Annotated in this window: 104 protein-coding genes, 4 tRNA genes and 1 pseudogene (1 of these 109 only partly in view); 64 read left to right on the plus strand and 45 right to left on the minus strand. The window is 67.7% G+C overall.

Features of this window, described 5'->3' with window-relative positions; translation table 11 throughout:
- From DIE17_RS09130 to DIE17_RS09150, 5 genes are all read left to right on the plus strand, one after another.
- Nucleotides 1-76: transfer RNA gene (locus tag DIE17_RS09130), tRNA-Glu, on the plus strand.
- An 83-nt stretch (nt 77-159) separates the two neighbouring features.
- A tRNA-Asp gene (locus DIE17_RS09135) sits at nt 160-236 on the plus strand.
- A gap of 65 nt (nt 237-301) precedes the next feature.
- Nucleotides 302-377: transfer RNA gene (locus DIE17_RS09140), tRNA-Glu, on the plus strand.
- A gap of 80 nt (nt 378-457) precedes the next feature.
- Nucleotides 458-534: transfer RNA gene (locus DIE17_RS09145), tRNA-Asp, on the plus strand.
- 315 nt (nt 535-849) lie between these two features.
- Complete coding sequence (locus DIE17_RS09150) at nt 850-1314, plus strand: GNAT family N-acetyltransferase (RefSeq protein ID WP_014896698.1); 465 nt, start codon at nt 850-852, stop codon at nt 1312-1314.
- A gap of 41 nt (nt 1315-1355) precedes the next feature.
- On the opposite strand, the gene DIE17_RS09155 is transcribed toward DIE17_RS09150, so the two are convergent.
- Nucleotides 1356-2222: a helix-turn-helix domain-containing protein gene (locus DIE17_RS09155; protein WP_124519979.1), complete on the minus strand. Its 867-nt coding sequence runs from the start codon at nt 2220-2222 to the stop codon at nt 1356-1358.
- A gap of 302 nt (nt 2223-2524) precedes the next feature.
- Here DIE17_RS09155 and DIE17_RS09160 point away from each other — a divergent pair, with 302 nt between their 5' ends.
- Complete coding sequence (locus tag DIE17_RS09160; protein WP_124486168.1) at nt 2525-2950, plus strand: gamma-glutamylcyclotransferase; 426 nt, start codon at nt 2525-2527, stop codon at nt 2948-2950.
- Between the two features lie 106 nt (nt 2951-3056).
- On the opposite strand, the gene aceB is transcribed toward DIE17_RS09160, so the two are convergent.
- Together aceB and DIE17_RS09170 are read right to left on the minus strand one after the other, a co-directional pair.
- Nucleotides 3057-4649, minus strand: a complete 1593-nt coding sequence (gene aceB, locus DIE17_RS09165) for a malate synthase A (protein ID WP_124519982.1) — start codon at nt 4647-4649, stop codon at nt 3057-3059.
- A gap of 67 nt (nt 4650-4716) precedes the next feature.
- Nucleotides 4717-5478 (minus strand): haloacid dehalogenase type II, encoded by a 762-nt coding sequence (locus tag DIE17_RS09170; RefSeq protein ID WP_124519984.1) that lies wholly within the window; start codon nt 5476-5478, stop codon nt 4717-4719.
- A 153-nt stretch (nt 5479-5631) separates the two neighbouring features.
- On the opposite strand from DIE17_RS09170, the gene DIE17_RS09175 reads away from it, so the two are divergent.
- Together DIE17_RS09175 and DIE17_RS09180 are read left to right on the plus strand one after the other, a co-directional pair.
- Nucleotides 5632-6537: a LysR family transcriptional regulator gene (locus tag DIE17_RS09175; RefSeq protein WP_044847957.1), complete on the plus strand. Its 906-nt coding sequence runs from the start codon at nt 5632-5634 to the stop codon at nt 6535-6537.
- Between the two features lie 173 nt (nt 6538-6710).
- A complete protein-coding gene (locus tag DIE17_RS09180) occupies nt 6711-7145 on the plus strand; it encodes a universal stress protein (RefSeq protein WP_044848000.1) in 435 nt (144 codons plus the stop codon).
- Nucleotides 7146-7374: 229 nt separating this feature from the next.
- Here the strand turns inward: DIE17_RS09180 and aceA are convergent, their stop codons facing one another.
- The 3 genes from aceA to DIE17_RS09195 all read right to left on the minus strand — a co-directional run bounded on the left by aceA (nt 7375) and on the right by DIE17_RS09195 (nt 11242).
- A complete protein-coding gene (gene aceA / locus DIE17_RS09185) occupies nt 7375-8682 on the minus strand; it encodes an isocitrate lyase (RefSeq protein WP_124486171.1) in 1308 nt (435 codons plus the stop codon).
- A gap of 380 nt (nt 8683-9062) precedes the next feature.
- Nucleotides 9063-10604: a DEAD/DEAH box helicase gene (locus tag DIE17_RS09190; protein WP_044847955.1), complete on the minus strand. Its 1542-nt coding sequence runs from the start codon at nt 10602-10604 to the stop codon at nt 9063-9065.
- A 368-nt stretch (nt 10605-10972) separates the two neighbouring features.
- Nucleotides 10973-11242 (minus strand): acyl-CoA-binding protein, encoded by a 270-nt coding sequence (locus tag DIE17_RS09195; RefSeq protein WP_044847954.1) that lies wholly within the window; start codon nt 11240-11242, stop codon nt 10973-10975.
- A 147-nt stretch (nt 11243-11389) separates the two neighbouring features.
- On the opposite strand from DIE17_RS09195, the gene tsaB reads away from it, so the two are divergent.
- The 4 genes from tsaB to DIE17_RS09215 are packed head-to-tail and all read left to right on the plus strand — an operon-like array spanning nt 11390 to nt 14676.
- A complete protein-coding gene (gene tsaB, locus DIE17_RS09200) occupies nt 11390-12157 on the plus strand; it encodes a tRNA (adenosine(37)-N6)-threonylcarbamoyltransferase complex dimerization subunit type 1 TsaB (protein ID WP_124486172.1) in 768 nt (255 codons plus the stop codon).
- Nucleotides 12154-12654: a ribosomal protein S18-alanine N-acetyltransferase gene (gene rimI, locus DIE17_RS09205; RefSeq protein ID WP_044847952.1), complete on the plus strand. Its 501-nt coding sequence runs from the start codon at nt 12154-12156 to the stop codon at nt 12652-12654. Before tsaB ends, rimI begins: the two co-directional genes overlap by 4 nt.
- Complete coding sequence (locus tag DIE17_RS09210; RefSeq protein WP_124519986.1) at nt 12641-13720, plus strand: uracil-DNA glycosylase family protein; 1080 nt, start codon at nt 12641-12643, stop codon at nt 13718-13720. Before rimI ends, DIE17_RS09210 begins: the two co-directional genes overlap by 14 nt.
- On the plus strand, nt 13717-14676 hold the full coding sequence (locus DIE17_RS09215; protein WP_124486175.1) for a DUF1853 family protein: 960 nt from the start codon (nt 13717-13719) through the stop codon (nt 14674-14676). Before DIE17_RS09210 ends, DIE17_RS09215 begins: the two co-directional genes overlap by 4 nt.
- An 18-nt stretch (nt 14677-14694) precedes the next feature.
- Here DIE17_RS09215 and thiD read toward each other — a convergent pair whose 3' ends face one another.
- Entirely contained in the window at nt 14695-15504 is an 810-nt protein-coding gene (gene thiD / locus DIE17_RS09220) for a bifunctional hydroxymethylpyrimidine kinase/phosphomethylpyrimidine kinase (RefSeq protein WP_124486176.1), read from the minus strand.
- A gap of 58 nt (nt 15505-15562) precedes the next feature.
- A complete protein-coding gene (gene lplT / locus DIE17_RS09225) occupies nt 15563-16870 on the minus strand; it encodes a lysophospholipid transporter LplT (RefSeq protein WP_044847948.1) in 1308 nt (435 codons plus the stop codon).
- Nucleotides 16871-17088: 218 nt separating this feature from the next.
- Between lplT and alr the strand changes: the two genes are divergently transcribed.
- The 3 genes from alr (at nt 17089) to DIE17_RS09240 (ending at nt 19962) form a co-directional block, all read left to right on the plus strand.
- Complete coding sequence (alr, locus tag DIE17_RS09230; protein ID WP_044847947.1) at nt 17089-18159, plus strand: alanine racemase; 1071 nt, start codon at nt 17089-17091, stop codon at nt 18157-18159.
- An 11-nt stretch (nt 18160-18170) separates the two neighbouring features.
- Nucleotides 18171-19547 (plus strand): DNA repair protein RadA, encoded by a 1377-nt coding sequence (radA, locus tag DIE17_RS09235; RefSeq protein ID WP_124519988.1) that lies wholly within the window; start codon nt 18171-18173, stop codon nt 19545-19547.
- 148 nt (nt 19548-19695) lie between these two features.
- Nucleotides 19696-19962: a DUF2866 domain-containing protein gene (locus DIE17_RS09240; RefSeq protein WP_044847945.1), complete on the plus strand. Its 267-nt coding sequence runs from the start codon at nt 19696-19698 to the stop codon at nt 19960-19962.
- A 195-nt stretch (nt 19963-20157) separates the two neighbouring features.
- Here the strand turns inward: DIE17_RS09240 and DIE17_RS09245 are convergent, their stop codons facing one another.
- Nucleotides 20158-22089: an ATP-binding cassette domain-containing protein gene (locus tag DIE17_RS09245; protein ID WP_124486177.1), complete on the minus strand. Its 1932-nt coding sequence runs from the start codon at nt 22087-22089 to the stop codon at nt 20158-20160.
- 136 nt (nt 22090-22225) lie between these two features.
- Here DIE17_RS09245 and DIE17_RS09250 point away from each other — a divergent pair, with 136 nt between their 5' ends.
- Nucleotides 22226-22705 (plus strand): glutathione peroxidase, encoded by a 480-nt coding sequence (locus DIE17_RS09250; protein WP_069745053.1) that lies wholly within the window; start codon nt 22226-22228, stop codon nt 22703-22705.
- Nucleotides 22706-22824: 119 nt separating this feature from the next.
- On the opposite strand, the gene cls is transcribed toward DIE17_RS09250, so the two are convergent.
- From cls to dapC, 6 genes are all read right to left on the minus strand, one after another.
- A complete protein-coding gene (gene cls, locus DIE17_RS09255; RefSeq protein WP_124519990.1) occupies nt 22825-24264 on the minus strand; it encodes a cardiolipin synthase in 1440 nt (479 codons plus the stop codon).
- 113 nt (nt 24265-24377) lie between these two features.
- Nucleotides 24378-25286, minus strand: coding sequence for a 50S ribosomal protein L3 N(5)-glutamine methyltransferase (gene prmB / locus DIE17_RS09260; RefSeq protein WP_124519992.1), 909 nt, complete (start codon nt 25284-25286; stop codon nt 24378-24380).
- An 11-nt stretch (nt 25287-25297) separates the two neighbouring features.
- On the minus strand, nt 25298-26437 hold the full coding sequence (dapE, locus tag DIE17_RS09265) for a succinyl-diaminopimelate desuccinylase (RefSeq protein WP_124486180.1): 1140 nt from the start codon (nt 26435-26437) through the stop codon (nt 25298-25300).
- Nucleotides 26438-26525: 88 nt separating this feature from the next.
- Nucleotides 26526-26894 carry an ArsC family reductase gene (locus DIE17_RS09270; RefSeq protein WP_124486181.1) on the minus strand — a complete coding sequence of 123 codons (369 nt, stop codon included), beginning with the start codon at nt 26892-26894 and terminating at the stop codon, nt 26526-26528.
- A complete protein-coding gene (gene dapD / locus DIE17_RS09275; protein ID WP_006478479.1) occupies nt 26894-27721 on the minus strand; it encodes a 2,3,4,5-tetrahydropyridine-2,6-dicarboxylate N-succinyltransferase in 828 nt (275 codons plus the stop codon). Before dapD ends, DIE17_RS09270 begins: the two co-directional genes overlap by 1 nt.
- Before the next feature lie 45 nt (nt 27722-27766).
- Nucleotides 27767-28999 (minus strand): succinyldiaminopimelate transaminase, encoded by a 1233-nt coding sequence (dapC, locus tag DIE17_RS09280; protein ID WP_124519994.1) that lies wholly within the window; start codon nt 28997-28999, stop codon nt 27767-27769.
- A 167-nt stretch (nt 29000-29166) separates the two neighbouring features.
- Between dapC and DIE17_RS09285 the strand changes: the two genes are divergently transcribed.
- From DIE17_RS09285 to def, 5 genes are all read left to right on the plus strand, one after another.
- Nucleotides 29167-30108, plus strand: coding sequence for a DMT family transporter (locus DIE17_RS09285; RefSeq protein ID WP_124519996.1), 942 nt, complete (start codon nt 29167-29169; stop codon nt 30106-30108).
- Between the two features lie 141 nt (nt 30109-30249).
- On the plus strand, nt 30250-33762 hold the full coding sequence (gene smc / locus DIE17_RS09290; protein ID WP_044847936.1) for a chromosome segregation protein SMC: 3513 nt from the start codon (nt 30250-30252) through the stop codon (nt 33760-33762).
- A gap of 85 nt (nt 33763-33847) precedes the next feature.
- Nucleotides 33848-35137: a cell division protein ZipA C-terminal FtsZ-binding domain-containing protein gene (locus DIE17_RS09295; RefSeq protein WP_124520000.1), complete on the plus strand. Its 1290-nt coding sequence runs from the start codon at nt 33848-33850 to the stop codon at nt 35135-35137.
- 178 nt (nt 35138-35315) lie between these two features.
- The gene (gene ligA / locus DIE17_RS09300) at nt 35316-37391 is read left to right on the plus strand and encodes an NAD-dependent DNA ligase LigA (RefSeq protein WP_124486185.1); all 2076 of its coding nucleotides are present in this window, start codon (nt 35316-35318) and stop codon (nt 37389-37391) included.
- A complete protein-coding gene (gene def, locus DIE17_RS09305; RefSeq protein ID WP_044847933.1) occupies nt 37388-37921 on the plus strand; it encodes a peptide deformylase in 534 nt (177 codons plus the stop codon). Before ligA ends, def begins: the two co-directional genes overlap by 4 nt.
- Nucleotides 37922-38029: 108 nt before the next feature.
- Here the strand turns inward: def and DIE17_RS09310 are convergent, their stop codons facing one another.
- From DIE17_RS09310 to map, 3 genes are read right to left on the minus strand one after another with little or no spacing between them, the layout of a single operon-like run.
- Nucleotides 38030-39892 (minus strand): pseudouridine synthase, encoded by a 1863-nt coding sequence (locus DIE17_RS09310; protein WP_124520002.1) that lies wholly within the window; start codon nt 39890-39892, stop codon nt 38030-38032.
- Between the two features lie 16 nt (nt 39893-39908).
- A complete protein-coding gene (locus DIE17_RS09315; RefSeq protein ID WP_044843776.1) occupies nt 39909-42485 on the minus strand; it encodes a [protein-PII] uridylyltransferase in 2577 nt (858 codons plus the stop codon).
- A gap of 54 nt (nt 42486-42539) precedes the next feature.
- Nucleotides 42540-43355, minus strand: coding sequence for a type I methionyl aminopeptidase (map, locus tag DIE17_RS09320; RefSeq protein ID WP_124520004.1), 816 nt, complete (start codon nt 43353-43355; stop codon nt 42540-42542).
- Between the two features lie 368 nt (nt 43356-43723).
- On the opposite strand from map, the gene rpsB reads away from it, so the two are divergent.
- The 16 genes from rpsB (at nt 43724) to DIE17_RS09405 (ending at nt 59374) form a co-directional block, all read left to right on the plus strand.
- A complete protein-coding gene (gene rpsB, locus DIE17_RS09330) occupies nt 43724-44464 on the plus strand; it encodes a 30S ribosomal protein S2 (RefSeq protein ID WP_006483818.1) in 741 nt (246 codons plus the stop codon).
- Nucleotides 44465-44626: 162 nt separating this feature from the next.
- The gene (gene tsf, locus DIE17_RS09335; protein WP_044843775.1) at nt 44627-45508 is read left to right on the plus strand and encodes a translation elongation factor Ts; all 882 of its coding nucleotides are present in this window, start codon (nt 44627-44629) and stop codon (nt 45506-45508) included.
- A gap of 156 nt (nt 45509-45664) precedes the next feature.
- Complete coding sequence (gene pyrH / locus DIE17_RS09340) at nt 45665-46378, plus strand: UMP kinase (RefSeq protein ID WP_011885142.1); 714 nt, start codon at nt 45665-45667, stop codon at nt 46376-46378.
- Nucleotides 46379-46480: 102 nt separating this feature from the next.
- Nucleotides 46481-47041: a ribosome recycling factor gene (frr, locus tag DIE17_RS09345; protein ID WP_006752152.1), complete on the plus strand. Its 561-nt coding sequence runs from the start codon at nt 46481-46483 to the stop codon at nt 47039-47041.
- Between the two features lie 47 nt (nt 47042-47088).
- Nucleotides 47089-47871, plus strand: coding sequence for a polyprenyl diphosphate synthase (gene uppS, locus DIE17_RS09350; RefSeq protein ID WP_044843774.1), 783 nt, complete (start codon nt 47089-47091; stop codon nt 47869-47871).
- A complete protein-coding gene (locus DIE17_RS09355; RefSeq protein WP_124486187.1) occupies nt 47865-48686 on the plus strand; it encodes a phosphatidate cytidylyltransferase in 822 nt (273 codons plus the stop codon). Before uppS ends, DIE17_RS09355 begins: the two co-directional genes overlap by 7 nt.
- Before the next feature lie 15 nt (nt 48687-48701).
- Nucleotides 48702-49898 carry a 1-deoxy-D-xylulose-5-phosphate reductoisomerase gene (locus tag DIE17_RS09360; protein ID WP_044843772.1) on the plus strand — a complete coding sequence of 399 codons (1197 nt, stop codon included), beginning with the start codon at nt 48702-48704 and terminating at the stop codon, nt 49896-49898.
- 11 nt (nt 49899-49909) lie between these two features.
- A complete protein-coding gene (gene rseP / locus DIE17_RS09365) occupies nt 49910-51298 on the plus strand; it encodes an RIP metalloprotease RseP (protein WP_124486188.1) in 1389 nt (462 codons plus the stop codon).
- Between the two features lie 64 nt (nt 51299-51362).
- The gene (bamA, locus tag DIE17_RS09370; protein WP_044843770.1) at nt 51363-53669 is read left to right on the plus strand and encodes an outer membrane protein assembly factor BamA; all 2307 of its coding nucleotides are present in this window, start codon (nt 51363-51365) and stop codon (nt 53667-53669) included.
- Between the two features lie 64 nt (nt 53670-53733).
- Nucleotides 53734-54231, plus strand: a complete 498-nt coding sequence (locus DIE17_RS09375) for an OmpH family outer membrane protein (protein ID WP_040144479.1) — start codon at nt 53734-53736, stop codon at nt 54229-54231.
- 16 nt (nt 54232-54247) lie between these two features.
- Nucleotides 54248-55327 (plus strand): UDP-3-O-(3-hydroxymyristoyl)glucosamine N-acyltransferase, encoded by a 1080-nt coding sequence (gene lpxD, locus DIE17_RS09380; RefSeq protein WP_124520006.1) that lies wholly within the window; start codon nt 54248-54250, stop codon nt 55325-55327.
- 130 nt (nt 55328-55457) lie between these two features.
- Nucleotides 55458-55925 (plus strand): 3-hydroxyacyl-ACP dehydratase FabZ, encoded by a 468-nt coding sequence (fabZ, locus tag DIE17_RS09385; protein ID WP_006402657.1) that lies wholly within the window; start codon nt 55458-55460, stop codon nt 55923-55925.
- A gap of 67 nt (nt 55926-55992) precedes the next feature.
- Nucleotides 55993-56781: an acyl-ACP--UDP-N-acetylglucosamine O-acyltransferase gene (lpxA, locus tag DIE17_RS09390; RefSeq protein ID WP_124520008.1), complete on the plus strand. Its 789-nt coding sequence runs from the start codon at nt 55993-55995 to the stop codon at nt 56779-56781.
- Nucleotides 56782-56784: 3 nt separating this feature from the next.
- A complete protein-coding gene (gene lpxB, locus DIE17_RS09395; RefSeq protein WP_124486191.1) occupies nt 56785-57954 on the plus strand; it encodes a lipid-A-disaccharide synthase in 1170 nt (389 codons plus the stop codon).
- On the plus strand, nt 57951-58595 hold the full coding sequence (gene rnhB, locus DIE17_RS09400; RefSeq protein WP_044843766.1) for a ribonuclease HII: 645 nt from the start codon (nt 57951-57953) through the stop codon (nt 58593-58595). Before lpxB ends, rnhB begins: the two co-directional genes overlap by 4 nt.
- Nucleotides 58592-59374 carry an RNA methyltransferase gene (locus DIE17_RS09405; RefSeq protein WP_124520010.1) on the plus strand — a complete coding sequence of 261 codons (783 nt, stop codon included), beginning with the start codon at nt 58592-58594 and terminating at the stop codon, nt 59372-59374. The genes rnhB and DIE17_RS09405 overlap by 4 nt, the downstream gene beginning before the upstream one ends.
- 121 nt (nt 59375-59495) lie before the next feature.
- Here the strand turns inward: DIE17_RS09405 and DIE17_RS09410 are convergent, their stop codons facing one another.
- On the minus strand, nt 59496-60311 hold the full coding sequence (locus DIE17_RS09410; protein WP_044843764.1) for a pyruvate, water dikinase regulatory protein: 816 nt from the start codon (nt 60309-60311) through the stop codon (nt 59496-59498).
- 374 nt (nt 60312-60685) lie between these two features.
- Between DIE17_RS09410 and ppsA the strand changes: the two genes are divergently transcribed.
- The 3 genes from ppsA to DIE17_RS09425 all read left to right on the plus strand — a co-directional run bounded on the left by ppsA (nt 60686) and on the right by DIE17_RS09425 (nt 64699).
- On the plus strand, nt 60686-63085 hold the full coding sequence (gene ppsA, locus DIE17_RS09415) for a phosphoenolpyruvate synthase (RefSeq protein ID WP_124486193.1): 2400 nt from the start codon (nt 60686-60688) through the stop codon (nt 63083-63085).
- Nucleotides 63086-63295: 210 nt separating this feature from the next.
- The gene (locus tag DIE17_RS09420; protein ID WP_044843762.1) at nt 63296-63730 is read left to right on the plus strand and encodes an NfeD family protein; all 435 of its coding nucleotides are present in this window, start codon (nt 63296-63298) and stop codon (nt 63728-63730) included.
- Between the two features lie 33 nt (nt 63731-63763).
- Nucleotides 63764-64699, plus strand: coding sequence for an SPFH domain-containing protein (locus DIE17_RS09425; RefSeq protein ID WP_044843761.1), 936 nt, complete (start codon nt 63764-63766; stop codon nt 64697-64699).
- Between the two features lie 303 nt (nt 64700-65002).
- On the opposite strand, the gene smpB is transcribed toward DIE17_RS09425, so the two are convergent.
- Nucleotides 65003-65449: an SsrA-binding protein SmpB gene (gene smpB / locus DIE17_RS09430; protein WP_050012888.1), complete on the minus strand. Its 447-nt coding sequence runs from the start codon at nt 65447-65449 to the stop codon at nt 65003-65005.
- 98 nt (nt 65450-65547) lie between these two features.
- Between smpB and DIE17_RS09435 the strand changes: the two genes are divergently transcribed.
- On the plus strand, nt 65548-65985 hold the full coding sequence (locus DIE17_RS09435) for a type II toxin-antitoxin system RatA family toxin (protein ID WP_044843759.1): 438 nt from the start codon (nt 65548-65550) through the stop codon (nt 65983-65985).
- Nucleotides 65986-65989: 4 nt separating this feature from the next.
- Nucleotides 65990-66313 carry an RnfH family protein gene (locus DIE17_RS09440; RefSeq protein ID WP_124520012.1) on the plus strand — a complete coding sequence of 108 codons (324 nt, stop codon included), beginning with the start codon at nt 65990-65992 and terminating at the stop codon, nt 66311-66313.
- Nucleotides 66314-66376: 63 nt separating this feature from the next.
- Here DIE17_RS09440 and DIE17_RS09445 read toward each other — a convergent pair whose 3' ends face one another.
- The 3 genes from DIE17_RS09445 to DIE17_RS09455 all read right to left on the minus strand — a co-directional run bounded on the left by DIE17_RS09445 (nt 66377) and on the right by DIE17_RS09455 (nt 69476).
- A complete protein-coding gene (locus DIE17_RS09445) occupies nt 66377-67360 on the minus strand; it encodes a DMT family transporter (RefSeq protein ID WP_124520014.1) in 984 nt (327 codons plus the stop codon).
- A 181-nt stretch (nt 67361-67541) separates the two neighbouring features.
- On the minus strand, nt 67542-68225 hold the full coding sequence (locus DIE17_RS09450) for a glutaminyl-peptide cyclotransferase (protein ID WP_124520016.1): 684 nt from the start codon (nt 68223-68225) through the stop codon (nt 67542-67544).
- A gap of 30 nt (nt 68226-68255) precedes the next feature.
- Nucleotides 68256-69476 carry a helix-turn-helix domain-containing protein gene (locus tag DIE17_RS09455; protein ID WP_124520213.1) on the minus strand — a complete coding sequence of 407 codons (1221 nt, stop codon included), beginning with the start codon at nt 69474-69476 and terminating at the stop codon, nt 68256-68258.
- 113 nt (nt 69477-69589) lie between these two features.
- Between DIE17_RS09455 and DIE17_RS09460 the strand changes: the two genes are divergently transcribed.
- The 5 genes from DIE17_RS09460 to guaA all read left to right on the plus strand — a co-directional run bounded on the left by DIE17_RS09460 (nt 69590) and on the right by guaA (nt 75303).
- Nucleotides 69590-70354 (plus strand): DUF899 domain-containing protein, encoded by a 765-nt coding sequence (locus tag DIE17_RS09460; RefSeq protein WP_124486198.1) that lies wholly within the window; start codon nt 69590-69592, stop codon nt 70352-70354.
- Nucleotides 70355-70384: 30 nt separating this feature from the next.
- Nucleotides 70385-71212 (plus strand): DUF2182 domain-containing protein, encoded by an 828-nt coding sequence (locus DIE17_RS09465; RefSeq protein ID WP_124520020.1) that lies wholly within the window; start codon nt 70385-70387, stop codon nt 71210-71212.
- A 279-nt stretch (nt 71213-71491) separates the two neighbouring features.
- A complete protein-coding gene (gene guaB / locus DIE17_RS09475; RefSeq protein ID WP_059464274.1) occupies nt 71492-72952 on the plus strand; it encodes an IMP dehydrogenase in 1461 nt (486 codons plus the stop codon).
- A 6-nt stretch (nt 72953-72958) separates the two neighbouring features.
- Nucleotides 72959-73576 (plus strand): hypothetical protein, encoded by a 618-nt coding sequence (locus DIE17_RS09480; RefSeq protein ID WP_124520024.1) that lies wholly within the window; start codon nt 72959-72961, stop codon nt 73574-73576.
- Nucleotides 73577-73683: 107 nt separating this feature from the next.
- Nucleotides 73684-75303 carry a glutamine-hydrolyzing GMP synthase gene (gene guaA / locus DIE17_RS09485; RefSeq protein WP_124520026.1) on the plus strand — a complete coding sequence of 540 codons (1620 nt, stop codon included), beginning with the start codon at nt 73684-73686 and terminating at the stop codon, nt 75301-75303.
- Between the two features lie 216 nt (nt 75304-75519).
- Here guaA and DIE17_RS09490 read toward each other — a convergent pair whose 3' ends face one another.
- The gene (locus tag DIE17_RS09490; RefSeq protein WP_124486201.1) at nt 75520-76173 is read right to left on the minus strand and encodes a DJ-1/PfpI family protein; all 654 of its coding nucleotides are present in this window, start codon (nt 76171-76173) and stop codon (nt 75520-75522) included.
- A 108-nt stretch (nt 76174-76281) separates the two neighbouring features.
- On the opposite strand from DIE17_RS09490, the gene DIE17_RS09495 reads away from it, so the two are divergent.
- The gene (locus DIE17_RS09495) at nt 76282-76836 is read left to right on the plus strand and encodes a TetR/AcrR family transcriptional regulator (protein WP_124520028.1); all 555 of its coding nucleotides are present in this window, start codon (nt 76282-76284) and stop codon (nt 76834-76836) included.
- Between the two features lie 154 nt (nt 76837-76990).
- Here DIE17_RS09495 and DIE17_RS09500 read toward each other — a convergent pair.
- The 6 genes and pseudogenes from DIE17_RS09500 to DIE17_RS09525 form a co-directional block, all read right to left on the minus strand.
- Nucleotides 76991-77303, minus strand: a pseudogene (locus tag DIE17_RS09500) (acetyltransferase); the annotation flags it as partial.
- On the minus strand, nt 77304-77645 hold the full coding sequence (locus DIE17_RS09505) for a gamma-butyrobetaine hydroxylase-like domain-containing protein (RefSeq protein WP_124520030.1): 342 nt from the start codon (nt 77643-77645) through the stop codon (nt 77304-77306).
- The gene (locus DIE17_RS09510) at nt 77642-78604 is read right to left on the minus strand and encodes a HEAT repeat domain-containing protein (RefSeq protein ID WP_124520032.1); all 963 of its coding nucleotides are present in this window, start codon (nt 78602-78604) and stop codon (nt 77642-77644) included. Before DIE17_RS09510 ends, DIE17_RS09505 begins: the two co-directional genes overlap by 4 nt.
- 38 nt (nt 78605-78642) lie before the next feature.
- The gene (locus DIE17_RS09515; RefSeq protein ID WP_006755644.1) at nt 78643-78888 is read right to left on the minus strand and encodes a ferredoxin family protein; all 246 of its coding nucleotides are present in this window, start codon (nt 78886-78888) and stop codon (nt 78643-78645) included.
- Between the two features lie 17 nt (nt 78889-78905).
- Nucleotides 78906-80645, minus strand: coding sequence for a fumarate reductase/succinate dehydrogenase flavoprotein subunit (locus DIE17_RS09520; RefSeq protein ID WP_124486206.1), 1740 nt, complete (start codon nt 80643-80645; stop codon nt 78906-78908).
- The gene (locus tag DIE17_RS09525; protein ID WP_124486207.1) at nt 80642-81412 is read right to left on the minus strand and encodes a GntR family transcriptional regulator; all 771 of its coding nucleotides are present in this window, start codon (nt 81410-81412) and stop codon (nt 80642-80644) included. Before DIE17_RS09525 ends, DIE17_RS09520 begins: the two co-directional genes overlap by 4 nt.
- A gap of 335 nt (nt 81413-81747) precedes the next feature.
- Between DIE17_RS09525 and DIE17_RS09530 the strand changes: the two genes are divergently transcribed.
- The 11 genes from DIE17_RS09530 (at nt 81748) to DIE17_RS09580 (ending at nt 91203) form a co-directional block, all read left to right on the plus strand.
- Nucleotides 81748-82149: a DnaJ family domain-containing protein gene (locus DIE17_RS09530; protein WP_044843744.1), complete on the plus strand. Its 402-nt coding sequence runs from the start codon at nt 81748-81750 to the stop codon at nt 82147-82149.
- Nucleotides 82146-82727, plus strand: a complete 582-nt coding sequence (tadA, locus tag DIE17_RS09535; protein WP_185500377.1) for a tRNA adenosine(34) deaminase TadA — start codon at nt 82146-82148, stop codon at nt 82725-82727. The genes DIE17_RS09530 and tadA overlap by 4 nt, the downstream gene beginning before the upstream one ends.
- Nucleotides 82728-82839: 112 nt before the next feature.
- Nucleotides 82840-83778 carry a muramoyltetrapeptide carboxypeptidase gene (ldcA, locus tag DIE17_RS09540; protein ID WP_124486208.1) on the plus strand — a complete coding sequence of 313 codons (939 nt, stop codon included), beginning with the start codon at nt 82840-82842 and terminating at the stop codon, nt 83776-83778.
- A 309-nt stretch (nt 83779-84087) separates the two neighbouring features.
- Nucleotides 84088-84792: a GntR family transcriptional regulator gene (locus DIE17_RS09545; RefSeq protein WP_044843742.1), complete on the plus strand. Its 705-nt coding sequence runs from the start codon at nt 84088-84090 to the stop codon at nt 84790-84792.
- Between the two features lie 149 nt (nt 84793-84941).
- On the plus strand, nt 84942-86426 hold the full coding sequence (locus tag DIE17_RS09550) for an NCS1 family nucleobase:cation symporter-1 (protein ID WP_124486209.1): 1485 nt from the start codon (nt 84942-84944) through the stop codon (nt 86424-86426).
- 10 nt (nt 86427-86436) lie between these two features.
- Nucleotides 86437-87273 carry an aspartate/glutamate racemase family protein gene (locus tag DIE17_RS09555; RefSeq protein WP_124486210.1) on the plus strand — a complete coding sequence of 279 codons (837 nt, stop codon included), beginning with the start codon at nt 86437-86439 and terminating at the stop codon, nt 87271-87273.
- Nucleotides 87274-87423: 150 nt separating this feature from the next.
- Nucleotides 87424-88377 (plus strand): allantoinase PuuE, encoded by a 954-nt coding sequence (gene puuE, locus DIE17_RS09560; protein ID WP_124520036.1) that lies wholly within the window; start codon nt 87424-87426, stop codon nt 88375-88377.
- On the plus strand, nt 88374-88895 hold the full coding sequence (gene uraD, locus DIE17_RS09565; protein WP_044843738.1) for a 2-oxo-4-hydroxy-4-carboxy-5-ureidoimidazoline decarboxylase: 522 nt from the start codon (nt 88374-88376) through the stop codon (nt 88893-88895). The genes puuE and uraD overlap by 4 nt, the downstream gene beginning before the upstream one ends.
- Nucleotides 88896-88957: 62 nt before the next feature.
- Nucleotides 88958-89971, plus strand: a complete 1014-nt coding sequence (gene alc, locus DIE17_RS09570) for an allantoicase (protein ID WP_044843737.1) — start codon at nt 88958-88960, stop codon at nt 89969-89971.
- Nucleotides 89968-90480 carry an ureidoglycolate lyase gene (locus DIE17_RS09575; protein ID WP_124486213.1) on the plus strand — a complete coding sequence of 171 codons (513 nt, stop codon included), beginning with the start codon at nt 89968-89970 and terminating at the stop codon, nt 90478-90480. Before alc ends, DIE17_RS09575 begins: the two co-directional genes overlap by 4 nt.
- A 312-nt stretch (nt 90481-90792) precedes the next feature.
- A complete protein-coding gene (locus DIE17_RS09580; protein WP_124486214.1) occupies nt 90793-91203 on the plus strand; it encodes an ACT domain-containing protein in 411 nt (136 codons plus the stop codon).
- Nucleotides 91204-91302: 99 nt separating this feature from the next.
- Here DIE17_RS09580 and DIE17_RS09585 read toward each other — a convergent pair whose 3' ends face one another.
- Nucleotides 91303-92496: a urate hydroxylase PuuD gene (locus DIE17_RS09585; RefSeq protein WP_124520038.1), complete on the minus strand. Its 1194-nt coding sequence runs from the start codon at nt 92494-92496 to the stop codon at nt 91303-91305.
- Nucleotides 92497-92549: 53 nt separating this feature from the next.
- Nucleotides 92550-92903, minus strand: a complete 354-nt coding sequence (gene uraH, locus DIE17_RS09590) for a hydroxyisourate hydrolase (protein WP_011657188.1) — start codon at nt 92901-92903, stop codon at nt 92550-92552.
- Between the two features lie 494 nt (nt 92904-93397).
- Between uraH and DIE17_RS09600 the strand changes: the two genes are divergently transcribed.
- Entirely contained in the window at nt 93398-94816 is a 1419-nt protein-coding gene (locus tag DIE17_RS09600) for an 8-oxoguanine deaminase (protein ID WP_124520042.1), read from the plus strand.
- 215 nt (nt 94817-95031) lie between these two features.
- Here DIE17_RS09600 and DIE17_RS09610 read toward each other — a convergent pair whose 3' ends face one another.
- Both DIE17_RS09610 and DIE17_RS09615 read right to left on the minus strand, forming a co-directional pair.
- Entirely contained in the window at nt 95032-95961 is a 930-nt protein-coding gene (locus tag DIE17_RS09610) for a LysR substrate-binding domain-containing protein (protein ID WP_006762467.1), read from the minus strand.
- A 245-nt stretch (nt 95962-96206) separates the two neighbouring features.
- Nucleotides 96207-96416 (minus strand): dodecin, encoded by a 210-nt coding sequence (locus DIE17_RS09615; RefSeq protein ID WP_006755984.1) that lies wholly within the window; start codon nt 96414-96416, stop codon nt 96207-96209.
- A gap of 137 nt (nt 96417-96553) precedes the next feature.
- On the opposite strand from DIE17_RS09615, the gene DIE17_RS09620 reads away from it, so the two are divergent.
- Nucleotides 96554-97447 (plus strand): NAD(P)-dependent oxidoreductase, encoded by an 894-nt coding sequence (locus DIE17_RS09620; protein ID WP_044843795.1) that lies wholly within the window; start codon nt 96554-96556, stop codon nt 97445-97447.
- A 77-nt stretch (nt 97448-97524) separates the two neighbouring features.
- Here the strand turns inward: DIE17_RS09620 and DIE17_RS09625 are convergent, their stop codons facing one another.
- The 4 genes from DIE17_RS09625 to DIE17_RS09640 all read right to left on the minus strand — a co-directional run bounded on the left by DIE17_RS09625 (nt 97525) and on the right by DIE17_RS09640 (nt 100947).
- A complete protein-coding gene (locus tag DIE17_RS09625) occupies nt 97525-97971 on the minus strand; it encodes a hypothetical protein (RefSeq protein ID WP_185500383.1) in 447 nt (148 codons plus the stop codon).
- 349 nt (nt 97972-98320) lie between these two features.
- Nucleotides 98321-98752 (minus strand): large conductance mechanosensitive channel protein MscL, encoded by a 432-nt coding sequence (gene mscL / locus DIE17_RS09630; protein WP_006760677.1) that lies wholly within the window; start codon nt 98750-98752, stop codon nt 98321-98323.
- Between the two features lie 232 nt (nt 98753-98984).
- Entirely contained in the window at nt 98985-100184 is a 1200-nt protein-coding gene (locus DIE17_RS09635; RefSeq protein WP_124520044.1) for a tetratricopeptide repeat protein, read from the minus strand.
- Between the two features lie 82 nt (nt 100185-100266).
- Nucleotides 100267-100947 carry a PspA/IM30 family protein gene (locus DIE17_RS09640; protein ID WP_044843730.1) on the minus strand — a complete coding sequence of 227 codons (681 nt, stop codon included), beginning with the start codon at nt 100945-100947 and terminating at the stop codon, nt 100267-100269.
- 437 nt (nt 100948-101384) lie between these two features.
- Between DIE17_RS09640 and DIE17_RS09645 the strand changes: the two genes are divergently transcribed.
- Nucleotides 101385-103904 (plus strand): penicillin-binding protein 1A, encoded by a 2520-nt coding sequence (locus DIE17_RS09645; RefSeq protein ID WP_124486218.1) that lies wholly within the window; start codon nt 101385-101387, stop codon nt 103902-103904.
- A gap of 89 nt (nt 103905-103993) precedes the next feature.
- Here DIE17_RS09645 and DIE17_RS09650 read toward each other — a convergent pair whose 3' ends face one another.
- The 4 genes from DIE17_RS09650 to mfd form a co-directional block, all read right to left on the minus strand.
- On the minus strand, nt 103994-104413 hold the full coding sequence (locus DIE17_RS09650; protein ID WP_124486314.1) for a DUF3574 domain-containing protein: 420 nt from the start codon (nt 104411-104413) through the stop codon (nt 103994-103996).
- A 184-nt stretch (nt 104414-104597) separates the two neighbouring features.
- Nucleotides 104598-105617: a threonine/serine dehydratase gene (locus tag DIE17_RS09655; protein ID WP_044843727.1), complete on the minus strand. Its 1020-nt coding sequence runs from the start codon at nt 105615-105617 to the stop codon at nt 104598-104600.
- Nucleotides 105618-105684: 67 nt separating this feature from the next.
- Complete coding sequence (argE, locus tag DIE17_RS09660; RefSeq protein ID WP_124520045.1) at nt 105685-106905, minus strand: acetylornithine deacetylase; 1221 nt, start codon at nt 106903-106905, stop codon at nt 105685-105687.
- Between the two features lie 96 nt (nt 106906-107001).
- Nucleotides 107002-110472, minus strand: coding sequence for a transcription-repair coupling factor (gene mfd, locus DIE17_RS09665; RefSeq protein ID WP_124486220.1), 3471 nt, complete (start codon nt 110470-110472; stop codon nt 107002-107004).
- 108 nt (nt 110473-110580) lie between these two features.
- Between mfd and ispD the strand changes: the two genes are divergently transcribed.
- Together ispD and ispF are read left to right on the plus strand one after the other, a co-directional pair.
- On the plus strand, nt 110581-111291 hold the full coding sequence (gene ispD, locus DIE17_RS09670) for a 2-C-methyl-D-erythritol 4-phosphate cytidylyltransferase (protein WP_124486221.1): 711 nt from the start codon (nt 110581-110583) through the stop codon (nt 111289-111291).
- Between the two features lie 29 nt (nt 111292-111320).
- A complete protein-coding gene (gene ispF, locus DIE17_RS09675; RefSeq protein WP_044843723.1) occupies nt 111321-111806 on the plus strand; it encodes a 2-C-methyl-D-erythritol 2,4-cyclodiphosphate synthase in 486 nt (161 codons plus the stop codon).
- A 138-nt stretch (nt 111807-111944) separates the two neighbouring features.
- Here ispF and DIE17_RS09680 read toward each other — a convergent pair whose 3' ends face one another.
- From DIE17_RS09680 to DIE17_RS09690, 3 genes are all read right to left on the minus strand, one after another.
- On the minus strand, nt 111945-112472 hold the full coding sequence (locus DIE17_RS09680; protein WP_124520047.1) for a carboxymuconolactone decarboxylase family protein: 528 nt from the start codon (nt 112470-112472) through the stop codon (nt 111945-111947).
- A 76-nt stretch (nt 112473-112548) separates the two neighbouring features.
- The gene (locus DIE17_RS09685) at nt 112549-113097 is read right to left on the minus strand and encodes a peroxiredoxin (RefSeq protein WP_006478563.1); all 549 of its coding nucleotides are present in this window, start codon (nt 113095-113097) and stop codon (nt 112549-112551) included.
- A gap of 189 nt (nt 113098-113286) precedes the next feature.
- A protein-coding gene (locus tag DIE17_RS09690; RefSeq protein WP_044843721.1) for an ATP-binding protein crosses the window boundary here: on the minus strand, nt 113287-113649 show its 3' portion. Its footprint extends 999 nt past the window's final position; only the last 363 of its 1362 coding nucleotides appear in the window; its start codon lies beyond the right edge, outside the window; the stop codon is at nt 113287-113289.

Here is a 113649-nt window from a genome sequence, read left to right on the forward strand (position 1 = left end):
GTCCCCTTCGTCTAGAGGCCTAGGACATCACCCTTTCACGGTGAGTACAGGGGTTCGAATCCCCTAGGGGACGCCAGGATTCAGCGGCGTTTCGTAGTAGAAGTGTCGCAACGCTTGCAGGACGTGAACGAGGTCCTGCAGGTGAGAGTGAAGAAAGCTGGAGCGGTAGTTCAGTTGGTTAGAATACCGGCCTGTCACGCCGGGGGTCGCGGGTTCGAGCCCCGTCCGCTCCGCCAGAACAAAGCCCGTTCAAATGAACGTTTTGAGCGGGCTTTTGTGTTAAAGATGTAAGCAGTACGTTGTCCCCTTCGTCTAGAGGCCTAGGACATCACCCTTTCACGGTGAGTACAGGGGTTCGAATCCCCTAGGGGACGCCAGATTCAGCGGCGTTTCGTAGAAGTGTCGCGAGGCTTGCAGGAACGTAACCGACGTCCTGCAGGTAACGGTGCAGAAAGTTGGAGCGGTAGTTCAGTCGGTTAGAATACCGGCCTGTCACGCCGGGGGTCGCGGGTTCGAGTCCCGTCCGCTCCGCCAGAAAATGAAAAAGCCCGCCTCGTGCGGGCTTTTTCATTTGCACCGTTGATCGTGCCCGCGTGCGGGCGCGTGACTGCGGAGTGGAGGAAGCCGCCTGCGCGGCTTCCGGCGGGACGCGAAGGGCTGCGCGTGCACGCGCAGCCGCGGCCTGCAGGATGTAGGCGAGTCCCGTCCGCTCCGCCAGAAAATGAAAAAGCCCGCCTCGTGCGGGCTTTTTCATTTGCATCGCCGATCCGGCGCCACTACGAGAAATTCGCGATTGCATCCACCCGCGACTGCGCTATCGTGGCGGAATGCGTTTTTGACCCCTGCGCGATGCTCGATCCGACCGACCTGCGATTGTTGTATCAGCTCCGGCCCGCGGAGCCTGGCGATTTTCCGTTTGCCGAGGCGCTGACGCACGGCAACATGGGCGGCTATTACAAGCGCCATGGGCTCGTCTGGCGCAGCGACCTGTTCTATGCGAGCTGGCGCGAATCCGAAAACTTCATCCTGGAAGCCGACGGCGAACGTATCGGCGTGCTGCGCGTGACCGAGGAGGGCGATTCGCTGCACATCCGCGACGTGCAGATCGCGGCCGGCCATCGCGGACAGGGCGCCGGCACCTACATGCTCGACATGTCGCATCGCTGGGCGCGCGCCCGCGGGCTGCACGAACTGCAGTTGCGTGTGTTCGTCGACAATCCGGCCGCGCGCCTCTACCTGCGTATGGGCTACCGCGTCACCGGGCCGAGGCTGGCCCAGCTCGGCTCGATTCGCCACATGGTGCGTCCGGTTTGAGCGCGTAACGGTTACCCACGCGGGGGGCCACGCGGCGACGGTCAGCGGGCGGCGTCGATCGCGTCGTCGTCGATTGCGATGCCGTCTTCCGCGCCGCGATGCTCGTAGCCGCGCAGCATGAACGCGCGCGGGCTTTCGCCGAACGCGCGCCGGAACATCGCCGAAAACGCGCTCTGGCTCTGGTAGCCGAGTTCGCGGGCGATATGCGACAGCGGGCGCCCCTGGTTCAACAGCGGAATCGCGCGCGCGAGCAGCGCCTGCTGCCGCCACTGCGAAAAACTCACGCCCAGTTCCTGCCTGAACAGCCGCGAGATCGTGCGCGTGCTCGCACCCACCTCGCTCGCCCAGTGTTCGAGCGATTCCGCATGCGCCGGTTGCGCGAGCACCGCCTCGCACAGCATGCGCAGCCGCTTCTCGTCGGGCATCGGCACCGCGAGCGGCAGCGGTTCGGCGCGGCTCAGCTCGTCGAGCACGAGCCCGCACAGCAGCCGTTCGCGGGTGCCGCTCAGGTCGCGCGCGTCGAGCGCGACGATCAGTTCGCGCAGCAAGCCCGTCACCTCGACCACCCGGCATGCGTCGAGCCCGTCCGGCACGACCGACTCATCGATGTACAGCGTGCGCAAGTACGCTTCCTCGACGATCACGACCTCGTGCGTGACGTGCGGCGGCACCCAGATCGCGCGGGAAGGCGGCACCATCCATGTCGTCCCGGTCGTCGCGACGCGCAGCACGCCGCGCGATGCATACGCGAGTTGCGCCCACGCGTGCGTGTGCAGCGGGATCCGGCGTCCGGCGTCGACCTGCCGTGCCCGGACACGCATCGGGTGGACGCGGGTCGGCGCGAACTCGGGCGGGATGTCGATGACGTCGTACGGGTTCGATGCGTCGGCTTGGGCTGGCGGGTTCATGGACGATTCGGTCGGCGCGGCGGCGATGCCGTCATTTTAGAAGGCGCCGCGCAGGCGCATGCGGCGGTTTTTCGGCCGATAATGCACGGTTCAAATGAACTTTGTATGGGGCAGCACGTGTGCCGGCCGGCGCAAGCCCTGGCCAGCGTGATGCGTCGCGCCGAAAAGAACCATCGTGCCGCCGGCGCGGTCTATCGATGCGGGCGCGTTTTCGCACAAGCAGCGCCCCAACGACGCCGGCGCCCGCGGCACGGCCGCGACGGCCCGGCACGGCAACACCTGAATCGAAGAGGAGGACCACGATGCGCCATGTATTCGTCTACGGCACGTTGAGAGCGGGAGAAGCCAACGACATCGGCCAGGCGGCCGCGCGGAACGGGATCGCCGCGCCGACGCTGCTCGGGGCGGCCGCACTGCCGGGCGAACTGTACGATTTCGGCACGTATCCGGGCATGGTGCCCGGGCCGGCCGGCCGGTCGCTCGTGTGGGGCGACGTCTACGAGATCGACGAGCGACTGGTGCCCGTGCTCGACGAGATCGAGCGCGTCTATCCGGGCGTCGACACGCTGTTCCGGCAGGAGCCGGTGACCGTCGAACTCGGCGGTCGTGCCTATGCGTGCGTCTACTATCCGGTCGCCGCGCATGCGGCAGCCGACCGTCCGCGCATCGTGTCGGGCGACTGGGTCCAGCACCGGCGCGAGCGGGAAGCCGCCGCCGCATCCGCATAGAGAACCCGCTGCCCAGCAAAGGAAAAGCGCCCCGCGGGGCGCTTTTTTCATGCCGCCGTGTTGCGCGACCGGCGGCGGGCAGGACCGGGCGACCCGGCCCGCGTCGTCAGATTTCCTCGTACAGCGGCAGCGTCAGGAATTCGGTGAAGCCTTCCGACGTCGACATCTGTTCGAAGATCGCCGCGGCACGCTCGTACGGCTGCGTGTTGCCGCCGACCGACCGCTTCACGTTGTCGAGCTCGGCCTTCGCGAATTCGCGCACGAGCTCGGCGGTGACCTTGCGGCCGTCGTCGAGCACGCCCTTCGGCGAGCGGATCCACTGCCACACCTGCGAGCGGGAGATCTCGGCGGTCGCCGCGTCTTCCATCAGGTTGTGGATCGGCACGCAGCCGTTGCCGTCGAGCCAGGCGCCGAGATAGTGGATGCCGACGTTGATGTTGTTGCGCAGGCCGGCTTCGGTGATCGGCGCTTCAGGCTGGAAGTCGAGCAGGTTCTTGCCTTCGATCTGCACGTCGTCGCGTTGCTTCGCGATCTGGTTCGGCTTGTCGCCGAGCACCTTGACGAATTCATCCATCGCGATCGGCACGAGGCCCGGGTGCGCGACCCAGCCGCCGTCGTAGCCGTCGGTCGCGTCGCGCTGCTTGTCCGAGCGCACGCCGCCCATCGCCTTGTCGTTCGCTTCCGGATCGTTCTTGATCGGGATCAGCGCGCTCATTCCGCCGATCGCCGGCGCATTGCGCTTGTGACAGGTCTTCAGCAGCAGCAGCGCGTACGCGCGCATGAACGGCACCGTCATCGTGATCTTCGAGCGATCGGCCAGGCAGAAGTCGCGGTCGTTCTTGAACTTCTTGATCGCCGAGAAGATGTAGTCCCAGCGGCCGGCGTTCAGGCCCGAGCTGTGTTCGCGCAGTTCGTACAGGATCTCGTCCATCTCGAACGCGGCGAGGATCGTCTCGATCAGCACCGTCGCGCGGATCGTGCCGCGCGGCACGCCGACTGCCTCCTGTGCCGCGACGAAGATGTCGTTCCACAGGCGCGCTTCGAGATGGCTTTCCATCTTCGGGAGGTAGAAGTACGGGCCCGAGCCGCGCGCGATCAGTTCCTTCGCGTTGTGGAACAGGAACAGCGCGAAATCGAAGATGCCGCCGGACACGCGCTGGCCGTCGACCGTCACGTGCTTCTCGTCGAGATGCCAGCCGCGCGGACGCACGATCAGCGTCGCGACCTTGTCGTTCAGCCGGTACGACTTGCCGTTCTGTTCGAGCGAGATCGTGCGGCGCACCGCGTCCTTCAGGTTGATCTGGCCGTCGATCTGGTTCGTCCAGCTCGGCGCGTTCGAATCCTCGAAGTCCGTCATGTACGAATCGGCGCCCGAGTTCAGCGCGTTGATGATCATCTTGCGCTCGACGGGGCCGGTGATCTCGACGCGGCGGCATTGCAGGTCGGCCGGCAGCGGCGCGACCTTCCAGTCGCCCTCGCGGATCGCCTTCGTGTCGGCCAGGAAATCGGGGCGCTCGCCGGCGTCGAGGCGCTTGGTGCGTTCGACGCGGGCCTGCAGCAGCGCCTGGCGGCGCGGCTCGAACGCGCGGTGCAGCGCCGCGACGAGCGCGAGTGCTTCAGGCGTCAGGATCGCTTCGTAACCCGGCTTGATTTCGCCGGTGATCGCCATGCCTTGCGGCAGCGTGATCGGGGTGCTCATGAGTCTCATCTCCTTGGTCGGTCAGTTGCGGTTTCGGTGAAGGGGGAAGGCGGCAGCGCAGCGAACGTCATGCGCCCGGGCCGGGGCGCGCGCGGTTCGCGGGTCTGCCGGCCGGGGCCGGGGTGGCGAGGAATGCGAGCAGGTCGGCCATGCCGCTGCCGGTGCCGTCGGGCGGCGCGCCGAGTTCCTCGACGGGCGCACCCGTGCGGTTGAGCCAGAACGTCGTGTAGCCGAACCAGGCGGCCCCCGCGACGTCCCAGGCGTTCGACGACACGAACACGATGTCGCGCGGGTTCGCGCCGAACGCGGCGGTGCCGAGCGCGTACGCGGCCGGGCTCGGCTTGTACGCGCGTACCGCGTCGGCCGACAGCACGCGATCGAACAGGCCGGTCATGCCGGCGCTCTTGATCGCGATGTCGAGCATCTCCGGGTTGCCGTTCGACAGGATCGCGAGCGGCGGGCGCGGGTCGAGCGCGCGCAGCTTGCGCAGCGCGGGCACCGTGTCGGGATAGGTGGACAGGCACGCGTATTCGTCCATCAGCCGCTTCTCGGCCGCGCTGTTCAGCGCGAGCCCGAGCCTGCGCGCGGCGAACCGCAACGCGTCGAGCGTGATGTCGCGGAACGGGCGATAGCGGGCGCCGGACGGATCGGCGAGCGTGCGCAACTGCGAGTATTCGATTTGCTTGCGTCGCCACAGCCGCGACAACCGGTCCCCGTGACCGGGAAACATCTGCTCTGCCGCGGCCACGACCGCATGCACGTCGAACAACGTGCCGAATGCATCGAAGAGGATTGCGTCGGGAGAGGAGAGTGTCGTTGTGGCCGACATAGCCTTGCGCTCCAGTTTCAGAGGTCGGAAACGATTTTATTCGTGCTCGTCAGTGCTAAAAAAGACGCTAAACATCACTTGATCTTTTACTTTCATATACCTAATCTTGACGGCTCAAGCTATTTGAAGGGCGGGAGCGCCGCCCTGCGAGTCATGGACCGGTTCAAACAGATCGAAACGTTCGCCGCGGTCGCGGCGAAGGGCAGCCTGTCGGCGGCCGCGCATGCGGAAGGCGTCGCGCCGGCGATCATCGGCCGCCGCCTCGACGCGCTCGAGGAGCGGCTCGGCGTGAAGCTGCTGGTGCGGACTACGCGCAAGCTCACGCTGACCTTCGAGGGGTCGGCCTTCCTCGAGGATTGCCAGCGGATCATCAACGACATGCAGAACGCGGAGGCGAGCGTGTCCGCCGGCGGCGTGAAGGCGAGCGGCCACCTGCGCATTTCCGCGCCGGCCGGCTTCGGGCGGCGCCACGTCGCGCCGCTCGTGCCCGAATTCAGCGGCGCGCATCCGGACGTGTCGGTCACGCTCGACCTGTCCGACCGGATGGTCGACCTCGTCAACGAAGGGTTCGATTGCGCGGTGCGGCTCGGCGAGCTGCCCGATTCGTCGCTGGTGTCGCTGAAGCTCGGCGAGAACCGGCGCGTGTGCGTCGCGTCCCCCGCGTATCTCGCGCGGCGCGGCACGCCGGCCACGCTTGCGGAACTCGCGCGCCACAACTGCCTCGCGCTTGCCGCGAATGCGAACCAGCAGCGCGGCTGGGCGTTCCAGGAGGGCGACAAGGTGGTGTCGATCCGCGTGAACGGCACGATGGAATGCTCGGACGGCGCGGTGCTGCACGAATGGTGCCTCGCCGGCTACGGCCTGGCATGGCGATCGTGGTGGGAGGTCGGCGACGACATCGCGGCCGGCCGCCTCGTCACCGTGCTCGACGCGTTCGCGGCACCACCGATCGGCATCCACGCGGTGTTTCCGCAGCGCCGTCACCTGCCGCTGCGCGTGCGGCTGTTTCTCGATTACCTGAAACATACGTACGAACGGCCGGGGTATTGGGGCGAGTAGGGCGGGGCGAGCAGGGCGCACCGGCCCGCGCGTTTCCGATATGAGGGCGAACCCGCTGCCGGCGCCGGTCGCCCGGTTTCGCGCACTACAATCGAAACTGGCATGCGCGACGCGCCGGAGCCGGCCCGCATGGGTTCGCGGTGCGCGCGGTGCGTCTGACGCAGGAGGGCGCGATGTTCCGGCACATCCTCGTTCCAACCGACGGTTCCGAACTGTCGCAGAAGGCGATCGACGGCGCGATCGACCTGGCGCGCGCGGTCGGCGCGCGGGTCACGGCCTATGCGTGCCTGCCGCAGTATCCGTACTCGCCGTTTTCCGAAGTGATCATCGAGCCGCCCGCCGATTTCCGGGCGCGCAGCGAGCGCGAGGCGCGCGCGCACCTGGACGACGTGCAGGCAGCCGCGAAGGCGGCCGGCGTCGATTGCGACAGCTGGACGAGCGTGCATCCGTCGCCGTACCTCGGCATCATCGAGGCGGCCGAACGTGGCGGCTGCGACGTGATCTTCATGGCGTCCCACGGACGCCGCGGGCTCGGCAGCCTGCTGATCGGCAGCGAAACGCAGCGCGTGCTGACCCATACGAAAATTCCGGTGATCGTCTATCGGTAGACGCGGCGCCCGTCGTTCGTAGCCGCGCGGGCGACAGCACGGCGGCGCCGCTGAAAAAAGGGCGCGCCGGACGAAGCCGGCGCGCGTCGTTGCTGGCGGCCACTGGCCGCGCGCGACCGGTCGCGCGACGTCGATCGCGCGCCAGCCGTCTCCTCCCTGATTGTTGTCCGGTGCCGCCGATGCCGCGCCGTCGCGTGACGGGCCGGCATCGGCGTGACGCTTGCGCGCGTTACGCGACCTTCTTGCCGTCGAAGAACTGTTCGTCTTCGGTCGAGCCGTGCAGCGCGGTCGTCGAGGCTTCCCGCTCGACCGTCTGCGTGACCGCGTCGAAGTAGCCGGTGCCGACTTCGCGCTGGTGCTTGACGGCCGTGAAGCCCTTGTCGGCCGCCGCGAACTCGGCCTGCTGCAGTTCGACGAACGCGCTCATCTGCGTGCGGGCATAGCCGTGCGCGAGGTTGAACATCGAGTAGTTCAGCGCATGGAAGCCGGCCAGCGTGATGAACTGGAACTTGTAGCCCATCGCGCCGAGTTCCTTCTGGAACTTCGCGATCGTCGCGTCGTCGAGGTTCTTCTTCCAGTTGAACGACGGCGAGCAGTTGTACGACAGCATCTTGCCGGGGAACTGCTTTTGGATCGCTTCCGCGAATTTCTTCGCGTACTCGAGATCCGGCTTGCCCGTCTCGCACCAGACGAGGTCGGCGTACGGCGCATACGCGAGGCCGCGCGAGATCGCCTGCCCGATGCCCGGCTTCGTGCGGAAGAAGCCTTCGACCGTGCGCTCGCCCGTCAGGAACGGCTTGTCGTTGTCGTCGATGTCGGACGTGATCAGGTCCGCCGCTTCCGCGTCGGTCCGCGCGACCAGCACGGTCGGCGTGCCCATTACGTCGGCCGCGAGACGCGCCGCCGACAGCTTCGCGACCGCTTCGCGGGTCGGCACCAGCACCTTGCCGCCCATGTGGCCGCACTTCTTTACCGACGCGAGCTGATCCTCGAAGTGCACGCCCGAGGCGCCGGCCTCGATCATCGCTTTCATCAGTTCGAACGCGTTCAGCACGCCGCCGAAGCCGGCTTCCGCGTCCGCGACGATCGGCGCGAAGAAATCGACGTAGCCTTCGTCGCCCGGATTCTTGCCTTCCGACCACTGGATCTGGTCGGCGCGCGTCAGCGTGTTGTTGATGCGCTTGACGACGAGCGGCACCGAGTTCGCCGGGTACAGCGACTGGTCCGGGTACATTTCGCCCGCGACGTTCGCGTCGCCGGCCACTTGCCAGCCCGACAGGTAGATCGCCTTCAGGCCGGCCTTCACCTGCTGCATCGCCTGGTTGCCGGTCAGCGCACCGAGTGCGTTGACGAACGGCTCTTCGTTGATGAGGTGCCACAGCTTTTCCGCGCCGCGCTTGGCCAGCGTGTGCTCGACGGCGATCGAGCCGCGCAGGCGCACCACGTCCTCAGCCGTGTAGCTGCGCTTGATGCCCTTCCAGCGCGGATCGGTTTCCCATTGCTTTTGCAGTTCCTGTGCCTGTTGCTGTCGCGACATGATGAGCTCCTTGATGCGGTGTGTTGCCAGATCGGTCGAATCGGACGGTGCTGATGCTGTTCTCGAAGCGGGGCGCGGTGCGTGCCGCTTTGAGAAGTCTTGTATAAGAGTCTAGGCAAACCGATCCGAGTGAAACAGGGGCTATACCAGGAAGTTTGAAACTTTTTAATCGTTTTTAATCAACAACTTGTGTTTTGTGTTTCGCAATGAGAAACGATTTTTCCCATCTCGCAATTGTAAGGTTGTGCCGCGCAGCATGATTTTTTACGACGCAAAAAAATTTTCCGCATCGTGAAATTTGGCGCGGGACGAAAAAAAACCGGCGCGGGTGCGCCGGTTTGCCGGATGGGCGGGCGGCCACGGGGGCCGCCGGGGCGTGCTTACGACGCCGAATTGCTGCGACGCGGGCCGCCGCTGCGCTGGCCGTCGCGACGCGGGCCGCCGTCACGGCTGCCGCCCGGCTTGCCGCTCCAGCCGCCGCCATTGCCGCCGCCGTAGCTGCGGCCGTTGCCGCCATGACCGCCGCCCGGCTTGCCGCCGAAACGACGACCGCCGTTACCGCCGCCCGGACGGCCGCGGCCGCCGGTGCCGCGATCGTTGCGCGGGGGTGCCTTGCGGGGCTCGAAGCCTTCGATCACGTTGACCGGCAGCGGCGAGCGCACGAAGCGCTCGATGCGCTTGAGCGCGCCTTGCTCGGCGTGGTGCACGAGGCTCACCGCGGTGCCCGAACGGCCGGCACGGCCCGTACGGCCGATACGGTGCACGTAGTCTTCCGCGAACTTCGGCAGGTCGTAGTTGAACACGTGCGTGATGCCCGGGATGTCGATGCCGCGGGCTGCGACGTCGGTCGCGACCAGCACGCGCACGCGGCGCTCGCGCAGCGCACGGATCGTGCGGTTGCGCGCGCCCTGCGGCAGGTCACCGTGCAGCGCGGCCGATTCGAAGCCGGCGTCGGCGAGACGGCCGGCGAGCTGGTCGGCATCGATCTTGGTCGCCGTGAAGATGATCGCCTGGTCGAGCGCGTCGTCGCGCAGCAGGTGATCGAGCAGGCGGTCCTTGTGGTCGCGATCGTCGACGTAATGGACGGTCTGTGCGATGTTCGCGCGCGATTCGAGGCGCTGCTGGATCTCGATGCGTTCCGGATCCTTCAGCAGGCGGCTCGTCAGCGAACCGATCTTGCCGTCGAGCGTGGCCGAGAACAGCATCGTCTGGCGCGACTCGGGCGTCGCGGCGACGATCGTCTCGATGTCTTCGATGAAGCCCATGTCGAGCATGCGGTCGGCTTCGTCGAGCACGAGCATCTTCAGTTCGGACAGGTCGATGCGGCCGCGCTCGAGGTGATCGAGCAGACGGCCCGGCGTGGCGACCAGGATCTCGGGGTTCTTCGCGAGCAGCATCAGCTGCTGGCCGTAGGCGACGCCGCCGAGGATGCTGACCGTGCGCAGGCGCTTCAGGTGCTTGCCGTAGGTCGACGCGGCCGTGGTGACCTGCATCGCGAGCTCACGGGTCGGCGTCAGCACGAGCAGGCCCGGGCGGGCGACGGGCTGCGGGCGGCGCGCACGGCGGTCGCCCTGATTCGGTTCGCGCGGCGCACGCGGTTGCTGCGCCTGCGCCTTCTGGAGCTGCGCGAAACGTTCGATCGCGGGCAGCATGAATGCGGCCGTCTTGCCCGAACCGGTCGGGCTCGACACCAGCAGGTCCCGACCGGCGATGCCGGCCGGAATCGCGCGCTGCTGGACCGGCGTCGGCTTGGCGTAGCCGGCGGCCTGCAGCGCGGAGACGATCTCCGGCGACAACCCGAGCGACGCGAAAGTCGGCTCGTCCGACGCCGGTTCGACCGCGGCCGGTGCGGCGGCGTTCTCGAGACCGAGCGCCTGGTCGGCGATCGCGTTGAGCGGGCTGGAGTTGATGCTCGAAGTCATAACAATCCTTGAAACACAGTGGGTGAAACGTCGGCGCCAATCGCGCATACCCAAGTCGTCGGATTCAGCGAGCAAATCGGGAAACGGGTGCAATCCGCCGAACCGTCGGCGGATGAGGCATTAGAAGCTGTTTTGGGTGCGGCGCGCTTCTGGAGCGGGGGCCGCCAGCCTAGTTGACGACCGCGAGGGTCGAAGCAGGAGGGGACAGGTTCTAAACCGGATTGGAGCTTAACGCTACGAGGCGTCGGGCCGGAACGGCTTGCGAGCCGAGCGCGGGAGGTGACGCAGCCAGCATTATAGAGATATTTGCTGCGCTGCGCCACTGATTTGATTGCCTATTGATTGACTGTCGCGGCAGGCGGGACAGATCAGGACGCCGTGCCGTTCTTCAGCGATTCGACGAGTTCGATGTATTGCTGCTTCGCCGCATCCTGGGTCGTGCCTTTCAGCGCTTCCCACGCGTCGTACTTGTACTTGCCGACGATGTCGGTGAAGCCCGGCTTGTCGCCGTGCGCGTCGCCGTCGGTCGCCTGCTTGAAGAGCGCATACAGGCGCAGCAGCGTCAGGTTGCCCGGTCGCTCTGTCAGTTGCTTGACGTCGACCTGGGCCTGGTCGAATTGGGCGGTGAGTTCGCTCATCGTGTGTCTCCGTAAGGGTTTCAGGTCGGGCGATCTTAACAAGCGCCGCGCCGCGCGGGGTCGAGCGATCCTTCCAAACCGCCAGCCGCGCGGCGCGCGCATCGCGATCGGGTCCGACCGCCCGTGGGAGCGGGGCGCCGCATTACAATGTCGGCCATGACGCAAACAGTGCTCCTCGCCATCGATACGTCGACCGAATACTGCTCGGTCGCGCTGCTGCGCTCGGCTTTCGCCGATGACGCCGTTTCCACCACGCAAACCTGGGTCCGCCACGAGCTGACGGGCGCCGTGTCGAGCACGCGCGTGCTGCCGGCCATCCAGGAACTCTTCGCCGAATCGGGCCTCACGTTCGCCGATTGCGACGCGATCGCGTTCGGCGCGGGCCCCGGCTCGTTCACCGGGCTGCGCACCGCGACCGGCATTACCCAGGGGCTCGCGTTCGGGCGCGGGCTGCCGGTCGTGCCGGTCAGCACGCTGCTCGCGTGCGCCGAACACGCGCGGCTGCGCGCACCCGGCACGACGCGCGTGCTGGCCGCGCTCGACGCGCGGATGGACGAAGCGTACTGGGCCGACTTCGCATGGGACGAGCAGGCGGGCGACTGGCGCACGCTGCATCCGGCGTCGCTCGATGCACCGGGCGCCGTCGGCGTGCCCGACGCGCCGTTCACGCTCGCGGGCAACGCGGCCGCCGCGTTCGGCGCGCAACTGCCGGCCGCGGCGGCCGCGGCCGTGATCGACGGCGACGCGCTGCCGCATGCGCTGGCGGTCGCGCATGCCGCGCTGCGGGCATTCCGCGCCGGCCGGACGGTGCCGGCCGACCAGGCCGCACCCGAATACGTGCGCGACAAGGTCGCGCAGACCACCGCCGAGCGCATGGCCGCGCGTGCCGCGCAGACGGACGGAGCAAAACGATGACGGGCGTCCTGTTGAGCGACCGCTATCTGTCGCCGATGACCGACACCGATCTCGACGAGGTCGTCGCGATCGAGCAGGTCGCGTACGAATTCCCGTGGAGCCGCGGCAATTTCCAGGATTCGTTGCGCAACGGCTATTTCGGCGTGTGCCTGCGGCACGTGACGGGCGCGCTCGTCGGCTATTGCGTGCTGATGCCGGTGATCGACGAAATGCACCTGCTGAACCTGTGCGTCGCGCCGGCCGCCCAGCAGTCGGGCGCGGGCCTCGCGCTGCTGCGCGAAGCCGTGCGCATCTCGCGCGCGGAGGGGCTCGACGGCGTGCTGCTCGAGGTGCGGCCGTCCAATCCGCGGGCGATCCATCTGTACGAGCGCTTCGGCTTCGTGACGATCGGCCGGCGCAAGAACTACTATCCGGCGCGGCATCGCAGCCGGGAGGACGCGATCGTGATGCGTCTGACGCTGAACAAGGACGAAGGGGACGCGCATGGCGTGGGCTGAAGCAGCGCTCGAGGAAATGGGGCTCGCGCAGATCTGGGTGCGGCGCGGGTCGCGCGCGGAAGGCGCCGAAGCGGGTGGGGCGGGGGCCGGGCCGGTTGGCGTGCCGGGCGCGGCCGACGATGCGTCCGCCGTTGCGGCCGCAACCGTCGCGCCCGCGTCGCGGCCGACGTCGGAGCAGCCGCGTGACACGCAGGCGGCTGCACGCGTGTTCCCGCGCGGCGATATGCCGCTGGCGGATACGCCGCCCGCTGGGGGCGCCGCGCGCTCCGCGGCACCGGCTGCGGAAACGGGCAGCGGCGCGCGTGCCGCGATCGACGAAGAGCGCGCATCCGCCGGGCCGGCATCGTCCCCGGCCGCCGCCGCCGCCGCGGACGACCTGCCGCCGCTCACCGAAGACGATTTCGCGTGGTTCGACGCGGCGCCGCCTGGCGATCCGCTGCCGCCGGCCGAAGCGCGTCCTGCTGCAACGCCGGTCGCGATGCTCGACTGGGATGCGCTCGCCGCACGCGTCGCCGGCTGCACGAGCTGCCGCCTGTGCGAGAAGCGCACCAATACCGTGTTCGGTGTCGGCGATCGGGAAGCGGACTGGATGCTGATCGGCGAAGCGCCGGGCGAGAACGAGGACAGGCAGGGCGAGCCGTTCGTCGGCCAGGCCGGCAAGCTGCTCGACAACATGCTGCAGTCGCTCGCGCTCAAGCGCGGCGACAACGTCTACATCGCGAACGTGATCAAGTGCCGCCCGCCCGGCAACCGCAACCCGGAACCGGACGAGGTCGCGCGCTGCGAGCCGTACCTGCAGCGCCAGGTCGCGCTCGTGAAACCGAAGCTGATCGTCGCGCTCGGCCGCTTCGCCGCGCAGACGCTGCTGAAGACGGACGCGAGCATCGCATCGCTGCGCGGCCGCGTGCACACGTACGAAGGCGTGCCGGTGATCGTCACCTACCACCCGGCGTACCTGCTGCGTAGCCTGCAGGACAAGTCGAAGGCGTGGGCCGACCTGTGCCTGGCGCGCGATACGTTCCAGCGGGCGGAGGGCGCCGCCGCGCACGGGCCGGCCGGACAATGACGCGCGGCGCGGCGGTCGCGTTCGTCGATACGCTGCACGATGCCGCGGTCCGCGATCTGGGCTGGCTCCTCGCGAGCCCGAGCCTGCTCACTGCCGCGCCCGGGGCGCCGCTCGCGCATCCGTGGGCGGATGCGGTCGAGCGGGTGGCCGTCGAAGCGTGGCTCGTCGCGCTCGATGCCGCGCCCGAGCCGCTGCACCGCGCGCTCGACGGGCTGCGGCCCGTGCGACTCGGCCGCTATGCCGAATGCCTGCTCGAGTATTTCCTCACGCACGGGCCGTCGCTGCGGCTCGTCGCCGCCAACCTGCCGCTGCGCAGCAACGGCAAGACGCTCGGCGAGGTCGATTTCCTCGTCGATGCGCCGGGCGGGCTGCGCCTGCACTGGGAACTCGCGGTCAAGTGCTATCTATGCGCGCCGGTCGACGGCGACGCGTCGCTCGCGGATTTCGTCGGGCCGAATCTCGTCGACCGCCTCGACCGCAAGCGCAGCCGGCTGCTCGAGCATCAGCTGCGGCTGAGCGATCGCCACGGGTTCGCGCTGCTGGGCTACGGCGCGCCGTCCGATGCGCAGATGTTCATCAAGGGCTGGCTGTTCTATCCGCACGGCGTGCCGCTGCCGCCGGTGGCCGCGGAAATCGCGGCCGATCATCCGCGCGGGTTCTGGCTCACGCACGCGCAGTGGCCGGCGTGGGCATCCGCACAGCCCGACGGTGCGGCATGGAACGTGCTGCCGCGGCTCGCATGGCTCGCGCCGCGGCGGGTGGCGGCCGACGCCGCGCCCGAACCGCTGGCGCATTCGCTCGAATTGCCGTCCGCCTTGACGGCGCGCCAGGCGCCCGCGCTGATCGGCGTCCATCGACTGGACGGCAACGGCGTATGGCGGGAGACGGCGCGCGGTTTCATCGTGCCGGACGACTGGCCCGCGCGTGCGCAGGCGTTCGCTGCCCAGGACCACTGACGCCGCATCAGCCGGCGCTTACCACCAGCGATGGAAGTGATGGACGGGGCCGACGCCGTGGCCGACGTCGAGCTGGCCGCTCGCGGCGATCGCGCCGGTCAGGTAGGCCTTCGCTTCGCGCACCGCGCTGTCGAGATCGGGCCGCTGCGGCAGCAGCGCGGCGATCGCCGACGACAGCGTGCAGCCCGTGCCGTGCGTGTTGCTGACCGGCACGCGCGTGCCGTCGAACCGCACCGCATGCGCCGCATCGACGAGCCAGTCGGGGCTCGCGGCCGCGTCGGGCAGGTGGCCGCCCTTCATCAGCACGGCGCGCGCGCCGGTCTTCAGCAGCGCCTGGCCTTGCCGGACCATGTCGTCTTCGGTCATCGCGGGCGTGTCGCCGAGCAGGGCGGCCGCTTCGGGCAGGTTCGGCGTGACGACGGTCGCGAGCGGCAGCAGCGCGTCGCGCAATGCGTCGACCGCATCGGGCGCGAGCAGCGCGTGCGAACTCTTCGAAATCATCACCGTATCGAGCACGACGAAACGCGGCGCATGGCGCCGCAGCGCGTCGGCGACCGCGTGCACGATCGCCGCGTTCGCGAGCATGCCGATCTTGACCGCGTCGATGCGGATGTCGTCGAACACCGCGTCGAGCTGCGCGGTCACGAACGCGGCGTCCGGAGCGTGCACGCCGGTCACGCCGCGCGTGTTCTGCGCGGTCAGCGCGGTGATCACGCTCGCGCCGTACGCGCCGAGCGCGGAGAAGGTCTTGAGGTCGGCCTGGATGCCCGCGCCGCCGCCCGAGTCGGAGCCGGCGATCGTCAGGACGTTGGGTATCGGGTGCGTCATGATGGCAAGGCGCCGGTTCGAAGACCGGCGCCGACGGACGGAAACAGGAAGTGTAGCGTCAGTGCCGCGATTCGCCGATCAGCGCGACCGAGTCGAACTGGCGCTGGTTCGCCTGGTGGCGGCGCATCACGAGCCACATCGTCAGGCACACGAACGTGCCGAACAGCACGATCACGACGCCGACCGGCACGTCGAGCCAGACCAGCACCGCATACAGGCACAGCATCACGAGCACCGACAGGTTCTCGTTGAAGTTCTGCACCGCGATCGAATGGCCGGCCGACAGCAGCACGTGGCCGCGATGCTGCAGCAGCGCGTTCATCGGAACCACGAAGTAGCCGGACAGCGCGCCGACGCAGATCAGGAAGATGTACGCGACGATCAGGTACACCGGCAGGCGCAGGTGGCCGAAATGCACGGCCCAGTGCGCCGGGAACAGGTCGCGCGTGTAGAACGCCATCAGCATGACCGCGATGCCCATGATGATGCCGACCGGCAGCACGCTGAGCGACTTCTTCAGCGGGATCCGCGCGGCGGCGGCGATCGCACCGCCCGCGACGCCGACCGCGACCACCGCCTGCAGGATCGCGCCTTCGGACAGCGACATGTTGAGCGACACTTCGGCCCACTTCAGCACGATGAACTGCAGCGTCGCGCCCGCGCCCCAGAACAGCGTCGTGACCGCGAGCGAGATCTGGCCGAGCTTGTCGCGCCAGAGCACCATGAAGCAGTCGGCGAAGTCGGTGAGGAGCTTGACCGGGCCGCGCTCCTGCTTCGGGTAGCGCGCGCCGGTATCGGGGATCCGCAGATTGAAGATGGCGGCGATCACGTAGATCGCCATGATGATCACCATCGCCGCTTCGGCGGGCGTGGCGATCCAGGCTGGCGTGTGCGCGATCACGTGCGACGCGATGTGCGGGCTGATCAGCGCGCCGCCGAGCACGGTGCCGAGGATGATCGAGCTGACGGTCGTGCCTTCGATCCAGCCGTTCGCGGCGACGAGCCGGTCGGCCGGCAGCAGCTCGGTCAGAATGCCGTACTTCGCGGGCGAGTAGGCCGCGGCGCCGAACCCGACGATGCCGTATGCGATCAGCGGATGGGCGCCGAGCAGCATGATCAGGCAGCCGACCACCTTGATCGAATTGGTGATGAACATCACGCGCCCCTTCGGACGCGAATCGGCGAACGCACCGACATAGGCCGCCAGCACCACATACGACAACACGAAGAACAGCTTGAGCAGCGGTGTCATCCAGTTGGGGGCGTGGAGGTCTTTCAGCAGGGCGATGGCGGCGATGAGAAGCGCATTGTCGGCCAGCGACGAGAAAAACTGCGCGGCCATGATGGTGTAAAAACCTTTTTTCATCTGATGCGATGCTTTCGTCGCTGCGGCAGGGCCGCGTAGGCCGCCTAGTATGCGATCGGCTTATTCCGTTCGAAATGGGTTGTGCGCACGGCTTTATAACACGAAAATACGGCAATTCGGACTAGCAAGATTCCCCGATCGTTCCGCAAATTGTCGGCTTCGGTGCTCAAAAGGCGCGGTAAGCTGATGATTCGCAAGCGTCTTTACGTAAATTTCCCATGCCGCGCCCGATCTCCGCCACCATCCACACCGCCGCCCTCGCGAACAATCTCTCCGTCGTCCGCCGCTTTGCCGGCCCGTCCAAGGTCTGGGCGGTCGTCAAGGCCAACGCGTACGGCCACGGTCTCGCGCGCGTGTTTCCCGGCCTGCGCGGCACCGACGGCTTCGGCCTGCTCGACCTCGACGAGGCCGTGAAGCTGCGCGAGCTCGGCTGGGCCGGCCCCATCCTGCTGCTCGAAGGGTTCTTCCGGTCGACCGACATCGACGTGATCGACCGCTACAGCCTCACGACCACCGTCCACAACGACGAGCAGATGCGGATGCTGGAGACGGCGCGGCTGTCGAAGCCCGTCAACGTGCAGCTCAAGATGAACAGCGGGATGAACCGGCTCGGCTACGTGCCGGAGAAGTACCGCGCCGCGTGGGAGCGCGCCCGTGCGTGCCCCGGCATCGGCCAGATCACGTTGATGACCCATTTTTCGGACGCCGACAACGAGCGCGGCGTCGCCGAGCAGCTCGCGACGTTCGAGCGCGGCGCGGCAAGCATCGCGGGCGCGCGCAGCCTCGCGAATTCGGCGGCCGTGCTGTGGCATCCGGATACGCACTTCGACTGGGTGCGGCCGGGGATCGTGCTGTACGGCGCATCGCCGTCGGGGCTGTCGTCCGACATCGCCGATACGGGCCTGAAGCCTGCGATGACGCTCGCCTCCGAGCTGATCGCCGTGCAGACGATCGCGAAGGGGCAGGCGATCGGCTATGGCTCGACGTTCTCCGCGCAAGCGCAGATGCGCATCGGCGTCGTCGCGTGCGGCTATGCGGACGGCTATCCGCGCGTCGCACCCGAAGGCACGCCCGTGATCGTCGACGGCATCCGCACGCGGATCGTCGGCCGCGTGTCGATGGACATGATTACCGTCGACCTGACGCCGTGCCCGCAGGCCGGCGTCGGCGCGCGGGTCGAGCTGTGGGGCAACGCGCTGCCGATCGACGACGTCGCGCGCCATTGCGGGACCATCGGCTATGAACTGATGTGCGCGGTCGCCGCCCGCGTACCGGTGCGCGCGGAATAAGGGCAGCACGCGTGGCCAAACAGAAAACCGTCTACGTCTGCAGCGAGTGCGGCGGACAAACCCCGAAGTGGCAGGGGCAATGCCCGTCGTGCCAGGCCTGGAACACGCTCGTCGAATCGGTCGCCGAGTCGCCGGCCGCCCATCGCTTCCAGTCGCTCGCGAAACGCGCGCCCGTGCAGCGCCTCGTCGACATCGAGGCGGCCGACGTGCCGCGCTTCTCCACCGGCATCGGCGAATTCGATCGCGTGCTGGGCGGCGGGCTGGTCCCTGGCGGCGTCGTGCTGATCGGCGGCGATCCCGGCATCGGCAAGTCGACGCTGTTGCTGCAGTCGCTCGCGGACATCGCGAGCGAGCGGCGCGCACTCTATATCAGCGGCGAGGAATCGGCCGCGCAGATCGCGTTGCGCGCGCAACGGCTCGCACTGCTCGACGGCGGCGCGCCGGCGGCCGAGCTGAAGCTGCTCGCCGAGATCCAGCTCGAGAAGATCCAGGCCGCGATCGACGCGGAACGGCCGGACGTCGCCGTCATCGACTCGATCCAGACCGTCTATTCCGAAGCGCTGACATCGGCGCCCGGCTCGGTCGCGCAGGTGCGCGAGTGCGCGGCGCAGCTCACGCGCATCGCGAAGCAGTCCGGCACCGCGATCATCATGGTCGGGCACGTGACGAAGGAGGGCAACCTCGCGGGCCCGCGCGTGCTCGAGCATATCGTCGACACGGTGCTGTACTTCGAGGGCGACACCCATTCGTCGTTCCGGCTCGTGCGCGCGTTCAAGAACCGCTTCGGCGCGGTCAACGAGCTCGGCGTGTTCGCGATGACCGAGCGCGGGCTGCGTGGCGTCGCGAACCCGTCCGCGCTGTTCCTGTCGCAGCACGAGCAGGTCGTGCCGGGTTCCTGCGTGCTCGTCACGCAGGAGGGAACGCGCCCGCTGCTCGTCGAGATCCAGGCGCTCGTCGATACGGCCCACGTGCCGAACCCGCGCCGGCTCGCGGTCGGCCTCGAGCAGAACCGGCTCGCGATGCTGCTCGCGGTGCTGCACCGGCACGCGGGCATCGCGTGTTTCGACCAGGACGTGTTCCTGAACGCGGTGGGCGGCGTGAAGATCACCGAGCCGGCCGCCGACCTGGCGGTGCTGCTCGCGATCCATTCGTCGATGCGCAACAAGGCGCTGCCGAAGGGCCTGATCGTGTTCGGCGAAGTGGGGCTGGCGGGCGAGATCCGGCCATCCCCACGCGGCCAGGAACGCCTGCGCGAGGCGGCGAAGCTCGGTTTCACCGCCGCGCTGATCCCGAAGGCGAATGCACCGAAACAGCCGATCGAAGGACTGAACGTGATGGCCGTCGATCGGATCGAGCAGGCGATCGACCGTGTGCGCGATCTCGAATAGCCGTGGCTGGCCAGCGCCGCCGTGCATTGGCCACGGTGATCTGTCGCGTAATTGAATGTAATGAATATGTAGGCTGATGTAACCCGCCGGACATCGCTTTTCCCTATCCTTTGCCGGATTGTCGAACCGCGCAATGCGAAGGGAACCTATGTTTAAACAGTATGGGGAAGCGCCGAGCGGACGCAGTTACAACCTGCGCGGCTGCCGTGTGTCGGAGCCGATCGTTCAGCCGTGGGGCGGCGGATGCCGGATCGTCGAATGGATCGACGACGAAGGGCGCCTGGCGCGCCGGGTCGTGTCCGAGGACGTGACGGAAGCGGAGGTCGCCGCGGCGATCCGCCGGCCGACCGAAGGGCGGCGTCACCTGATGGGCGATGACGAGCAGATGCCGCGCGATACGTTGCCGCGGCGTTGAGCGGATGGCGCGGCCGGCGGCCGGCGGACGGCCGACGCGATCACGTCGAACGCAACAATGACAAAGAGGCCGGGCCCGGGCGCCCGGCCTTGTCGTTTCCGCGCCCGGTGCGGCCGGGCGGGTTCGCCGGTCGTGGATCGTGCCTAGGCGTGCGGCCGCCGCTGAAACGACCGGCTGACGGCGCGCCGGGCGCGTTCAGCCGATCTGCTCGAGTTCTTCCTGCACGGCGAGCCAGTCCGCCTCGACCGTTTCGAGCCGGGCATTGACCTCGCCCAGCTTGCGGATCGCTTCGGTCAGTTCCGTCTTGCGCGCGGCTTCGTAGCTCGCCGGATCGGCGACGAACGCGTCGAGGCGCGCCTTCTCCGCGTGCAGCGTTTCCATTTCCCTTTCGAGCTTCGTGATGCGGTTCTGCAGCGGTTTCTTCAGCTGCGACAGCCGCTGGCGCTCCTCGGCCGCCTGACGCTTCTGATCCTTGCGGTTGATGCCCGGATCCGTGCCCGCTGCTGCGGCGCTGTCGGCCTTCGCGGCCGCGCGTTGCTCGGCCGCATGCTGCAGCAGCCAGTCGCGGTAATCGTCGAGGTCGCCGTCGAACGGCTGCAGCCGGTGCTTCGCGACGAGCATGAACTGGTCGGTGGTCGCGCGCAGCAGGTGGCGGTCGTGCGAGACGAGGATCAGCGTGCCTTCGAACTGCGCGAGCGCCATCGTCAGCGCGTGACGCGTCTCGAGGTCGAGGTGGTTGGTCGGCTCGTCGAGCAGCAGCAGGTTCGGTTTCTGCCAGATGATCAGCGCAAGCGCGAGCCGCGCCTTCTCGCCGCCCGAGAACGGGCCGACCGGGCTCGTCGCCATGTCGCCGGAGAAATTGAAGCCGCCGAGGAAGTCGCGCAGTTCCTGCTCGCGCGTATCGGGGGCGAGCCGTGCGAGATGCGCGAGCGGCGAATCGTCCTCGCGCAGGGTTTCGAGCTGGTGCTGCGCGAAATAGCCGATCGTCAGCCCCTTGCCGTCGCGCACGTGGCCCGACAGCGGCGCGAGCGTGCCGGCCAGCGTCTTGATCAGCGTCGACTTGCCCTGGCCGTTCGCGCCGAGCAGGCCGATGCGCTGGCCGTTCTGGATCGACAGCGCCACGCGTTCGACGATCGGGATGTCCGTGCCGTCCTCTGCGTGGTAGCCGCAGCGGACGTCTTCCATCACCATCATCGGGTTCGGCGCGGCGTCGGGCGTGCGGAATTCGAACGTGAACGGCGACGCGATGTGCGCGGGCGCGATCAGCTCCATCTTCTCGAGCGCCTTCATCCGGCTTTGCGCCTGCTTGGCCTTGGTCGCCTTGGCCTTGAAGCGGTCGACGAAGCTCTGCAGGTGCTCGATCGTCTTCTGCTGCTTTTCGTACGCGCTTTGCTGCAGCGCCAGCTGCTGCGCACGCAGCACTTCGAATTGCGAGTAATTGCCGCCGTAGCGCTTCACCTGGCGATTTTCCAGATGCAGCGTGACGTTGCAGATCGAGTCGAGGAATTCGCGGTCGTGCGAGATCACGACGAGCGTGCCGGCGTAGCGGTGCAGCCAGTCTTCGAGCCAGACGATCGCGTCGAGGTCGAGGTGGTTGGTCGGTTCGTCGAGCAGCAGCAGGTCGGAGCGGCACATCAGCGCCTGCGCGAGGTTCAGCCGCATGCGCCAGCCGCCGGAGAAGCTGGCGACCGATTCGCGCGTCTGCGCGAGCGTGAAGCCGAGGCCGAGCAGCAGCGCTTCGGCGCGCGCGGGGGCCGTATAGCCGTCGGCGTCGGCGAACGCCGCGTGCGCGTCGGCTTCGGCCGCGCCGTCGTGCGCGGCCGAGGCGGCGGCGATACGCGCCTCGATCTCGCGCAGCGCGGTGTCGCCGTCGAGCGTGTAGTCGAGCGCGGAGCGGTCGACGGCGGGCGTTTCCTGCGACACGTGGGCGATCCGCCACGACGGCGGCATCGCGAAATCGCCGCCGTCGGAATGCAGCTCGCCGCGCAGGACCGAGAAGAGCGTCGATTTGCCGGCGCCGTTCGCGCCGATCAGGCCGGCTTTCTCGCCGGGATTGAGCACGAACGAGGCCGACTCGAACAGCGGCTTGGTGCCGCGCGCAAGGCTGAACTGATTGAAACGGATCACGGCGGGAATGACTGACCAAAACCGCTATTCTAGACTGCGCGCGCGTCGCCCCGGATATCGGCCGTTCGGCAGGTGCCGCAACGGCGCGATTTCGCCTAGACTCCACGTCGATACGGTTTCGTAAAAGGAGTGCCCGATGTCCACCCTGTATTCGTTCAGCGCAGAGACGCTCGCCGGTGCGCCGGCGTCGCTCGACGCGTATCGCGGCAAGGTGCTGCTGATCGTCAATACCGCGAGCGAGTGCGGTTTCACGCCGCAGTATGCGGGCCTGCAGAAGCTGTATGACCAGTACGCGGCCCGCGGTTTCTTCGTGCTCGGCTTCCCGTGCAACCAGTTCGGCAAGCAGGAGCCGGGCGACGCCACGCAGATCGGCGCGTTCTGCGAGCGCAACTACGGCGTCACGTTCCCGATGTTCGCGAAGATCGACGTGAAGGGCGACCACGCGCATCCGCTGTACCGCTACCTGACCGACGAGGCGCCCGGCATCCTCGGCCTCAAGGCGATCAAGTGGAATTTCACGAAATTCCTGATCGACCGCGACGGGCGGATCGTCAAGCGCTACGCGCCGTCGACGAAGCCCGAGGAAATCGCCGCGGATATCGACAAGCTGCTTTGACGGTTCGATGCGGCGAGCGGGCGGTTCGGATCGAGCCTGCCTGGGTCGCGGCGCCGGGGCATGCCGTGCGAAAGCATGCGCCGCCGGGCGGCGGCGCCGGGCCGGCGCTCGCGCAACCGCTACAGGATCGGCGCGAACAGGCGCGCGACGTGCATTGCGATACGCCGCCACGCGGGCGAGTGCCGATACTCGTTCGCATCGACTTCGTAGGCCAGCGCGAAATCGGCGTCGAGCATCGCTTCGACTTCGGCGGCGAACGCGCGGTCGACGGTCAGCACCATGATTTCGAAGTTCAGCCGGAACGAGCGGTTGTCGAGATTCGCGCTGCCGATGGCGGCCGCGACGCGGTCGATCAGCAGCACTTTCTGATGCAGGAAGCCGGGCCGGTAGCGAAACACCTTGACGCCAGCGTCGACGAGATCGCGCGCATAGAGCTTCGACGCTTCGAACACCACGTAGTGATCGCGCCGGCTCGGAATCAGGATGCGCACGTCGACGCCGCGCATCACCGCGAGCTTCAGCGCGGCGATCACCGCTTCGTCGGGCACGAGATACGGCGTCGTGATCCAGATCCGCTCGCGCGCGGCGTTGATCGCCTCGACGAAGAACAGCGAGCCGGTTTCCTGCTTGTCGGCCGGCCCCATCGGCACGGCGAGGCAATGCATCGCGTCGTCGGGCAGCGCCTCCGGCGGCGCGGCGAGCGGCGGCAGCGTCTGCGTGGCCCAGTGCCAGTCTTCGGCGAACACGTACTGGATGCTGGCCACCACCGGGCCGCGAATCTCGATATGGGTGTCGCGCCACGGCGACAGGCGCCGGTTCGCACCGAGATATTCGATACCGACGTTGAGGCCGCCGACGAACGCGCGATTGCCGTCGACGACGACGATCTTGCGATGGTTGCGGAAGTTGAGCTGGAAGCGGTTGACGAACTTGCGGTGGGTCGCGAACGGATGGACCTCGACGCCGCCGCGGCGCAGCGTGTCGACGTAACCGCGCGGCAGGTCGAAGCTGCCGATGCTGTCGTACAGCAGGTAGCAGCGCACGCCGGCCGCCGTGCGGGCGAGCAGCGCGTCGCGCAGCATCTGGCCGAGCGCGTCGTCGCGCACGATGAAGAACTGGACGATCACGTAGTCGCGCGCGGCGTCGATCGCCGACAGGATCGCCGAGAAGGTTGCGTCGCCGTTCACGAGCGTGCGCACCGCATTGCCGCCGACGAACGGCATTCCACCCAGCCGCGTGAGCGCGAGCACGGCGGCCCGGCCGATCGCGTCGGCGGCCTGCCCGTCGGTTGCGTCCGCAGCGAGCCATGGCGCGCGCGGCGTGTGCGTGCGCAGCGCTTCCATCTCGTGGCGTCGTGCATCGACGTAGCCGGAGAACTTGCTGCGGCCGAGGAACAGGTACGGGATGAGCGTCAGGTACGGCATCGCGGCGAGCGACACGGCCCATGCGATCGCGCCTTGCGACGTGCGGGTATTCATGAGCGCATGACACGCCGCGATGATCCCGAGCACATGGATGGCCAGGACCAGGGTGCCGAGATGTAGCCAGTCGAGGGTCATGGGCGCGTGACGGACTCCTGAAGTCGTGCGGCGCGACGGCCGCGTACGCGCATCTTACCCAACCGTGCGGGACAGCGGTGTGCCGTACCGCACGGTTCGGTCGCGGCGCGCCGTCAGGCCTTGCGCGGCAGGTCCGACGCCTGGATCAGGAACACGGCGTCGTCGCCCGCGCTGGTGGGCAGCCACGTGAGCTCGAGGCCGCCGAACGCGGCTTCGACGTGCTCGCGCTCGTTGCCGATCTCGACGACGAGCACGCCGTCGTCGTGCAGCCAGTTGTGCGCTTGCCCGATGATGCGCCGCACGATGTCCATCCCGTCGTCGCCGCCCGCGAGCGCCATTTCCGGCTCGTGCCGGTACTCGGGCGGGAGGGCCGCCATCGACGTCGCGTTCACGTACGGCGGGTTCGTCAGGATCACGTCGTAGCGCGTGTCGGGTTCGGCGCGGAACGCGGGCAGCGGCGTGTAGAGGTCGCCGCGATGCAGGGTGATGCGATCGTCGAGGCCGTAGTCGCGCACGTTGATCTCGGCGACTTCGAGTGCCTTCTCGGACAGGTCGACCGCGTCGATCTCGGCATTCGGGAACGCGCTGGCCGCGAGGATCGCGAGGCAGCCGGAGCCGGTGCACAGCTCGAGCACCGCGCCGACCTGCTCGGGATCGGCGACATACGGCTGCAGCCCGTCGTCGAGCAGTTCGCCGATGAACGAGCGCGGCACGATCACGCGCTCGTCGACGTAGAAGCGGTGGCCGTGCATCCACGCTTCATGCGTGAGATACGCGGCCGGCACGCGGTCGGTCGCGCGTCGCTCGATCACCGCGAGCACGGCCGCGATTTCGTCGGGCAGCAGGCGGGCATCGAGGAACGGCTCGAGCGTGTCGAGCGGCAGGTCGAGCGTGTGAAGTACGAGGTAGGCGGCTTCGTCGTATGCGTTGTCCGAGCCGTGGCCGAACGCGAGCTTCGCCTTCGAGAAGCGCGTGACCGCATAGCGCAGCAGGTCGCGAACAGTTGCAAAAGGTGTCGTCATGCGAGGCTCCGTCAGGCGATCAGTTGTTCGAGCACGCGGCGGTACACGTTCTTCAGCGGGTCGACGAAGCGCACGTCGATGTGCTCGTCGATCTTGTGGATGCTGCCGTTTGGCGGACCGAACTCGATCACCTGCGGGCAGATGCGCGCGATGAAGCGCCCGTCGGACGTGCCGCCCGTCGTCGACAGCTCGGTCGTGAGGCCGGTCTCGGCGCGGATCGCGTTCTCCAGCGCGTTCGACAGGTCGCCGCGCGGCGTGAGGAACGGCAGGCCGCTCACCGACCACTTCAGCGAATATTCGAGGCCGTGCTTGTCGAGGATCGCATGCACGCGCGCCTGCAGGCCCTCGACGGTGCTCGCCGTCGAAAAGCGGAAATTGAACATCAGGTCCGCGTGGCCGGGGATCACGTTGGTCGCACCGGTGCCGGCGTGCAGGTTCGACACCTGCCAGGTGGTCGGCGGGAAGTATTCGTTGCCTTCGTCCCACTGTTCGGCGGCGAGCTCGGCGAGCGCCGGCGCGAGCAGGTGGATCGGGTTCTTCGCGAGGTGAGGGTAGGCGATGTGGCCCTGCACGCCCTTGACGATCAGTTCGCCCGACATCGAGCCGCGGCGGCCGTTCTTCACGACGTCGCCGAGTTCGGTGGTCGACGTCGGCTCGCCGACGATGCAGTAGTCGAGACGTTCGCCGCGCGCTTCGAGCAGCTCGACGACTTTCACGGTGCCGTCGGTGGCCGGGCCTTCCTCGTCGCTCGTGATCAGGAACGCGATCGCGCCGCGGTGGCCGGGGTGGGCCGCGACGAATTCCTCGGACGCGACGACGAACGCCGCGAGCGACGTCTTCATGTCGGCCGCGCCGCGGCCGTACAGCTTGCCGTCACGATGCGCGGGAATGAACGGCGGCGAGGTCCACTGCTCGAGCGGGCCGGTCGGCACGACGTCGGTGTGGCCCGCGAACGCGAGCAGCTTGCCGTCGCGGCCGTCGGCGCCGCGCTTGACGGCCCACAGGTTGGTCACGCCGTGCGACGCGATGGTTTCGCATTCGAAGCCGAGCGCGGCGAGGCGCTCGGTCATGATCTGCTGGCAATGCTGGTCGTCGGGCGTGACGGACGCGCGGGCGATCAGCTGTTCGGTAAGGGCTAGGGTGGCGGACATGGTTCGGACCACTTTCGATAAAAAATGCCGGCGCGGTGGCCGGCAGCGATGAGGCGTCGTGTGCAGCGTGGGCGCCGCGCGGGCCGCCCTAGGCGGCAAACAGCGCCGCGTACTGATCGGCCACGAAGCCGAGCGATTTCACGCGGCCGTTGACGACGAGCACGGGGCGCTTGATGACCGACGGCTTGTGGATCATCAGCGCAACCGCGCCGGACTTCGTTTCCGCGGCCGCCTTCATGGCGTCGTCCAGGCCGCGCCACGTCGTGCCGCGCTTGTTCACGAGCGCGTCGAGCGATACGTCCTTCAGCCAGTCTTCGACCAGCGGTGCGCTGACGCCGAGCTTCTTGAAGTCGTGGAACTCGAACGCGACGCCGTGATCGTCGAGCCACACGCGGGCCTTCTTCACGGTGTCGCAGTTCGGAATGCCGTAGACGACCACGGTGCGCGGCTTCGCCATCAGTCGCCTCGCAGCAGCTCGTTCAGACCGACCTTCGCGCGGGTCTTCGCGTCGACCTTCTTCACGATCACCGCGCAGTACAGGCTGTGCGAGCCGTCCTTCGACGGCAGGTTGCCGGCGACGACGACCGAGCCGGCCGGGATGCGGCCGTAGCTGACTTCGCCCGTTTCGCGATCGTAGATCTTGGTGCTCTGGCCGAGGTACACGCCCATCGAGATCACCGAGTTCTCCTCGACGATCACGCCTTCGACGACTTCCGAGCGCGCGCCGATGAAGCAGTTGTCTTCGATGATGACCGGGTTGGCCTGCAGCGGCTCGAGCACGCCGCCGATGCCGACGCCGCCCGACAGGTGCACGTTCTTGCCGATCTGCGCGCACGAGCCGACCGTCGCCCACGTGTCGACCATCGTGCCTTCGTCGACGTACGCGCCGATGTTGGTGTACGACGGCATCAGCACGACGTTCTTCGCGATGAACGAGCCGCGGCGCGCGATGGCCGGCGGCACGACGCGGAAGCCGCCCGCGGCGAAGTCTTCGGCCGTGTAGTTCGCGAACTTCGACGGCACCTTGTCGTAGAACTGCGAGTAGCCGCCCGCCGGCATCGGTGCGTTGTCCTCCAGGCGGAACGACAGCAGCACGGCCTTCTTCAGCCACTGATGGACGGTCCAGTTGCCGTCGATCTTCTCGGCGACGCGCAGTGCACCCTTGTCGAGCTGCTCGATCGCGTGCGCGACGGCTTCGCGGACGTCGGCGGGCGCGGCCTTCGGCGACAGCTCGGCGCGGTTTTCCCAGGCGGTATCGATGATTTGCTGAAGTTGTTGCGACATGTTCGTTTTCGCAGGAGATGAATGGAATTGATCGGGATGGACGTCTTACCGCGCGAGAGCCCGGCAGAAATCGACGATGCGTTGCGCGCCCTCGACGCATTCGGGGGTGCCCGCGACGAGCGCGATCCGGATGAAATCGCGGCCCGGATTCGTGCCGTGCGCATCGCGCGCGAGGTACGAGCCGGGCAGAACCGTCACATTATAGTCGGCGTACAGGCGGCGGGCGAACTCGGTGTCCGACAGGCCAGTGCGCGCGACGTTGGCCCACAGGTAGAACGCGGCGTCGGGTAGCTTCACGTCGATCACGTCGGCCAGCATCGGCGTGACCGTGCTGAACTTCTGCAGGTACAGCGCGCGGTTCTCGCGCACGTGCGCTTCGTCGTTCCACGCGGCGATGCTCGCATGCTGCCAGACCGGCGACAGCGCGGCGCCGTGGTACGTGCGGTACAGCAGGAATTTCTTCAGCAGCGCGGCGTCGCCGGCGACGAAGCCCGAGCGCATGCCCGGCACGTTCGAGCGCTTCGACAGGCTCGACAGCATCACGAGCCGCTCGAAGCCGCGGCCGAGGCGGTGCGCGGCCTCGAGGCCGCCGAGCGGCGGCGCCGCTTCGTCGAAATAGATCTCCGAATAGCACTCGTCGGACGCGATCACGAAACCGTGGCGGTCGGACAGCGCGAACAGCTCGCGCCAGTCGTCGAGCGTCAGCACGGCGCCCGTCGGGTTGCCCGGCGAGCACACGTACAGCAGCTGGGTGCGCGCCCACACTTCATCGGGCACGGCCGCGTAGTCGCACGCGAAGTTGCGGGCCGGGTCGCTGTTCGCGAAATAGGGTTCGGCACCGGCCAGCAGCGCCGCGCCTTCGTAAATTTGATAGAACGGATTCGGACAGAGTACGATCGCCTTCTTGCCATCCGCGCGCGGGCGCGCGTCGATCACCGTCTGCGCGAGCGAGAACAGCGCCTCGCGCGACCCCGACACCGGCAGCACCTGCGTGGCCGGGTCGATTGCAGGCAGCCCGTAGCGGCGTTCGAGCCAGTGTGCGATCGACGTGCGCAGCGCGTCCGAGCCGGCCGTGGCCGGGTACGACGCGAGACCGTCGAGCGCGGCCACCACGGCGTCGCGGATCAGCGCCGGCGTCGGGTGCTTGGGCTCGCCGATGCCGAAGCTGATCGGTTTCAGGTCGCCGGAAGGCGTCACGTCCTTGAACAGGGCGCGCAGCTTTTCGAAGGGATAGGGCTGGAGCGAGTCGAGTCGAGGGTTCACGGGCGAAGCGGCCATCGCGGCCGGTTGGAGCGAAAGGGCGAAAGGGGCGGCGCGGGTGCCGCACGGCTGCGAGCGGGCGCCGACGGCGCGCGGCTCGCAACGGATGATTATAACGTGACGCAATGCGGTCGCGGCCCGCCGGAACGGCGGCCGGGCCGCTCGAATAAAGGGTAGCGAATCAAATGAATAACGCGGTACGCGGCAGCCTGCCGACGCTGGCCATCCTGATCGGCGCGTCGGTATGGGGCCTGATCTGGTATCCGCTGCGGATTCTCGCGTCGCTCGGGCTCACCGGCACGCTGGCGAGCGCGCTGACGAGCGCGGTCGCGTTCCTGTTCGTGGTCGTCGTGCGGCACCGCACGATCGCCACGCTGCGCTGGCACTGGGTGCTGCCGGGCATCGCGATCACGGCGGGCGTGACCAACCTCGGTTTCGTGTGGGGCACGATCCACGGCGAAGTGCTGCGCGTGATGCTGCTGTTCTACCTGACCCCGGCATGGACCGCGATCTACGCGCATTTCCTGCTGCGCGAGCGGCTGACCTGGGCCGGCGCGGCGCTCGCGGCGCTGTCGATCGGCGGCGCGATGCTGATGCTGTGGTCGCCGCAGCTCGGCGTGCCGCTGCCGGCCAACCCGGCCGAATGGGCGGGGCTCGCGGCCGGCCTGAGTTTCGCGATGAGCAACGTGCTCGTGATCAAGGCGAGCCGCGAGCTGCCGGAGATGCGCGCCGAGATGCGCACGGCGACGCTGTTCGGCGGCGCGGCGGTGTTCGGCGCGGTCGCGTCGCTGTTCGAGGGGCTGCCGGCCGCGCCGGCGGGAAGCCAGCTCGGCGTCGCGGCAGCGATCATCGCCGCGATCGGCGTGACGATGGCCGCCAACAACCTGCTCGTGCAATACGGGCTCGCGCGCGTGCCGGCGAACCGCGCGTCGATCATCATGCTGTTCGAGATCGTGATCACCGCGCTGTCGGCGTGGGTGTTCGCGAGCGAACTGCCGAGCGCGCGAGAGTGGGCGGGCGGCGCGTGCATCGTGCTGGCGACGCTGCTGTCGAGCCGGGTCCATCGTGCCGCGCCGGCATCGGGCAAACCCGGCGACGGGCGGGACGGCGCACGCGCGATGGTATGATGGAAGCCGTTTGCGGGGCCCAACGCTTGAGATGCGCGCGGCCCCGCTTTTGAATTCCGGGGCGCATCGCGCGCACGGGCCGTCCGGCCCCGCGCGTCGCGGCCCCGTCCGTTTCACCTCTTCTTCACATCCGATACCGCCGTGCGTCTGAGCTCGATCAAACTCGCTGGCTTCAAATCCTTTGTCGATCCCACGCATTTCCAGGTTCCGGGCCAGCTTGTCGGCGTGGTGGGCCCGAACGGGTGCGGCAAGTCCAACATCATCGATGCCGTGCGCTGGGTGCTCGGCGAGTCGCGCGCGTCCGAGCTGCGCGGCGAGTCGATGCAGGACGTGATCTTCAACGGCTCGACCGCCCGCAAGCCCGGCAGCCGGGCCAGCGTCGAACTGATCTTCGACAACTCCGACGGCCGCGCGGCCGGGCAGTGGGGCCAGTACGGCGAGATTGCCGTGAAGCGCGTGCTGACGCGCGACGGCACGTCGAGCTACTACATCAACAACCTGCCGGCGCGCCGCCGCGACATCCAGGACATCTTCCTCGGCACGGGCCTCGGGCCCCGCGCGTACGCGATCATCGGGCAGGGCATGATCGCGCGGATCATCGAGGCGAAGCCGGAAGAGCTGCGCGTGTTCCTCGAGGAAGCCGCGGGCGTGTCGAAGTACAAGGAGCGCCGCCGCGAGACCGAGAACCGCCTGCACGACACGCGCGAGAACCTGACGCGCGTCGAGGACATCGTCCGCGAGCTCGGCGCGAACCTCGAGAAGCTCGAGGCGCAGGCCGTCGTCGCGACCAAGTACAAGGAACTCGTCGCCGACGGCGAGGAGAAGCAGCGCCTGTTGTGGCTGCTGCGCAAGAACGAGGCCGCCGGCGAGCAGCAGAAGCAGCAGCGCGCGATCGAACAGGCGCAGATCGACCTCGAGGCGCAGACGGCGAAACTGCGCGAGGTCGAATCGCAGCTCGAGACGCTGCGGGTCGCGCATTACTCGGCGAGCGACGCGATGCAGGGCGCGCAGGGCGCGCTCTACGAGGCCAACGCCGAAGTGAGCCGCCTCGAGGCCGAGATCAAGTTCATCGTCGAATCGCGCAACCGCGTGCAGGCGCAGATCGCCGCGCTGAACGCGCAGCGCGAGCAATGGCGCGCGCAGGCCGAGAAGGCGCAGGACGAGCTCGAGGAAGCCGAGGAAGCGCGCGCGATGGCCGACGAGAAGGCCGCGCTCGCCGAAGACAACGCGGCCGCGAAACACGACGCGCTGCCGGCGCTCGAGGCGAAATGGCGCGATGCGCAGGCGCAGCTCAACGACGAGCGCGCGCGGATCGCGCAGACCGAACAGTCGCTGAAGCTCGAGGCCGCACACCAGCGCAATGCCGACCAGCAGCTCCAGCAGCTTCAACAGCGCCACGAGCGCCTGAAGTCCGAGGCGGGCGGGCTCGACGCGCCCGACGAAGCGCAGCTCGAGGAACTGCGCATGCAGCTCGCCGAGCAGGAAGAAATCCTCGCCGAAGCCCAGGCGCGCCTCGCCGATGCGCAGGAAACGGTACCGCGTCTCGACGGCGAGCGCCGCGCGGCCCAGGAGCGCGTGCAGGCCGAAAGCGCGCAGATCCACCAGCTCGAGGCGCGGCTCGCCGCGCTCAAGCAGCTGCAGGAGAACGTGCAGACCGAAGGCAAGATCCAGCCGTGGCTCGACAAGCACGAGCTCGGCGCGCTGCCGCGTCTCTGGAAGAAGCTGCACGTCGAGGCCGGCTGGGAAGCGGCGCTCGAGGCCGTGCTGCGCGAGCGGCTGGCCGCGCTCGAAGTGTCGAATCTCGACTGGGTGAAGGCGTTCGCGACCGATGCGCCGCCCGCGAAGCTCGCGTTCTACGCGCCGCCCGTGGCCGGCGAGCCGCCGGCCGCCGCGGCCGGGCTGCGCCCGGTGCTGTCGCTCGTGCGCATCGACGATGCAGGCATCCGCGCGGTGCTGAACGACTGGCTCGGCAACGTGTACGTCGCCGACGACGTCGCGCAGGCACTCGCGACGCGCGCGCAACTGCCGGCCGGCGGCGCGTTCGTCGTGAAGGCCGGCCACATCGTCACGCGTGTCGGCGTGCAGCTGTACGCGGCCGATTCGGAGCAGGCCGGGATGCTGGCCCGCCAGCAGGAGATCGAAAACCTGACGCGCCAGGTGCGCGCGCAGGCGCTGCTGGCCGACGAGGCCCGCACGGCGGCGGTGCGCGCGGAAGCCGCGCACACGCAGGCCACGCAGGCGCTCGGCGACGTGCGCGCGCAGGCCGAACGCGCGACCCAGCGCGTGCATGCATTGCAGATGGACGTGCTGAAGCTCGCCCAGGCGCATGAACGCTACACGCAGCGCAGCACGCAGATCCGCGAGGAACTCGAGGAGATCGGCGCGCAGATCGACGAGCAGCGCGCATTGCGCGCGGAATCGGAAGCGAACTTCGAGCGCTTCGACGGCGAACTCGCGGAACTGCAGGCGCGCTTCGAGGACAACCAGCTCGCGTTCGAGGCGCTCGACGAATCGCTGACGCAGGCGCGCCAGGAAGCGCGCGATCTCGAGCGCGGCGCGAACGACGCGCGCTTCGCCGCGCGCAACGCGGTCACGCGGATCGACGAACTGAAGCGCAGCATCCAGGTCGCGCACGAGCAGAGCGAGCGCGTCGCCGCGTCGCTGGAAGACGCGCGCGCCGAACTCGAAACGATCAACGAGCAGACCGCGCACACGGGCCTGCAGGACGCGCTCGAAATTCGCGCGGTGAAGGAAGAGGCGCTGCAGGCCGCGCGGATCGAACTCGACGACCTGACTGCGAAGCTGCGCGCGTCGGACGAGCAGCGTCTCGTCGCCGAGCGTTCGCTGCAGCCGCTGCGCGACCGCATCACCGAGCTGCAGCTGAAGGAGCAGGCCGCGCGCCTGTCCGTCGAGCAGTTTGCCGAGCAGCTCGCGGCGGCCGAGGTCGACGAGGAAGCGCTGCGCGAGAAGCTGACGCCGGACCTGAAACCGTCGTACCTGCAGGGCGAGGTCACGCGCCTGAACAACGCGATCAACGCGCTGGGTCCGGTCAACATGGCCGCGCTCGACGAGCTGAAGGCCGCGAGCGAGCGCAAGGTGTTCCTCGATGCGCAGTCGGCCGACCTGACCGACGCGATCACGACGCTCGAGGATGCGATCCACAAGATCGACCAGGAAACCCGCACGCTGCTGCAGGGTACCTTCGACGAGGTCAACCGTCACTTCAGCGACCTGTTCCCGCGCCTGTTCGGCGGCGGCCAGGCGAAGCTGATCATGACGGGCGACGAAATCCTCGATGCGGGCGTGCAGGTGATGGCGCAGCCGCCGGGCAAGAAGAACGCGACCATCCACCTGCTGTCGGGTGGCGAAAAGGCGCTGACCGCCACCGCACTGGTGTTCGCGATGTTCCAGTTGAACCCGGCGCCGTTCTGTCTGCTAGACGAGGTCGACGCGCCGCTCGACGACGCGAACACCGAGCGTTTCGCGAATCTCGTGCGCGCGATGTCCGACAAGACGCAGTTCCTCTTCATCTCGCACAACAAGATCGCGATGGAGATGGCGCAGCAACTGATCGGCGTGACGATGCAGGAGCAGGGCGTGTCGCGGATCGTCGCGGTGGACATGGAAACCGCCGCGGGTTTTGCCCAGAATTGACGTTTGAAGAAACCGGACCGCGTTCGCGCGGCGCATGGGCGCCCGTTCGCGGTTCCGACGAACAAGAATTGCTGATGGAGCGTGCATGGACGAGTTGACACTCGGTTTGATCGGCGCGGGCGCCGTCGTGGTGGGCGGCGTCGTGGTCTACAACGCGTGGCAGGGCGCGAAGGTGCGGCGCAGGATGCCGCGCCCGATGCCGGAAGAGGCGGTCGAGGCGATGAATCGCCCCGAGCGCGACGAAGAGCTGCCGTTCATCGAGCCGGTGCGCCAGCCCGCACGCCGCGAGCCCGCGGCGCCGGCACCGGCCGCCGCCGCCGCGAGCGCGCCGGTCGAAGCCGCGCGCGTCGAGCCGACCTTCGGCGGCGTGGCGCCTGCCGACACGCCGGCCGACCTGCAGGCCGAAGCCACCGGAGGCGACGCGCCGTCGGGGTCGACCGAGTCGGCCGAGCAGGCCGTCGACGATGCAGCCGCCGCGCAGGAAGCGCCGGCCGCCGCCGCATCGCACGAACCGGCCGAACCCGTGCTGCCGGCCGCCACGACGATTTCGTCGGCGCCGCCCGCGATCGTCGACCGCCGGATCGACTGCATCGTGCCGATTCGCCTCGGCGCGCCGCTGCCGGGCGACAAGATCCTGCCGGCCGCGCAGCGGCTGCGCCGCGCGGGCAGCAAGCCCGTGCATATCGAAGGCAAGCCGGAGGGCGGCCAATGGGAGCTGCTGCAGAACGGCGTGCGCTATGAAGAGCTGCGCGCGGCCGCGCAGCTCGCGAACCGCAGCGGCGCGCTGAACGAGCTCGAATTCTCCGAGTTCGTGACGGGCGTCCAGCAGTTCGCCGACACGATCGACGGCGCACCGGAATTCCCCGACATGATGGAGACGGTCGCGATGGCGCGCGAGCTCGACGGCTTTGCCGCGCAGTGCGACGCGCAGTTGTCGATCAACGTGATGTCGGACGGCGCGCCGTGGTCGGCGAACTACGTGCAGGCCGTCGCGTCCCAGGACGGGTTGCTGCTGTCGCGTGACGGCACGCGGTTCGTGAAGCTCGACGCGAAGCAGAACCCCGTGTTCATGCTGCAGTTCGGCGACACGAACTTCCTGCGCGACGACCTGACCTACAAGGGCGGCAACATCATCACGCTGGTGCTCGACGTGCCGGTCGCCGAAGAGGACATCCTGCCATTCCGGCTGATGTGCGATTACGCGAAGTCGCTGTCCGAGCGGATCGGCGCGCGGGTCGTCGACGATTCGCGCCGGCCGCTGCCGGAATCGACGCTCGTCGCGATCGACCAGCAACTGATGAAGCTGTACGCGAAGCTCGAGGAAGCGGGCATCCCGGCCGGTTCGCCGGTCACGCGCCGTCTCTTCAGCCAGTAACGCGTTGCACGGGCGGCGGCCTGACGTGCCGTCGCCCGTCGGTCGCTGCTGCTGCAGTGCACACACCCCGCCTGGGTGTGCTGCAGCGGGCCTGCGCGGCACGCATCGCGCGCCCCCGTCGCGGCGTCAAACTGAGATAATCGGACATCCGATTTTTCAGAACGAATCTGCCGCCAGCATGGCCCGAACCCAAGCCGAACCGCCAGCCAGCCAGCCCGACGCGCGTGCCGCGTGGCTGCGCGACCAACTCGAGCGGGCGAATTACGCCTATTACGTGCTCGACCAGCCGGACCTGCCCGACGCCGAATACGATCGGCTGTTCGGCGAGCTGCAGCAACTCGAAACCGATCATCCCGAACTCGTGACGCCCGATTCGCCGACGCAGCGCGTCGGAGGCGAAGTGGCGGGCGGTTTCACGCCGGTCGTCCACGACGCGCCGATGCTGTCGCTGAACAACGGCTTCGCCGACGAAGACATCGTCGCATTCGACAAGCGCGTCGCCGATGCGCTCGACAAGACGACTGATCTCGCCGGCTCGGTGACGGACCCGGTCGAATACGCGTGCGAGCTGAAGTTCGACGGGCTTGCGATCTCGCTGCGCTACGAGCAGGGCATGTTCGTGCAGGCGTCGACGCGCGGCGACGGCACGACCGGCGAGGACGTGACCGAGAACGTCCGCACGATCCGCTCGATCCCGCTGAAGCTGAAGGGCAAGCACGTGCCGGCCGTGCTCGACGTGCGCGGCGAGGTGCTGATGTTCAAGCGTGATTTCGCACGCCTGAACGAACGCCAGCGCGCGGCCGAGCAGCGCGAATTCGCGAACCCGCGCAATGCGGCGGCCGGCAGCCTGCGCCAGCTCGACCCGAAGATCACCGCGCAGCGTCCGCTGTCGTTCTTCGCGTACGGGGTCGGCAGGCTCGACGGGATGCCGATGCCGGACACGCACAGCGCGCTGCTCGACTGGTACGAGACGCTCGGCCTGCCGGTGAACCGCGAACGCGCGGTCGTGCAGGGCGCCGACGGCCTGCTCGGCTTCTTCCGCAAGGTCGGCGAGAAGCGCGAGTCGCTGCCGTACGACATCGACGGCGTCGTCTACAAGGTGAACCGGCGCGACGAGCAGGACCGCCTCGGCTTCGTGTCGCGCGCGCCGCGCTTCGCGCTCGCGCACAAGTTCCCGGCGCAGGAAGCGCTGACGAAGCTCGTCGCGATCGACGTGCAGGTCGGCCGCACGGGCGCGATCACGCCGGTCGCGCGGCTCGAACCCGTGTTCGTCGGCGGCGCGACGGTGACCAACGCGACGCTGCACAACGAGGACGAAGTGCGCCGCAAGGACATCCGGATCGGCGATACCGTGATCGTGCGGCGCGCGGGCGACGTGATCCCCGAGGTCGTCGGTGCGTTGCTCGAGCGCCGGCCGGATGATGCGGCCGAGTTCGTGATGCCGACCGAGTGCCCGGTGTGCGGCTCGAAGATCGAGCGCCTGCCGGACGAGGCGATCGCGCGCTGCACGGGCGGGCTGTTCTGCCCGGCGCAGCGCAAGCAGGCGCTGTGGCACTTCGCGCAGCGCCGCGCGCTCGACATCGACGGGCTCGGCGAGAAGATCATCGATCAGCTCGTCGAACTGAATCTCGTACGCACGCCGGCCGACCTGTTCAATCTCGGTTTCGCGACGCTCGCTGAACTCGACCGGTTCGCCGAGAAGTCCGCGCAGAATCTGCTCGACTCGCTCGAGAAGGCGAAGCACACGACGCTCGCGCGCTTCATCTACGGGCTCGGGATCCGCCATGTCGGCGAATCGACCGCGAAGGATCTCGCGAAGCATTTCGGGTCGCTGACCCCGATCATGGACGCGTCGATCGAGGAGCTGCTCGAAGTGAACGACGTCGGGCCGATCGTGGCCGAGTCGATTCACCAGTTCTTCGCGGAAGAGCACAACCGCACGGTGATCGAGCAATTGCGCGCGCCCGGCAAGGTCACGTGGCCCGAAGGCCCGCCCGCGCCGAAGGCGCCGCAGGGCGTGCTCGCCGGCAAGACGGTCGTGCTGACGGGCACGCTGCCGAACCTCACGCGCGACGCGGCGAAGGAGATGCTCGAAGCGGCCGGCGCGAAAGTCGCGGGCTCGGTATCGAAGAAGACGGATTATGTGGTCGCGGGCGCCGACGCCGGCAGCAAGCTCGCGAAGGCCGAGGAACTCGGCATCCCCGTGCTGGACGAAGACGGACTGCACCAACTCCTGGAGGGCAACACGCCATGATTCGCGAGATCCTGAAGATGGGCGATCCGCGCCTGCTCGAAGTCGCCAAGCCGGTCGAGCGGTTCGACACCCCCGAGCTGCACGAGATCGTCGCGGACATGTTCGAGACGATGCATCACGCGAACGGCGCGGGGCTTGCCGCGCCGCAGATCGGCGTCGGGCTGCAGATCATCATCTTCGGCTTCGGCAGCAACAACCGTTATCCGGACGCACCGCCGGTGCCCGAGACCGTGCTGATCAACCCGAAGCTCGAGTACATGCCGCCGGACATGGAAGAGGGCTGGGAAGGCTGCCTGTCGGTGCCGGGCATGCGCGGCGTCGTCAGCCGCTACGCGAAGGTGCGTTACAGCGGCTTCGACCAGTTCGGCGCGAAGCTCGACCGTGTCGCGGAAGGCTTCCATGCGCGGGTCGTCCAGCACGAATACGATCACCTGATCGGCAAGCTGTATCCGATGCGGATCACCGACTTCACGCGCTTCGGCTTCACCGAGGTGCTGTTCCCGGGGCTCGATCCGGCAGCCGACGACTGACCTTGATGCGGCTGCGCGCGCCGTGTTGCGCGTGGTTTCGTACCGGACACGAAAAAGCCCGCTTGCGCGGGCTTGTTTCATGGTGCGGCACGCAGCGCGTGCCCGCTGTCAGAACGACTCGTCGGCCGACAGGTAGCGCCATTGCCCCTGCGGCAGCGCGCCGAGCATCACGCGGCCCATCCGCACGCGCTTCAGGCCGATCACTTCGAGACCGACCAGTTCGCACATGCGGCGGATCTGGCGCTTCTTGCCTTCACGCAGCACGAAACGCAGCTGTTCGCCATTCTGCCAACTCACCATCGCCGGCTTCAGCGGGACGCCGTCGAGTTCGAGGCCGTGGCGCAGCTTCGCGAGCGATTCCGCGGGGAAGTGCTGGTCGATGTCGATCAGCCGTTCGCCGAAGCGCACGCGCACCAGATACTCCTTGTCGATGTCCGACTGCTCGCCGATCAGCTGCTTCGCGATCACGCCATTCTGCGTCAGTACGAGCAGGCCGGTGGAGTCGATGTCGAGCCGGCCGGCCGGCGCGAGCGCGTGCAGGTGCTGCGGCGAGAAGCGCAGCGGCGAGCGGTCGCCGCTCCACTGGTTGGCGCGCGTGATCAGCACCGATGCCGGCTCATAGCCGTCTTCCGCCTGACCCGACACGTAGCCGACCGGCTTGTGCAGCAGGATCGTCACCTGCGCGGCCTGCGCGGCGCTCGCGCGCTCGTCGATCTCGATCTTCTGGTCCGGGCGGACCTTGGTGCCGAGCGTGTCGATGCGTTCGCCGTCGACGAGCACCCAGCCCTTTTCGATCCATTCGTCGGCTTCGCGGCGCGAGCACAGGCCGAGTTCGGACATGCGCTTCGACAGGCGCATCAGGCCGGTTTCGTCGCCGTGGTCGACGTCGGCCGCCGCGCGCTTGACCGGTTGCGCGGTCTTGACCGCACCGAACGAGCGGCGTTCGCCGTCGCGTGCGGGGCGCGTCGGGCGTTCGCCGAAGCTGCGCTTCGCGCCTTCGCCGGATGCCTTGTCGCGATAGGACGGGCGTTTGCCTTCATCGGCGCCTGCGCGGCGCGGGCGGGCGTCGTCATCACGACGCGGCGGGCGATCGGACGACGTGCGACGGTCGCCGAAGCTGCGTTTTGCGCCTTCGCCGGATGCGTTGTCGCGATAGGGCGCACGTGCGCCGCCTTCGCCACCCGCGCGACGCGGACGTGCATCGTCGTCGCGACGCGGCGGGCGATCCGACGACGTGCGACGGTCGCCGAAACTGCGTTTTGCGCCTTCGCCGGATGCGTTGTCGCGATACGGCGCACGTGCGCCGCCTTCGCCACCCGCGCGACGCGGACGTGCATCGTCGTCACGACGGGGCGGGCGATCCGACGACGTGCGACGGTCGCCGAAACTGCGCTTCGCCCCTTCGCCGGATGCGTTGTCGCGATACGGCGCACGCGGGCCACCTTCGCCACCCGCGCGACGCGGACGTGCATCGTCATCACGGCGCGGCGGACGATCCGACGACGTGCGACGGTCGCCGAAACTGCGCTTTGCGCCTTCGCCGGATGCGTTGTCGCGATAGGGCGCACGCGGGCCGCCTTCGCCACCCGCGCGACGCGGACGTGCATCGTCGTCACGACGGGGCGGACGATCGGACGACGTGCGACGGTCGCCGAAACTGCGCTTTGCGCCTTCGCCGGATGCGTTGTCGCGATACGGCGCGCGCGTGCCGCGTTCGGCACCGCCCTCACGCGGCGCACGCTTGGCCGGTGCGCGATCCGCGCCCGGGCGCTCGGCGCCTGCCGCGCCGCGCGGCTTGAACGAGCGTTCGCCGGCGGCGGCCGGCGCGGCCTTCTTCGGGCGCGCCGGCTTGTCGCCTGCGGGTAGCGCGGCTGGGCGCACCGCCTTGCGGGCGACGAGGCTGCCGGAGCGGACAGGGGCGCGGGTCGGCGACGCCGGCTTCGGATTCTTGACGGTTAATTTGGTGCGCATAAACGCTGGGATTCATTCAGACTGCGATCGCGCGCAGCAATTCGGTTTCGAGCTGGATCTGCAGGCGGTTGTCGGACAGGCCGGCACCGTCGAGCAGGAAGATGTCCTCGACGCGTTCGCCGAGCGTATTGATCCGCGCCGCGTGGACGCCGACCTGATGCTCGGCCAGGACGCGCGCGATCGAATAGAGAAGGCCCGGCCGGTCGTTGGCGGACACGGACAGGATGTAGTACTGGCCGCGCTCGTCGGCCCGGAGGTCGACGCGCGGCGTGATCGGAAACGTCCGCGACAACCGCGACAGGCGGCCCTTGGACGGCTCCGGCAGCGACGCGGTTTCGGCCAGGCGCGCTGCGAGTTGCTGTTCGACGAGATTCGCGATGTCGCGGTAGCGCACGTCGCGTTCGGTCTGCGTGACGATGAAGTTGTCGAGCGCATAGCCGTGCCGCGTCGTGCTGACACGTGCATCGAGCACCGACAGCCCGTTGCGGTCGAAGTACGCGCAGATGCCCGCGAACAGGTCGGGGCGATCCTTCACGTACACGAGCACCTGCAGCGCGTCGCCGATCGGCGACGGCCGCGCGCGCACGATCGCGGTTTCGGCGTTCACGTGCCGGTACAGCACGCGCGTCTGCCATGCGATGTCGGCCGCGTCGTGACGCAGGAAGAAGCCGACGTCGAGCTGGTCCCACAGCGCGCGGTGCGCGTCGTCGGGCACGGTCTCTAGGCGCAGCAGCGCGAGCGCCTGCTCCTGCCGCGACTTCAGTTCCGAATGCGCGTCGGGGTTCGCTCCGCCGAGCACCGCGAGCGTGATGCGGTACAGGTCCTCGAGCAGCTTGCCCTTCCACGTGTTCCACACCTTCGGGCTCGTGCCGCGGATATCGGCGACGGTCAGCAGGTAGAGTGCGGTGAGGTAGCGCTCGTTGCCGACGACTTCGGCGAAGCGCTTGATGACTTCCGGGTCGCTCGTGTCCTGCTTCTGCGCGACCTGGCTCATCGTCAGGTGATGCTGGACGAGCCACACGATCAGCGACGCGTCGTCGCCGGTGATCCCGTGCTCGCGGCAGAAGCGCCGCGCGTCGGCCATCCCGAGCGTCGAGTGGTCGCCGCCGCGGCCTTTCGCGATGTCGTGGAACAGCGCCGCGACGTACAGCACCCACGGGCGCTCGAAGTTGCCGATCAGCTGGCTGCAGAACGGGTACTCGTGCGCATGCTCGGCCACCGCGAAGCGGCGGATGTTGCGCAACACCATCAGGATGTGCTGGTCGACCGTGTACACGTGGTACAGGTCGTGCTGCATCTGGCCGACGATGCGGCGGAAATTCAGCAGGTAGCGGCCGAGCACGCTCGTCTGGTTCATCAGCCGGAACGCATGCGTGATGCCTTCGGGCTGCTGCAGGATCTGCATGAACGTGCGGCGGTTCTGCGGATCGCGCCGCCACGTGTGGTTCATGATCTCGCGCGAGTTGTAGAGCGCGCGCAGCGTGCGGGCGGACAGGCCCTTCACGCCGCGGGTCGCCTCGTACAGCAGGAACGCCTCGAGGATCGCGTCGGGATGGCGTTCGAACACGCCGTCGTCGACGATCTCGAGCATGCCCTGCTTCTCGACGAAGCGATCGGGCGACAGCACGCGCGTGATGCCGCTCGTCGCGGGGAACAGCTGCGCCTCGATGTTCTGGATCAGGATCGTCGCCAGCTGCGTGACCGCTTTCGCGGCCCAGTAGTAGCGGCGCATCAGCTGCTCGCTCGCGCGCTTGGCCTGCGTCGGCCGGTAGCCGAAGCTCTCGGCGGCCTGCGTCTGCAGGTCGAACACGAGCATGTCCTGGCGGCGTCCGGCGATCACGTGCAGGCGCGCGCGCAGCGTCTTCAGGAATCCTTCGTTGCGGCGCAGCTCGCGCGCCTCGCGATCGGTGATGAGGCCGCGCGTGTCGAGCTCGCGCCAGCTGCTGCCGAAGCCGGCCGCGCGCGCGATCCACAGGATCGTCTGCAGGTCGCGCAGCCCGCCGGGGCTCTCCTTCACGTTCGGCTCGAGGCTGTACGGCGTGTCCTGGAACTTCGCGTGGCGCTGACGCATCTCGAGCACCTTCGCGGTGAAGAAGGCGCGCGCGTCGAGCGCCTCGTGATACCGCACGGTGAAGCGCTCGAACAGCGCGGTGCTGCCGACGATGCGGCGCGCTTCGAGCAGCGAGGTCTGCACGGTGACGTCCTGCGACGCCTCCTCGATGCATTGCTCGACCGTGCGCACGCTGCTGCCGATCTCGAGGCCGAGATCCCACGCCATCCCGATGAAGCGCTCGATCCGCGCGTCGAGCGCCGGGTCGTGCGCATCGGGCAGCAGCACCAGGATGTCGACGTCGGAGTGGGGCGCGAGCTCGCCGCGCCCGTAGCCGCCGACGGCGACGAGCGCGAGCGTCGCGGGCAGCCCGCAGTCGTCCCACACGCGCTTGAGCGCATCGTCGGTGAGTCTCGACAGCGCGTGCATCAGCGACGTGACGTTCGTCGCGCTGCGAAAGCGCTCGAGCAGGTCGGCCTTGGCGGCCTTGAATTCGGCGCGCCGCGACAGCGCTGCGGGCGAGGGGGCGGCGTGAGCGCTCATGGGCGGCCGTTCAGGTCAGCAGGTGAGGGGTGGGCGGGGCGGGCGCGACGGCGCTCAGACCGCGGCGGCCGGTTGCGCGAACACCGGGCGTGCCGGCGTGCCGGCGGACACGGTCAGCACCTCGTAGCCGGTTTCGGTGACGAGCACCGTGTGCTCCCATTGCGCGGACAGGCTACGATCGCGCGTCTTGACCGTCCACTGGTCGGGCATCGTGCGGATGTCGCGCTTGCCGGCGTTGATCATCGGCTCGATCGTGAAGATCATCCCGGCCTTCAGTTCGATGCCGGTGCCCGGGCGCCCGTAGTGGACGACCTGCGGATCCTCGTGGAACACCGTGCCGATGCCGTGGCCGCAGTATTCGCGCACGACGCTGTAGCCGTGCGCTTCGGCGTGCTTCTGGATCGCGTAGCCGATGTCGCCAAGGTGCGCGCCGGGCTTGACCTGGTCGATGCCGAGCCACATGCACTCGTAGGTGGTCTGCACGAGGCGCTTCGCGAGGATCGAGCCTTCGCCTACGATGAACATCCGGCTGGTGTCGCCGAAGTAGCCGTTCTTGATCACGGTGATGTCGATGTTCAGCGCGTCGCCGTTCTTGATCACCTTCTCGCCGGGAATGCCGTGGCAGATCACGTCGTTGACCGAGATGCAGGTGGCCTTCGGGTACGGCGGATAGCCGGGCGGCTGGTAGTTCAGCGGCGCGGGGATCGTGCCCTGCTCGTTGAGCATGAATTCGTGACAGAGCCGGTCGAGTTCGGCGGTCGTGATGCCCGCGACGACGTGCGGCGTGATGAAGTCGAGCACTTCGCTCGCGAGACGGCAGGCGACGCGCATCTCGGCGATGTCGTGTTCGTTTTTGAGCGTAATAGCCATCGAGGTATGCCTGGAATGCGGTGAATTGACGGATTATCGCACCTTATGGCGGGCCTCGCAGCCCCTGCCGGCGGTGCCGGTGCGGGTTTTCGCGGATTGTCCGGCCGGCTGCCCCGCGGCAGGCGAAAGTGGCGGGCGACTTGAGAGCCGACAAATCGGCGTGCTATACTCTTTGGCTAAGTCGACATCCAAATGCCGAACATGCCCCGATGTGGGGTGGTATCGCGACGGCATCAGGATGAAAGGCTTGCGGCACGGGCAGTTTCGCACGTGCCGAATCGCAAGCCGGCGCAACCAGGGTGCCGGCCGCGCGGAACGCGCGGCGGTACGGCAGCCGGCTTAAGACCCAACCCTCGTGGAGAATTTACATGGCAGTCACGATGCGCCAAATGCTGGAAGCGGGTGTCCACTTCGGTCACCAGACGCGCTTCTGGAACCCGAAGATGGCCCCGTTCATTTTCGGTCACCGCAACAAGATTCACATCATCAACCTCGAAAAGACGCTGCCGATGTTCACGGACGCACAGAAGTACGTGCGCCAGCTGGCAGCGAACCGCGGCACGATCCTGTTCGTCGGCACGAAGCGCCAGTCGCGTGACACGATCGCCCAGGAAGCGCAACGTGCGGGCATGCCGTACGTCAACGCACGCTGGCTCGGCGGCATGATGACCAACTTCAAGACGCTGAAGGTATCGATCAAGCGCCTGAAGGACATGGAAGCGGCAGTCGAGGCGGGCGAGCTCGAGAAGATGAGCAAGAAGGAAGCGCTGCTGTTCGAACGCGAAATCGCCAAGCTGCAGAAGTCGATCGGCGGCGTGAAGGACATGGGCGGCATTCCGGACGCAATCTTCGTCGTCGACGTCGGCTACCACAAGATCGCCGTCACGGAAGCGAACAAGCTGGGCGTGCCGGTCATCGCCGTGGTCGACACGAACCACTCGCCGGAAGGTGTGGACTACGTGATCCCGGGCAACGACGACTCGAGCAAGGCAGTCGCGCTGTACGCTGAAGGCGTGGCCGACGCGATCCTGGAAGGCCGTGCGAACGCGGTCAACGAAGTGGTCCAGGCAGCGCGTGGCGACGACGAGTACGTCGAGGAAAACGCGTAACTGGCCCCGAGCCGGCGCAAAAAGGGGGCTCTCAACAGGCCCCCTTTTTTTAAGCTTGTGCGCCGGACCTGATCGCGCCGAATCGGCGCGGGTCCGGAAACGATTTTCGGCCGTTCGCGTCCAAGCGGGCGGCGTTGTGAATACAGACTCAAGGAGCGAATGATGGCGGCAATTACCGCAAGCATGGTGGCAGAACTGCGCGCAAAGACCGACGCACCGATGATGGAGTGCAAGAAGGCGCTGACGGAAGCCGACGGCGACCTGGCCAAGGCTGAAGAGCTGCTGCGCGTCAAGCTCGGCAACAAGGCGAGCAAGGCGGCATCGCGCGTGACGGCAGAAGGCGTCGTCGCATCGTTCGTCGGCGGCAACGCGGGCGCGCTGGTCGAGCTGAACTGCGAAACCGACTTCGTCGCGAAGAACGACGACTTCCTCGCATTCTCGAAGACGGTTGCAGAACTCGTCGCGACGCAAAACCCGGCCGACGTGGCAGCGCTGTCGGCACTGCCGCTCGACGGTTCGACGGTCGACGCAGTCCGCCTGGCCCTGATCGGCAAGATCGGCGAGAACGTCTCGATCCGCCGTTTCGTCCGTTTCGAAACCGCGAACAAGATCGCAACGTACCTGCACGGCGCGCGTATCGGCGTGATCGTCGAGTACACGGGTGCGGAAGAGCAGGTCGGCAAGGACGTCGCGATGCACATCGCCGCGATGAAGCCGGTCGCCCTGTCGTCGGCCGACGTGCCGGCGGAACTGATCGAGACGGAACGCCGCGTCGCCGAGCAGAAGGCTGCCGAATCGGGCAAGCCGGCTGAAATCGTCGCGAAGATGGTCGACGGCAGCGTCCAGAAGTACCTGAAGGAAGTGTCGCTGCTGAACCAGACGTTCGTGAAGAACGACAAGCAGACGATCGAGCAGATGCTGAAGGCAGCGAACGCGACCGTGCAGAAGTTCGCGCTGTTCGTCGTCGGCGAAGGCATCGAGAAGCGCCAGGACGACTTCGCCGCCGAAGTGGCCGCGCAAGTCGCAGCAGCAAAGCAGCAGTAAGCAGTCAGGCAGTATCCGCGGCGGGCGTCCGCTCCGCCGCGGCCGGCGGCGCCGCCGGCCGGCCGGGAAACCCGGTCCGGTCGCCGGCGCTTGCCCGAATCAGTATTTCGCCCCTACAGTTCGTGGTTGTCATCCTCTCGTCGCTCGGAAGCCCCTATGTCCAATGCCTATAAACGCGTCCTCCTCAAACTCTCCGGCGAAGCGCTGATGGGCGACGATGCCTTCGGCATCAATCGCGCGACGATCGAACGGATGGTGGCGGATATCGCCGAAGTCGTGGGTCTCGGTACGCAACTCGCGGTCGTGATCGGCGGCGGTAACATTTTCCGCGGTGTCGCGGGCGGTGCGGCCGGCATGGACCGTGCGACGGCCGACTACATGGGGATGCTGGCGACGATGATGAACGCGCTGGCGCTGCAGGACGCGATGCGCCACGCCGGCATCGTCGCGCGCGTGCAGTCCGCGCTGCGCATGGATCAGGTCGTCGAGCCGTACATCCGGCCGCGCGCGATCCGCCAGCTCGAGGAAGGCAAGGTCGTGATCTTCGCGGCCGGCACGGGCAACCCGTTCTTCACGACGGACACGGCCGCCGCGCTGCGCGGTTCGGAAGTGGGCGCCGAGGTCGTTTTGAAGGCGACCAAGGTCGATGGCGTATATTCTGCCGATCCGAAGAAGGATCCGTCGGCCACGCGCTACACGACGATCAGCTTCGACGAGGCGATCAGCCGCAATCTGCAGGTGATGGACGCGACGGCCTTCGCGCTGTGCCGCGACCAGAAGCTGCCGATCCGCGTGTTTTCGATCAACAAGCCGGGCGCGCTCAAGCGCATCGTGCTGGGCGAGGACGAAGGTACGCTCGTCCACGTGTAAACTCCCGCGGATGCGGGCAAGCGGCGCGGGTCGCCGGCCGTGGTGCGTGGCGCACCGGGCGCGGCCCGCGTTCATTGAAGGTTGGAAGGTTCGGAGGTTGAAATGAGTGTCGCTGATGTCAAGAAGGGCGTAGAGCAGAAGATGCAGCGCTCGATCGAAGCGTTCAAGAACGATCTGGCGAAGATCCGTACGGGCCGTGCGCATACCGGTCTGCTCGATCACGTGCAGGTCGACTACTACGGTTCGATGGTGCCGATCTCGCAGGTTGCGAACCTGACGCTCGTCGACGCACGCACGATCGGCGTGCAGCCGTGGGAAAAGAACATGGTCGCGAAGGTCGAGAAGGCCATCCGCGAAGCCGATCTGGGCCTGAACCCGGCCACGGCCGGCGACCTGATCCGCGTGCCGATGCCCGCGCTGACGGAAGAGCGCCGCCGCGAGCTCACTAAGGTGGTCAAGAGCGAAGGCGAAACGGCCAAGGTCGCGATCCGCAACCTGCGCCGCGACGCGAACGAAGCGCTCAAGAAGCTCGTGAAGGACAAGGAAATCTCGGAAGACGACGAGCGCCGTGCGAGCGACGACGTGCAGAAGCTGACCGACAAGCACGTCGCCGAAGTCGACAAGCTCGTGCAGAGCAAGGAAGCCGAGATCATGACGGTCTGACGACCGTCCTCGCGCGCCGCCTTCTTCCCGCAACTGTCTCAACGGCCATGACCTATACCAGCTCTACCGTTCGCGTGCCTGACGTCGGCGCCGTGCCGCGTCATATCGCGATCATCATGGACGGCAACGGCCGTTGGGCGACCGAACGCCGCTTGCCGCGCGTCGCGGGGCACACCCGCGGCGTCGACGCCGTGCGGTCGGTGGTCGAAGGCTGCGCGCGCGCCGGCGTCGAATACCTGACGCTGTTCGCGTTCAGTTCGGAGAACTGGCGCCGGCCGAACGACGAAGTGTCGTTCCTGATGCGGCTGTTCATCACCGCGCTCGAGCGCGAGATCGGCAAGCTGCATGCGAACGGGATCCGCCTGCGCGTCGTGGGCGATCTCGAGCGTTTCGAGCCGCGCATCCGCGAACTGATCCGCCGCGCCGAAACCAAGACGGCGCGCAACACCCGCCTGACCCTGACGATCGCCGCGAACTACGGCGGCCGCTGGGACATCCTGCAGGCGACGAAGAAACTCGTCGAGCAGGCCGTGCGCGAGGGCCGCGAGGTCGAGGTGACCGAAGACGCGTTCGCGCCGCACCTGGCGATGGCCTATGCGCCGGAGCCCGATCTCTTCATCCGCACCGGCGGCGAGCAGCGCGTCAGCAATTTCCTGCTGTGGCAGCTCGCGTACGCCGAATTCTATTTCACCGACAAATACTGGCCGGATTTCGACGGCGCGGCGCTGGCCGACGCGATCGCGTCGTATACCGAGCGCGAGCGCCGTTTCGGGCGCACCAGCGCGCAGCTCGAACCGCAATCGCAGAACGCCGATTCCCTTTCATGCTGAAGACCCGTGTGATCACGGCGGTCGTGATGCTGGCCGTGTTGCTGCCGGTGACGCTGTTCGCGCCGCTCGCGGCCTTCGGCGCGCTGATCGGCGTCGTGCTCGTGTTCGCCGCGTGGGAATGGGCGCGCCTGCTGAAGCTCGGCGCGGCCGGTTCGGTCGTTTATGCGATCGTCGCCGCGCTGGCGCTCGCGGCGACCGCGCCGCTCGGCGTCGAGGCCGCTTCGTCCCGTCCCCTTTTCATGGCGGCCGGCGTGTTCTGGCTGCTGGTCGGCCCGTTCTCGCTGCGCCGCAAGCCGGAACTCGCGGGCGGCGTGTGGCGGCCGTTCCTGCTCGCGGCCGGGCTCGTGGTGTTCGCGGCCTGCTGGCACGCGGTCGTCGCGGCGCGTGCGCAGGGCGTTCCGTTCGTGCTCTCGCTGCTGCTGGTCGTGTGGCTGGCCGATATTGGTGCATATTTCGCGGGCAAGGCCTTCGGAAAGCGTAAACTGGCCGTTACGATCAGTCCCGGGAAGAGCTGGGAAGGCGCGATCGGCGGCTGGCTCGCCGTGATGGTCGTCGCGGGAGCCGCGATGGCCGCGCACTGGTTCGAGCCGACCCTGTTTTCCGCATTCGCGACGCGCTACGGGATGCCCGGCGCGTGGGCCGCGCTGACGCTGCTGGTTGCGTACAGCGTGATCGGCGACCTGTTCGAGTCGCTGCTCAAGCGTCAGGCGGGCGTGAAGGATTCGAGCGGCCTGCTGCCCGGTCACGGCGGCGTGCTCGACCGCGTCGACGCGCTGCTGCCGGTGCTGCCGCTCGCAATGCTGCTGCTTGGTTAAACCACTATTTCTGTTATGCAAAAACGTCTGACACTGCTCGGTTCCACGGGCTCGATCGGAGACAGCACGCTCGACGTGGTCGCCCGCCATCCCGAGCGTTTCTCGGTCTATGCGTTGACCGCGCACCGCAATGGCGACAAGCTCGTCGAGCAGTGCCTGCGCTTCGCACCCGAAGTCGCGGTGGTCGGCGATGCGAACACGGCAGCGCACGTCGAGGCGAAGCTGCGCGCGGCGGGCAACAAGACCACGGTGCTGTACGGGCCGCAGGCGCTCGTCGACGTGTCGAACAGCGACGGCTGCGACACGGTCGTCGCGGCGATCGTCGGCGCGGCCGGCCTCGCGCCGAGCCTGGCGGCCGCGCGCGCCGGCAAGCGCATCCTGCTCGCGAACAAGGAATCGCTCGTGATGTCGGGCGCGATCTTCATGGACGCCGTGCGCGACCATGGCGCGATCCTGCTGCCGGTCGACAGCGAACACAACGCGATCTTCCAGTGCATGCCGCGCGACGCGAACGAGCACGGCGGGATCTCGAAGATCATCCTGACCGCGTCGGGCGGCCCGTTCCGCACGCGCGAGCCGGCCACGCTCGTCGACGTGACGCCGGACGAGGCCTGCAAGCATCCGAACTGGGTGATGGGCCGCAAGATTTCCGTCGATTCCGCGACGATGATGAACAAGGGCCTCGAAGTGATCGAGGCGCACTGGATCTTCGGCCTGCCGGGCGACCGGATCGACGTGCTGATCCACCCGCAGAGCGTGATCCATTCGCTTGTGTCGTACCGCGACGGCTCGGTGCTCGCGCAGCTCGGCAACCCCGACATGCGTACGCCGATCGCGCACGCGCTGGCGTTCCCGGAGCGCGTCGACGCCGGTGTCGAGCAGCTCGACCTCGCGCAGATCGCCCAGCTGTCGTTCGAGAAGCCCGACTACACGCGCTTCCCGTGCCTCGCGCTCGCGCTGAAGGCGCTCGAGGAGGGCGGCATCGCGAGCGCCGCGTTGAACGCGGCGAACGAAATCGCGGTCGAAGCGTTTCTCGAGCGCCGGATCGGCTTCATGGCGATCGCGGCGACGGTCGACGCGGTGCTCAACGCACTGCCGAACCGCAACCCGAACGGGCTCGACGACGTCCTTGCGGCGGATGCCGAGGCACGCCGCCTCGCTGCCGAGATCATTGCGAAAGCGCCTGCGCCACGCGTGGAGCGCACTGTCTGAATGAGGTGCTCATGAACGTGCTGGTCGAACTGATCGCGTTTGCGGTGGCGATCGGGGTGCTGGTCGTCGTGCATGAGTACGGACATTATCGCGTCGCGCGCTGGTGCGGCGTGAAGGTGCTGCGTTTCTCGATCGGCTTCGGCCAGCCCGTCGCGCGCTGGGTCAGCCGCAAGACGGGCACCGAATGGACGCTCTCCGCGCTGCCGCTCGGCGGCTACGTGAAGATGCTCGACGAGCGCGAGCCGGGGGCGGGCGTCAAACCCGAGGAGCTCGGCCAGGCGTTCAACCGGCAATCGGTGTTCAAGCGCATCGCGATCGTCGCCGCCGGCCCGATCGCGAACTTCCTGTTGGCAATCGTCCTGTTTTCCGCCGTATTCGCAACCGGCGTGACCGAGCCGGCCGCGGTGCTCGCGCCGCCGGCCGCCGGCACGGCGGCCGCCCGCGCGGGCTTCGACGGCAGCGAGACGATCGTATCGATCCGCGACGTGCGCGTAGGCGACGCGCAGGGCGGCGACGCCGTGCCGGTGCGCTCGTGGTCGGACCTGCGCTGGAAGCTGCTGGCGGCCGCGTTCGATCATCGTGAGGTCGTGCTCGGCGCGCGCGACGGCGGCGCGGCGACGTTCGACTTCCGCGTCGACCTGCGCAATGTTCCCGAAAGCGCGCTCGACGACGATTTCATGCTGCACCTGGGCTTCGAGACCGGCGGCGGCGCGCTGTCGGTGGCGTCGGTGCAGCCCGGCAGCGCGGCCGAGCAGGCGGGCCTGAAGGCCGGCGACAAGCTGCTTGCGCTCGACGGCAAGCCCATCGGCGGCGCCACGCGCTTCATCGACGCGGTGAAGCACCATGCGGGCCAGGCAGTCGAACTGCAGATCGAGCGCGGCGGTGCCTCCCGGACGGTGTCGATCGTGCCGCAGGCGCAGCGCGACGACGAAACGGGGCAGCAGGTCGGCCGCATCGGCGCGGCGCTGTCGATGCACACGCCGTCGGTCGACGTCCGCTACGGGCCGATCGAGAGTCTGCGCCTCGGCGCGCACCGCACGTGGGACATCGCCGTCTACTCGCTGAGGATGTTCGGGCGGATGATCACGGGCGATGCGTCGCTGAAGAACCTGTCCGGCCCGGTGACGATTGCGGACTACGCGGGCAAGAGCGCGCGGCTCGGTCCGTCGGCCTTCCTGTCGTTCCTCGCCCTTGTCAGCATTAGCCTCGGGGTGCTGAACTTGCTGCCGATTCCCGTTTTGGACGGGGGGCATCTGTTATATTATCTGGTTGAAGCCGCGACCGGGAAAGCCGTATCGGAGCGCTGGCAGCTGATTCTGCAAAGAGCCGGGTTGATCTGCATCGTCGCGTTGTCGGCGATCGCGCTGTTCAACGACCTGGCTCGGTTAATCCATTTCTGAAGCGTCAGGCGGCGGCCAGTCGGCCGCCGCCTGATTTGATGCAGCTAAATATTGGGGATGCACGTTGTTCAAACCTCATCGCTTTGTACCTAAGACAGTTGCAGCGGCCGCGCTCGCCGCGCACGGCCTCGCGGCGCATGCAGCGGCACCGTTCGTGGTGCAAGACATCAAGATCGAGGGGTTGCAGCGCGTCGAAGCCGGTTCGGTGTTCGCCTACCTGCCGATCAAGCAGGGCGATACCTTCACCGACGACAAGGCATCCGAAGCAATCCGGGCGCTGTACGCGACGGGCTTCTTCAACGACGTGCGCATCGCCACCCAAGGCAACGTCGTGATCGTGCAGGTGCAGGAGCGTCCGGCCATCGCGTCGATCGACTTCACCGGCACGAAGGAATTCGACAAGGACAACCTGACGAAGGCGCTGCGCGCGGTGGGTCTGGCCGACGGCCGCTACTACGACAAGGCGCTCGTCGACAAGGCGGAGCAGGAGCTCAAGCGTCAGTACCTGACGCGCGGCTTCTATGCGGCCGAGGTCAAGACGACGATCACGCCGGTCGACGCGAACCGCGTGTCGATCCTGTTCGCGGTCGCCGAAGGCCCGAGCGCGAAGATCCGCCAGATCAACTTCATCGGCAACAAGGCGTTCAGCACCAGCACGCTGCGCGACGAAATGCAGCTGTCGACGCCGAACTGGTTCTCCTGGTACACGAAGAACGACCTGTACTCGAAGGAAAAGCTCACGGGCGACCTCGAGGCCGTGCGCTCGTACTACCTGAACCGCGGCTACCTCGAGTTCAACATCGAATCGACGCAGGTGTCGATCTCGCCCGACAAGAAGGACATGTACCTGACGGTCACGCTGCACGAAGGCGAGCCGTACACGGTGTCGGGCATCAAGCTGTCGGGCAACCTGCTCGATCGCGAAGCCGAACTGAACAAGCTGATCAAGATCAAGCCGGGCGATCGCTTCTCGGCCGAAAAGCTGCAGCAAACGACGAAGTCGATCGTCGACAAGCTCGGTGAATACGGCTACGCATTCGCGACCGTCAACGCGCAGCCGGACATCGACCAGGCGAACCACAAGGTGAACCTGAACCTCGTCGTCGATCCGAGCCGCCGCGTGTACGTGCGCCGCATCAACGTGGTCGGCAACACGCGCACGCGCGACGAAGTCGTGCGCCGCGAAATGCGCCAGCTCGAAAGCTCGTGGTTCGATTCGAACCGCCTCGCGCTGTCGAAGGACCGCGTGAACCGTCTCGGCTATTTCACCAACGTCGACGTGACGACGGTGCCGGTCGAAGGCACGAACGACCAGGTCGACGTGAACGTGAAGGTCGACGAAAAGCCGACCGGCGCGATCACGCTGGGCGCGGGCTTCTCGTCGACGGACAAGGTGGTGCTGTCGGCCGGCGTGTCGCAGGACAACGTGTTCGGCTCGGGCACGAGCCTGTCGGTGAACGTCAACACCGCGAAGAGCTACCGCACGCTGACCGTCACGCAGGTCGACCCGTACTTCACGGTCGACGGCATCAAGCGGATCACCGACGTCTACTACCGCACGTACCAGCCGCTTTACTACTCGACGAGCTCGAGCTTCCGGATCATCAGCGCGGGCGGCAACCTGAAGTTCGGCATTCCGTTCTCGGAAGTCGACACCGTCTACTTCGGCGCGGGCTTCGAGCAGAACCGTCTCGACGTCGACTCGAACACGCCGCAGAGCTACCAGGATTACGTGAACGAGTTCGGCCGCGTGTCGAACACGGTGCCGCTGACGGTGGCATGGTCGCGCGACGCGCGTGACAGCGCGCTGATCCCGAGCCGCGGCTACTTCACGCAGGCGAACGTCGAATACGGCGTGCCGGTCGGCAAGATCCAGTACTACAAGGCCGACCTGCAGGCGCAGTACTACTATTCGTTCTCGCGCGGCTTCATCCTGGGCCTGAACCTGCAAGGCGGCTACGGTAACGGCATCGGCAACCCATACCCGATCTTCAAGAACTACTACGCGGGCGGTATCGGCTCCGTGCGTGGCTACGAGCCGAGCTCGCTGGGCCCGCGCGACACGAAGACGAACGACCCGATCGGCGGTTCGAAGATGGTGGTCGGCAACATCGAGCTGACGTTCCCGCTGCCGGGCACCGGCTACGACCGCACGCTGCGCGTGTTCACGTTCCTCGACGGCGGTAACGTGTGGGGCAACGCGCCGGGCGGCACGAGTACCGGCGCGAACGGCCTGCGTTACGGCTACGGTGTGGGTCTCGCGTGGATCTCGCCGATCGGCCCGCTGAAGCTGAGCCTCGGCTTCCCGCTGCAGAAGCACGAAGGCGACCAGTACCAGAAATTCCAGTTCCAGATCGGGACGGCGTTCTGATCGAACGCATGACAACAGTAACGAGAGGGTAATTTTGCTAACCGGTAAGTTTTCGAAACGAGTGATGTGTGCGCTGACCGTTGCGCTGGCCTTGGGCGCGGCGACGGCGCATGCTCAGGACGTCGCCCGCATCGCGGCGGTCAATTCGGATCGGATCCTGCGCGAGTCGGCGCCCGCCAAGGCGGCGCAGACGAAGCTCGAAGCCGAGTTCGCGAAGCGCGACAAGGATCTGCAGGACCTCGCGGCGCGCCTGAAGTCGATGTCCGATTCGCTGGACAAGAACGGTGCGTCGCTGTCGGCGGCCGATCGCGCGCAGAAGCAGCGCGATCTCGCGCAGCTCGACACCGACTTCCAGCGCAAGCAGCGCGAGTTTCGCGAAGACCTGAACCAGCGCCGCAACGAGGAGCTCGCGGCCGTGCTGGAGCGTGCGAACAAGGTCATCAAGCAGATCGCCGAGCAGCAGAATTACGACCTGATCGTGCAGGAAGCCGTGTACGTCAGCCCGCGCATCGACATCACCGACAAGGTGCTCAAGGCGCTCGCGTCCGGCTCGACGAACTGAACGGAGCAGACGACGAATGGCATTGACGCTTGAGGCACTCGTAACGCGGTTCGGCGGCGAGATCGCCGGCGACGCCCAGTGCATGGTGGGCGGCCTCGCGCCGCTCGACCAGGCAGGCCCTCAGCAACTCGCGTTTCTCGCGAACCCGAAGTACCTGTCGCAGGTCGAGACGACCCGCGCCGGCGCGGTGCTGATCGCGCCGAAGGATCTCGAAAAGCTGGGCGCGGCCGCGAGCGGCCGCAACTTCATCGTGACGCCGAATCCGTACGCGTACTTCGCGCGCGTCGCGCAGATGTTCATCGATCTCGCCACGCCGCCGCGCGCGGCCGGCGTGCATCCGAGCGCGACGATCGATCCGGCCGCGCAGGTCGCCGCGACCGCGGTGATCGGCCCGCACGTGACGGTCGAGGCCGGCGCGGTGATCGAAGACGACGTGCAACTCGACGCGAACGTGTTCGTCGGCCGCGGCACGACGATCGGCGCCGGCTCGCACCTGTATCCGAACGCGTCGGTGTACCACGGCTGCAAGATCGGCCCGCGCGCGATCATCCACGCGGGTGCCGTGATCGGTTCCGACGGCTTCGGCTTCGCGCCGGATTTCGTCGGCGACGGCGACGCGCGCACCGGCAGCTGGGTCAAGATTCCGCAGGTCGGTGGCGTGTCGATCGGCCCGGACGTCGAGATCGGCGCGAACACGACGATCGACCGCGGCGCGATGGCGGACACCGTCATCGAAGAATGCGTGAAGATCGACAACCAGGTGCAGATCGCCCACAACTGCCGGATCGGCGCCTACACGGTGATCGCCGGCAAGGCGGGCATCGCGGGCAGCACGACGATCGGCCGCCACTGCATGATCGGTGGCGCGGCGGGGATCGCCGGCCACGTGACGCTTGGCGACTATGTCATCATCACGGCGAATTCGGGCGTGTCGAAGTCGCTGCCGAAGGCCGGCATCTACACGAGCGCGTTCCCGGCCGTCGACCACGGCGAATGGAACCGGAGCGCCGCGCTCGTGCGCAACCTCGACAAGCTGCGCGACCGCATCAAGGCGCTCGAAACCGCGCTGGCCGCCCAGGGCGGCACGCACGCCTGACCGACACCATGCGAGACCACGAACCGGGCACGGCCAGCGCATCCGGCCCGGTTTGCCAGACTGGGCCGCACGGCGGCCCGCTTCAGCCTTTGCATCACCACCGCGCAGCCTCTGCGTGAGACGAACCATCATGAGCACTGAAAAAATCAATCTCGACATCCACAAGATCCTCACGCTGCTGCCGCATCGCTATCCGATTCTGCTCGTCGATCGCGTGCTCGAACTCGAGCCGCACAAGGGGATCAAAGCGCTGAAGAACGTGTCGATCAACGAGCCGTTCTTCCAGGGGCACTTCCCGAAGCGGCCGGTGATGCCGGGGGTGCTGATCCTCGAGGCGCTCGCTCAGGCGGCCGCGCTGCTGACGTTCTCGGAAGAGCAGCCGAAGGATCCGGAAAACACGCTGTACTACTTCGTCGGGATCGACGGCGCGCGCTTCAAGCGCGTGGTCGAACCGGGCGACCAGCTGATTCTGAACGTGACGTTCGAACGTTACATCCGCGGCATCTGGAAGTTCAAGGCAGTGGCGGAAGTGGACGGCAAGGTGGCGGCGGAAGCCGAACTGATGTGCACGGTCAAGACGGCCGACGCGGCGCCCTGAGCGACGCGGCACGCATGGGTAACGTAACGCGGGCAACGCGACACATCACATCGAGAGGCAACGGCGCATGACCAGGATTCATCCTACCGCGATCGTCGAACCGGGCGCACAGATCGACGAGTCCGTCGAGATCGGGCCGTACGCGATCGTCGGGCCGCACGTCACGATCGGCGCGCGCACGACGATCGGCTCGCACAGCGTGATCGAAGGTCACACGACGCTCGGCGAGGACAACCGCATCGGCCATTACGCGTCGGTGGGCGGCCGTCCGCAGGACATGAAGTACAAGGACGAGCCGACGAAGCTCGTGATCGGCAACCGCAACACGATCCGCGAATTCACGACGATCCACACCGGCACCGTGCAGGACGTCGGCGTGACGACGCTCGGCGACGACAACTGGATCATGGCCTATGTGCACATCGGCCATGACTGCCGCGTCGGCAGCAACGTGATCCTGTCGAGCAACGCGCAGATGGCCGGTCACGTCGAGATCGGCGACTTCGCGATCGTCGGCGGGATGTCGGGTGTGCACCAGTTCGTGCGCATCGGCGCGCACTCGATGCTGGGCGGCGCCTCGGCGCTCGTGCAGGACGTGCCGCCGTTCGTGATCGCGGCCGGCAACAAGGCCGAGCCGCACGGCATCAACGTCGAAGGCCTGCGCCGGCGCGATTTCTCGCCCGACGCGATCTCGGCGCTGCGCAGCGCGTACCGCCTGCTGTACAAGAACGGCCTGTCGCTCGAGGAAGCGAAGGTACAGTTGCGCGAGCTGGCGGCCGCGGGCGGCGAAGGCGACGCAGCGGTCACCGCGCTCGTCGAGTTCATCGACGCGTCCCAACGCGGCATCATCCGCTAAGCGATGTCGCTCCCGACCAATCAGCTCCGGCTCGCGATGGTGGCCGGCGAGCCGTCGGGCGACCTGCTCGCGGCGTCGCTGCTCGGCGGGCTTCAGGCGCGGCTGCCCGCATCGACCCGCTACTACGGGATCGGCGGGCAGCGGATGCTCGCGCACGGCTTCGACTCGCACTGGCAGATGGACAAGCTGACGGTGCGCGGCTACGTCGAGGCGCTGGGCCAGATTCCCGAGATCCTGCGGATTCGCGGCGAGCTGAAGCGCCAGCTGCTCGCGGAGCGGCCCGACGCCTTCATCGGCGTCGACGCGCCCGATTTCAACTTCAGCGTGGAGCAGGCCGCGCGCGACGCGGGCATCCCGTCGATCCACTTCGTGTGCCCGTCGATCTGGGCGTGGCGCGGCGGCCGGATCAAGAAGATCGCGAAGTCCGTCGACCACATGCTGTGCCTGTTCCCGTTCGAACCGGCGATCCTCGACAAGGCGGGCGTCGCGTCGACGTATGTCGGCCACCCGCTGGCCGACGAGATTCCGCTCGAGCCCGACACGCACGGCGCGCGCATCGCGCTCGGCCTGCCGGCCGAGGGCCCCGTGATCGCGGTGCTGCCGGGCAGCCGGCGCTCGGAGATCGGGCTGATCGGCCCGACGTTCTTCGCCGCGATGGCGCTGATGCAGCAGCGCGAGCCCGGCGTGCGGTTCGTGATGCCGGCGGCGACGCCCGCGCTGCGCGAACTGCTGCAGCCGCTCGTCGACGCCCATCCGCAACTCGCGCTGACGATCACCGACGGCCGCTCGCAGGTCGCGATGACGGCCGCCGACGCGATCCTCGTGAAGAGCGGCACCGTCACGCTGGAAGCCGCGCTGCTGAAGAAGCCGATGGTGATCTCGTACAAGGTGCCCTGGCTGACCGGACAGATCATGCGCCGGCAGGGCTATCTGCCGTACGTCGGCTTGCCGAACATCCTGGCGGGGCGCTTCGTCGTGCCCGAGCTGCTGCAGCATTTCGCGACGCCCGAGGCGCTCGCCGATGCGACGCTCACGCAGCTGCGCGACGACGCGAACCGCCGCACGCTGACCGAAGTGTTTACCGAAATGCATCTCTCGCTGCGGCAGAACACGGCCGCGAAGGCGGCCGAAGCGGTCGTGCGCGTACTCGAGCAACGCAAGGGGCGCGCATGACGGCAGCCCGTGCACCACGCCGCCGCGCGTCGACCGACGTGCAGGGCGGCTTCGACTTCAGCCGGCCCGACGAGATCGTCTGCGGCGTCGACGAAGCGGGCCGTGGCCCGCTCGCGGGGCCGGTGGTCGCCGCCGCGGTGATCCTCGATCCCGCGCAGCCGATCGACGGGCTCGACGATTCGAAGGCGCTGTCCGCGAAAAAGCGCGACGCGCTGTACGACCTGATCGTCGCGCGCTCGCGCGCGTATTGCGTCGCGTCGGCCAGCGTCGACGAGATCGACACGCTCAACATCCTGCACGCGACGATGCTCGCGATGAAGCGGGCCGTCGAAGGCCTGTCGGTGCTGCCGACGCTCGCGCAGATCGACGGCAACCGCTGCCCGACGCTGATGGTGCGTGCCGAGGCGATCGTCAGCGGCGACGCGCTCGTGCCGAGCATCTCGGCCGCGTCGATCCTCGCGAAGGTCGCGCGTGACCGCATGCTCGTCGAGCTGCACGAACGCTTCCCGGTGTACGGGTTCAACGTGCATGCGGGCTACGGCACCGAGAAACATCTCGCCGCGCTGCGCGAGCACGGCCCGTGTGAAGCGCATCGGCGCTCGTTCGCACCCGTGCGCGCGGCACTCGACCTGATTCGATGAAAAGCATTACTTCCCGCGACAACCCGCTGTACAAGCGCCTGAAGGCGCTTGCGGGTTCGACGTCCCAGCAGCGCCGCGGTGGCCAGGCGCTGCTCGAAGGTTTTCACCTCGCCAGCGCGTATCTCGATACGGGCGCGATACCCGAGCTGTGCGTCGCCACCGAAGGCGCGCTCGCGCACGACGAAGCGCAGGCGATCATCGCGCGCGTCGACGTGCAGCGGGTCGTCACGCTGCCCGATGCGCTGTTCGGACAACTGTCGAACGTGGTGAGCGGCGTCGGTTTCCTGCTGCTCGTCGATCGTCCCGCGCAGCCGCTGCCGGAGCGTGTCACGCACACGTCGGTCGTGCTCGACGGCGTGCAGGACGCCGGCAACGTCGGCTCGATCCTGCGCAGCGCGGCCGCGGCCGGTGTGCGGCACGTGTTCTGCGCGCCGGGCACCGCCTATGCGTGGTCGTCGAAGGTGCTGCGCTCGGGAATGGGCGCGCACTTCCTGTTGTCGATCCACGAGGATGTCGAGGCCGGCGCGCTCGCCGAACGCCTCGACGTGCCGGTCGCGCTGACCGATTCGCACGGCGCGCAGGCGATCTACGACTGCGACCTGGCCGGTCCCGTCGCATGGGTGTTCGGCAACGAGGGCGCCGGCGTGTCGGCGTTCTGGCGCGACGTGGCCACGCATCGCGTGACGATCCCGCAGCCGGGCGGCATGGAGTCGCTGAATGTGGCGGCTGCGGCGGCGGTGTGCCTGTTCGAGCAGGTGCGGCAGCAGCGGCACGCATGACTTGATGACGTGACGCGCGGCGTTGGCCGGGCGGTATCCCGCACCACGAAACAAGGCCGCGATCGACGCGGCCTTGTTGCTTCTGGCGACGGCGGCCCGGCGGCCGCCCGTGCGCCGGTCGTCAGTACGACTGCCGGTCGAGGCGGATTTCCTGCAGGATCGTCGTCGCGATCTCCTCGATCGACTTGTGCGTCGACGACAGCCACTTGATCCCTTCGCGGCGCATCATCGCCTCGGCCTCGTTGATCTCGTAGCGGCAATTCTCGGGCGCCGCGTACTTGCTGCCGGGGCGGCGCTCGTTGCGGATCTCCGACAGGCGCTGCGGATCGATCGACAGCCCGAACAGCTTGTCGCGATGCGGCGACAGCGCCGACGGCAGCTTGCCGCGCTCGAAGTCTTCCGGAATCAGCGGATAGTTGGCGGCCTTCACGCCGTACTGCATCGCGAGATACAGGCTCGTCGGCGTCTTGCCGCTGCGCGACACGCCGACCAGGATCACGTCGGCTTCCGACAGGTTGCGGTTCGACTGGCCGTCGTCGTGCGCGAGCGAGAAGTTGATCGCCTCGATCCGCGTCTTGTATTCCTCGGTGTCGGCGTTCTGGTGGCCGCGGCCCATCGCGTGGCTCGACTTCAGCTCCAGTTCCTGCTCGAGCGGCTCGACGAAGCGCTGGAACATGTCCAGCACGAGCGCGTTCGAGCGCTTGACGATGTCGTTCGACTCGCTGTCGACGAGCGTCGTGAACACGATCGCGCGGCGGCCGTCGTGCACCGCGGCTTCGTTGATCTTCTCGACGGTCGAAAAGGCCTTGTCGAGCGAGTCGACGAACGGCACGCGCACGAGCCGGAATTTCTGGTCGAACTGGGAGAGGATCGAGTGCGCGAAGGTTTCGGCAGTGATCCCGGTGCCGTCGGAGACGATGAAAACGGTAGGCAGCATGAATCTGGGCGTCGAGCGTGAAGGGCGGTTGCGCGGGCGGCTGGAGGTCCGCCTCCAGGCACAGTGACAAGGTCGCGCCACATCCGGCAGCCGGCACGGTAGAATAGCGGCAACCTGTTGGATAAGCAATTGCGGGGGCGGGGTGCGAACGGCACGCCAGACTTGCCGCGAACGTTCCAGAACTCCCGGCAAGTTCGGCGATTCGTCTGAATATATCGCCCTTCTGCCGGGATTTTTGCAAATCGGGTCGGAAGATTTCCCGCCTGCGATTGTTTCTCCAACAGGTTGCGCAAGACGCGCCGCGCCTTTTTGCAAGCGCCCGCGTCCGAGCCCACTTGCGCAATCGAGCATTTTTTTCACACTTAGGGGCTTGTATGACTAACGCAGCAAACGTCGCAAAGGACCAGGCGTATGTAATCCCGTTCGAGCAGTTGCGGATGACCGATGTGGAGATCGTGGGCGGCAAGAATGCGTCGCTCGGCGAGATGATCAGCCAGCTTTCCGAAGCAGGCGTTCGCGTACCCACCGGTTTCGCCACGACCGCGCTCGCATTCCGCGATTTCCTCAAGCACAACGATCTGACCGATCGCATCGCCAAGCGTCTCGAGTCGCTCGACATCGACGACGTGAAGGCGCTCGCCGAAGCCGGTGCCGAAATCCGCAAGTGGATCGTCGACGCGCCGCTGCAGGCACGTCTCGAGGAGGAAATCCGCGCACAGTTCGAAATCCTGAAGAACGGCTCGCCGGGCGAGCTGTCGTTCGCCGTGCGTTCGTCCGCGACCGCGGAAGACCTGCCCGACGCGTCGTTCGCCGGCCAGCAGGAGTCGTACCTGAACGTCGTCGGCATCGACGACGTGCTCGACCGCATGAAGCACGTGTTCGCGTCGCTGTACAACGACCGCGCGATCTCGTATCGCGTGCACAAGGGTTTCACGCACGCTGAAGTCGCGCTGTCGGCCGGTGTGCAGCGCATGGTCCGCTCGGACGTCGGCGCGGCCGGCGTGATGTTCACGATCGACACCGAATCGGGCTTCAAGGACGCCGTGTTCATCACGTCGAGCTACGGCCTGGGCGAAACCGTCGTGCAGGGCGCCGTGAACCCGGACGAGTTCTACGTGTTCAAGACGACGCTCGCACAGGACAAGTACCCGATCATCCGCCGCTCGATCGGCTCGAAGCTGATCAAGATGGAATTCACGCAGCCGGGCGAGCCGGGCCGCGTGAAGACGGTCGACGTGCCGCACGAGCAGCGCAACCGCTACTCGATCACCGACGAAGACGTGATCGAACTCGCGAAGTACGCGGTCATCATCGAGAAGCACTACCAGCGTCCGATGGACATCGAGTGGGGCAAGGACGGCCGCGACGGCAAGATCTTCATCCTGCAGGCGCGTCCGGAAACGGTGAAGAGCCAGGCGAGCGGCAAGGCCGAGCAGCGCTTCAAGCTGAAGGGCCAGTCGCAGGTGCTGGCAACGGGCCGCGCGATCGGCCAGAAGATCGGCGCGGGCCCCGTGCGCGTGATCCAGGACCCGTCGGAAATGGAACGCGTGCAGCCGGGCGACGTGCTGGTGGCGGACATGACCGACCCGAACTGGGAGCCGGTGATGAAGCGTGCGGCGGCGATCGTCACGAACCGTGGCGGCCGCACCTGCCACGCGGCGATCATCGCGCGTGAGCTCGGCGTGCCGGCAGTCGTCGGCTGCGGCGACGCGACCGACGTGCTGAAGGACGGCGCGCTCGTCACGGTGTCGTGCGCGGAAGGCGACGAAGGCAAGATCTACGACGGGCTGCTCGAGACGGAAGTCACGGAAGTGCAGCGCGGCGAACTGCCGGAAATCCCGGTCAAGATCATGATGAACGTCGGCAACCCGCAGCTCGCGTTCGACTTCTCGCAACTGCCGAACGGTGGTGTTGGCCTCGCGCGTCTCGAGTTCATCATCAACAACAACATCGGCGTGCACCCGAAGGCGATCCTCGAGTACCCGAACATCGACCAGGACCTGAAGAAGGCGGTCGAGAGCGTCGCGCGCGGTCACGCGTCGCCGCGCCAGTTCTACGTCGACAAGCTGACGGAAGGCGTCGCGACGATCGCCGCGGCGTTCTATCCGAAGCCCGTGATCGTGCGTCTGTCCGACTTCAAGTCGAACGAGTACAAGAAGCTGATCGGCGGTTCGCGCTACGAGCCGGACGAGGAAAACCCGATGCTGGGCTTCCGCGGCGCATCGCGCTACATCGCCGAAGACTTCGCGCAGGCGTTCGAGATGGAATGCCGTGCACTGAAGCGCGTGCGCGACGAGATGGGCCTGACCAACGTCGAGATCATGGTGCCGTTCGTGCGTACCGTGAAGCAGGCGGAGCGTGTCGTCGGCCTGCTCGAGAAGTTCGGCCTGAAGCGCGGCGAGAACGGCCTGCGCCTCGTGATGATGTGCGAAGTCCCGACCAACGCGATCCTCGCAGAAGAGTTCCTCGAGCACTTCGACGGTTTCTCGATCGGTTCGAACGACCTTACGCAGCTCACGCTCGGCCTCGACCGTGACTCGGGCATGGAACTGCTGGCCGTCGACTTCGACGAACGCGACCCGGCCGTCAAGTTCCTGCTCAAGCGTGCGATCGATACCTGCCGCAAGATGGGCAAGTACGTCGGTATCTGCGGCCAGGGCCCGTCCGATCACCCGGACTTCGCGCAATGGCTGACCGACGAAGGCATCGTGTCGATCTCGCTGAACCCGGACACGATCATCGATACGTGGCAAGCGCTCGCCAACCGGAAGTAACGGTCGGTAACGCTTATTCGGCGCAAGCGCGGTACGCCGCGCTTGCGCTGAAGGCAAAATGCAAGGTTCGTGTTATAAACACCCCGGTAAGCACCGGGGTGTTTTTTTTCGTCGGTACGCACCGCGTTGCGTCATGCGTGTCGACCGCGGCCCACGGACGGGCGCGCAGCGAATATAGTGAGCAGCGGGGACGTTTTTCGGGAGACCACAATGATGTCGGGGCATCTGTTCTGGTGGGTCGGAGTCGGCGTGCTGGTCGTCGCCGAATTGCTGACCGGCACGTTCTATCTGCTGATGATCGCGCTCGGCTTTCTCGCGGGCGCGCTGCTGCAGCTCGCCGGTTTCGCGCCGCACGTGCAGTTCGGTGCGGCCGCCGTGGTCGCGATCGTCGCGATGATCGTGCTGCGCCGCTCGGGGCTCGGGCGCAAGCAGAAGCGCGACACGTCGACGAATCCGGACGTCAATCTCGATATCGGCGCGACCGTCACGGTCGACGCGTGGCACGACCGCCGCGCGCGTGTGCAGTATCGCGGCGCCGACTGGGACGTCGAACTCGCGGCCGGCGAGCGCGACGATGCACGCGTGTATCAGGTGCGTGCCGTGCGCGGCAACAGTCTCGTCGTCATCGCGAAACCCGCGGGCTGATCGTCCACTGATACAACAAGGAGGGAATATTTCATGGATTCGCTGATCATCTGGGTCGTCCTGCTCGTCATCGCCATCGTGATCGTGTCGAAGACGGTGAAGATCGTGCCGCAGCAGCATGCGTGGGTGCTCGAACGCTTCGGGCGCTATCACGCGACGCTGTCGCCCGGTCTCAATATCGTGCTGCCGTTCGTCGACCGGATCGCCTACCGGCACGTGCTGAAGGAAATTCCGCTCGACGTGCCGAGCCAGGTCTGCATCACGCGCGACAACACGCAGCTGCAGGTCGACGGCGTGCTGTACTTCCAGGTGACCGATCCGATGAAGGCGTCGTACGGGTCGAGCAACTTCGTGCTCGCGATCACGCAGCTCGCGCAGACGACGCTGCGCTCGGTGGTCGGCAAGCTCGAACTCGACAAGACCTTCGAGGAGCGCGACTTCATCAACCACAACATCGTGTCGGCGCTCGACCAGGCCGCCGCGAACTGGGGGGTGAAGGTGCTGCGCTACGAGATCAAGGACCTGACGCCGCCGAAGGAGATCCTCCATGCGATGCAGGCGCAGATCACCGCGGAGCGGGAAAAGCGCGCGCTGATCGCTGCTTCCGAAGGCCGCAAGCAGGAGCAGATCAACCTCGCGTCGGGCGCGCGCGAAGCGGCGATCCAGAAGTCGGAAGGCGAGCGGCAGGCCGCGATCAACCAGGCGCAGGGCGAGGCGGCCGCGATTCTCGCGGTGGCCGAGGCGAACGCGCAGGCGATCCAGAAGATCGCGAACGCGATCCAGTCGCAGGGCGGGATGGATGCCGTGAACCTGAAGGTCGCCGAGCAGTACGTCGGCGCGTTCTCGAACCTCGCGAAACAGGGCAATACGCTGATCGTGCCGGCGAACTTGTCGGATCTCGGCACCGCGATCGCGTCGGCGCTGACGATCGTCAAGAACGCGGCACCGGCGGCGAGCGGGCGGGGCTGAGCGGCACGCGCGGGTTACGCGTGCCGGCGATCGCCGCGAGCGTCGCCGGGTGTGCGCCGCTCGTGCGCCCGTCGTGTGCCCGGTATGTGCCGGTCATGTGCCGGTCATGTGCCCGGCATGCGGCGAATCGTCGCGCGACCTCGGGCGCGATCGCGCCCGCATGTCAGCAGTACAGGTTGCGCAGCGGTTCGTCCCGGAAGGCGAGCGGCGGTCCGGCAGCCGCTCATGCGCTTCGCACCGCACACAGCAACACGGCCCGCTTCGAGCGGGCCGTGTCGTTTGTGAGGCTGGCTTTCCCGAGCGTCAGGTGCCGGCGCGCATGATGCGCGCCTTTTCGCGTTCCCAGTCGCGCTTCTTCTCGGTTTCGCGCTTGTCGTGCAGCTTCTTGCCCTTCGCGAGCGCGATGTCGCATTTCACGCGACCGCCCTTGTAGTGGAAGTTCAGCGGCACGAGCGTGTAGCCACGCTGCTCGACCTTGCCGATCAGTTTCTTGATTTCGTCACGGTGCAGCAGCAGCTTGCGCGTGCGGACCGGATCGGGCTTGATGTGCGTCGAGGCTTCGGGCAGCGGGCTGATGTGGGTACCGATCAGGAAGATCTCGGCGTTCTTCACCACGACGTAGCCTTCCTTGATCTGGCCGCGCCCGGCGCGCAGCGCCTTGACTTCCCAGCCCTCGAGCACGAGCCCCGCCTCGTAGCGTTCCTCGATGTGATAATCGAAGTGCGCTTTCCTGTTGTCGATGATGCTCATGAAAGGATCGGGCCAACTCGTTTAAAATCACGATTTTAGCAAAGCAGGGCGGGAATCGCCCGGCTTGCGTTCTCACCTCGAGCGATGCCGCGCGATTTATGGCAGATGTCCAGAAAACCGTATTGATCCGTCATTCGGCGGAACAGATGTTCGACCTCGTCACCGACGTGGCCGATTACCCCAATTTCCTGCCCTGGTGCGGTGGCGTCGAGATTCGCCGTCAGGACGACAGCGGTATGGAAGCGCGCATCGACATCAACTTCAAGGGCATCAAGCAGCATTTCGCGACGCGCAACACGCAGCAGCGCCCGACGCGGATCGACATGGAGTTCGCGGACGGCCCGTTCCGGAAGTTCACGGGCTCGTGGCGCTTCATCCCGCTGCGCGCCGATGCATGCAAGATCGAATTCGCGCTGCACTACGAGTTCTCGAGCATCCTGCTCGAGAAGATCATCGGGCCGGTGTTCAGCCATATCGCGAACACGTTCGTCGATTCGTTCGTCAAGCGCGCCGACCAGCGCTACGGGAAGGGGTGACGCGATGCTGTCGATCGAAGTCTGCTACGCGCTGCCGGATCGCCAGACGCTGATTCCGGTGTCGCTGCCCGAAGGCGCGACCGTGCGCGCGGCGATCGACGCGAGCGGCGTGCTCGCGCTGCACCCGGAAATCGACCTCGCGCACACGAAAACCGGCATATTCGGCAAGCTCGCGCCGCTCGACGCGCCGCTCGCCGACCACGACCGCGTCGAGATCTACCGCCCGTTGATCGTCGATCCGAAGCTCGCGCGTCAGCGGCGCGTCGACAAGACCCGCCGCGAGGGCTCCGTCGAGGGCCGCAAGTGGATGCACAAGGACGCGCGCTGACGCGTCGCGTCGGCGTTGCTGCATCTTCTCCGTTCCGATTCGTCAGACCAGGCGCGGCGGCGCTCAGTGCGCCGTGACGTTCGCGTTCACGGCCGCGCTGCCGGGCGTGTTGCCGCCCGCATGCGTGTCGTTGTGCCGGCGCACCGACCCGTAGACGCCCGCCAGCAGCAGGGCGAGCGCCACGATCTCGAGTACGCGCGGCATCCGCTGATCGTAGACGAACGCATAGAGCATCGCTAACACGGTTTCGAACACGATCAGCTGGCCGGACAGCGTGAGCGGCAGCCGCTTCGACGCCGCGTTCCACAGTCCGTTGCCGAGCCACGACGCGCCGATCGCAAGCACGAGGTTCAGCAGCCAGAACAGGTGCCAGCGCGATGCCGGAACGGCGGCCTGCACCGTGCCGGCCGGCAGCGCGAGGATCGCGAGCCAGCAGAGGCCGCCGATCAGCCCCGTCACGACACCCCACAGCACCGACCACTCGTTGCCGCCGAAATGAGGGTGGCGCTGCAGGTAGCGCGTGTTCGCGACCGCGTACCAGGTCCAGCTCGCGAGTGCGCCGCTTGCGCACGCGATGCCCGCGAGCTTCTGGCCGAGCGTCGTCGCCTGCGCGGCTTCCGACGTGAAGAGGTCGATGTTGATGCAGACGATGCCGGCGATCACCAGCGCGAGCGGGGCGGCGAGGCGCCGCAGCGGCATCGCGCCGTGGTCGCCGAGGCCCGCGAGCGTGACGGTCACGGGCAGCACGCCGACGATCAGCGAGCTGGGTGCGATGCCGATCAGGTGCACGGCACCGGACAGCAGCATGTAGTACGCAACGTTGCCGATCAGCGCGAGCTTCGCGAGCGCGACGAGGTCCTCGCGGGTCAGCCGGGCGAGCAGCGAGCGGGCGGCCGGCAGGGCCGCCGCCAGCGACACGAGGCCGTACATCGCATAGCGGCCCGCGCTCAGCAGCAGCGGCGAGAAGTCGGTCATCAGCCGCGGCACGAGAAAGACCATGCCCCACAACGCGCCCGCGAGGACGCCATACACCACACCGCGCTGCATCGACTGCTCCGAACGAAAGACTGACGAGCGCGCATCTTAACGACGGCTACGCGACCGCGTCTTGTTCATTCCTGCACTCGGGAGCGGGGTGTGGCAGGGACCGGCTGCAAGCGCCGCCGCGCCCCGGTCCTGTTTAACCGGTGGCTGCGGCGGGTCGCGTTGCCCTTCGACGATCAACCGATCAGCGCTCGACCGGCTCGGCCGCCGCCGCACTGTTGCCCGCCGCGGCTGCCCCTGCGGGGCGGCGCACGGCGCGCAGCTTGCCGCTGTTGCCGCCGCCGCAGTAGAAGAGGTCGTGGCCGTCGGACTCCAGCCCCGACACGCCGACGCCGGGCGGCATGTCGACCTGTTCGAGCACTTGCCCGGTGCGCGGGTCGATCCGCCGCAACTCGCTCTCGTCCGCTTCCCAGGTGCCGTGCCACAGCTCGCCGTCGACCCACGTCACGCCGGTGACGAAGCGGTTCGATTCGATCGTGCGCAGCACGGCGCCCGATTGCGGATCCACCTGATGAATCTTGCGTTCGCGGTACTGGCCGACCCACAGCGTGCCTTCCGCCCAGGCCAGCCCCGAATCGGCGCCGCCGCCGGGCGCGGGGATCGTCGCGAGCACGCGGCCGGAGTCGGGATCGATCTTCTCGATACGGTCCTCGACGATCTGGAACAGGTGGCGCCCGTCGAACGCGGTGCCTGCGTGCGCGGCGACGTCGAGTGCGCGCACGGTCGTGCCGCGTTCCGGGTCGAGCGCGTTCAGCTTGTCGCCGGACGCGAACCACACGTGCCGCCCGTCGAACGTGACGCCGTGTACGCCGTCGACGCCCGGAAACGGGCCGTATTCGCGGAGGATGTCTGCGGTGGAGCGTTTCATGTTTGTCACCTCGTCGTTGGTATCCCCATCCTAGTCGCCCGGCAGCGGCGCGGGGAGTAACAAGGTCGTCGCGAATCCGGGCAGCGGCGGCGTCATCCAGCGGCGCGCGCGACCGCGGCCGACCGCCTGCACCTTGTCCGCTTCGGCGAGCGCATCGAGCGCGCGCTGCACGGTGCGCGGGTTCACGCCGAGTGCGAGCGCCAGCGCGGAGCTCGACCACGCCTCGCCGTCCGCGAGCAGCGCGAGCACGGCCGCGTGGCGGTCGTCGACCGGACGCGCGAGCACGACGGCCTCGTGCGGGCCGAGCGGTTCGAGCGCGAAGCCGCTCGGCGTCGCAGTGATGTTCGCGAGCGGCCGCAGCACCGCGCGCAAGCGGCCGATCTCGACGCGCAGGCGGGCGCGATGCGATTCGTCCGCATGTCTCGCGCGAAACGCCGCGGCGACGAGCGTGTTTCTCGACACGTCGCCGGGCCACGCCTCGCCCAGTGCGCGGGCGAGCACGAACAGCACCGGGCGGCGTGCGAGCGACACGGTCGTGCGCGCGTCGCGCACCGCGTGGCGGCATGCATCGACGACCAGCGCGTTCGATGCCAGCAGCGCCTCGACCTCGTCGAGCAGCACGAGCCGCGACGCACCGCGCGCGATGAGTCGCGCGGCCGGCGTATCGAGCATGCGGGCGGCCGTGTCGACTTCGGCCGTCAGCGCGGCGATGCCGGCGTCCCGTGCGGCCGCGCGCGCACGGGCGAGCGCCAGGCGCGCCGCGTGCGGGCGGATGCGGCGCATCGCGATGCCGGCCGCGATCAGTTCATGAGCTGCGCGCGATGCGGCGGGCAGCGGTGCGGGATCGAGGCTCGCGAGCCGCTGTTCGGCATCCCCGACGTGCCCGATCAGCAGCAGCCGGCGCACGCCGAGATAGCGCGCATGCGCGGCGTTCGTGCGGTCGCCGTGTGCGTCGAGCGTCGCGCAGGCGGCGTCGAGGGCGCGCGACGGCCAGCCGAGGTCGCGTGACGCCAGCGCGATCTCGGCCTCCGCGACGACGCAGCGCGCCCGCGCGACGGCTTCCTTCGCGCCGAACGCGCGAGCCGCGCTGCGCACGAGCGCGCGTGCGCGCTCGAAATCGCCGAGCTGGGCCATCGCGATGCCGCGCAACGCGAGCGCCGGTGCGTCGTCGCGCAACGCGACGCGGTTCAGCGCGCCGAGCGGGTCGCCCGCCGCGAGCGCCCGCGCGGCGGCCGTGATCAGCGAATCCATCCGAATCCCGACACAGTTGTCACTCCCTCCGGTTCGACGCCCGGTCCTAATCTAGCACCACGCACACGGCAGATGCGCCGTGCCCGGATATCCATCGAAAGGAGGAACCCGTAATGACGAACCATCTCACCGGAACGCGCGCCGAATGGCTGGCTGCGCGCCGCGCGCTGCTCGATGCGGAAAAGGCGCTGACCCGGCAGGGCGACGAACTCGCGCGGCGGCGCCAGGCGCTGCCGTGGGTGCGCGTCGACAAGGCCTACCGGTTCGACACCGAACGCGGCCCGGCGACGCTCGACGATCTGTTCGGCGGCCGCTCGCAACTGCTCGTCTATCACTTCATGTTCGGCCCCGACTACAAGGCCGGCTGCCCGTCGTGCTCGGCGCTCGCCGACGGCTTCGACGGTTTCGCGGTCCACCTCGCGAACCACGACGTGACGCTCGCGGCGGTGTCGCGCGCGCCGCTTGCGAAGCTGCTGGCATACCGGCAGCGGATGGGCTGGCACTTTCCGTGGGCGTCATCGGACGGCGGCGAGTTCAACTTCGACTTCAACGTGTCGTTCACCGAAGCGCAGCAGCGCGCCGGCGACGTCGAATACAACTATGCGCGGGCCGGCCACGCGATGGACATGGACCCGCCGCCCGCCGCGCTCGCCCAGTTCGCGGCGACGTGCGGCACCGACGCCGCGACGTACGCGCGCGACCGGCCGGGGATGAGCGCGTTCGTGCGCGAGGACGGCATCGTCTATCACACGTATTCGACGTACGCGCGCGGGCTCGACGGGCTGTGGGGGATGTACCAGTGGCTCGATCGCGCGCCGCTCGGGCGCAACGAGACGGGCGTGTGGTGGCGCCGTCATGACGAGTATGCACGCGGTTGAGCACGGCCCGGCGAGCCGCGGGAGCGGGCGATGAGCACGGCGACGAAACGGGCTGTTGCTGCTGACGCGGGCGGCGGCCGGCGGGTGTTCGGCGCCGCGCTCGTCGCGGTATGGGCCGCCGCGATCTGGGCGACGCTCGCGCAGCACGCATCGATGGACGCGATGGGCGGCATGCCGATGGCCGGCGGCTGGACGCTGTCGGCCGGGTGGCTCAGGCCGTGCGGATGGCAGGCTGGGCGCGCGTTCGCCGCATTCGCCGGGATGTGGGGCGCGATGACGGTGACGATGATGCTGCCGGTGCTGGCGCCGGTGCTCTGGCGATGTCGGCAACGTCTCGGCGCGGCGGACGACGCGCGTGCGGCATGGTTCGTCGCGGTCGCGGGCACCGCGTATTTCTCCGTGTGGATGGCGCTCGGCGCGCTGGTGTTTCCGGTCGGCACTGCATGGGCGGCGGCCGCCGCGCGGCTGCCCGCGCTCGCCGCCACGGTGCCGTTCGCGGCTGGCGCGATCGTGCTCGGCGCGGGCGTGCTGCAGTTTTCCGGCTGGAAGGCGCGCCGGCTCGCTTGCTGCCGGCATGCGCCGGACGACGCATGCGCGCCGCGGGCGGCAGCCCGGGCCGCGGTCGCGTGGCGGTACGGCGTGCGTACCGCGCTACGGTGCGGCGCCTGCTGCGGGAACTTGACGGCCGTCGCACTGGCGGCCGGCATGATGGACCTGCGCGTGATGGCCGTCGTGACCGTGGCGGTCGCCGCCGAGCGGCTGGCGCCGGCTGGCGTTCGCGTCGCGCGGCTTGTCGGCGGCGTGGCGATCGGCGCCGGCGCGGCGATGATCGCGTGGGCCGCGGCCGGACTGGCCTAGCGGCGCCCCGGGGGGCTGCCGGTGCGCGTCGAACGGGGCCGGCGCAGGCGCCGTCGGCAGGTCCGGCGTCGTGCGGCAACGGCGGGCGATCGGCCCGATTCCGGCCGGCTGCGCGAATGGGCCGATGCGGGGGTGAAACGAAAGGCGATCGAAAACGAACCGAACGGCGATCCGAACGATTCGGCCCCCGGGCGCCTGAAGGCGGCTAACCCGTTGTTCGTGTTGTGAAAATTCGCAGCGCTTCGCGTATAATTCGCTTTTGCGCCCATAGGATTTGCCATGCGTCTGATCCAAAAAGCACTCACTTTCGATGATGTGCTCCTCGTTCCCGCCTTTTCCGACGTTCTCCCGCGCGACACCAGCCTGAAGACCAAGCTGACCCGCAACATCTCCCTGAACATGCCGCTCGTGTCCGCCGCGATGGACACGGTCACCGAAGGTCGCCTCGCGATCGCGATGGCGCAGCAGGGTGGTGTGGGCATCGTCCACAAGAACCTCACGCCGGCCGAGCAGGCTCGCGAAGTCGCGAAGGTCAAGCGTTTCGAATCGGGCGTCGTGCGCGACCCGATCACGGTTCCGCCGCAGATGAAGGTGCGCGACGTGATCGCGCTGTCGCGTCAGCATGGCATCTCGGGCTTCCCGGTCGTCGAAGGCCCGCAGCTCGTCGGCATCGTCACGAACCGCGACCTGCGTTTCGAATCGCGCCTCGACGAACCGGTCAAGTCGATCATGACGCCGCGCGAGCGTCTCGTCACCGTCAAGGAAGGCACGCCGCTCGCCGAAGCGAAGGCGCTGATGCACAGCCACCGCCTCGAGCGCGTGCTGGTCGTCAACGACGCGTTCGAACTGCGCGGCCTGATGACCGTGAAGGACATCACGAAGCAGACCGAACACCCGGATGCGTGCAAGGACGAACACGGCAAGCTGCGCGCAGGCGCGGCGGTCGGCGTCGGCCCGGACAACGAAGAGCGCGTCGAGCTGCTGGTGCAGGCGGGCGTCGACGTGATCGTCGTCGATACCGCGCACGGCCACAGCAAGGGCGTGCTCGAGCGCGTGCGCTGGGTCAAGCAGAACTTCCCGCACGTCGAGGTGATCGGCGGCAACATCGCGACGGCTGCCGCCGCGAAGGCGCTCGTCGAATACGGCGCGGACGCGGTCAAGGTCGGTATCGGCCCGGGCTCGATCTGCACGACGCGGATCGTCGCGGGCGTCGGCGTGCCGCAGATCAGCGCGATCGCGAACGTCGCGGAAGCGCTGAAGGGCACCGGCGTGCCGTGCATCGCCGACGGCGGCGTGCGTTTCTCGGGCGACGTGTCGAAGGCCCTCGCGGCCGGCGCGAACGCGGTGATGATGGGCAGCATGTTCGCGGGTACCGAAGAGGCGCCGGGTGACGTGTTCCTGTACCAGGGCCGCCAGTACAAGTCGTACCGCGGCATGGGTTCGGTCGGCGCGATGAAGGACGGCGCGGCGGACCGCTACTTCCAGGACAACTCGGCGAACATCGACAAGCTCGTGCCGGAAGGCATCGAGGGCCGCGTCGCGTACAAGGGTTCGGTCAACGCGATCCTGTTCCAGCTGGTCGGCGGCGTGCGCGCGAGCATGGGCTACTGCGGTTGCCGCACGATCGACGAACTGCACGACAAGGCCGAATTCGTCCAGATCACCGCGGCGGGCATGCGCGAGTCGCACGTGCACGACGTGCAGATCACGAAGGAAGCACCGAACTACCACGTGGACTGATCGCCGATGAAACCGCTGCTGCGAGCCGTGCTGATCGTCGATGCCGTGCTGCTGCTGGCGTTCGGCGTGCTGTTCGTGCTGACGCCCTGGCAGGCGCTGTTCAACGCGCTGCAGCTGGCGAACATCCAGCCGGCGATGCTCGGCCAGGCGTTCGGCATCGCGCTGCTCGGCCTCGCGTGGCTCGCGTTTCATGCGGCGCTCAACGGTGATCTCACGGCGCCCGTCGCACGTGCGGTCGGCCATGTGAACTGGCTGATCGGCGTGCTGGCGGTCGTGTGGTCGTTCGGCACCGGCAACGGTCCCGCGCTCGCGGCCGCCGGCCGCGTGCTGTCGGCGATGGCCGGGGTCGCGCTGATCTTGCTGGGCCTCGGCGGCGTGCGGCTGGCATCGACCGTGCGGCGGCGCGAGAAGGCGGAAAGGGTGGAACGGGCGCAGGCGCCCGACGCTCGGGACGCGAAGCGCCCGGCCGAATCAGCGGTGGCCTCCGCGCCGCGGCAGCGGGTCGAACCGGTCGTCAGCCGTCCGGCGGCGCCCTCGGCGCCGGCCGCGGCCACCACGTCGGCCGCATCCGACCGCGCGTCAGGCAGCGTCGCATTCGACGCCCGCCCGCCGTTGCAGGATTGACCGGCGATGCGTCGCGCGAGCCGCCTGCCGCCCGACGCCGCTGTCCATGCTTTTGACGCAGCGCTTCGTGCGCTGCTTTTCTTATTCTCTTCATCCCGTCCGCAGCCATGCACGACAAAATCCTGATTCTCGACTTCGGTTCGCAAGTCACCCAACTGATCGCGCGCCGCGTGCGCGAAGCGCACGTCTACTGCGAAATCCACCCGAACGACGTGTCCGACGACTTCGTCCGCGAGTTCGCGCCGAAGGCGGTGATCCTGTCGGGCAGCCACGCGAGCACGTACGAAGACCACCAGCTGCGCGCGCCGCAGGCCGTGTGGGATCTCGGCGTGCCGGTGCTCGGCATTTGCTACGGCATGCAGACGATGGCCGTGCAGCTTGGCGGCAAGGTCGAGTGGAGCGACCATCGCGAATTCGGCTATGCGGAAATGCGCGCGCACGGCCATACGCGCCTGCTCGACGGCATCGAGGATTTCAAGACGGACGAAGGCCACGGGATGCTGAAGGTCTGGATGAGCCACGGCGACAAGGTTGCCGAGCTGCCGCCGGGCTTCGCGCTGATGGCGTCGACGCCGAGCTGCCCGATCGCCGGCATGGCCGACGAGGCGCGCGGCTACTACGCGGTGCAGTTCCACCCGGAAGTCACGCACACGGTGAAGGGCCGCCAGATCATCGAACGCTTCGTGCTGCAGATCGCCGGCGCGAAGCCCGACTGGATCATGAAGAACCACATCGAGGAAGCCGTCGCGAAGATTCGCGAGCAGGTCGGTGACGAGGAAGTGATTCTCGGCCTGTCGGGCGGCGTCGATTCGAGCGTCGCGGCCGCGCTGATCCACCGCGCGATCGGCGACCAGCTGACCTGCGTGTTCGTCGACCACGGTCTGCTGCGCCTGAACGAAGGCAAGATGGTGCTCGACATGTTCGAGGGCCGCCTGCATGCGAAGGTCGTGCACGTCGACGCATCCGAGCAGTTCCTCGGCCACCTGGCCGGCGTGACCGATCCGGAAGCGAAGCGCAAGATCATCGGCCGCGAGTTCGTCGAGGTGTTCCAGGCCGAGGCGAAGAAGCTGTCGAAGGCGAAGTGGCTCGCGCAGGGCACGATCTATCCGGACGTGGTCGAATCGGGCGGCACGAAGACGAAGAAGGCGACGACGATCAAGAGCCACCACAACGTCGGCGGCCTGCCGGAAACGCTCGGCCTGAAGCTGCTCGAGCCGCTGCGCGACCTGTTCAAGGACGAAGTGCGCGAACTCGGCGTCGCGCTCGGCCTGCCGCCGGAGATGGTGTACCGCCATCCGTTCCCGGGCCCGGGCCTCGGCGTGCGGATTCTCGGCGAAGTGAAGCGCGAATACGCGGACCTGCTGCGTCGCGCGGATGCGATCTTCATCGAGGAGTTGCGCGGCACGACCGCCACCGCGCAGGACGCGGCAGCGGGCCTGTGCGGCGAGGCCGACGTCGGCAAGACCTGGTACGACCTGACGAGCCAGGCGTTCGCGGTGTTCCTGCCGGTGAAGTCGGTCGGCGTGATGGGCGATGGCCGCACGTACGACTACGTGACGTCGCTGCGCGCGGTGCAGACCACCGACTTCATGACCGCGCACTGGGCGCACCTGCCGTACGCGCTGCTCGGCCGTGCGTCGAACCGGATCATCAACGAGGTGCGCGGGATCAACCGCGTGGTGTACGACATCTCGGGCAAGCCGCCGGCGACGATCGAGTGGGAGTGAGCGTCGGCGTCGAGGCGTGCCTCGATGACCGATAGCGGCATCGGATGATGCGCAACGCCCGGCAGGGGAACCTGCCGGGCGTTGTCGTTGGTGCGGTTGGCGGCCGTGATTCGATGGCCGCCGGCGCGCAGTGTTTTCCTTGCCTGCATGCCGGGTCCGGGCACCGAGGTGCGGGACAGCCCGGCCACTACAAGCGACGCGTCTGCATGTCGCGCACTAGGGCAGCCGACGACCGCCGGCATCGATCATCCTGATCGAGCCCGAAGTCTGCCCCTGTCCTTGTCGAATGCTGAATTCGATGATGTCCTCGTAGAGTTCCCGTTGTCCGGCGGGCAGGACCGGCAGCAACGTCTCGCGCCGCTTGTCCGCATCGAACATCGATTCCACGAGCCATCCCGTCAGATAGAGCGCCGCCACGCAGCCGCCCGCCGTCGCAACATTGCCGTGGCACACGAGCGGCTGGTCCGGCACATGCAGCCCGCGATCCGTCAGCCCGTGTCGCGCGTCGGGGTGCGTCGTTGCGCGACGGTCCGGCAAAAGCCCGAGCCGCTCCAGGACGAAGGCGCCCGCGCAGATCGATCCGATGTATTGGCGCGCCGGATCGAGATCGAACGACGGCAGGAAATCCGGGCTCGCGAGCGCGGCCGGGATGCCCAGCCTGCCGCTCGAGAACAGCACGGCGTCGGCGCGATTGGCTTCCTCGAGCGGGCCGTGCACGGGGATGGCCAGACCATGCGCGGAACGCAACAGCGGCTGCGCGCCGAGAATCCGGACACGCCAGTCCGTGGTATTGCGGCCGAGGATGTCCCACATCAGGAACAGGTCGATGTCGGTGAACTGGTCGAATGCGACGAGAGCGATGTCTTTCAACGTGAACTCCGTGAGTCGTGGCGCGTTGCAGGAAGCGGTGGCGGCCGTGATAGAGTTCGCAGCCTATCTGCCCATGCCGCGCCATACACAGCCTGTATGGCGATACCGATGCGCACACTGACTCGAAACGACTGGATCGCCGCGGGCTTCGACGCCCTCGACGGGGAAGGGTATGCGGGGATTTCGGCCGAGCGTCTCGCACGACGGCTGAACGTGACCCGCGGCTCGTTCCATCACCACTTCCGGAATCGGGAGGACTTCGTCAGGACGTTGCTGACCGCGTGGGAGGACGATTACACCGCACGCATGCTCGCCTACGCGGCGGACGGCCGCGGCGCGGCCGACACGCTGACGCGCTACCTGCGCATCGCGGCGGAGAAGCGACCGGGGCGCGAAGCGGCGATCCGCGCCTGGGCAATGCAGGACGCGCTGGTCGCGGAATTCCAGCAGCGCGTCGATGCCACGCGTCTCGCATTCGCGCTCGAGACGTCCCGTCGGTGGGTTCGCATGCCGGGCGAAGCCGAGATCGTCGGGCAGATCGCGCACCTGTGTCTGATCGGCGGCCAGCAGGCCGGACTGCGGCGCGATGCCGAGCGGTTCAACCACTTCATGCAGCGTGCGTTCGCGGTCGCCGAGCGCATGCTGCCACGCCGACGCGCGTAGCGGTGCGATGCCCGCGATGCCCGCGATGCCCGTGCTGCACGGATGGCTCGCGTATCGCAGAGCAGAAGGCGGGCGGGTGCTCCGTTGTAGCGTCGGTGGAAAGCGCGGCTTTCGATGCAGCGCAAGGCGACGTCACGCGCTGTCCCGATCCTGCTCAGTCTTGCCCGCCACTACGATAACGAAGGTGAATCAGCGGATAAGGGCGCCCTTGTCCATCGCGCGCCGATCGTCCGCAGCGCTCGAATCCGAGCCGTTCGTAGAATCCCGCCGCCGCTTCGTTCTGCTCGTTGACGTCTGTCGACAGGTCGGGATGGCGTCGGAGGGCCGCTTCGACCAGCCGCCGCCCGACACTCCGCGCCGTGGTGCGCGGGATCGACGAACAGTGCTTCCATGTGACTGCCGTCGAGCAGCATGAAGCCGACCGGACGATCGTGCTCGTCGACGGCCAGATCGAGCTTCGCCGACGGTCAGTTCGCGGGATGGCCGGATGCGGGCACGTCGGGCGCTGCGACGCCCGCATCCGTCTCGTCTGCGCCGAGTTCCGCCAGAAACGGCCACGGATAGATGCCGCGCGCGTGACCGTCGCCGAACAGCAGGCGGATGCCGTAACCGGCCGCTTCCACGCCGTCCAGCGTCAGGTCGGGTGGCGCGTCGACCTGCCCGCCATCGAGTCGGATCTTCCGGCATGCGGCGCATGGGCAAGCGCTGCGCAAGTGCGCATAGCCGATGTGCTGCGTGTCGGCGTCCGGCCAGCACAGCGTCAATGCGCGGGCCGCATGATCGAGCAGGATCTCGGTCGGCGGCGTCATCGTGCATCTTCCCCGATCTGCGCGATCGCGATCCGCACGGCCTTGCGTACTTCGGGATCGCGATCGTCGAGCGCGTCGTGCAGCGCGGGCAGCGTCGCGGGATCGCGCAGTTCGCCGAGCGCGAGCGCGGCCTCCTTGCGCAGGTTGCTGATCGCGTGCGACAGCAGCGCGGCGACGGCCTGCGCCGCGGCGGCGTCGCGCAATTGCCCGAGTGCGCGCACCGCACGCAAGCGCACTTGCCAGTAATCGTCGTCGAGCGAGGCGACGAGCGGTGCGCGCGCGGCCGCGACACGCAGCTTGCCGAGCGTCGCGGCCGCTTCCTCGCGGACCTGCCATTCGGCGTCGCGCAGCGCCGCCAGCAAGGCGGTGACGACGGCCGTGTCGGCGGACGCCGCGAATCCGACCGCGCCGACCGCGATACGCCGTACGTCCGCATGCGTGTCGGTCGTGGCGATGCGTGCGAGCGGCGCCAGCGCGCGGGCGTCCTTGAGCCAGCCGAGCACGGCGACGGCCTCGGCGCGCACGGCCGACGCCGGCGCGTCGAGTGCGCGCAGCGCCGGCGCGAACGCGTCGGGGTCGCGCAGTTCACGCAGCGCGCGCAGCACGGCGCCGCGCACGAACGGTTCGGCGTGCTCGACCCAGCGGCACAGCGCGGCGCCGGATGCGACGTCCTTCAGTTCGGACAGGCTGTGTGCGGCGGTCGCGCGCACGTCGTCGTCCGGATCGAGCAGCGCGCGGCACAGCGCGTCGACGACGTCGGGCTGCTCCCAGGCGGCGAGCACACGCGCGGCTTCGCCGCGCACGTCGGCGGACGGATCGTCGCGCAGCGCGGCTACGAAGATCGGCACGAGATCGGGATCCTCGAGATCGGCGAGTTCGAGCAGCGCGATCCGGCGCACCGATGCATCGGGTGCGGCAACGCGCGCGACGAGCGCGGCATGGTCGGAAGCAGGTTTCATGTGTCGTGAGTCCGGTAGTGGGGAAGCGGCGCGCCAGGTCAGCGCAACAGGTACGGAATGTCGACCTTGACCGCGCCGGTCGGGCAGTCGCGTTCGCACGGCATGCAGTACCAGCATTCGTCGAACTGCATGTAGGCCTTGCCCTTGGTCACGTCGATTGCGAGCAGGTCGAGCGGGCACACGTCGACGCAGACGGTGCAGCCCTTGTCGGCGATGCAGCGGTCCTCGTCGATCGTCACGGGCGCGCTGCTGCGCAGGAAGATGTCGTGCGGGGTATGGGGCACGGTAAGGCTCCTCGGAGTCAGAGGGCGGCCGCGTGTGCGGCCGGTTCGCGGATGCGCAGGTGCGCGTAGGCGCTGCGTTCGTCGTCGGCGAGCGGCACGACGTAGGGTTCGACCGGTCGTTTCTCGCTGCGCATCGTGCCGTCGGCACCCTTGCGCAGCCACGTGTGGCAGAACCACTCGGCATCGTTGCGATGCGGAAAGTCGACGCGATGGTGGTACAGCCCCCAGCGGCTCTCGGTGCGGAACAGCGACGCGCGCGCGGCCATTTCGGCGCAGTCGCGGATCGCGCGCACTTCGGCCGCGCGCATCAGTTCATGCGGGTGGCTCGCCTTGATTTCTTCGATATCCTCAGTAATGCCGTCAAAACGTTGCAGCCCGATCTCCATCTTGCGCGTCACCTTCGGCGGTTGCAGGTAATCGTTCACCATGCGGCGCAGCTTGTATTCGACCTGCGCCGGCGCGAGGCCGCGCTCGCGCGTGAGCGGCGCAAGCACGCGGGCGCGTTCGGCGGCGACCTGTTCGTCGTCCACCGGCGCGTGAGCGCGGCCGGCCACGTAGTCGGCCGCGTTCTGTCCGGCGAACCAGCCGTAGGTGAATGCGCCGAGCATGTAGTTGTGCGGGACCGCCGCCATGTCGCCGGCCGCGTAGAGCCCCGGCACGGTCGTTTCCGCGCGGGCGTTCACGTAGACGCCGGATGCGCTGTGGCCGCTGCAGAAGCCGATCTCGGAGATGTGCATCTCGACCATCTGGCGCCGGTAGTCGGTGCCGCGCCCCGCGTGAAAGCGGCCGCGGCTCGGCCGCTCGTTGGTGTGCAGGATCTGCTCGATGGTCTGGATCGTTTCTTCCGCGAGATGGTCGAGCTTCAGGAACACCGGGCCGTTGCCGCTTTGCAGTTCCTGGTAGAACTCCCACATCATCTGGCCGCTCCAGTAGTCGCACTCGATGAAGCGCTCGCCCTTGCCGTTCGCGGTGAAGCCGCCGAGCGGGCCCGTCACGTATGCGCAGGCCGGGCCGTTGTAGTCCTTGATCAGCGGATTGATCTGGAAGCACTCGAGGTTCGCGAGCGCCGCGCCCGCGTGGTACGCCATCGCGTAGCCGTCGCCCGCATTGGTCGGGTTCTCGTAGGTGCCCATCAGGTAGCCGGACGCCGGCAGGCCGAGCCGGCCGGCCGCGCCGCAGCACAGGATCACGGCCTTCGCGCGGATCACGTGGAACTCGGCCGTGCGGCAGTCGAAGCCGAGCACGCCGCTCGCGCGGCCCTGCGCGTCGGTCAGCACGCGCGTCGCGACGGTCCGGTTCGTGATCGCGATGCGCGCGCGCTTCAGCTGCCGGTACAGCACCTTCTTGATGTCGTGGCCTTCCGGCATCGGCAGCACGTACGAACCCATGTGGTGGACCTTCTTCACCGCGTAGTCACCGGTGCCGTCCTTCTCGAACTTCACGCCCCAGCGGTCGAGCTGCTCGATCGTCGCAAAGCTGTGCGTCGCATACGCGTACACGGCTTCCTGATCGACGATCCCGTCGTTGGCGATCGTGATCTCGCGCGTGTACTGCTCGGGTGTCGCGTGGCCCGGGATCACCGCGTTGTTCAGCCCGTCCATCCCCATCGAGATCGCGCCGCTGCGCTTCACGTTGGCCTTCTCCAGCAGCAGCACGCGCAGCGACGGGTCGCGCTCCTTCGCCTTGATCGCCGCCATCGGGCCGGCCGTGCCGCCGCCGACCACGACGATGTCGTATTCGAGTACATGGGTATTCATTGAGGATTCCTTGCAGGTTGGCGGGTCTTCTGCCGGTCGATGCGCAGCCGGTACTGGAAGGCGTCGCCGCGGAAGTACAGGTGTTCGTAGTCGATCGGCGTGCCCGACGCGTCGTGCGTCAGGCGCTCGATCCGCAGCACGGGGCTGCTTTCCTCGACGCGCAGCGCGTCGACGATTTCATCGTCGGCGAGGATCGCGTCGATCGACACGTCGGCGTGGCCGAGCGGCACGCCGCAGTCGTTCTCGAGGATCAGGAAGATGTCGCGGGTCGCGAGATCGGCGCCGGCGAGCCGCTTGCCGAGCGCCTCGGGCACCCACGTCTGCTCGAGCGACACCGGCTCGCGGTTCAGCAGCCGCACGCGGTGGATCTCGATGAGCGGCGCGCCTTCCGGCACGTTCAGCTTCGTCGCGAGGTGCCGATCGGCCTTCACGGTGCGAAAGCTGCGCAGCTGGTTGACGATCTCGTAGCCCATCGACGACATCGCCTCGGCGAAGCCCTGAAGCGACGTCACGTTCTGGAACGCCTTCGGCTTCGACACGAACGTGCCCTTGCCGTGCAGCTTGAACAGCAGGCCTTCCTTCTGCAGGTCGCCGAGTGCCTGGCGCACCGTGATGCGACTCACGTCGAACATCGCGCAGAGTTCGTGCTCGGACGGCATCCGGCTGTGTGGTGCATAGGTGCCGTCGAGGATGCGCGTGCGCAGCGTGTCCTTGATCTGCACGTAGAGCGGCGCCGCCGACAGCGGCACGACGTTGGGTGGGGTCATCGGTCAACTTGTTATGACAAGATGGCTCGAGTGTAGTGAGCGCGCTCGCGCGCCCCAACCAACTATTTCTGATTTCGACTTTCCGATTCCGGAAAAGCGGGGCGGCGGCGACCCGCGCGAAAATAAAAAAACAGGGCGCGACACGGCCCGCGCAAACGGCGCCGAATCCGCGCGGAGCCTGCTGCGGCGCAGCACAGCGGCAAGTCGCGGCGATCGGCACGCATGCGCGCCGATTCGGCCCCTAAAAAACACAATATCGAGCATGCGTTCGAAGGGCCTGTCATACGCACGTCACCCTGCTAGAATTCGGCTGCCGCATTTGTTCCGATTGACTGATGAGATTGCTTGACGCACTGGTCGAACAACGCATTGCCGCCGCCGCCGCGCGGGGCGAGTTCGACGATTTGCCGGGTACCGGCGCGCCGCAGGCGCTGGATGACGACCTGCTCGTACCCGAGGAGGTGCGGGTGGCCAACCGTATCCTGAAGAATGCGGGCTTCGTGCCGCCGGCCGTCGAGCAACTGCGCGCGCTGCGCAACCTGCAGGACGAACTGCAGGCGGTCAGCGACCGCGCCGCGCGCTGCCGGCTGCAGGCGAAGATCCTCGCCCTCGACATGGCGCTCGAATCGCTGCGCGGCGGCCCGATGGTGATGCCGCGCGACTATTGCCGGCGCATCGCGGAACGTCTGTGCGAGCGCGGGCTCGACGACGCGCCCGCCGAAGCGGGGCCGATGTGAGCGCCAACGCGCTGCCCGACGCGGCAGCCGGACCGGCTGTCGTTCCCGATGCTCCCGTTCCCGAAGCCGCGCCGGTGTCGGCGCGCGACCTGCATTTCATGCGGCTCGCGCAGGCTGCCGCCGAAGAGGCGCGCGCGGCCGGCGAAGTGCCGGTCGGCGCGGTGCTCGTGCGCGGCGACGAAGTGATCGCACGCGGCTTCAACCATCCGATCGGCGGGCACGACCCGTCGGCCCACGCGGAAATGGCCGCGCTGCGCATGGCCGCGCAGCATCTGCAGAATTACCGAATGCCCGGCTGCGAGCTGTACGTGACGCTCGAGCCGTGCCTGATGTGCGCGGGCGCGATCATGCACGCGCGCATCGCGCGGGTCGTCTACGGCGCCGCCGACCCGAAGACGGGCGCGTGCGGCAGCGTGATCGACGCGTTCGCGAATCCGCAGCTCAATCACCATACCGACGTGACCGGCGGCGTGCTCGCCGACGAGTGCGGCGCCGCGCTGAAATCGTTCTTCGCGGAGCGCCGTCGCGCGCTGCGGGAAGCACGGCTCGCCCGCGACGCCGCATCCGGCGCGTCATAGCGCGCCCGCCGTGCCAGTGCCCGTCGCCCGGAGCGGGCGGGCCGCGCAGTTCCGTGAACCGGAGACGGTTCGGACCCTCTAAGCAGGTTTGACGATCCCGATATCTTTCGCCATGTCCTTCCAGCCCGCCGCGTCCTACACCATCCGCCTGCTGGCGCCGTCCGGTTATCCGCACGACCCCGATGCGATCAACCGCGCGCTCGAGCGCTTGAGCGGCGCGCAGCAGCGCATCGAGAACATCGAGGCGACGCAGCGTCGCTTTCAGCGCTTCGGCGGCACCGACGGCGAGCGGGCCGGCGACCTGAACCGTCTCGCGGATCCGGAGCGCGCGCTGCCGGATATCGCGCTCGCGGTGCGCGGCGGCTACGGCGCCGCGCGCATCCTGCACGGGCTCGACTATCGCGGGCTCGAGCGTCGGCTGCGCGACCAGCCGATCGCGCTCGTGGGCCACAGCGACTTCACCGCGATCCAGCTCGCGCTGTACGCGAAGGCGCGCATCAAGACCTTCGGCGGCCCGATGCTGTCGGCCGACTTCGGCGCGGAAACGCCGAGCGATTTCACGATGCAGCACTTCTGGCGGACGCTGTCGCAGCCGACCACGACGATCGTCACCGAGGCGCCGCAAGTGCAGACCGTGAACGTGACGGGGACGCTGTGGGGCGGCAACCTCGCGATCCTCACGTCGCTCGTCGGCACGCCGTACATGCCCGACATCGAGGGCGGCATCCTGTTCATCGAGGACGTGAACGAGCAGCCGTTCCGGATCGAACGGATGATCTACCAGCTGCACCTGTCGGGGCTGCTCGCGCGCCAGCAGGCGCTCGTGCTCGGCCAGTTCACGGGCGCGCGGCCGTTCGAGTACGACAACGGCTACGACATGCAGGCGATGATCGACCAGATGCGCGCGGTGATCGGCATTCCGGTCGTCACTGGGCTGCAGTTCGGTCACGTGCCCGACCTGCTGACGCTGCCGTTCGGCGCGCAGGCGCAGCTCGTCGCGAATGCGCACGGTTTCCGGCTCACGCTGTCGGACTATCCGCATCTCGGCTGAGGCCGGCAGGGGCCATCGAAAGGCGGGGTTTCCCGCCTTTTTCTTTAAAGTAAATGTGCAACTAACGGTCGGAAATTTTCATCGTCGCCGATCGGGTTGGTGTCGTGGCACGCACCATTTTTGTCAACAAAATGGCGGAGAGGGTATACACCGTGAGCCGCCATGGGCAAACGCGAGAGGCTTGTCGTGCCTGGATATCGGGCACAGCGCACCGCTCTGGCACAGGCCGATGCACACCGGTTGTGCGCATTCTCCGAAAAGAATTGTTGACAATCTTTATGTCCGTCCTAGGATGAGGACCATCACACGATGCAGAACATGAACGACTCCGCTACCCATCCGTCCGGCGCCGCCGGTCCCGAAGCGATCGCCGAGCGGATCCGCACCGCGATCCTCGAGCATCGGCTCGCGCCCGGCGCGAAGCTGACGGAGGCGCAGCTCTGCGACGTGTTCGGCGTGAAGCGCGGGACGATCCGCCAGGCACTTTCGCAGCTCGCCGCCGACAAGCTGGTCGATCTCGAGCCGAACCGCGGTGCGTTCGTCGCGAGCCCGACGCTGCAGGATGTGCACGAGGTGTTCGAGATGCGCCGGATCATCGAGCTGGCCGTCGTCGAGCGGCTCGCGACGGGGCCGGGCGCGAAGCGGTTGAAGGGCGTCGCCGCGCTGATCGACAAGGAACGCAAGGCGTTCGAGCGGCACGACTTCGCGGCGTGGATCCGCCTGTCGGGCGAATTCCATACGGCGCTCGCGGCGCTGACGGGCAACGCGACGCTCTGCGAGTGCCTCGACGGGCTCGTCGCACGCTCGACGCTGATGTCGGCGCTGTACGAATCGCACGGGCGCAGCCCGTGCTCGTGCGACGACCATGACGAGATCCTGACCGCGCTGGAAGCGGGCGATTCGAAGCGGGCGGTGACGCTGATGGCGCACCACCTGCAGCATGTCGAACTGAAGATGCTGGACCGGCCCGCGCAAGGGCAGGTCGATTTGCGCGAAGTGTTCGGCGGCGCCTGAGCGGCGACGCGAACCCGGCCGCGCGCCACACGACGAGAGCAATGCAGGCCGGCGGTTCGCGCCGCCGGCCGCCAGTCCGACTCCGGACGACGATCCGGAGCGATATCGATGACGGTGGAGCGGCTGCCAGGCCGCGTCAAGGAGAAGTCATGGCTCAGTTCAGTGTGGCGCACGACAGTGCGTATCCGGCGGAAGAAGGCGGCGAGGGCGGCGGCCCCGTGTTGCCGGACGGTTACAGCGAACGTTTGTACAACGAAGATTTGGCACCACTAAAGAATCAGACGTGGGGCTCATATAACATCTTCGCGTTCTGGATGTCGGACGTGCACAGCGTCGGCGGCTACGTGTTCGCGGGCAGCCTGTTCGCGCTCGGGCTGACGAGCTGGCAGGTGCTGATCGCGCTGATCGTCGGCATCACGATCGTGAATCGGCTGTGCAACCTCATCGCGCGGCCGAGCCAGCAGATCGGCGTGCCGTATCCGGTCGCGTGCCGCGCGACCTTCGGGGTGCTCGGCGCGAACGTACCGGCCGTGATCCGCGGGCTGATCGCGATCGCGTGGTACGGCATCCAGACCTATCTCGCGTCCAGCGCACTCGTGATCGTCGTGCTGAAGTTCTTTCCGCAATGGCTGCCGTACGCGGACGTCCACCGCTACGGCTTCCTCGGGCTGTCGGCGGTCGGCTGGGCCGGCTTCATGCTGCTGTGGGTGCTGCAGGCGCTCGTGTTCTGGAACGGGATGGAGACGATCAAGAAGTTCATCGACTTCGCGGGCCCGGCCGTCTACGTCGTGATGTTCATCCTGGCCGGCTACATGGTGTGGCGCGCGGGCTGGCGCAACATCGGCCTCAACCTCGGCGGCGTCAAGTATCACGGCGCGGAAGTGATTCCGGTGATGATCACGGCCGTGTCGCTCGTCGTGTCGTACTTCTCCGGGCCGATGCTCAATTTCGGCGACTTCTCGCGCTATTGCCGCTCGTTCGGCGACGTGAAGCGCGGCAACTTCTGGGGGCTGCCGGTCAACTTCCTCGCGTTCTCGCTCGTCACGGTGATCACCACCGCCGCGACGCTGCCGGTGTTCGGCGAACTGATCACCGACCCCGTCGAGACGGTCGGCCGCATCGACCATCCGACCGCGGTGATCCTCGGCGCGCTGACCTTCACGATCGCGACGATCGGCATCAACATCGTCGCGAACTTCGTGTCGCCCGCGTTCGACTTCTCGAACGTCGCGCCGCGGCTGATCAGCTGGCGCGCGGGCGGGATGCTCGCGGCCGTCGCGTCGATCTTCATCACGCCGTGGAACCTGTTCAACAACCCGGCCGTGATCCACTACACGCTCGACGTGCTCGGCGCGTTCATCGGCCCGTTGTACGGCGTGCTGATCGCCGACTTCTACCTCGTCAAGCGCGGCCGGCTCGTGCGCGACGACTTGTACACGATGTCGGAGCGCGGCACCTACTGGTACACCGGCGGCGTGAACCGCCGCGCGCTCGCCGCGCTGCTGCCGGCCGCGGTGATCGCCGTCGTCTGCGTGATGGTGCCGGGCTGGCAGGCCGCCGCGAACTTCTCGTGGTTCATCGGCGCGGGGCTCGGCTTCGTGTTCTACCGGCTGCTCGCGAGCACGAAGGCCTGAGGAGCGCGCGATGAAGATCAAGCTGATCAATCCGAACACGACGCAGCGGATGACCGACGCGATGGGCCGCTGCGCGCGCGAAGTCGCGGCGGCAGGCACCGAGATCGTCGCGGTGAGCCCGCCGATGGGGCCGCCGTCGATCGAAGGCTATTACGACGAAGCGCTCGCGACGCCCGGGCTGCTCGCCGAGATCGCGCAGGGCGAGCGTGACGGCTGCGATGCGTACGTGATCGCGTGTTTCGGCGATCCGGGGCTGTATGCGGCGCGCGAACTCGCGCGCGGGCCGGTGATCGGGATCGCCGAGGCGGCGATGCACGCGGCGAGCGTGCTCGCGCCGGGCTTCTCGGTCGTCACGACGCTCGCGCGCACTTGCGGGATGGCATGGCATCTCGCCGAGCGCTACGGGATGAAGCGGTTCTGCCGCAACGTGCGGGCGACCGACGTCGCGGTGCTCGAGCTCGACCGGCCCGGTTCGGCCGCGCGGCGGATCATCGTCGACGAATGCCGGCGCGCGCTCGACGAGGACGGTGCCGACGCGATCGTCCTCGGCTGTGCCGGGATGGCCGAATTCGCGCACGAGATCGAGCAGCAGATCGGCGCGCCGGTCGTGGAAGGTGTCACAGCAGCCGTCAAGTGGGCCGAGGCGCTCGTCGCGCTGCGCCTCGCGACCGCGAAGCGCGGCGACTATGCGCGGCCGCTGCCGAAGCGCTACGACGGCGAATTCGCGCATTTCAGCCCGCCGGAGGGCGCCTCGTCGGCCACGCCGGCCGCCGCCGGGGCGCGCAGCGGAAGCGCCGCACCGGAACCGGTCCCGACTTTGCCGCAACCGCACATACACGCCGTCTGACCTGCACTATCTGCGCCGCTGTATGGGCGCGTATGAACCTTTTCGCTACACTGGGCCGTCATCGCATCGGCCCGTGCGGCCGGCCTCCGGCACCCGCGCGGGTCGATGCGAACCCATTATTTCAGCACGCTTTCGCGGCACTTCGAACCCATGTCACTCGATCCCAACTATCCTCGCGACCTGATCGGCTACGGCCGCCATCCCGTGCAGGCGAACTGGCCCGGGCGCGCCCGCGTCGCCGTGCAATTCGTCCTGAACTACGAGGAGGGCGGCGAGAATTGCGTGCTGCACGGCGATCCGGGCTCCGAGCAGTTCCTGTCCGAAATCGTCGGCGCGGCCGCCTATCCGGACCGCCACATGAGCATGGAGTCGATCTACGAGTACGGTTCGCGTGCGGGCGTGTGGCGCATTCTGCGCGAATTCGAGAAGCGCGGGCTGCCGCTGACGGTGTTCGGCGTCGGCATGGCGATCGAGCGTCATCCGGAACTCGCGCGTGCCTTCGTCGAGCTCGGCCATGAGATCGCGTGCCACGGCTGGCGCTGGATCCACTACCAGAGCATGACGCCCGAGCTCGAGGCCGAGCACATGCGCCTCGGGATGGAAGCGATCGAGCGCGTGACGGGCGAGCGTCCGCTCGGCTGGTACACCGGCCGCGACAGCCCGAACACGCACCGCCTCGTCGCGGAATACGGTGGCTTCCTGTACGACTCCGACAACTACGGCGACGACCTGCCGTTCTGGATGGATGTCGAGGTGTCGGGCGGCAGCACGTCGCCGCAGCTGATCGTTCCGTACACGCTCGATACGAACGACATGCGCTTCGCGACGCCGCAGGGCTTCAACACCGGCGACCACTTCTTCGAGTACCTGCGTGACGCGTTCGACGTGCTGTACGCGGAGGGCGACGACGCGCCGAAGATGCTGTCGATCGGCATGCACTGCCGGCTGCTCGGCCGGCCGGGGCGTTTCCGCGGGCTGCAGCGTTTCCTCGATCACATCGAGAAGCACGATCGCGTATGGGTGACGCGGCGTGTCGATATCGCGCGTCATTGGCGCGAACATCATCCGTACCAGCCCAGTCATCGAAACGAAGGGAAAGCATGAAGGCGATGCGTTACACGTTGGAGCAACTGAACACGATGGCGCCGAGCGCATTCGTCGCGGCGCTGTCGGGGATCTTCGAACATTCGCCGTGGGTGGCCGAGGTCGCGGCGGGCAAGCGGCCGTTCGCGAGCATCGACGCGCTGCACGAGACGATGTCGAACGCGGTGGAGACGGGCGGCGAAGTCCGCCAGCTCGCACTGATCAATGCCCACCCGGAGCTGGCCGGCAAGGCCGCCGTGCGCGGTGAGCTGACGGCCGAGTCGACGCGCGAGCAGAGCGGCGCGGGTCTCGACCAGTGCACGCAGGAAGAGTTCGACAAGCTGCTGACGCTGAACCGCACGTATCGCGAGAAGTTCGGTTTCCCGTTCATCCTCGCGGTGCGCGGCTATGACCGGCACGGCATCATCGCGAACTTCGAGTCGCGCGTGAATCATTCGCGCACCGAGGAACTGCGCGCGAGCCTCGACCAGATCTACCGGATCGCGCGTTTCCGCCTCGACGACCTGATCGACGCCTGACACCTCACGACGGCCTGCTGCGTCGCAGCGGCCTGATCGCATCACTGAAACAAGGAAACATCATGGCTGTTCCGCTTCTCGATCCCGACGCACCCGACTTCACGCGGCGCTACGTGAACCTCGCCGACCCGCGTCTCGGTGCGCAGGCGCTCGAGGCCAGCGACGACTTCTTCGCGCCGAAGGAGCGGATGCTGAACCCCGAGCCGGCCGTTTTCATTCCCGGCAAGTACGACGACCACGGCAAGTGGATGGACGGCTGGGAGACGCGCCGCAAGCGCACGACGGGCTACGACTGGTGCATCGTCAAGCTCGCGCGTCCGGGCGTGATCAAGGGCTTCGACATCGACACGAGCCACTTCACCGGCAACTTCCCGCCGGCCGCGTCGATCGAGGCCGCGTACGTGGCCGACGGCGCGCCGACGCACGCGACCGAATGGGTCGAGATCGTGCCGTCGACGACGCTGCAAGGCAACAGCCACCACTACGTCGCGGCGAGCGACGCGCGCGCGTTCACGCACCTGCGCGTGAACATCTATCCGGACGGCGGCATCGCGCGCCTGCGCGTGTACGGCCAGCCGCAGCTCGACTGGGCCGGCGCCAGCGCGACCGAGCAGTTCGACCTCGCGGCGATGGAGAACGGCGGCTACGTGGTGGCGGCGAACAACCAGCACTTCGGCGTCGCGTCGAACCTGCTGCTGCCGGGCCGCGGCGTGAACATGGGCGACGGCTGGGAAACCCGCCGTCGCCGCGAGCCGGGCAACGACTGGGCGATCATCGCGCTCGCGCAGCCGGGCGTGATCCGCAAGATCGAAGTCGACACCGCGTTCTTCAAGGGCAACTATCCGGACCGCTGCTCGATCCAGGCCGCGTACGTGTCGGGCGGCACCGACAGCTCGCTGATCACGCAGTCGATGTTCTGGCCGGTGCTGCTCGGCGAACAGAAGCTGCAGATGGACAAGCAGCACTATTTCGAACACGAGATCGCATCGCTGGGCCCGGTGACCCACGTGCGCCTGAACATCATTCCGGACGGCGGCGTATCGCGCCTGCGTCTGTGGGGGACGCTCGACAAATGAAGACGCTCGCAATCGAACCGCTGACCAAGGAAGCTTTCGCGGCGTTCGGCGACGTGATCGAAACCGAAGGCGCGAAGCAGATTCCGATCAATCTCGGCACGACGATCCGCTTTCACGATCTTGCGAAGGTCGACGTGAGCGACGAAGACGGCCGCACGCTCGTTAACCTGTTCCGCGGCCAGCCGCGCACGCTGCCGTTCGAGGTGAAGATGCTCGAGCGCCATCCGCTCGGCAGCCAGGCGTTCGTGCCGCTGAACGACCAGCCGTATCTCGTCGTCGTCGCGCCGGCCGGCGATCTCGATCCGTCGAAGATCCGCGCGTTCGTGACGAGCGGCTGGCAGGGCGTCAATTATGCGAAGGGCGTGTGGCATCACCCGCTGATCGCGCTGGGCGGCGTCAGCGACTTCATCGTCGTCGATCGCGGCGGTGACGGGCTGAACCTGAACGAGCAGGACCTGCCGGAATCGCTGTGGCTCACCGAGGACGCGCTGGACGCTGTGACGGCCTGAGCGGCAGTTCGGCCCCGCCTGTCGAAGCAACCCGCGCGACCTGCGCGGGTTTTTTTATGCGCGCCGCGCGCGTCATGGCGCGACGAGCCGTGCGTGCTCGTACGCACGATGCGGCAGCGCGACGAACGGCGTCGCATCGGGGCGTGTCGCCGAGCCGAGCCGTGCCGTGCATCGTCGCGTCGCGCGGACCGGCTCGCGGACGACGTTGCGCTGACGCGGATGTGACGTTGCGGGGGCGTCGAGGCGGCCGGTCGCGTGCTATCGTGCCCGCATCGCCACCGCCCGACGTCCGGTTCCGGACGCGTTCCCCCGATGAGCCAACCTGAAAACGACCTCACGATACTGCTGCGCACGCTGCAGCCCGAACTGCATCGCGGTGCGTTCGCATTCGTCGCACTGCCGGCCGCTACGGAAATATCGTTATCCGAAACGATCGCGATCTTTCGCGAAGCGGAAGGCGTGACGGTCGTGGTCGACGAGGCGACGGCCGCGCGTCGCGGCTGGCCCGTGCTGTTCCGCGCCGCATGGATCACGCTGACCGTGCATTCGGATCTTGCCGCGGTCGGCCTGACGGCCGCGTTCGCGCGGGCATTGGGTGAGGCCGGCATCAGCTGCAACGTGATGGCCGCCGCGTATCACGATCACATCTTCGTGCCGTTCGACGACGGCCCGCGCGCGCTCGATGCGCTCGTCGCGCTGCAGCGCGACGCGATGCGCGGCTAGCGTACGACGCGCATTCCGCGCACGCAAAAAAACGGGCCCGTTGCCGGGCCCGCGAACGGAGAGGATCGCGCCGGCAATTGATAGCCGGCGCACCGTGGCTTACTTGACCGCGCCACCCTCGAACCAGGCGGCGAGCTTCACGCGCTCGTCGTCGGTCATGTGCGTGACGTTGCCGATCGGCATCGCCTTCAGGCGCACGGCCTGTTCGTAGATGCGTTGCGCGTTCTTCGACACTTCGTCCGGCGTGTCGAACATCACGCCGGCGGGCGCGCTGCCCATCAGCGTCGGCTTGGCCGAGTGGCACTCGACGCAGCGCTGCTGCAGGATCGGCATGATGTCGTTGATCACGATCTTCGGTGCGTTCGCCGCTTGTGCTTCCGGTGCGACCGGCTTTGGCATCGTCCACACCAGCGCGCCCGACAGCAGCGCGACGCCGCCGATCGGCAGGTACCACAGCTGCTTGCCGCGGTGACGCATCACGAAGAACTGACGGATCAGCGCGCCGGCCAGCATGATGAGCACGAGCACGACCCAGTTGAACTTGTTCGTGTACGTCATCGCATAGTGGTTCGACAGCATCGCGAACACGACCGGCAGCGTGAAGTACGTGTTGTGCACCGAGCGCTGCTTGCCGCGCTTGCCGTAGATCGGGTTCGGCTCCTCGCCCTTGAGCATCTTGTCGACCATCTTGCGCTGGCCGGGGATGATCACGAAGAACACGTTCGCCGACATGATCGTCGCGAGCATCGCGCCGACGATCAGGTACGCCGCACGGCCCGAGAAGATGTGGCACGCGAGGTACGCGGCGACGACGACGTAGAGGCCGACACAGATGCCCAGCACGCGATCGTTGGTGCCGAGGATGCGGCACAGCGTGTCGTAGACGATCCAGCCGGCCGCGAGGAAGCCGAGCGCGGACGCGACGGCGACCACCGGGCCCATGTCGAGCACGCTCTTGTCGATCAGGTAGGTGTTCGGCGCGAGCAGGTACAGCACGAAGAACAGCGAGAAGCCCGACAGCCAGGTCGTGTACGACGGCCACTTCGACCAGTGCAGGTCATCCGGCATTTCCGGCGGGGCGACCGTGTACTTCTGCATGTTGTAGAAACCGCCGCCGTGGACGTGCCACAGTTCGCCGAACACGCCGCGCTTGCGCTGGTTCGCGTCGGTCGGCGGTTTCAGGCTGTTGTCGAGCGCGACGAAATAGAAGGACTCGCCGATCCACGCAATGGCGACGATGACGTGCAGCCATCGCAGCGCGAGGTTCAGCCAGTCGGTGATGAAGCCTTCCATGAAACTCCTCCAGACTCAGATCGTTGTCTTTGATGCGGGCGCCGATGCGTGTGTCAGCTGCCGCGATAGGTGCTGTACGACCACGGCGACACGAGCAGCGGCACGTGGTAGTGCGATGCGGTGTCGGCGATGCCGAAGCGCAGCACGACGCGGTCGACGAAGCGCGGTTCGGGCACCTTCACGCCGAGCGACGCGAAGTAGTCGCCGGCATGGAACACGAGTTCGTATTCGCCGGCGGCGAGCGCGGCACCTTCGAGCAGGGGTTCGTCGCAGCGGCCGTCGCTATTGGTCAGCACGGTCTTGATCGCGCGGCGCGATTCGCCGTCCAGCGCGTAGAGGTCCACCTTGATGGCGGCGCCGGGACGGCCGTGCGCCGTATCGAGTACGTGGGTAGTGAGCTTTCCCATTCGCAATTGTCCTTGTGTGAATGCGAGGTTCGGCGGCGACTCGATCCATGACTGTGCGGCGGATCGAGGCTCCACGTCACGTGGCTACATACCCGTCGGCGAGATTGAAGCGAGCGCCGTGCAGGCATTGTAAAAAGGTTCCCCGCGCAAATACGGGCGCGATATCAAAGATAATGCGCCGCGCATGAACCGCTGTCGACGGCGGGAAAAAACCCGCCGCGCCGCGCCCGGCGGGCCGCTGCACGGCCCACGCGCGTACCATATCGAAACCGTGAAGCGCAGTATTCGGCGTCGCGCATTGTGCGGCGCGCGCGCATCGGCGATCCTCCCGCCGTGCGCGTCGGCCCGGCGGCCGGGGCGCACCCCGAAGACGGCGAGCACGCCGGGTAACCGGGCCAGGGCGTTCGAACGGACGCAGGCACCGGGGCGTGCCGCGAATCAGCGTTCGAACGGCTTTGCGACCGCCCGAAAGGGCTGACCGACGCGGAGAACGCATGAATCCCGAGCAACACCCCGGCGCGCACGCACGCGCGCCGCACCCATCCTCATCCCGCCCGACGACCCTGCTGGTCAAGCACGCCGACGTGCTCGTGACCATGGACGACACGCGCCGCGAACTGCGCGACGCGGGGCTCTATATCGAAGACAACCGGATCGTCGCGGTCGGCCCGAGCGCCGAGTTGCCCGATACTGCGGACGAAGTGCTCGACCTGCGCGGCCACCTCGTGATCCCGGGGCTCGTGAACACGCACCATCACATGTACCAGAGCCTCACGCGCGCGGTGCCGGCCGCGCAGAACGCGGAGCTGTTCGGCTGGCTCACGAACCTGTACCGGATCTGGGCGCACCTGACGCCCGAGATGATCGAGGTGTCGACGCTGACCGCGATGGCCGAGCTGTTGCAGTCGGGCTGCACGACGTCGAGCGACCATCTGTACATCTATCCGAACGGCAGCCGGCTCGACGACAGCATCGGCGCCGCGCAGCGGATCGGCATGCGCTTTCACGCGAGCCGCGGCGCGATGAGCGTCGGCCAGCGCGACGGCGGGCTGCCGCCCGATTCGGTCGTCGAGCGCGAGCCCGACATCCTGCGCGATGCGCAGCGCCTGATCGAGACCTATCACGACGAAGGCCGCTACGCGATGCTGCGGGTGGTCGTCGCGCCGTGCTCGCCGTTCTCGGTGAGCCGCGGCCTGATGCGCGACGCGGCCGTGCTGGCGCGCGACTACGGCGTGTCGCTCCACACGCACCTGGCCGAGAACGTCAACGACATCGCGTACAGCCGCGAGAAGTTCGGGATGACGCCTGCCGAATACGCGGAAGATCTCGGCTGGGTCGGCCACGACGTGTGGCACGCGCACTGCGTGCAGCTCGACGATGCGGGGATCGGCCTGTTCGCGCGCACCGGCACCGGCGTCGCGCACTGTCCGTGTTCGAACATGCGGCTCGCGTCGGGCATCGCGCCGGTGCGGAAGATGCGTCTGGCGGGCGTGCCGGTCGGCCTCGGTGTCGACGGTTCCGCGTCGAACGACGGCGCGCAGATGGTCGCGGAAGTGCGGCAGGCGCTGCTGCTGCAGCGGGTCGGTTTCGGGCCCGATGCGATGACCGCGCGCGAAGCGCTCGAGATCGCGACGCTGGGCGGCGCGAAGGTGCTGAACCGCGACGACATCGGCGCGCTGAAGCCCGGCATGGCCGCGGACTTCGCCGCGTTCGACCTGCGCCAGCCGCTGTTCGCGGGCGCGCTGCACGATCCGGTCGCGGCGCTCGTGTTCTGCGCGCCATCGCAGACGGCGTACACGGTGGTGAACGGGAAGGTGGTGGTGCGGGAAGGGCGGCTCGCGACGATCGACCTGCCGCCCGTCATCGAGCGCCACAACGCGCTGGCGCAGGCACTCGTGGAGGCGTCGCGCTGACCTCGTCGACGTGAGGTGAAGGCCGCGCGCCCGCACGCCGCGGATCGGGCGCGCGGCCGTGGCTACGGCTGAGGCTGAAGCTGGGGCTGAGGCTGAGGCTGAGGCTGAGGCTGAGGCTGAGGCTGAGGCTGAGGCTGAGAAGCCGCCAAGGGCCGCGCCGCGCGTCACCCCGGCCCACCCCGCAACGGCGTGGCCGGCGCGCGCGTCGCATGCGCTTACGCCTCGATCAGCGTGCGGGTCGCTTCGGCGACGAGGCTGCGCAGCCAGCGCACTTCGTCGGAGTAGTGGCAGCGTTCGTGCCACAGCTGGTAATACTGCATCGGCGGGAAGTCGAGCGGTGCCGGCACGACCGACAGCGGCAGGAACTTCGCGTAGTGATCGGCGAACAGGCGCGTCGTCGTGAAGATCAGGTCGGACTTCACCAGCACGTACGGTGCGAGGTTGAAGTACGGCAGCGTGACGACCACGTGACGCTTGAGCCGTTCGCGTGCGAGATGCACGTCGATCGCGCCGCGCTGGCCGACCGAGTACGGCGTCGGCGCGAGATGCGGCGCGTTCAGGTACTGGTCGAGCGTGAGCCCGCCGCGCTTCGCGAACGGGTGCGTGTTGCTCATCAGGCAGACGATTTCGTCGACGAACAGGTTCGACAGGTGCAGCTGCTCGGGCGGCTCGGGCCAGTTGCCGACGACGATGTCGAGCTTGCCGTCTTCCAGCGCGAGCTCGTAATCGAACGCGGGGCCGAGCGAATGGAACTCGAGCGTCGCGTTCGGCGCCGCCTGGCGGAAGCGTTCGACGACGGTCGGCACGAACAGCACGTTCAGGTAGTCGGGGCAGCCGATCCGGTAGCAGCGGATCGACGTGGCCGGGTCGAAATTGTGCTGCTGGAACTTGATGCGCTCGATTTCACGCAGTGCGTTCTGCACCGGCTCGAGCAGGCGCAGCCCGTATTCGGTCGGGACCATGCCGGACTTGCCGCGCACCAGCAGCGGGTCGCCGGTGATGTCGCGCAGGCGCCGCAGCGCGGCGCTGATCGCCGGTTGCGACTGGTTCAGTTTGACGGCCGCGCGCGTGACGCTGCGCTCCATCAACAAGGTGTGCAAGACGCGCAAGAGGTACGTGTCGATCGCCTCGCGTTGCTGACTCATGATTTCTCCGGTTTATATGGCTGGGCTGATCGATGGGGGAGGTGGGTATATGGTTTTTAATATGAACTAAAGTCAGCGTCAAGAGATGGATACCCGCAGACACCCGTCGCCGGGCCTCGCCAAGCGGACTGAAGAGGGCCGAACGGGGAGCGGGTGAAGGGGGCGGAATGCGGGCGTGCGCGGTACCGCGCGGATGCGCATTGCACGCATCCGGTGGTCAGGGCACCGCGCGTGACACGCGTGCGTCAGTCGTCGATGCGCATGCCGACTTTCAGCGTGACCTGCCAGTGGATGACTTGGTCGCCTTCGATGTGGCCGCGCGTTTCGGTCACCTGGAACCAGTGCAGGTTGTGCAGCGTCTTGCCGGCTTTCGAGATCGCGTTGCGGATGGCGTCGTCGCACGATTGCCGCGACGAACCGGTCAGTTCGATCAGCTTGTAGACGTGGTCGCTCATGATGCGCTCCCTGGGATGTCGGTGTGTGTGCGGCCGGCGCAAGCGGCGGGCCCGAAGCGGCGCCGCGCGTGTCCGGCTTCTTGAGTGATAGGTATGATGGGCGGCAAGTGCAACCTCAATTGGAGACGAGGAAGATCGTGGAAGTCGGATTTTGCGGACCGGGATTGATGGGCGCGCCGATGATTCGGCATTTGCTGGCGGCGGGCCACCGGGTCAGCGTATGGAACCGCACGCGCGGCAAGGCCGAGGCGCTTGAAAAGGACGGTGCGCAGGTGGTCGACACGCCGCGCGAACTGGCCGAGCGCGTCGACACGGTGTTCGTGTGCGTGCTCGACGGCCGTGCGGTCGGCGACGTCGCGTTCGGCGAGCACGGGCTGTTTGCCGGCGATGCGCATGCACGCCGGCTGAAGCGCATCGTCGATCACTCGAGCATTCCGCCTGCCGCGACGCGCGACTACGCGGCGCGTGCCGCCGCGCTCGGCGTCGGCTGGATCGATGCGCCGGTGTCGGGCGGCGTGCCCGGCGCGCAGGCCGGCACGCTTGCGGTGATGGCGGGCGGCGGCGCCGCCGACCTCGCTGCGGTGCGACCGCTGATCGATACCTACGCGTCGCGCGTCACGCACATGGGCGACGCTGGCGCGGGCCAGACCGCGAAGCTGTGCAACCAGGCGATCGTCACCGCGACGGTGACCGCGATCGCGGAAGCCGTCGGCCTGGCCCAGGCGAGCGGCATCGACGCCGCGCGTCTGGCCGACGCGCTGGCGGGCGGCTGGGCCGATTCGGTGCTGCTGCAGACCTTCGTGCCGCGCATGACGTCAGGCGGTCACGCGCCGATCGGCGCGCTCAGCACGTTCCAGAAGGATGTCGATGCGATCGCCGACGCCGCGCGCGACACGGGCGCGGTGATGCCCGTATCGGCCACGGTGCAGCAGGTGCTGCGCCTGGGCGCCGCGCAGGGGCTTGCCGGCGCCGATTTCGCCGCGTTCATCGACATCGTCCGGCCCGGCAACGGGCGCGGGACGGCGCAGTGAGCGCGCCGCGACGCTGAAGCGGGAGGCCTGAATGGCCGATGGGCCGCCCGGAGGCGGCCCATCGTGTCGGTGTCGGTTCAGCCGAGGGAGCGCGGTGTCGTGTCGCCGGCGTTCTGGCGTCCGAGCCCGCCACGCAGGCTCGCTTTCGTGCCTGCACCAAATTCGGGCAGGATACGCGCGCGGGCGCGGCTCGCGAACACGAGGAAGCCGAAGCCGTTCGCCTCGTACCAGTACCCGCCGTTCTCGAGGCCGTCGAGCGGCTGTTCGAGTGCGTTGGCGATCGATTCGAGGCAGCGCTTGCGCAGTTCGGCGATGGCCGGATAGGGCGGCTGTGCGCCGCGCACGCTGCACAGAAGCACGTCGAGGCCGGGTAGCACGTGCGCATAGAGGACGGGTTCGTCCTGCGCACGGGCGCGGGCAATCTTGGTGTCGAGCTGCGCGAACGGTTTCGAATGGCGCAATACCGCGAGGAAGGACTCCTGGCCATCCTGTTGCGCACGTCGACGTTTTTTCGGGAAGGACATAAACACTCGCCTGAAAAACAATTGCAAGAAATGCGGCACTTTCATGCGACCCACTCCCGGCTATGTACGCCGCATGTCGATCCTTTATAGCACACGAAAATGCTGCACTCCGCACTCGTGCGGTACGACGATCAATGTCTCCCGTCGACCCGCATGCCACGATGATCGACACAGCCAGCGTCTTGGCGCCCGTACTGTCGTTTAGTCTCCATCATAGACCTGCTTTTCCCGCGCGTGCATTCGCGCGTCACAAAAAAGTGAGATAGGCGCTCGCACGACGGTGCACGATGCGTGCCCATGAAAAAGGCCCGCACATGGCGGGCCCGGCAGTCGCAGCGTGGCGCGGTGCTCAGCGTTGCTTGAGCGAATCGCGGATCTCGCGCAGCAGCACGATGTCTTCCGGCGTCGCGGCCGGCGCCGCTTCTTCCGGCTTGCGCAGCTTGTTGATGAATTTCACCATCAGGAAGATGATGAACGCGAGGATCACGAAGTTGATCGCCACGGTGATGAACGAGCCGTAGCCGAATGCGGCGACGCCCGCGGCCTGCAGGTCCTTGAACGAATCGGGATTACCCTTGAACGTCGGGGGGATGGTGCCGAGCAGAACGAACTTGTTCGAGAAATCCAGACCGCCCGTCAGCACGCCGATGACCGGCATGATGAGGTCTTTCACGACCGAGTCGACGATCTTCGAGAACGCGCCGCCGATGATCACGCCGACGGCGAGATCCATCACGTTGCCTTTGACGGCGAACTCCTTGAATTCCTTGATTATGCTCATGAGCGGCTTTCTCCTGGTTGGGCGAGAGGAGGCGTGCCGCGACGCGCAGGGCTGCGAAGCGTCTGATGGGTCGGATCGGGGGCACGCCGATGGCCGCATGATAGCGAACGTGCCCCATTGCCGGTAGCCCATCTTGAAATGATTAACAAATCACCGGGCCGGCGCGAGTGGAAATGAAAGAAAGCGCGGGGGCGGGCGCGGCGCGATGCGTCGACGCCCGCGCGAGCCATGCTCAGGTGTTGTCGTCGGTCCAGCCGTCGTCGTTGCTGCCGAGATCGACGCCGCCGCCGCCATTGCCGTCGCTCCAGTTCGAATCGTCGCCGCGGCCGAGGTCGAAGCCCGGATCGTTGTTCTCCTGGCGCCGGCGCTGGTCGTCGACGATCACGTCGCGTTCGACTACGCGTTCGCGGCCGCCGGACATCGCTTCGCCGAGCAGCACGCCGGTCAGCAGCCCGCCCATTCCGCTGCCGAAACCGCCGCCTTGCTGAACCACGACGGGCGGCTGCTGTTGCGGATACGGTTGCGGCGGATACGGCTGTTGCGGGTACGGTTGCTGCTGATACGGCTGCCCTTGCATGCCGGTCACGCGATCGGCTTCCTGCGCATACACGGAGCCGCTGCCGTTCGCGGGCGCAGCGGGCGGCGCGCTCGGATCGGGGCGGCCTTCGACGCGCGCCTTCACGCTCGCATGCCGCTGTTCGAGTTCGTCGATGCGATACGGCGGCACCGGGTTCTTGCCGTTCGACAGCGCTTCGACGAGCGCGCGTGCATCGGTCTCGATGCCTTCGAGTTCGCTGGTGAGCGCGGCGGCACCGGGCGCCGTCGACAGTTTCGCGTCGAGTTTCAGCGGACGGATGTCGTTCAGCACGTCGGTCGCGCGTTTCAACTGCGCGCGGCGTTCGTCGCCGGCACGGCTGTCGTCGGCCGAGCGTGCGCGCCGCAACGTCCAGCGCAGCACCAGCGCGATGACCGCGACGAGCAGCCCGAGGCCGATCCACATGCCGGTCGACGGACCGTGTTTCGCAACCGGCGCGGCAGGTGCGAGCGACGACTGCAACGAACCGGCCTGCGTGGCCGACGGTGCGTTGCCGCTCGCGCCGCTCACGCGCGCGGCGTCGGCGCGAATGCGCGATTCGGTCTGCGCGAAATGCGACGCGTCGGTGAAGCGCAGTTGCGGATCGAGCGACTTCGCCCGCTGCAGTTGCGCGAGCGCGTCGGACGCGCGGCCTTCGCGGTCCAGCACCTGTGCGTACAGATAGCGCGCATGCGCATTGTTCGGATGGGCGTCGATGACTTGCGACAGCTGCGTGTCGGCGCGCTGCCAGTCACGTTGCGCGATCGACTGCTCGACTTGCTGCAGCGACGGAACCGCAAAGGCGGCGGACGACAGCAGCATCAGCGAGAAGCCGAGTGCGGCGAGAGATTTCTTCATGGTCGAACCGGGCGCGGGCGCCCGTCTCCTGACGATCGGTGCGCGCCGCGCGCCCGGCGGGCCGCGGCGCGGTTGCCTGCCGTTACTGCGCGGGCGTGTCGAGCTGCTTCTTCAGCGCGGCGAGGCGGTCCTCGACCGACGGGCCCTTGTTCAGCGCGGCGAGCTTGTCGTCGAGCGCCTTGCCGCTCGACGTGTCGGCCGAATTCAGGCGGGCGTCCGAACGCGCATTCTGCAGCGCGACCTTGTCCTCGAGCTTCTGGAAGTCCTCGGACAGGTTCTTGCCGCCGATGCCGCCCAACGCGCTTGCCGCGACATCCTTCGCCTGCGCGATTTCCTGCTTGGCCTGCAGGATGTTCGAGCGTGCGTTCAGGTCGTTGCGGCGCTGACGCATGTCGGCGATCTGCCCCTTCAGCTTGTCGACCGACGGCTCGAGCGTCGTCAGCTCGGCCGCGAGCGCATCGCGCTCGGCTTCGGCGTTCGACTGCGCGGCGAGCGCCTCGCGTGCGAGCGCTTCGTCGCCCGCCTGCAGCGCGCGCTTCGCGCCGTCCTCGTACTTCTTCACCTTGTCGTCGGCCGCATCGCGCTTGCTGCGCTGGGTCGCGACTTGTGCCTCGATCTCGATCAGCGAATTCTCGGCACGGCCGATGCTGTCGTCGAGCTCCCGCACGATCTGCCGTGCGTCGCGCGACGGATCCTGTACCGAGTCGGCCGCATCGTTCAGCAGGCCTTTGATCGTGCGCGAAACAGAGTCGAAAAGCGACATGAAATCCTCCGTGGTTGAAAGGTGCCGCGTCGGCGGCAATGCCCGTCGCGAATCGGTTCCGACCCGCGTGAGCCGGCGGATATTACACCGCCGGCCCCTTAAATACGGCTTAAGCGCTGGAGTTCAAGCGCCGTGCGTGTGCAGGTTTCCACCTTTCGCATCTGAAAGAAACGCCGCGGCGCGCACCGGGTCGCGAGTCCATGATAGGCGGAGCATGGCGCCAATACGTTCCGCAATTCATGCTTGTGCGGGAATTTTTACAAAAAATCGCGAAGCCGATCGGTCGATTTCATTAAAATGCGCTGTCACGTCGCGGGAACGGATCGCCGCGCGGCGGGGTCTGTCGACGTGACAGTTGCCACGATGCACCCACTCTGATTCATCCGCTTGCATTTTCCGCATGCGTCCGAGGGCGCCACGCCGCCCGCCATTCCGACATGCCAATCATCAAACGACCGTCTTCTCCTTCCGACCGGAACGAACCTCACTACACGTTGCGCCGTTCGCCGTCGGGGGCCTATTACCCCGATGACGACGAGCGCGGCGACGACCGGCGCGCGCAGCGCCGCGGCGGCGGGGACGGCGCGCGCCGCTCGTTCGGCTCGCGCGTCGCGCTGTGGTTCGTCGGCCTGATCGCGACGCTCGCGATCGTCGGTGCGCTGATCGTCGGCTACGCGCTCGTCGTGATGGCGCCGCAACTGCCGTCGCTCGATGCGCTGACCAACTACCAGCCGAAGGTGCCGCTGCGCGTGTTCAGCGCCGATCACGTGCTGATCGGCGAGTTCGGCGAGGAGCGCCGCAGCCTCGTGCGCTTCCAGGACATTCCCGACGTGATGAAGAAGGCGGTGCTCGCGATCGAGGACTACCGCTTCTACGAACACGGCGGCGTAGACTTCCTCGGCATCCTGCGCGCCGGCGTGGCCGACCTGATGCACGGTGGCGCGCGCCAGGGCGCGAGCACGATCACGATGCAGGTCGCGCGCAACTTCTTCCTGTCGAGCGAGAAGACGTATACGCGCAAGATCTACGAGATGCTGCTCGCGTACAAGATCGAGAAGGCGCTGACGAAGGACCAGATCCTCGAGCTGTACATGAACCAGATCTACCTGGGCCAGCGCTCGTACGGTTTCGCGGCCGCCGCGCGCGTGTATTTCGGCAAGGACCTGAAGGACATCACGCTCGCCGAGGCGGCGATGCTCGCGGGGCTGCCGAAGGCGCCGTCCGCGTACAACCCGGTCGTCAATCCGAAGCGCGCGAAGGTGCGCCAGGAGTACATCCTGAAGCGCATGCTCGAGATCGGCTACATCACGCAGCCGCAGTACGACCAGGCGGTGAAGGAAGAGATCCGCGTGCGCACGCCGGGCAACCAGTACGCGGTGCACGGCGAATACGTCGCCGAGATGGTGCGGCAGATGATGTACCAGCAGTACAAGGACGAAACCTATACGCGCGGGCTGACCGTCACGACGACGATCAACTCGGCCGACCAGGAAGCCGCGTACCAGGCCGTGCGCCGCGGCATTCTCGATTACGAGCGCCGCCACGGCTATCGCGGGCCGGAAGGCTCGATCAACTTGCCGGCGGCCGGCGACGATCGCGACGAGGCGATCGACGACGCGCTCGCCGATCACCCGGACAACGGCGACCTGCAGTCGGCGGTGGTGCTGTCGGCGTCGCCGAACGCGGTCGAGGTGCAGTTCGTCGGCGGCGCCACGACGACGATCGGCCCGGCCGGCCTGCGCTTCGTGTCGGCCGCGCTGAGCCCGCGCGCGAACGCGACGCTGCACATCAAGCCGGGCTCGATCGTGCGCGTGCTGAAGGACGGCAAGACGGGCTGGCAGATCGTGCAGCTGCCGCAGGTCGAAGGCGCGCTCGTCGCGATCGCGCCGCAGGACGGTGCGATCCGTTCGCTCGTCGGCGGCTTCGACTTCAACAAGAGCAAGTTCAACCACGTGACGCAGGCGTGGCGTCAGCCGGGTTCGTCGTTCAAGCCGTTCATTTATTCGGCGTCGCTCGACAAGGGCCTCGGGCCGGCGACGATCATCAACGATGCGCCGCTGTACTTCCCGCCGAGCGTGCCGGGCGGCACCGCGTGGGAACCGAAGGACGACGACCAGCCCGACGGCCCGATGTCGATGCGCACCGGCCTGCAGCGTTCGAAGAACCTCGTGTCGATCCGGATCCTCGCGTCGATCGGCACGCAGTACGCGCAGGAGTACGTGACGCAGCGCTTCGGCTTCGATCCGGCGAAGACGCCGCCGTACCTGCCGATGGCGCTCGGCGCCGGCCTCGTGACGCCGCTGCAGCTCGCGACCGGCTATGCGGTCTTCGCGAACGGCGGCTACAAGGTCGATCCGTACCTGATCGCCGAAGTCGACGACGCGCGCGGCCAGCCGCTGCAGAAATCGCAGCCGGTGATCGCCGGCGGCACCGCGCCGCGCACGATCGAAGGCCGCAACGCATACGTGATGAACAGCCTGCTGCACACGGTCGCGACGGCCGGTACGGGCGCGGGCACCAACGCGCTCGGCCGCAGCGACCTGCAGGGCAAGACGGGCACGACGAACGATGCGAAGGACGGCTGGTTCGCCGGCTACCAGCAGTCGCTCGTCGCGGTCGCGTGGATGGGCTTCGACCAGCCGAAGAGCCTCGGTAGCCGCGAATTCGGCGCGCAGCTCGCGTTGCCGATCTGGGTGAACTACATGCGCACCGCGCTGAACGGCGTGCCCGAGCAGCAGATGCCGATGCCGGACGGCCTGACCTCGATCGACGGCGAGCTGTACTACGCCGATCGCACGCCGGGCAACGGCTTCGTCGGCAGCGTGGACATCAACCCGGCCGCGAATGCGATCAGCGCGAACGACGCGCTCGGCTCGGCCGGCTCGGAGGGGCTCGCGCCGCCGCCCGTCACGCAGCAGGAGAAGCAGCAGATCATGGACATGTTCGAGAACAAGTAAGCGATACGCGGATGTGTCGCATGCGGCGGGCGCCTTCGGGCGCCCGTTTTTTTTATGTGTCTTCGCGCATCAGCCAGCGGGAGGACGAATCAGAACGACGCGCAGGCCGGTACGAGCGTGATGCCGACCGAGTCCTGCCGGAAGCGCTCGCGGTACGCGTGCCGGATCGCCACGAGCCGCGCGTGCGTATCGGCGGTGTCGTCGGCGACGATACGGACCACGAAACTCGCTTCGCCGATGATCCGGCCGGTGGCGCGGTCGCGCCATTGGCCGCGGGTGTCCCAGACCGTGAAACCGTCCGGAAAGCGCGGCGTGACGACCTCGGCGAGGAAGGCCGCGCGTTCCGTTTCGGTGACGGGGCCGCGTCCCGCGATATCGCGCCCGAACAGCAGGTCGGCCTGCAGCATCCGGTGCATGTCCGGCCGCAGACAGCCAACGGAAGCGTCGACGACGGGCGAGGGCGGGGCCGCGCAACCGGCAAGTAGCGCGACGGCTGCCGCGCCGATCATCTGCCGCGTACGACGTTGCCACGCCGCGGGCCATGCGTTCGGCGGCGCTATCTGCCTATTTCGCGTCCGGCGCGCTTCGCGCGCGTAAAACGCTGCGCGCTCAACCACTTGCGTGCTTGTCCGGCGGGTTATCAACAGGGCTGTCAACATAAACTGGGGATAACCCTGAGTATCGTGCGCGGGTTCAGTGCTGCAGTTTTGCGTGCGCGAGATGCATGCCGAGCGTCGCGGGATCGGTGTTCGTGCCCGACAGCAGCACGCCGACCCGCTTGCCCTGCAGCGTTTCGCGCAGCGGGCCGAGCAGCGCCGCGAGCGCAGCCGCGCACGCCGGTTCGACCGACAGCTTCAGTTGCGAGAACAGGAACAACATCGCCGCGCGCAGCGCGTCGTCGGACACCGTGACGATGCGGTCGACGTGGCGCCGGCACAGCTGGTAGCTGTACTCCTCGGTGTGCGGCGCCATCAGCGAGTCGGCGATGGTCTGCATCGCGCTCATCTGGATCGTGTGATTCGCCGCGAAGCTGCGGCTCATCGCGTCGGCGCCTTCCGGCTCGACGCCGTACACGTGCACGCGCGGATTCGCGAGCCGCAGCGCGGTCGCCATGCCGGCCGCGAGCCCGCCGCCGCCGATCGGCACGATCACCGCGTCGAGATCGGGCGTCTGCGTCGCCCATTCGTAGCCGAGCGTCGCGGTGCCGAGAATCGTGTGATAGCCATTGAACGGATGGATGAAGAAGCGACCTTCCTCGGCCTCGATCCGCCGCACGACGTCGAATGCCTGCGACGCGCTGCCGGCGAGCACGACTTCCGCGCGGTACTGCTTGCACTGCGCGATGCGCGCCGGGCTCGCGGTATGGAACATCACGACCTTCGCGCTGCTGCCGAGCCGCATCGCCGCATACGCGACGGCCGCCGCGTGATTGCCGGCCGACACGCACGTGACGCCGGCGTTCTTGCGCGCTTCGTCGAGGGCCAGCAGGTTCGTGAACGCACCGCGCGCCTTGAAGCTGCCGCTCACCTGCAGCAGCTCGAACTTGAAGTTGACGTGCGTGCCCTCGAGGGACGGCAGGTCGGCACGCTCGAACACGGGCGTGCGCGCGACCCACGGCGACAACGCGAAATGCTGCGCGGCGATTTCGTCGAGCGTCGGAATCGGTTCGCCGTCGATCGTCGTATGGGCAGTGCGCTGTTGGTCAGTCGACATGACGTGGCGGGTGGCGGGTGGCGGGAGGGGGCCGGCCCGCACACGCAGGCCGGCGTGGCGGGGGCAGTCAGTGTGCGTCGACCGACATGCTGCGGATGAACTTGCGCAGGAACTGCTCGCAGGCGGCGAGCTGCGCGAGCTCGACATACTCGTTCGGCTTGTGCGCCTGTTCGATGTTGCCGGGCCCGCAGACGATGCTCGGGATGCCCGCGCGCTCGAACAGGCCGGCTTCCGTGCCGTAGGCGACCTTGCGCTTGTCCTGGTCGGCCGTCAGCGCGCGCACCAGCTGCGTGATCGCTGCCTGTTCGGTCGCGTCGAGCCCGGGCGCCGCGGCGATCTTCGAGAACTCGATCGCCGCGTTCGGATGCTCGCGAAGCATCTGCGGCAGCAGCGTTTCCCGCGCATACGCTTCGATGCGCGCGAAGATCTGTTCGGGATCGAGCGTCGGCAGGTTGCGGAACTCGAAGTCGAACCGGCATTCGGCCGGGACCGTGTTGATCGCGTTGCCGCCCTGGATCGTGCTCGTCTGCGCGGTCGTGAACGGCACGTCGTACAGCGCGTCGAACGGGCCTTCGGCGCGAAAGCGCTCGGCGATGTCGCGGATGTGGCAGATGAGGCGCGCCGCATATTCGATCGCGTTCAGGCCCTTCGGCGTCAGCGACGAGTGCGCCGCGTGGCCGCGCACGCAGCAGCGGTACGCGTTGATGCCCTTGTGCGCGATGATCGGCCGCATGCTGGTCGGCTCGCCGACGATGCAGCCGGACGGCTTCACGCCGCGTTTGACCAGATCGGCGATCAGCAGCGGGGCGCCCGCGCAGCCGATTTCCTCGTCGTAGGACAGCGCGAAATGGATCGGCTTCGCGAGCTTCGTCGCCTGCATCTCCGGCAGCAGCGCGAGCGCCGCGCCGATGAAGCCCTTCATGTCGCACGTGCCGCGGCCGTACAGGCGGCCGTCGCGCAACTCCGGCTCGAACGGGTTGCTGTCCCACTGCTGGCCGTCGACCGGCACGACGTCGGTGTGCCCCGACAGCACGATGCCGCCGTCGGTCGAGCCGTCGTGCGCGGGCACGGTCGCGAACAGGTTGGCCCAGCCTTCGCGCGGATCGTGCGTGAGCGTCGACTGGATGCCCTTCGCGGCGAGCGCGTCGCGCACCGTTTCGATCAGGCCGAGGTTCGGCACGCGGCTCGTCGTGTCCATCGACACCAGCTGCTTGATCCAGGGCAGGCTGACGAGCGAGGCGTCGCCTTGGGTTGCGGCGGACGGCGCCGGCGCGTCGAGAGTGGACATGGCAAAACTCCGTCTGAGGAATGGGAAAATCATACTCAAAAACGCGCCGGCCCGCCTTCGCCGGCCGCGATGCGGTGCAGCATCGCGGCCGTGCCGTCAGCGTGCCGCGCTCGCCGCGTCGGCGCGCGGGGCGAGCGCGCGCAGCGTTTCCTTGATCGTCGACACGCGGATCGCGAGATCGGGCGAGCGCGTCTCGATGCGCAGCTTGTCCTGGCCCGCGAGCTTGATGTGCCGGTGCTTCTGCACCATCTCGATGATCCGCATCGGATCGATCGGCGGGTTCGGCTCGAACTGCAGCCCGATCGCGGCCTCGCTCGCGTCGATCTTGACGATGCCGAGCGGCTTCGCGGCGAGCCGCAGCCGGTGCGTCTCGACGAGCGCGTGCGCCTGCGGCGGCAGCTTGCCGAAGCGGTCGATCAGCTCTTCCTGGATGCCGTCGATCGCGTCGCCGTGCTCGCAGTTCGCGAGCCGCTTGTACAGCGACAGCCGCTCCTGCACGTCCACGCAGTAGTCGGCCGGCAGGATCGCGGGCGCATGCAGGTTGATTTCCGTCGTCGCGGCGAGCGGGGCCGTGAGGTCGGGCTCCTTGCCGTTCTTCAGCGCCTTCACGGCGTCGTTCAGCATGTCGGTATACAGCTGGAAGCCGATCTCGTGGATCTCGCCCGACTGCTTGTCGCCGAGCACCTCGCCGGTGCCGCGGATCTCGAGGTCGTGCATCGCGAGATAGAAGCCCGAACCGAGTTCCTCCATCTGCTGGATCGCCTCGAGGCGGCGTTGCGCCTGCTTGGTCAGCGACTGCGGGTCGTGGACCAGCAGGTATGCGTACGCCTGGTGGTGCGAACGGCCGACGCGGCCGCGCAACTGGTGAAGCTGCGCGAGGCCGAACTTGTCGGCGCGATGCATGATGATCGTGTTCGCGCTCGGCACGTCGATGCCGGTCTCGATGATCGTCGTGCACAGCAGCACGTTCGCGCGCTGCGCGACGAAATCGCGCATCACGCGTTCGAGCTCGCGCTCGTGCATCTGGCCGTGCGCGATCACGATCCGCGCTTCAGGCACGAGCTCCTCGAGCATCGCCTTGCGGTTCTCGATCGTCTCGACTTCGTTGTGCAGGAAATACACCTGGCCGCCGCGCTTCAGCTCGCGCAGCATCGCCTCGCGGATCACGCTTTCCTCCTCGCGGCGCACGAAGGTCTTGATCGCGAGCCGCTTCTGCGGCGCGGTCGCGATCACCGAGAAATCGCGCAAGCCCTCGAGCGCCATCCCGAGCGTGCGCGGGATCGGCGTCGCGGTCAGCGTCAGCACGTCGACTTCCGCGCGCAACGCCTTCAGCGCTTCCTTCTGGCGCACGCCGAAGCGGTGTTCCTCGTCGATGATCACGAGGCCGAGGCGCTTGAACTGCACGTCCGACGACAGCAGCTTGTGCGTGCCGATCACGATGTCGACGCTGCCTTCGTTGATCTGCGCGATCGCCGCGTTCACTTCCTTCGCGGTCTTGAAGCGCGACAGCTCGACGATGCGCACCGGCCAGTCGGCGAAGCGATCGGCGAAGGTCTGCGTGTGCTGCTCGGCGAGCAGCGTGGTCGGCGACAGCAGCGCGACCTGCTTGCCGCCCATCACCGCGATGAATGCGGCGCGCAGCGCGACCTCGGTCTTGCCGAAGCCGACGTCGCCGCACACGAGGCGGTCCATCGGCTTGCCGCTCGTCATGTCGCCGATCACGGCCGCGATCGCCGCGGCCTGGTCGGGCGTTTCCTCGAACCCGAAGCTTTCCGCGAACTTCACGTAGTCGCGCGGCTCGAGCGCGAACGCGTGACCTTCGCGGGCCGCGCGGCGCGCGTACAGGTTCAGCAGCTCGGCCGCCGTATCGCGGATCTGCTGCGCGGCCTTGCGCTTCGCGCGCTCCCACTGGCCCGAACCGAGCGCGTGCAGCGGCGCGCTGTCGGGATCGGCGCCGCTGTAGCGCGAGATCACGTGCAGCTGCGCGACCGGCACGTAGAGCTTGCTGTCGCCCGCGTATTCGAGATGCAGGAATTCGGTCTCGCCTTCGCCGAGATCCATCGACACGAGGCCCATGTAGCGGCCGATGCCGTGCTGCGCATGCACGACCGGATCGCCGACCTTCAGCTCCGACAGGTCGCGCACCATCGCGTCGACGTTGCTCGCCTGTTCCTGGCGGCGGCGCCCGGCGCGGCGGCCGAGCGCGCCGTACAGCTCGGTTTCGGTGACGATCGCGTAGCCTTCGCCCGGCACCGCGAAGCCGCTCGCGAGCGGCGCGACGCCGAGCGCGAAGGGCGCGTCGCTTTCGAGCCAGCCCGCGAAGTGGTCGTTCGACGCCGGACGCAGGCGATGCTCGGCGAGCAGTTGCAGGATCGTCTCGCGGCGGCCGGCCGATTCGACCGTCAGCAGCACGCGCTTGCCCGACGCTTCGACGAAGGTGCGCAGCGCGGCGAGCGGATCGTCCGCGTGGCGATCGACGGTGAGCTCGGGCAAGGCCGTCGCCCAGCCGCCGGCCGGCTGCGCGGGCAGCACGACGCGCGCGAACGGCTTCGCGAACGCGAAGAAATCCTCGTCGGACAGGAACAGCCGCTGCGGCTCCAGGATCGGCCGCTCGCGGTCGTGCGCGAGGAACGCATGACGCTGCTTCGTATCGGCCGTGAAGCGGCGGATCGACGCTTCGAGGTCGCCGGCGAACACGAGGTGCGCATCCTGCGGCAGGTAGTGAAACAGCGTGGCCGTCTCGTCGAAGAACAGCGGCAGGTAGTACTCGATGCCGGCCGACGGCACGCCGTTGCCGATGTCCTTGTAGATCGGCGCGCGGCTCGGGTCGCCTTCGAAGGTCTCGCGCCAGCGGCTGCGGAAGGCCGTGCGCGCCGCTTCGTCGAACGGAAACTCGCGGCCGGGCAGGAGGCGCACGTCGCGCACCGGATAGAGGCTGCGCTGCGTATCGGGATCGAACGCGCGGATCGAGTCGACCTGGTCGTCGAACAGGTCGATCCGGTACGGCAGCGGCGAGCCCATCGGGTACAGGTCGATCAGCGAGCCGCGCACGCAGTATTCGCCGGGCCGCACGACCTGGCTCACGTGCTCGTAGCCGGCCAGCGTGAGCTGCGCCTTCAGCTTCGCCTCGTCGAGCCGCTCGCCCTGCGCGAACGCGAACGTGTACGCGGCCATGAACGACGCGGGCGGCATCCGGTACAGCGCGGTGGTCGCGGGCACCAGCAGGATGTCGCAGCGGCCCTCGCCGAGGTCGTGCAGCGTCGCGAGCCGCTCGGAGACGAGATCCTGGTGCGGCGAGAACGTGTCGTACGGCAGCGTTTCCCAGTCCGGCAGCAGGCGCACGCGCGCCTCCGGCGAGAAGTAGCGGAGTTCCTGCGACAGCCGCTGCGCGTCGACCGCGTTCGCGCAGATCACCGCAAGGAGCGGGACCGCGTCGCGGTTGTCGGCGAGATAGCGGGCGATGGCGAGTGCGTCGGCGGAGCCGTGCGCGCCGTCGAAGGCGAACCGCTGGCCCGGCTTGACGCGGGCGACGGGCGAGGCGAACGGGGTGGAAGCGTTGTCTGGCATAGGGACGGCAGGGGTGGCGGGCACGGGCGCGACGCGGCGCGCCGGTCGAGACGAAAGACCTATTATAAAATCCGCTTCTCGATTTCATCTTTCCGGCGTTTCCCCTTCGTGACTCCCCGACTTTTCGCCCTGATTCCTTGCGCCGGCACGGGCAGCCGTTCCGGCTCGGCCGTGCCGAAGCAATACCGCACGCTGGCCGGCCGCGCGCTCCTGCATTACACGCTCGCCGCGTTCGACGCGTGCAGCGAATTCGCGCAGACGCTCGTCGTCCTCGCGCCCGACGACACGCACTTCGATGCGCGCCGCTTCGCGGGCCTGCGCTTCGCGGTGCGCCGCTGCGGCGGCGGCTCGCGGCAGGCGTCGGTGCTCAACGGGCTGCTCGAGCTGGCCGAATTCGGCGCGACCGAGCAGGACTGGGTGCTCGTGCACGACGCCGCGCGCCCTGGCATCACGCCGGCGCTGATCCGCACGCTGGTCGCGACGCTGAAGGACGACCCGGTCGGCGGCATCGTCGCGCTGCCGGTGGCCGATACGCTCAAGCGCGTGCCGGCCGGCGGCGACGCGATCGCGCGCACCGAGTCGCGCGACGCGCTGTGGCAGGCGCAGACGCCGCAGATGTTCCGCATCGGCATGCTGCGCGACGCGATCCTGCGCGCGCAGCGCGAAGGGCACGACCTGACCGACGAGGCCAGCGCGATCGAATGGGCCGGCCATACGCCGCGCGTCGTGCAGGGCAGCCTGCGCAACTTCAAGGTCACGTACCCGGAAGATTTCGCGCTCGCGGAAGCGATCCTCGCGCGCCCCGCGAACGCTTCCTGACTTTCACCTCATCTCAAACCGGATTACGCATGGACTTCAGAATCGGACAAGGCTACGACGTGCACCAGCTCGTCCCGGGGCGCCCCCTCATCATCGGCGGCGTGACGATTCCGTACGAGCGCGGCCTGCTCGGCCATTCGGACGCGGACGTGCTGCTGCACGCGATCACCGACGCGCTGTTCGGCGCGGCGGCGCTCGGCGACATCGGCCGCCATTTCTCCGACACCGACGCGGCGTTCAAGGGCGCGGACAGCCGCGTGCTGCTGCGCGAATGCGTCGCCCGCGTGAAGGCGGCCGGCTTCACGATCCAGAACGTCGACAGCACGGTGATCGCGCAGGCGCCGAAGCTCGCGCCGCACATCGACGGGATGCGCGCGAACCTCGCGGCCGATCTCGGCCTGCCGCTCGAGCGCGTGAACGTGAAGGCGAAGACCAACGAGAAGCTCGGCTACCTCGGCCGCGGCGAGGGCATCGAGGCGCAGGCCGCCGCGCTGCTGGTGAAGCAGGGCGCGTGAGCGCCCGACGCCGGTCCGAAGCGGCGCGCAGGTTGCGCCGCCGGAATGAAAAATGCCACGCGCTTGCGTGGCATTTTCGTTTTGCGGCGCGATCCGGCGCGCTTGACCGCCGTATCGCGCTGCCGTTCGCGTGGCTGCTTATTCGCCTTCGGCGGCGATCACCTGCGCGGCGGCGTTGATCACCGACGCGATGCGGCCGACGTCGCGCAGCTGCGTCGTCGACATCCCTTGCTCGTTCTTCAGCAGCGCGTAGTGCGACTTCACGCAGAAGTGGCACTTGCCGACGATCGACGCGGCGAGCGCGTACATCTCGAAGCGGCGCTTGTCGACGCCGCCGTGCGACGCATACGCGCCCATCCGCAGCTCGGCGCGCTGCGTCTTCAGGTCGGCATCGTCGGCCATCTCGACATACGGATACCAGGTGTTGTTCATCCCCATCAGCGCGGCCGCCGTCAGCACGGCGTTCGTCTCTTCGGGCGACAGCACGCCGGCTTCGCGGATCGTCTTCACGAGCACGGTACTCTTCGCCGCGACCGCCGCCGCCAGCGCGACGCCGACTGCATCGGTGCCTTCGAGCGACGAGCGCGAGATCGTGCCGTCGAGGTTCAGGCGAATGTCCTTCGCGTAGTCGGGGATACGTGCCTTAATCGAATCGATGAATTCCATTGATATCTCCTATGGGTTGGCCGTTAAAAAAGCCCGCAGGCAGGACGTGCGCCGCGGGCTTCGTGCATCGATGCGCTTACAGCGTTGCGCCGCCGACTGCACGGTTGCACGGGCACAGTTCGTCCGTTTGCAGGCCGTCCAGAATGCGCAGGACTTCTTCCGGGCTACGGCCGACGTTCAGGTTGTTCACCGAAACGTGCTGGATCGTGTTGTCCGGATCGACGATGAACGTTGCACGCAGGGCCACGCCGGCTTCCTTGTCGCGCACGCCGAGCTGGTCGATCAGCTCGCCCTTGACGTCGCCGAACGAGTAGTGGTTCAGCTTGTCGAGGTCCTTGTGCTCACGGCGCCATGCGAGCTTCACGAATTCGTTGTCCGAGCTGCCGCCGAGCAGGACGGCATCGCGCTCTTCGAACTGCTTCGTCAGCTTCGCGAACTCGACGATTTCCGTCGGGCACACGAACGTGAAATCCTTCGGATAGAAGTAGATGATCTTCCACTTGCCCGGGAACGACGCTTCGGTGACGGTCTCGAACGCCGACTGGCCGTTTTCCTCGTGATTGTTGAAGCCCGGCTTCGCGGCTACGACGGTGAATGCTTCGAGTTTATCGCCCACGGTTTTCATGCGGATACTCCTGTGTGAGTTGGGAAGAAGACTGAGTCAAGCTACCTCGGTGCTGCAACGTTGATGTGACAGCATGGGCACGACTATAACACTATTAATAAATCGCTTCAATAGTTTTTGGCTAACGATTCCCATAGTTTTTTTCAACCGCGCCGATAGTGTGACGCGCAAGAAGCGTGCGCGAACGCGTCACGCCGTCGCACGCGCCTTGCCGGCGCCGGGGAATTCGAGCGTGACTTCGAGGCCCGCTTCGGGGCTGCGGTTGCGCAGGCGCAGCGCGCCGCGATAGCGGCCGACGAGGCGCAGCACGATCGCCATGCCGAGCCCCGTGCCGTCCGCCTTGGTGCGCGCCGTGTCGACGCGGTAGAACGGCCGCATCACGAGCGGCAACTGGTCCTCGGGGATGCCCGGGCCCTCGTCGCTCACCGACAGCTCGACGCGCGCGTGCGTCACGCGCGTCTCGAGCGTGATGCGCGACACACCGTCGTCGCGGCTCTGGCCGTATTTGCGCGCGTTCTCGACGAGGTTGCCGATCACGCGGCGCATGTCGGT

Source organism: Burkholderia sp. Bp9099, assembly GCF_003857805.1.
GTDB lineage: Bacteria > Pseudomonadota > Gammaproteobacteria > Burkholderiales > Burkholderiaceae > Burkholderia.

Coding starts and splice junctions, on each gene's coding strand:
- DIE17_RS09150 (WP_014896698.1), top strand. CDS start 850: ATGCTCGATCCGACCGACCTGCGATTGTTGTATCAGCTCCGGCCCGCG.
- DIE17_RS09155 (WP_124519979.1), bottom strand. CDS start 2,222: ATGAACCCGCCAGCCCAAGCCGACGCATCGAACCCGTACGACGTCATC.
- DIE17_RS09160 (WP_124486168.1), top strand. CDS start 2,525: ATGCGCCATGTATTCGTCTACGGCACGTTGAGAGCGGGAGAAGCCAAC.
- aceB (WP_124519982.1), bottom strand. CDS start 4,649: ATGAGCACCCCGATCACGCTGCCGCAAGGCATGGCGATCACCGGCGAA.
- DIE17_RS09170 (WP_124519984.1), bottom strand. CDS start 5,478: ATGTCGGCCACAACGACACTCTCCTCTCCCGACGCAATCCTCTTCGAT.
- DIE17_RS09175 (WP_044847957.1), top strand. CDS start 5,632: ATGGACCGGTTCAAACAGATCGAAACGTTCGCCGCGGTCGCGGCGAAG.
- DIE17_RS09180 (WP_044848000.1), top strand. CDS start 6,711: ATGTTCCGGCACATCCTCGTTCCAACCGACGGTTCCGAACTGTCGCAG.
- aceA (WP_124486171.1), bottom strand. CDS start 8,682: ATGTCGCGACAGCAACAGGCACAGGAACTGCAAAAGCAATGGGAAACC.
- DIE17_RS09190 (WP_044847955.1), bottom strand. CDS start 10,604: ATGACTTCGAGCATCAACTCCAGCCCGCTCAACGCGATCGCCGACCAG.
- DIE17_RS09195 (WP_044847954.1), bottom strand. CDS start 11,242: ATGAGCGAACTCACCGCCCAATTCGACCAGGCCCAGGTCGACGTCAAG.
- tsaB (WP_124486172.1), top strand. CDS start 11,390: ATGTCGGCCATGACGCAAACAGTGCTCCTCGCCATCGATACGTCGACC.
- rimI (WP_044847952.1), top strand. CDS start 12,154: ATGACGGGCGTCCTGTTGAGCGACCGCTATCTGTCGCCGATGACCGAC.
- DIE17_RS09210 (WP_124519986.1), top strand. CDS start 12,641: ATGGCGTGGGCTGAAGCAGCGCTCGAGGAAATGGGGCTCGCGCAGATC.
- DIE17_RS09215 (WP_124486175.1), top strand. CDS start 13,717: ATGACGCGCGGCGCGGCGGTCGCGTTCGTCGATACGCTGCACGATGCC.
- thiD (WP_124486176.1), bottom strand. CDS start 15,504: ATGACGCACCCGATACCCAACGTCCTGACGATCGCCGGCTCCGACTCG.
- lplT (WP_044847948.1), bottom strand. CDS start 16,870: ATGAAAAAAGGTTTTTACACCATCATGGCCGCGCAGTTTTTCTCGTCG.
- alr (WP_044847947.1), top strand. CDS start 17,089: ATGCCGCGCCCGATCTCCGCCACCATCCACACCGCCGCCCTCGCGAAC.
- DIE17_RS09240 (WP_044847945.1), top strand. CDS start 19,696: ATGTTTAAACAGTATGGGGAAGCGCCGAGCGGACGCAGTTACAACCTG.
- DIE17_RS09250 (WP_069745053.1), top strand. CDS start 22,226: ATGTCCACCCTGTATTCGTTCAGCGCAGAGACGCTCGCCGGTGCGCCG.
- cls (WP_124519990.1), bottom strand. CDS start 24,264: ATGACCCTCGACTGGCTACATCTCGGCACCCTGGTCCTGGCCATCCAT.
- prmB (WP_124519992.1), bottom strand. CDS start 25,286: ATGACGACACCTTTTGCAACTGTTCGCGACCTGCTGCGCTATGCGGTC.
- dapE (WP_124486180.1), bottom strand. CDS start 26,437: ATGTCCGCCACCCTAGCCCTTACCGAACAGCTGATCGCCCGCGCGTCC.
- DIE17_RS09270 (WP_124486181.1), bottom strand. CDS start 26,894: ATGGCGAAGCCGCGCACCGTGGTCGTCTACGGCATTCCGAACTGCGAC.
- dapD (WP_006478479.1), bottom strand. CDS start 27,721: ATGTCGCAACAACTTCAGCAAATCATCGATACCGCCTGGGAAAACCGC.
- dapC (WP_124519994.1), bottom strand. CDS start 28,999: ATGGCCGCTTCGCCCGTGAACCCTCGACTCGACTCGCTCCAGCCCTAT.
- DIE17_RS09285 (WP_124519996.1), top strand. CDS start 29,167: ATGAATAACGCGGTACGCGGCAGCCTGCCGACGCTGGCCATCCTGATC.
- DIE17_RS09295 (WP_124520000.1), top strand. CDS start 33,848: ATGGACGAGTTGACACTCGGTTTGATCGGCGCGGGCGCCGTCGTGGTG.
- ligA (WP_124486185.1), top strand. CDS start 35,316: ATGGCCCGAACCCAAGCCGAACCGCCAGCCAGCCAGCCCGACGCGCGT.
- def (WP_044847933.1), top strand. CDS start 37,388: ATGATTCGCGAGATCCTGAAGATGGGCGATCCGCGCCTGCTCGAAGTC.
- DIE17_RS09310 (WP_124520002.1), bottom strand. CDS start 39,892: ATGCGCACCAAATTAACCGTCAAGAATCCGAAGCCGGCGTCGCCGACC.
- DIE17_RS09315 (WP_044843776.1), bottom strand. CDS start 42,485: ATGAGCGCTCACGCCGCCCCCTCGCCCGCAGCGCTGTCGCGGCGCGCC.
- map (WP_124520004.1), bottom strand. CDS start 43,355: ATGGCTATTACGCTCAAAAACGAACACGACATCGCCGAGATGCGCGTC.
- rpsB (WP_006483818.1), top strand. CDS start 43,724: ATGGCAGTCACGATGCGCCAAATGCTGGAAGCGGGTGTCCACTTCGGT.
- tsf (WP_044843775.1), top strand. CDS start 44,627: ATGGCGGCAATTACCGCAAGCATGGTGGCAGAACTGCGCGCAAAGACC.
- pyrH (WP_011885142.1), top strand. CDS start 45,665: ATGTCCAATGCCTATAAACGCGTCCTCCTCAAACTCTCCGGCGAAGCG.
- frr (WP_006752152.1), top strand. CDS start 46,481: ATGAGTGTCGCTGATGTCAAGAAGGGCGTAGAGCAGAAGATGCAGCGC.
- uppS (WP_044843774.1), top strand. CDS start 47,089: ATGACCTATACCAGCTCTACCGTTCGCGTGCCTGACGTCGGCGCCGTG.
- DIE17_RS09355 (WP_124486187.1), top strand. CDS start 47,865: ATGCTGAAGACCCGTGTGATCACGGCGGTCGTGATGCTGGCCGTGTTG.
- DIE17_RS09360 (WP_044843772.1), top strand. CDS start 48,702: ATGCAAAAACGTCTGACACTGCTCGGTTCCACGGGCTCGATCGGAGAC.
- rseP (WP_124486188.1), top strand. CDS start 49,910: ATGAACGTGCTGGTCGAACTGATCGCGTTTGCGGTGGCGATCGGGGTG.
- DIE17_RS09375 (WP_040144479.1), top strand. CDS start 53,734: ATGTGTGCGCTGACCGTTGCGCTGGCCTTGGGCGCGGCGACGGCGCAT.
- lpxD (WP_124520006.1), top strand. CDS start 54,248: ATGGCATTGACGCTTGAGGCACTCGTAACGCGGTTCGGCGGCGAGATC.
- fabZ (WP_006402657.1), top strand. CDS start 55,458: ATGAGCACTGAAAAAATCAATCTCGACATCCACAAGATCCTCACGCTG.
- lpxA (WP_124520008.1), top strand. CDS start 55,993: ATGACCAGGATTCATCCTACCGCGATCGTCGAACCGGGCGCACAGATC.
- lpxB (WP_124486191.1), top strand. CDS start 56,785: ATGTCGCTCCCGACCAATCAGCTCCGGCTCGCGATGGTGGCCGGCGAG.
- rnhB (WP_044843766.1), top strand. CDS start 57,951: ATGACGGCAGCCCGTGCACCACGCCGCCGCGCGTCGACCGACGTGCAG.
- DIE17_RS09405 (WP_124520010.1), top strand. CDS start 58,592: ATGAAAAGCATTACTTCCCGCGACAACCCGCTGTACAAGCGCCTGAAG.
- DIE17_RS09410 (WP_044843764.1), bottom strand. CDS start 60,311: ATGCTGCCTACCGTTTTCATCGTCTCCGACGGCACCGGGATCACTGCC.
- ppsA (WP_124486193.1), top strand. CDS start 60,686: ATGACTAACGCAGCAAACGTCGCAAAGGACCAGGCGTATGTAATCCCG.
- DIE17_RS09420 (WP_044843762.1), top strand. CDS start 63,296: ATGATGTCGGGGCATCTGTTCTGGTGGGTCGGAGTCGGCGTGCTGGTC.
- DIE17_RS09425 (WP_044843761.1), top strand. CDS start 63,764: ATGGATTCGCTGATCATCTGGGTCGTCCTGCTCGTCATCGCCATCGTG.
- smpB (WP_050012888.1), bottom strand. CDS start 65,449: ATGAGCATCATCGACAACAGGAAAGCGCACTTCGATTATCACATCGAG.
- DIE17_RS09435 (WP_044843759.1), top strand. CDS start 65,548: ATGGCAGATGTCCAGAAAACCGTATTGATCCGTCATTCGGCGGAACAG.
- DIE17_RS09440 (WP_124520012.1), top strand. CDS start 65,990: ATGCTGTCGATCGAAGTCTGCTACGCGCTGCCGGATCGCCAGACGCTG.
- DIE17_RS09445 (WP_124520014.1), bottom strand. CDS start 67,360: ATGCAGCGCGGTGTGGTGTATGGCGTCCTCGCGGGCGCGTTGTGGGGC.
- DIE17_RS09450 (WP_124520016.1), bottom strand. CDS start 68,225: ATGAAACGCTCCACCGCAGACATCCTCCGCGAATACGGCCCGTTTCCG.
- DIE17_RS09455 (WP_124520213.1), bottom strand. CDS start 69,476: ATGGATTCGCTGATCACGGCCGCCGCGCGGGCGCTCGCGGCGGGCGAC.
- DIE17_RS09460 (WP_124486198.1), top strand. CDS start 69,590: ATGACGAACCATCTCACCGGAACGCGCGCCGAATGGCTGGCTGCGCGC.
- DIE17_RS09465 (WP_124520020.1), top strand. CDS start 70,385: ATGAGCACGGCGACGAAACGGGCTGTTGCTGCTGACGCGGGCGGCGGC.
- guaB (WP_059464274.1), top strand. CDS start 71,492: ATGCGTCTGATCCAAAAAGCACTCACTTTCGATGATGTGCTCCTCGTT.
- DIE17_RS09480 (WP_124520024.1), top strand. CDS start 72,959: ATGAAACCGCTGCTGCGAGCCGTGCTGATCGTCGATGCCGTGCTGCTG.
- guaA (WP_124520026.1), top strand. CDS start 73,684: ATGCACGACAAAATCCTGATTCTCGACTTCGGTTCGCAAGTCACCCAA.
- DIE17_RS09495 (WP_124520028.1), top strand. CDS start 76,282: ATGCGCACACTGACTCGAAACGACTGGATCGCCGCGGGCTTCGACGCC.
- DIE17_RS09505 (WP_124520030.1), bottom strand. CDS start 77,645: ATGACGCCGCCGACCGAGATCCTGCTCGATCATGCGGCCCGCGCATTG.
- DIE17_RS09510 (WP_124520032.1), bottom strand. CDS start 78,604: ATGAAACCTGCTTCCGACCATGCCGCGCTCGTCGCGCGCGTTGCCGCA.
- DIE17_RS09520 (WP_124486206.1), bottom strand. CDS start 80,645: ATGAATACCCATGTACTCGAATACGACATCGTCGTGGTCGGCGGCGGC.
- DIE17_RS09525 (WP_124486207.1), bottom strand. CDS start 81,412: ATGACCCCACCCAACGTCGTGCCGCTGTCGGCGGCGCCGCTCTACGTG.
- DIE17_RS09530 (WP_044843744.1), top strand. CDS start 81,748: ATGAGATTGCTTGACGCACTGGTCGAACAACGCATTGCCGCCGCCGCC.
- ldcA (WP_124486208.1), top strand. CDS start 82,840: ATGTCCTTCCAGCCCGCCGCGTCCTACACCATCCGCCTGCTGGCGCCG.
- DIE17_RS09545 (WP_044843742.1), top strand. CDS start 84,088: ATGCAGAACATGAACGACTCCGCTACCCATCCGTCCGGCGCCGCCGGT.
- DIE17_RS09550 (WP_124486209.1), top strand. CDS start 84,942: ATGGCTCAGTTCAGTGTGGCGCACGACAGTGCGTATCCGGCGGAAGAA.
- DIE17_RS09555 (WP_124486210.1), top strand. CDS start 86,437: ATGAAGATCAAGCTGATCAATCCGAACACGACGCAGCGGATGACCGAC.
- puuE (WP_124520036.1), top strand. CDS start 87,424: ATGTCACTCGATCCCAACTATCCTCGCGACCTGATCGGCTACGGCCGC.
- uraD (WP_044843738.1), top strand. CDS start 88,374: ATGAAGGCGATGCGTTACACGTTGGAGCAACTGAACACGATGGCGCCG.
- alc (WP_044843737.1), top strand. CDS start 88,958: ATGGCTGTTCCGCTTCTCGATCCCGACGCACCCGACTTCACGCGGCGC.
- DIE17_RS09575 (WP_124486213.1), top strand. CDS start 89,968: ATGAAGACGCTCGCAATCGAACCGCTGACCAAGGAAGCTTTCGCGGCG.
- DIE17_RS09580 (WP_124486214.1), top strand. CDS start 90,793: ATGAGCCAACCTGAAAACGACCTCACGATACTGCTGCGCACGCTGCAG.
- DIE17_RS09585 (WP_124520038.1), bottom strand. CDS start 92,496: ATGGAAGGCTTCATCACCGACTGGCTGAACCTCGCGCTGCGATGGCTG.
- uraH (WP_011657188.1), bottom strand. CDS start 92,903: ATGGGAAAGCTCACTACCCACGTACTCGATACGGCGCACGGCCGTCCC.
- DIE17_RS09600 (WP_124520042.1), top strand. CDS start 93,398: ATGAATCCCGAGCAACACCCCGGCGCGCACGCACGCGCGCCGCACCCA.
- DIE17_RS09610 (WP_006762467.1), bottom strand. CDS start 95,961: ATGAGTCAGCAACGCGAGGCGATCGACACGTACCTCTTGCGCGTCTTG.
- DIE17_RS09615 (WP_006755984.1), bottom strand. CDS start 96,416: ATGAGCGACCACGTCTACAAGCTGATCGAACTGACCGGTTCGTCGCGG.
- DIE17_RS09625 (WP_185500383.1), bottom strand. CDS start 97,971: ATGTCCTTCCCGAAAAAACGTCGACGTGCGCAACAGGATGGCCAGGAG.
- mscL (WP_006760677.1), bottom strand. CDS start 98,752: ATGAGCATAATCAAGGAATTCAAGGAGTTCGCCGTCAAAGGCAACGTG.
- DIE17_RS09635 (WP_124520044.1), bottom strand. CDS start 100,184: ATGAAGAAATCTCTCGCCGCACTCGGCTTCTCGCTGATGCTGCTGTCG.
- DIE17_RS09640 (WP_044843730.1), bottom strand. CDS start 100,947: ATGTCGCTTTTCGACTCTGTTTCGCGCACGATCAAAGGCCTGCTGAAC.
- DIE17_RS09645 (WP_124486218.1), top strand. CDS start 101,385: ATGCCAATCATCAAACGACCGTCTTCTCCTTCCGACCGGAACGAACCT.
- DIE17_RS09650 (WP_124486314.1), bottom strand. CDS start 104,413: ATGATCGGCGCGGCAGCCGTCGCGCTACTTGCCGGTTGCGCGGCCCCG.
- DIE17_RS09655 (WP_044843727.1), bottom strand. CDS start 105,617: ATGTCGACTGACCAACAGCGCACTGCCCATACGACGATCGACGGCGAA.
- argE (WP_124520045.1), bottom strand. CDS start 106,905: ATGTCCACTCTCGACGCGCCGGCGCCGTCCGCCGCAACCCAAGGCGAC.
- mfd (WP_124486220.1), bottom strand. CDS start 110,472: ATGCCAGACAACGCTTCCACCCCGTTCGCCTCGCCCGTCGCCCGCGTC.
- ispF (WP_044843723.1), top strand. CDS start 111,321: ATGGACTTCAGAATCGGACAAGGCTACGACGTGCACCAGCTCGTCCCG.
- DIE17_RS09680 (WP_124520047.1), bottom strand. CDS start 112,472: ATGGAATTCATCGATTCGATTAAGGCACGTATCCCCGACTACGCGAAG.
- DIE17_RS09685 (WP_006478563.1), bottom strand. CDS start 113,097: ATGAAAACCGTGGGCGATAAACTCGAAGCATTCACCGTCGTAGCCGCG.